Source organism: Paenibacillus chartarius (genome assembly GCF_042432825.1).
In the GTDB taxonomy this organism is placed as follows: Bacteria; Bacillota; Bacilli; order Paenibacillales; family NBRC-103111; genus Gordoniibacillus; species Gordoniibacillus chartarius.
Map to the genome: position 1 here is coordinate 57,672 of NZ_JBHLWN010000031.1, position 115,343 is coordinate 173,014.

The following is a 115,343-nucleotide window of genomic DNA, read 5'->3' on the forward strand; positions in this document are numbered from 1 at the left end:
TTCCTTTATGGTCTTGATCAAAGAGGATGACTGGCTCTCCATCAATAATCAGTTCGACTTTCTCATAGTTTGGTTTTGCACCCAGATCATAGTAATAAACAAGGCTGACATCAAGTTTTTGGTCGCTGCCTATCTCGACTTTATTGTCAAACAACACTTTTCCGTTGATCGGTGTTGATTTATCTTGACCGACATAAATGGTTTGCCCCTTCTGGATATATCCGATATGAAGCAACTGCAATAACTCCAAAGGCTGAATATTGATACCGCCTCCATGATGAGTGAAAGGCTGTGTCTCCATCTTCACTTCATGGTCGTTCTGAAAAACGTGATAAATTGCGTTGGCTCCCTCGGCAAATTTCAAATACTTTAAGCTTTCTTTATGACTCGTATCCAACCTAAAGGTGACCTCGTTATCCTTGCTTCCAATTCTGAACTCGTATGGTATCACGAAATCCTTATATTGTTCCGGCTTCTCAATTTCTTGAATAGCAATCCCGAATGCTTTGGACACATCAAGCAATGACCAACCAAATCCGTTATCTCTCATTTCCTTGTGTAGCATGCCTTCATAAACGAATCCCTCGTACTCATCACCCGGAACGGTTTTGATATATGCAGGTGCATGATTTACTGCGAGGGATCGTGTAAATTGTTTTATCTTAGCGTCTGGCTTTAGGATTGATTCTGACTTATCGTGACATCCGAACAAAAGAAATATTACGATGAAAAATAAGGTAAAACGTTTTATGCCCATCAGGAAGCCTCCGCTCTGCAGTATCATCAATCCAATAGACGGAGACAGTGAAGTATAAGTTGCGTATCTGGATCAGGGACGGAGTCTTAACAGCCAAATTCTTATACAATGCCCTTGTGCTACAAAACCCAAAACGCCAGAATTCCGCCTAATCCTGCAAGAGTAAACATCAATCCACCAATACGAGTCGACCATACATATAAGTCAGATGGCTCTGTAGCATCGTTAGATTTCCAACTTTCCGTAATTGACCAGATTACCGAAGGTTTAAACAACATAATTAGTCCCAATATTAAAAGAAGAACCCCCACAATCCCCAAAACGTTCATCCCCCAATCAGCATTTTACCTTCATACGTTCGTAGATGGAAAAAGTTGCATAAACATAAATTGCTTCCCCGTTATGCGACCGAAACTTCAATAAAAAATCGACTTCCCTTGACTGTTAAAACAAGTCGAATTAGGAGCCTTCAGCTATTTGCAAAAAATCACCATTGGTTTGAGAAAGATGAATGGGGTCTGAATCGGGAAACCACATCAACTCTCTGGTCGATACACCGGCTGCGATGAACTCGACGCCCAAATCGCGGAGATACTCCAAGACTCTGGTCAAGGCCGTTACGATCTCGGCCTGATTCCGCTGAAGGGGAAACTGCCGCGATAAGATGATGAACCTGGGTTTCGCTGTTTGAATAAGCAGAGGTAACGCTTGAAGTCCTTGACCGATTTTCCGAATCGGCATTTCCTTCAATGAGTTCAGACTGGTCGGTTCGTAGTAATACATGCTTAACCAAACTGATCGATATACGATGGTAATTTCAAAGAAAAGTGGCCGCGGCGCAAATGCAGAACCCCAGTGAAGCCACTCGCTGGTGCAAAGAATCAACGGAACCTTACCAGAGTAGGATTCAATGGCAAGGTGTTTGTAGTACATATCCAATTGATTCTGGACTTCGTTGAGTCTGGATGTGGGGAAGTGCTTGATGATGGTTGAATCTTCAAGAGTTAAGGTTGCTTCATACGCAATAATATCGCTGTGCCGATTTATAACTGAAAAAAAAGTCAGGTCAATGCCGAGCATATCGAAATTGTATGTGTTCATGGCAGAACCCCCATATCCCATGAAAAGCTGAACAGGATGCGGAACGCTGATTGCCCGATCAAGAACCCCGTAGGAGGAAAGACGGAATTCCTTTACGGTCAGCGATACCGCATCCATGTTAAGGGTACTTCAAGTCGAAATTAGACTGTCTAAAGGAAGCCGTAAAGGTTGGGTTCAAATATTTATCCCAAGTAGAATTATAGGTATATTGTCTCAAGTTGATTAGTGTGTATTGCCAAGTAAGGATTAGGCAATGATGGTAAGATAGGTGCGAAGAAACGGAGAATTGAGGTTATGCCGAAAATTTCACTACTTCAGACGTACTTGATCATTATGCTTTCAGTCGGTTTGCTGAACCACGTCATCATCATACCGTTACTGCTCGGTGCGTCAGGGCGAGATTCCTGGCTTGTCGTGCTTCTTGTTTTAGCCGCTTCGCCTATATGGGTGGGCGTTCTGAGCTATGTCCTAAAAAACATGAATGGAATACATATTAAAGATTGGTTAAAGCATCATTTTGGAGTATTCTTCTCGGCAATCTTGATTGTTCTTTACAGTGTGCTTGTATGGCTTATGGGAACTATTTCCTTGAAGGATACACTAACATGGACGATTGCAACGTATATGCCTCAAGTTCCCATGCCTGTTCTCGCTTCAGCAACGCTTGTCGGATGCTTCTTCGCGGCATCACAAGGACTTCGCACCATTGCGATATTAAGCGGTATTCTGCTGCCCTTTGTCGTTATTCTGGGCGACCTTGTCATGACGGCGAATTTTCAGTTTAAAGAGTACACTATGCTTTTTCCGCTGCTCGAAAATGGGACATCACCGCTTTGGAAAGGCGTTCCGTACGCCGCTGGAGGATTGCTGGAGTTGTCGCTACTGACCTTGTTACAGCACAAGATGACGAAGAAGGCAGGCTTTAAAAGTCTAATGCTGATTTGCATGATATTATCCTGCCTAACCATCGGCCCTTTGATGGGTTCGATTGCCATGTACGGGCCTTATGAAGCGGCTCACCAACGATATCCCGCTTTCGAACAATGGAGAATGGTTCGACTTGGCGAGTACGTCGAGCACGTTGATTTTTTCTCGATTTACCAGTGGTTGTCCGGTACATATATTCGAGTGTCTCTCTCCCTGTTCCTTCTGAGCGAATTGTGGAATTTGCAAAAGTATAAGTGGCTGCCTATGTTGCTTGGTGCATTATTCATGCTGGTTGCTGTTTTGATGCCAGTCAGCGATATGGTGTTCCAAGACCTGCTCAGTCGCTATTACTTCCCATCGTTTTGTGTCTTTACCATCGGAGTCATGCTCATATATGTCTTCCGAATTCTCATTTCAACACGGAGGAGCAACTGAAGATGATAAAGCTGTTCAGCAAAAAAGGTGCAGGTGTTGCATCGTTCTCGCCGCAAAAAAAAGCATCGGTTGCACAACCGCTTCATGAGCAAGCTCTTGTTCAACAGTTCCAGATGTGCCGTGATGTCAAGCATCATGCTTACAAATTAAAAGCAGGGGACGAAAAGTCGAGGATCGTTTTACTGTTTTGCGATGGGTTATGCGACAGTCAGCAACTCATTCAGGATGTAGCGCTTCCTCACTTGACCCGTTTTTACGAAAATTACGGCTTTCAGAAGAACGAGGAAGTACTTGAGTCATGTCAATTACAGCTTGAACGTATTTCCAACCATGAATGGGAACAACAATCCGAAACGGACATTTTTGAGGGGAAACTGCTTTTGTATATTCCGGCACTGACTTCATTGTTTTCCCTCGACATATCGAAAAAACCGGCTCGCCAGCCCGAAGAATCCAATATTGAAAATTCAATTCGCGGGCCGAAAGACGGTTTTGTCGAAGAACTTGGCGTCAATGTCGCGTTAATTCGGAAACGAATCAAGTCAACAAGCATGGTATTCGAAACAAAAATCTTAGGTGCCCTGACGAAAACCACTGTTGCAATTTTGTATATGCAGGACATCGTTGACCCCCAAATTGTCCAGGATATAAAGACCAAATTGGATGGTCTTCAAATTGACGGAGCATTCAGCGCCACTCAGCTGGAAGAATTAATGGAACCCACCAAAGCTTTGTTTCCTTTAATGGGCTACTCAGGAAGGCCGGACTTTGTCGTCAACTGTATGTTGAATGGACGTGTGGCGCTGATTGTGGATGGCACTCCGGCTGCTTTGATCGCTCCGGCCAATTTATTTTTGCTCCTGAAAACACCCGAGGATATCCATTTTACGGCGTTGTCGGCTACGTTTGGGCAATCGCTTCGTCTGCTGGGCTTGTCCGTTTCACTCATGCTGCCCGGTTTCTGGGTTGCCATACTTGCATTTCACCAAGATCAACTGCCGTATTACCTTCTTGCCACACTCGGCATTAACCGATTAGGCATACCTCTTGGCGTGGCAGGGGAAATGTTGCTCGCGCTCATCTTTTTGGAAATATTGCGGGAAGCCGGCGTTCGGTTGCCTTCGGCGGTAGGATCTACGGTTACGGTAGTAGGAGGACTTATTCTGGGGGATGCGGCCATCCGCGCAGGCTTTTTGTCCCCCGGCATTGTTGTTCTGGGAGCCATTACGCAAGTATTCGGTTCGACTTTGTCCAGTCAGTCGCTGGCCGGAACCATCAGCATATTGCGTTTCTTCATATTTGCCTTGTCTGCCATCCTTGGGATATATGGTTTTTTGCTAGCTTTGTTTATCGTGACCACTCATTTGGCCTCATTACGTTCATGCGGATTGCCTTACCTGGCTCCGATTTCGCCTCCCTATAAAGATTTCGCCAATGCTTTGTTCCGATTGCCTTGGAAATGGCGGAAGACACGGCCTGACATGTTAGATACTCAAGATCCAACACGCCAAAGGGAGGGACAGCAATGAACGTATACAAATGTACTGTTCTCCTTTTACTTCCCTTCATTCTCACCGGATGTTGGAGCAAGTATGAATTGCAAAACATGAACTATGCGACTGCCGTCGGTGTAGACTATGCGGATGGTCAATACACCATTTATGCCCAACTGCTTGATTTCTCGACAGTAGCAAAATTGGAAGGACAACAGAAAGCGGAACAGCCTCCGGTTTGGGTCGGTATTGGAAAAGGTATCTCTTTTACAGAAGCAGCAAGTGACCTCTACAGCACATCGCAACAGAGGTTAAACTGGGGACAGATTTCTGCAATCCTATTCAGCGAAAGGTTATTGAAGGAACGAAAAGTCGGCGATGTGTTGGAACTGATTAATCGATATCGCGAGATCAGGTACTTAGCCTGGGTGTTCAGCACGAGAGACCCTCTCGATGAGATTTTAATGGCGACACCCTTTTACAGATTGTCTCCAAAGGCTTCGATTCTCCATAACCCCGAGCAGAATTATCGGCAGCGTTCGATCCTCGCTCCGATCCGCCTGCAAAAGTTTGTCATGGATTCAAACGAAAAGGAGAAGACGAGCTACATCCCAGAGTTATCGATTCGAAAGGGCCAATGGAAGGAAAATCAAAAACCGCACGAGCTGCTTAGATATTCTGGCATACAGATATGTGACAAAGACAGCTATTACGCACGCATGAGCCTCGAAGAAACAAAAGGATTGCCGTGGCTGAATAAACACACAATCCGACTGCCCGTTGATTTGCTTTCCGAAAACAAGCTTCTTGCGGTTCTCGTCGCAGAGAAACCCGAATATGACGTCAAGCCAAGCGTTAAATACGACAAGGCGTATTTCGATATATCCGTCAAGGTGAAGGCCGGAGTGAATGAGATACATGCTGACGTTACGGAACAAACGCTCACGCGAATGGCTCAAGAAGAAATTGAGCGTCAAATCAGGCAAACCTTTCAAGCCGCGTATGACGAAAACATCGATATCTATAATCTAGGCGAGTCACTATATCGCAAAAATCCGCATGAGTGGAAACGAATTGCATCTGGAAAACAGCATATTGTCTTGAACAAAGACTCGCTCAAAAATATCAAAGTTACCGTACATATAGTGTACCCTGGCAGGTATAAACTCGAAAACTTTAATCAATAATGGATGAGTTTTCCGATGGCTAAGAACCTAAGAAAAGAAGGTGCCGTTTATTACCCAGGCACCTCTTCGATCAACTACACAGATTTTACGGCTAACCTCACGCTGGTCGAAGTGAGATGGGGGAAGAACGTTCAAACTGCAAAAATTATTCCGAACCCCCGTAGGATTACAGCAATTTGTTCAGTACTCTTCGGGAAGCATGAACGTGTAATATTGAACCTTACCATCATCACCGTAAAGCGCCCAAACTGTTTCTGAAAACAGCGGCTTGTCCACCGTGACCAGACGGTTTTCATTACCGTCAGTAACAACGGTTTTACCATCAGCCTTCCGAAAGACAATAAAATACTCGTTATCTTCAAATAACCTATTAATGATCGAGACGGCTAATTCCCAGTCGGAACAGCCGATTCCTTTCACCCCAACGGTCATAACCTTCATAAAAGGCATGATTACTTGCCTCCACAAACGCAATCATGCGCCGCTCTTACGTGAAATCCAAGTATATTGACATAAATACAATGTGCTGATTTTAGGATCTCTTGCCCTTTACTTGTTCCGCCGCGGCGCACGTGAATCCTCATGTTCACCGTCAGCTTCAACATCCAGTTCGGGGAACGTAGCTCCAACTTTGATTGCCGCGACTGCCAATGGCCGCTTACTCATCCCGTTTTGCTCATACCCTTCGCGGATTGTGTTGTAGTAGTCAAGAGAGGGCGGCTTAATCGGCCTTGTGTCAGGGTTCATGATGTAAACCATGACTCGAACCTCGGCAGATTCCTTTATTTCGCCAATCTGTTCATCATCTTCGTACAACGACTCAATCCGGGCTGTCAGAATTTCTTTACGATAAATACCTATATGTACCCCTTCATATCGATCTAACCGGACTTCATCCGCTTCCGAGATTCGCCAAAGTACAACCGGCACACGTTGTCCGGGGGATTCCTCGATGTTGGCGTAATAGCGGAACTCCAAAACAAAGTCATCAATATAGCCGTGACCCACTACTTGACTTTCGGGACAACGAACCGACATCCCGATCAGATTCATATTGCTTCCGTAAGCGGCGTACAGTTTTGTCTTATGCATATCGTTCACCCTTCATATTAGAATCGATACTCACTCAAGTACTTACTCTCAGTCCGCTGTTTCTGTCAGCGTCTGAACCGATGGATCTCTCCAAGCTGAGTTCCCTTCTAAGGGCTTTAGTAAATGATGGCGCATGGTTTTGAATTCATCGGAGATCGCGCCCATCCTCAGTAGCCAAACGCGAAAGGCATATTTGTCATTTCCGTTATGCGCGGCGGTGACTCGTTTTGTCGCCCGTTGTTGACTTAATGCCTGGGCGACGATCAGCAAACTGAGTTGAACATAGCTTTTGACTTCTCCAGCATGGAGGGAACCGTTGAAAAGGCGGAACTCCACGGTTTTGAATCTTCCAGAAAGAAGATTGTGGAGATTCAATATGCAGTAACGACTATCGTGATAGCGATGATCTATTGGAGATTCAGAGTCGACAGATGCATACCATACAGTTCCAAACCCCTCGAGAGACGTAGGCTTCTTCTTATTTAACTGTTTGATGAACCCGTTAGAGAGCGGTTGACAAAACCGATTTTGACGACTCGAACGACACTGTACGGCTTTGTACAGTAAGTGTTGTTTGGCATACACGATGTTGCATAATACTCGTAGACTTTGTGGAGTAAAACGTTCGGCTCCGACATGGACATGGATTCCCGTGCTGCTGTTTGTTCCTGCCCCGGCGCGGCGGAGTTCGCGAACAACATCTTGCAATGCTGGGATATCCTCATAGTCTAGCCTGGGCGAAACCAACTCGCATTTGTAATCGTCTGTCGCAATTTGTACTCGATTATTCTCTAGCCGATGCGGTGTGACGGAGCCGTCTCGCACCACTCTCCAGATTCGGTTCTGTTGATCTTTAACCTCGTAACTGTCGAAACCCCAACCGCCAACCTGTGTAGCTGATGTTCCGAAATGCCTTGCAATCACGTTCGCTGCCGCCGCTCGATTGATTCTCGTAAACTCGATTTCGATACCAAATTTAAGTTCTTTGCATTCGACCAACCCCTTCTAAGCCTCCCAACCAACGCAAATTTCCCCACGTTGGTTGTACAGCCACTCAGAAAAAGTGAAGACTTTTTCGCAGGTTTATGAAAAATTTCTGTGAAAAATTATGTGTGAATGCTGATTTGAGGACTGGCTAAGTGACAATACCTGATTTTCATAATCACCCCCATACATGTCGCCATGTTTGCGTACAGAAAGTAAATGTCGTCATCCCCAACGGGAAAACCTTTTTGGGCAATAAAAAAACCCTCGGGATGAGGGGAGAGATAAACGTTTCTTGGGATTAACTTGCAAGCCCGACACGCAAATACATTTGGTAACTCATTACCTTAGATTCGTTAAACGCTCGACCATGCTTACCATCCAAACTCAATTCTTTCGTTCCCAGTCGATCAAGCTTGATCAATCCCACCTCAGTATCCGGTATTTGATATTGGGTTTCTGACGGTGACCAGATCGTTTTCCCGTCTATGTTAATACCAAGCGCGATTTCACTCGATGATTTAGACGCGGGAAGCTTTAACCATCCTTGATCGGAATACTTGTCCGCATTTACAACCTTTGTCGATGTCTGACCTGCCGAATGCATGCCGAGAAACTTCACATCAATCGGCGCGTTTGACTGGTTCATAATCTGAAATGGAGCGCTGACAAACGATTTATCCGCAGAGTCAGGTAATATTGCAAAATTAACCGCTGTCGGTACAGTTACGATTATCCATGTTGCGTCCACCGTTCCAACGATATCGAAATCTTGGGTTACACCATCGCTAATTGTGCCGCTCCCGGAACCTTCAGAGCCTCCGGTGCCACCAGAACCCCCAGTATCCCCAGTGCCGCCGCCAGTACCTTCACCGGAACCTTCCGTGCCTCCACTGCCGCCCGGATCACCGCTTGGATCGCCCGTACTTGCAAGAATAAGGAGTGGATAGCCTTCATTTACACCTCCATTAGAAACCCATTCCATGCTTGAGAGTTTTCTATTTGCATTTAATAATTGTGCAAACTGTGGGGAGGTCATCTCGCTTGTTGTTTTCCCCGTTATGCCCGCTGAATCTCCGCTCCCAAATGCTAACTTTGGATTTTGCTGAACCCCTTCGACGACAATAGACGTATCCGTGTTCCAGTAAGCATAAGACGCATCGAGTTGAGACGAACCTCCTTCAGTTCCGCCAACCAACCCTCCAAAATAATGATCGCCTGGCCAACTGCCGACAGGAGAGTTATCGAATAAATTCCCCGTCGAATACGAGTTTACAATGGAGCTCGGCCCAGAGCTTTGACCGACAAGTCCGCCGACATAATAAACACCGCTAACATCTCCTTTTGCAAACACATTTGAAAGGATTCCACTATTAAACCCAACTAACCCACCGACTCTTTGATTGCCTTGGACATTTACTGCAGAATACGAAGCACTAATCGTCCCCTTAATATTCGTGACACTCGACCCCAAATTACTCCCGACCAGACCACCAACACCATACCATTGTGTACCGTCAGTCGCTCTAATTGAACCTGTAGCGTAGACGTTGAAGATTGTGCCTTCGTTCGATGCGGCGATTGATCCAACTCTATCACCCACTGTATTGAAATTTACATTCTCTAATCCGAGATTTTTTACGACTCCGTTGCTGCCAATGTATGCAAAAAGCCCGGTAGCCATGTTGTTAAACAGGTTATTTTTGGTTAAATTTATCAGCTTATGCCCGTCCCCATCGAACGTTCCGTTAAACGGAGAGTACATGGTGCTGCCAATAAAACTGGGGTAGCTCGATGTCCATCCAGCTACGTCAATATCATTGGCTAACTTTAGGAACTTGCCTTGAAATGAGTTCCCTTGATTTGTGACTTCATCTGATACCCATTCCAGATGCGAAACCGTACTGATTAAGTAGGGATCAGCTTCAGTGCCGGAACCGGGCGGTGTGGCCGAAGCCGCGAAGGATGAAAGGGGAGAGAGGACTGCCAGCAACAAAGCGCTTAATAGAGACATCAGCATGATCTTCGAAAATGCCTTCATGATCGCACCATCCTCGTATTGAAAGTAGAGAGCAGGTCTCATATTCCTGCTCTCATTGAATCGCTACTGATCGAAAAACAACCGATCTTTAATAGATACAAGTAAGATTGGCTCATCAAACATAACTAAAAATAAGCCTTTGGACGCCAAACCCCACCGAATATCCCGGTAACGGCGGCTAACTGCATTTTTTTCAATCATCCTTCTGTCAACGCTACGCGTACATACAGCTTGTAGTTCAGCGTCTTTGCAACGTCCCACGCATTACCGTGCTTAGCGACGACTTGAATTTCCTCCGAACTGTCGGGTTGGAGAGGAAAAGTACCAGCCGCTACAGAAGGCGTTACCCCGTCGATTTCTGCGGGCGACCAGACTGTAACTGGCGTCCCACTAACCGATTCTAATCCAAGTGCGATTTGCGAAGTGGTCGCTGCTCTTCCCAACGACGACCATTCTTGATCGGTATGAGAAGCTGCATCAACCACTTTGGTATCGGTGCCGTTAGCCGATGTGATACCGAGAATTTGCACATCAACCGGCGCATAGGTGCTATTGACTACGGTTGCCGGGACGGAAGTGAAGGGTTTCACATTATTCGGATTGATCGCGAACGACAAGACTGTCGGCATGGTCACGACGATGGTCGTTGCGCTGGCCGTACCTTCGACATCCACAGTCGAACCGCTATCCGGATCGATCTGCTTATCAGCAGAAGCGACTGCCGAACCGAATACAAGCGACATCAACAATGCTGCAGAAATGACTTTCTTTGAAAAGCTTGTTCTCATTGACCGTATCCTCCTCACGATTTGGTTACTGCCATAATTTCGGTTTCCTGAACCCCGACAATTTCGCCTTGGTGGACGATATTGTAACGGACAATTAGCTTATTCTTGTAACCCGCCAGCGGCTTCGATAACTCTGCCTTCCGGATGTACTGCTTGGGCTTCATAAGCGGCGAGGTATACAATGTTTCACCTTCTTGAATCACCTCGACATAACACTCCAACGAATTTCGCTCCGGGTTGGCCACCATCAACTGAAGTGTTTTACTGCCCTTTTGAATGGATGCCTCCGAGTTGACCGTCACCGTAAACATCGAAGCGTCCTGCTTTTGCTTCAAATAATCTCGGATAGCTTCATCGGACATGTGCGGCAGGTCTCCGTCCAGCACTTCACCTCCTCCGGGCAAGGGGATGGGCTTCTTCTTATCCTCTGGATCGCTGTCATGTTGGCAACTGCGAAGAAGTATGAATAGGACAGCAATCATCAATATTGCCCCGACCCCGATCCAGCGGTTACGATTCTTTTGGTGGCTTTGATCATTTTCGCTCAAAAGAGCGTCCTCCTTTCCCAACTTAAGCCTGACTGATACTCCCATCTCAATTCATCTTTAAAAAGGTTCCGTATGCGACGTTGAGCCGCATACGGACAAAAGAGAAAAGAAAGGAGGGATGGTCGTACAAGCGGGTTTGGGAACCCTTTGCACTTCCAACAGGTAGTAAATCATTTCTGTTTTTACATGCGTCCGATAAAAAATTTCTGAAGGAAACCGAACCTGAACTAGCATTTACGGCAAGTTTTCTGTTCGTTTAAACAGCGGCGGCTGAAGAATCTTTTACCGCCACCAATTGAGAATGAACGGCAAGCCGTTTCGTCGTCCCGGCTGGCCCGTAACAGGTCGACAACGTCAGATATTGATCCAGCGGCGTGATCAGATGGTTGTCAATAGATTTGACTTGATTCTTCTCGCGGATGTGCTTTACGAAGGATTCTCGCCAAGGCAACTGAGTGCCGTTCCCGACGTAGAGCATGTCGTCTTCATCCGTGGCGTAGATCGATACGATTTTGAACACCATCTGCTGGGAAGGCGTTGTCAACTGAATAATCCCAGCGTCCGGCTTCTCTTCAAGAATGGTCAGCAACCCCTTCAAACTGCCGAACATTCTTTTGTTGCTTAGGTTGTGGCCGTACAGAACGGTATTCGTACCGAGATTTCTCATGTTACTTGATGCGGAAGCAAATACCCAACCCAAAGAACTTGGCCCCTTGTCAAAATCGTGGTTAAGATAAAACTCATTATCCGTTGTCTGCACGATTGGCATATCAATGCCAACTAAACCGATTCTGAGCCATCCAACGGTTTCCTCATTTTGTTTCAACAATTTTTCGAAATTGACCGGCAGGAAGGGTTGGGCATTTAACCCCCCAACGGGGACGATATTTACCGATTGTGCGGATACCGGCATTAGCGATACGGTATTCTGCTGAACTTCCTCAAGGATTTGGTTAGTTTCTTTTGCATCCGAATGCCATGATGCTAAGGCGTAGGAGAAATGCCCCAGAAGAACCAAGGAACTTGACATTACACCGTAGAAAATGAATTTACGAATCGTCGGCTTAACCAATGACTGCACCTCCGGTTTCAAACTGATAAAATTTTCAGCTGTTCTATTGCGAGATTGCGGTTGTGTCCTCTTCTTTTGCAAAGGGACTCTTTTCTTCAAGAGATGTCCAAGCTTCCCAAGCTTCCACGAAATTCTGATACTCCCCTTGAAGAAGCCGGTATAAAACCTGTCGCTCCATCACATGCGCGTTATCGGTAGATTGCAAAATATAGAGAAGATGAGCCAAACGCTTCTGATCAACTTCTGCGAAGCACTCCTTGAAATAAGCAATAGAGAAAAAGAATAGCAACCGCATTTCCATTCGAAATTCGCTTAAATCTCGAAACCCCATGTTGCTAGGCTTCGGGAGCCACTTACTCAAATCGCCAACAAACATGCTCTGATTGCCAGTCGGATTGATTCCAATACGGAACTGCAACATGGCGGCGTCCAATGCATCCTGAGTTTGCGCTTGTTCGATCAGGCGAATTGTGTCCCTGCCGATACGTTTTTCCAAACATTTTCCGGCATAGGAGACAGTAGACTCAATGTTGTTCAACGGACACTTAAAATGCTCCGCTGTCAACTTATAGTTATAGTTATTGTTGAAAAAGAAACGGATCTTGTTCTTGACTGACTTATGAGTCAGGAAATTCTGAGTGCTCGTATACTCAGCAATTTCCATCAACGCAGCGTATCGACGTTCCTCTAACCGTTTCGCTTCTCCGTCAACAAGCGGATTCGACTGCAATTTCCTTCTGACGTTATAAATTGCTTCATGAAGCTGCTTGAAGATGATCTTTGCCATTTTTCTGATTCACCCCCGAGGACACTGATCTGCTTAGGTAACAACCAAAGTCACAGGAAAACAACCAGAACGAGAATTCGTTCATTTACTTAGAAATTCCAACCGGCGAAAACTGGGAAATGGATTTTACATTTGACTTCCCCCTCTCCAAAAACCCAGAGTTGACAGCCCTTTGACGCCAGAAGAAATGAATAATAAAACGTAGCCGACCTCTTTTTCTCAGTCGTGCATTCAAGTTAGAGTAGATCGGGGTCGAGCATTTATTGTTCCTGCTCCAGAAGTTCATAAAAAAGTGCTGTCCGCACCCCGATAAAGGCGAGATGCGAACAGCACTGTTAAAGAAGGAACCTTATCTGATAAATACCTACTGCTTTGGGGCAGAAAAGACGGAAGTCCAATTGAATTGACATAAATAGAAAAGATTTTTACCCCAGATGACGAGCAGGGAAATCTCACTGCTGACCGATTTCGTGGCTCACGCAATTGTAATAAGAATTATCCGGGATATCAGTGATTTTTCGATGCCCCAACCGTTCCATAGCCGGAATCATCGTCTGCATATGATTACCGCATTTTAGCGTTTGCTAAAAGAATGAAGAACTGTTCTAAGCGACTGATCTCATTTTATAAAATACTGTCCAACGTTTATAAGATGCTGATCTTCATTTATAAATGACTAACCAACTTTTATAAAACGCTAACCGACAGTTATAACGGTCTCGGCCAGATTTATAAAGAAGTATCGGGGGAAGGTAAAGGAATGGATGATGGAAAAGAGGGCCGGTTTGCATTACGTATCTACCAAAAGGGAATAAAACAACATAAATCGAACAGCGTTATAAAGAGAAAATGCCTCACCGCTCTAAGCCTGCGCCCAAAATGATGCAGAACTATAGATGGCAAGGCGATTATGAGAAAATTCAACCGATTTCAACCCTGTGTACTGCGGGTGCTTCATATCAATACACCCGCCGAATAGGTGGTAAGTATTCGAATAAGTTCAATCGCTCCAGTAACTCATCATTCTCAATAATAATGAGTAGAAGCGTTTTGAAGTCGTTCTCTTGCATCCAAGTAGAAACGCGATGACTAAGAGAAGTCATTTTTCCGCCCTTATACAAGTACTTAACATCGCTCCACGCTTCAAAGTCATTATATTTTTCAAACAGCTTCACCAGTTTCTTTACACCCCACGGTTTACCACTTAAAGCGCTGGACATCACAACGTGCAGAGCAATTGACTTTTCATCTGCCAGAAAATCAGAAACGAGTCTATATATCTCGCAGATGACTTCAAAGTCTTCAAGGATAGACGAGGATTCCGATGAATCAGAACTTCTCAACATATGAAGTGACTTACCAAAAAAGCGATCCGGATAGCGTTTTGCTTCGTCTTCATCCAACATTGCAACTTCACTTCTAATTTTGCAGTAAAACGTATTCCTGTCGCACACTGCGGCAAAAGCCTCAATATCATTCGCTCTGCCTTTGTTCGACTTACCGTCGATTGGCCGAAGGCAGAAGTCTGTTAGCCATTCTCGAGCTTTTGCACTTGTAAGCGGTCGTACAATGACTGGGTATATCTCCCGTATGATCTCGATGTCGGTAAACGTCTTATTAAGGCTGAAGGTTAGCATATGCTTTCCCTCCAGCAGTCTCACTCCATTTCTTCCAAAACAACTCGACGTAATTAAACCCATTTTTATACTTTGGCCTAATAAACATTTTGTGATGATCATGATTGCCCTTTTGGGTGGCAATATTAATATTGCCTATCCCATTATTCTCTTTCTCGCCGTCGATGTGATTAGGGACGATAGGCCGACCGCTTCCAAGCGCAGAAAGAGCAAGTGATCCATAACCAAGCATTGCAATGATTTGATGGACTCTGGGAATAAAGTGGCCTCCCTCTTTACATTTAAAAAGGAGACTCTTGCGCCCTCCCGAACGCTTATAGCTGTTTAGTAAAAATTCACCCTTTTCCGGGTAGAATACGCCGTTTTCATACACTACACGATGTTCACCTGTTCTTTTGCGAATCAGAATGATTCTGTTCTCCTTGTACAAGCTCTCGTACATGTCGGCATTATAACGATATATTTCACCTTTATTAATTTCAACAAACAGAACATAGTTTTGAAAGATCATACGAACTACTCCTGGAAAAACAACACGTTTCGAATTGTTGAGCATGATCATATACTGTTGCTTTTTTGACAGCCCCTCTTGAAAGGGGATAATGGTGTCAATGGGAACTCTATCCTTCAGATCAGCCACTACTTCATATTCAGCAGACATTTAAGCTCCTCCTCACTTTTCTCTTGACTTTTTCTCTGTTTTTACGACTCGAAGATTCGAATCAACTCTCTAAGGCGATTCCGATGGATCGATAATCTCGCTGCGGCTTCGGTTGAATTGTAAGCACCGCTTTTATACTCGGTGTACACTTTGTAAAAGTCTGGCGGGAACGTTTGAATAGGTCGCCCAATCTTTTTCTGCCGAAGGGTAGTCAAACGTTCCTTTTCCTCAATAAATTCCTTAATGGCCAATAGTGTCTCGAACCCCTCATCAGAGATGACGCGCTGATTGTTGGACTCGAGAAGAACCAGTTCTACTTGAAATTCCCGGATTGTGCTTAAAAAATGACGTAATTCGGACACGGTATCAGCAACCTCTCTGAGATTACGAATTACCAAAGTGTCCGAATGATTGAGCTTGTCTAACGTCTCTTTAAGAGCGTTGCCGCCAGACTCCCCCAATTCATTAACAAGATCGATGAACAACTTTTCTGCATGAGAAACAACCTTAAACTCTTCGATATCTTGCTTGCGCCGACACCGAATGTACCCCAATCGTGCCATAACCGTTTTCTCCCCTCGTTGTTACATCCTGACCGTGTACCTAGCTTGCTTGCGAAGATTAAACTTCACATTGCCAATGCAGATATGCCATTCCCTGTCATACTCAATTCGGAATCGTATAAATGTGTTTGTGATAAAAATGCTGATACTGTCACCACAGTGAAGCGGGTAGTCCGAACCGTCGCCCAAATCAACAATCCAACGGTCAAGACCTGCATCATAACTCATAGAATTACCCATCGTAAGCATTCACCACCTCTCAGGGAGAATCGATCAACTTGCAAACTTGGACGCAATCACGCAGAACACCAGAACAATACCCATTGCAAAAGCAATTGATCTGCTGATCTGTCTAACGACAGTAGGTAATGATTCGTTCGTTGCGACCTCCAAACAAGTAATTCCGCAGGTAAAACTGAACAGAATAAGCGCAAACAGGAACAGATACAGCATTGCGATCAACTCCTCCATCTTTTCTCTTTTTAGAAAAACCTTTATTTTACTTTTTTACCAATAAAACTTTAACGGTTGTGTTTTGTTATAGCATGGGTTGCCCGTCAAAGCAACTAGTTTTTAGGCAACAATAAAAAGTTTTTACCCCCGCAGACCGACCGCCAAAAGCAACCGACAACGTGACAGCCGGAAAGCCACCTGTCAGACGAGGAGAGGGGGAGGGTAAGGGTTGAAGACCAGCCGAGGGGAGAGAACGCCCGTTCGGGCAAACGTAGAGGGCGTGACGAGAGAAGGGGACTAGGGCAGAAAACCCGGAGGGGTTAGAAAAGGCATAGGATAATAAAAATCCGAGCTACGGGAAGCGAACCCCGCTCGAATATCGTCAGGATTCGCTTAACTCATGATTTTTGAGGATGTGTACTTTTAGGAAAGATCGTGATGCTGCATTACGACATGGTTCGACAAACCAACACGGGGATTCAAGCGAAATCAAGCCGAAAAGTGTGTCTATACGTTAGGGTTGTGACAACATGCTGTCAGTAAGGCCGGTTTAAAGTAAGACGAGTGTTCTTGTGTGCATGTATCCCTGACTGAATTACGCGTACTCCGAGTTTAGTGTGATCAAGAAACATCAATCCAATTTCAAGGCAAGGAACCCCAAATCGGCTGGAATAAACCGATTCGGGGCGGTTGTTACTTTACGATTTATCGTGACTGGGGAGACTGGGTAGAGCGGGTTAATAACCTACTAAAGCGTATGGATGTACCTCCAACGACTATGAAGCAAGAAATCAGGTACAATAAAGTTTGTCCAAATATACTCCACTTGAACTTCTCCTTTCGATGATGAACTACTCTTGGGAATCGGACCTAAACTTGTCTTGTGCCAACGTGGTTTCATTAAAAAGTCGTAAATTTCATTATCTGTACCGCAAAGTATTATTTTCATATCAACTTCGTTAATCAGTCGAAGCATTTTTTCCTGTTCGGAGTCAGGAAATGGACTTTCATAGCAGTCTGCACCGACATAAGGAGGGTCGAGCAGAGTTAGAAAATCACTCCGATGACCAAATTTTCTAATGAAAAAATCATAGCTGCCACACTTTATGGTGATTCCTTGCAAAAAAGGTACAAATTCCAAGTAGCGCATCAGACTTCGATATGAGATTCCTTGCCTTGCATTTTCTTTGCAAAATGTTTGGCGATCTGCCGCCCTGCTAAATTCGGCTATCAGAATTGTGAGTGCCGCTGACTCGATTGGAGGAGTGAAGTTACTAAGTCTACGTTCTCTAGCTTGATGAAAAGCCTCTTCGGTTTGTATTTCACTTTGCAACCAGAAAGCCATATCCAGAGTCGCTTTTGCTGCTGTCATTTCCGTAAAACTTGTCATCAGATTCACAATACCAATATCTACGTCGTTGTAGACAAACTTCGATAGCGGAGGGAAATATCGTAGTTGAGGAATAAAAATGTTGCCACCACCAAATAAGTCTAAGAACCCTGTAATATTGTCTCGGCGGATAATATACCTGAGAAACGAAATGAAAAAGGGGAGAAGGCGACTTTTGCCGCCAATCGTCGGTAGTTTCTTGAGTGGTTTTGAACTAGGCATCAATTTTAACCTCCGATTCGTCAATGTAAAATACATAAGCATGACCAGCCTTACCGTCTTTGAACGTAACAGTCTGTCTTGACTCGAATGAACCGCTATAAAAACACCTCGCTCTTGCAAGACCTCAAAAACCCCGTTCAGCTTCTTCGTATTGCTAATTCCAAGCAGATCACGCAAATAGCTGGGGACAAAAGCCACAGTCTTGCGTCCAAACTTTTTAATGGACTTCTCATCATCAAGCGTAACGCCATGACTGTTTTCATCATCAAAGTCGTTTGTTATTCTAGAAGGGAAAACTGTCGGGTTATTATTTACATGCTCAACAATCGCACGGTAAAACACGTCTGCTTCCTCTTCTCTTAACTTGCGATGTGTATTGGATGCGATAAAACGGTCATAATCAGGATCAGATGTAACATAATTACCTTGACGCTTAAGGTTGTCAATATAAGCGATAAACAACTGATCAAAGTAAGGACTATAACGCCCTTTGTTCATCAGCTCGTTCGTTAACTGTTTGTATCTCTTAGAGTCATGAAAGTCAGACGGTAAACAAAAAATTGGATCTGTTCCTCCCCATTTGCTGGTGAGTTTCGCCACGAACACTTCACCATAATCCGGGTGATTCACGCGTAAAAGTTTTACATCCCAATCTTCCTCAACAACAGCTTTCTCAGATTTACCAAATCCATTTGCCATTATTGTTTCTCCTCTCGCATCTTTTTGACTTGCGAGATTAAGTGCACTGCCTCAAACACTTAATACAGAAATAAAAATAAAAAGGCCAAAATCAGCCCTTTTTAGTCCTTCTCGAAAAATTTTTTTGCCTTCTCAACTATCCAATACAGCCTCATTTCCAATATCTTGTAAATGGGGTTCTGACTCCAGAAGCAGACATCATAAAAGCTAACGCAGGAAACCAACATATGTATACCATTTGACCAAGCAACCACCAATCTAAAGCATAAATAAAGCGCCATACAGGATGGCGCATAGTAATATACTCCTGATTCATTTCAGAAACCATTACAAGAACGAATATTGATTTGGACATTCTCTTTCAAAGAGTGTCGGTCACCGAATTGGCAACCGACACTCGAGCATTTCTTACTGCACCGCTCCGAACGAATCCAAAACACTCACGTTGGAGACGATGAAGTTCACGCCTTTTTCGGCAAATTCGCCGGTCGACGAATCGGCCTTCATATGAGCGTCATTACGATTAGCCAGCTTGAAGTCCATCGTGACGAACCCCTGCTTACCGATGCTGAAGAATTGAGACTTATCGGACGGGACTTGCAGACCCTCGATCTCGAGCGGCACTTTGTCCGTATACGTTACCAGCGGCAACGCAAACGTCGTGATGTACTCTCGAACGACGAGCTGCGTGGTGTCCTCCGAATACCAACCTTGTCCGACCTGAAGATCGTTTGTACCCCGCACCGCATTCCCCAGTGTGGTGACCAACGATTCGCTTAATGCTGCACCGCCATTTTTCTCGAAGTTGGCGAATACGTTATCGTCGCTGAGGATTTTCATGTTGACCAGAGCGGTCTTTAAATCGGGATTTATGCGATCAAGTTGACGAATACCATCCACCCCGACGAGTTTACCTCCGCGAATTTCGAGCGTATGGACGACCTGGGATGTGGAAGTCTCCGTAGCCGATACATTGGAAGTGACTGCGCCGAATTCCTTGCCCCCGATCTTTAATCTGCCATCGACCGTAAGAGGTATCGACCATTTGCCGTCGCCGCCCTTCGTACCGTATTGACTTAGGAACCCCTGATTGATCTCGTCCGTGTTATATGTGCCGGATGGATTCCATACTTTATTCAAGGCAGAACTGCTGATATCCAGCGCAAAGTTCCTGATCTTCAAGTCGCCATCGGATTTGCCGCTGACCGTTACCGCAGAGTCCTTATAGATGACCTGTTTGCCGTTCGCGCGTAGCGATGCCGCCAATTGTTTCGCGCCAGCTTCTGTTGCGGTTGATACCCCCGTGACCTCGGGGCTTACCTTGACGTTGTCGAACTGTACCATGCTGAAGCTGACCGGCTTGATCTCCCGCAACTTGTCTCCGGCTGCAAACGCCACGCTGGTATTGCCCGAAGTATCGGAGTAGGCGTACAACACTTCTGGATCAACATTGGAGGTTTTCTCGCTCTGCTTCGTCTGCCAGAACAAGCCATTCTCCGACTGCGATTGGGCGCTGAACGTTGGGAGCGTGCTATCGTCCTTCGGCACGTAACGCCTGAACATCACTTTAGTACGATAATCAGCAGTACGATACGACGGAGTAGCTTCCCCTGACCAGCGATATGGCGTACAGCCAAGCAAATTACAGGAGTAACGCGTTTCACTGTACGTATAGCGGTCTGCCGGACTTTTGATGCCATACTGGAACAAAGACTGCATATACATGGTCGTCCATTCCTCCACCGCGCCGATGCTTGCGGCAGTAATTCGACCATCAAACAGGTTAAAGTTGTTGACCCACGACGCCAACTTGATGTTCGACACCGAACTGTTATCCCGGATCGCCAGCAGGTCGCCAGCCAAGTTGAAGGAAGCCGAGGACGAATAAGGCGTTACCGATCTGATCGGTATATCATTCACCAGTTTCGCCTTGCTCATGGCCCATTTTACATTGCTCAAGTCGGGATCGATCAGTCGGAACATTGTGCTGCCAGAAGGCGACAGGCTGGGACTGATAAACGTCTGAATCGGCATGGAGAGAGCGAATCTCGCCGTGTTCACGCCTTTGTCCGCGATATTTCCCCAATATTGAGAAAGTCGCCATTGCGAAACCTCGAACCCCGATACGATAGGTTCGGGACTATCCTCGACCACTTTAACGAACAGCGTCAACTTCGCATTGGAATAGATGGGTTTGCCGTTTTCCTTGACGCCTTTATATTTGTTCTCCGTTGAAGATAACGGGTCGCCGTCACCGCCTAGATAGAAATGCAGTTTGTCAGGCTCAGGAGTGTCCCAACCCAATTCGATCTCCCAACTGTTAGACTCGGTAGACACCGGAATCGATACTGTCCCGTCTTTACCCGTAGCACGTTTGGTCATCTCCGATTTGTTAATGTTCTCGTTATCTTTTTTGTCGATTAACGAGAAACGGGCTTTGGTATCGGGAACCAGATCGTAGGTTTTCCCTTCGTGCTCGACCGCCATGCTGCCTCGGATCACTTGTTCCTCCGCGTTTTTCGCAATATCCCACAAATAACGTTTGCTGTCTTCCGTCCAGCCTTTCACCGGCTCGGTAAAGGTAACGCCTGTCGGAGTGCCGTTGCGGTCAACGACTTCGACGTTCAACTCGGCGTCAATGGCTGGTTGGTTGTTCATTTCTTTCCCACTGCCATATCCCCAAGGCTGGAACCCCCATCCGCCGAACGGGTTGACCTTGTATTCAGCGGATACCGGGACGCTCTCGCTGGAAGGCTGCAACGTTTTGGCGTAATAATCCCGTGCATAGGAACGGAACGTGAACGGGAGATTCCCGTTTTCCTTGTACGGAGAACGATCCGCATCCGCGGCGGATGATGCACCCCCGAGGGCGACTGCTTCGGCTTGACGCAATGCAGACAAACTTTGAACCGTACTGTCATTAGGCCGGGCCGTCTGGCGAACCCACAAGTACCAATCGACCGCATTTTGCATCGGCATGAACGCATATTCCCGATCCAATGCGCTGCGACCGTCCCGAACACTGATTCCAACAACCGTTTGCAAGCTGAGAATCACTTTGTTTTGGTTAAAGGCTTCTTGCATACGCGATTCAAAATCGTCGTATGCCTGGCCCGACAGAATACCGCGCTCTTTGATTAAGTCCAGATATCCCTTGAACATTAGGCTGGCCGCAATCTGAGAGTCCATTTTATCCTCGTCGCTCAAGCCGGAGTTGTTCTGGTCGGCTACATAATCCGTCAGCAATTTACGGAATGTTTCACCTGCCACTTGCTCCGTTCCTGTGCCGGACATGGAACGATTCGGATTGCCGGGAGCCATCTGATACAATGCTCTTTCAACAAGCTTCACAAAGAAGTTATCGGAACCCACAATCGTCGAGTTCTCGTGATTGGCATAAGGCAACGTGCGTTTCAACAGATCTTCTCGAGAACCCCCCGGAGCACTGTCAGGATACAATAGATTGTCGCCGTACAACGTTTTTACCCTGCTGCTAGAGCCGCTGCGTTCAAACGTCACTAACCCTGAACCCGGCTTGGTGAACAAATCATGCGAAGTCTTGTTCGGGGCCATGTAGAACATCATCGAGTCGTTATTGAAGTTGAATCCGTTCTGCATATCCGATTCAGTTGCGTCTGCCGACAACACCTGATCATCATCGATCAGGAAACCAACTTGTAAAACCGCCACCGAATCGGAAGTTTGGAACGTTCCGGCTGGTGTCGAAGAATAACTGCCGCCTGTCGCCGGGGGAGTGCCGCCTACATTGGCTTCGCTCGAAGCTGCCTGAACCCCCGAAGGAGCGACGAATGAAAAAGTCGATGTTACCAATGCCAGCACTAGAATAATACTCAGGCTGGAACGGGTAAGTGCAGAATTTGTACGTTTCCTTTTATATAGAAGGAACGATACTCCGCCAGCGAACACGAATGCACAAAGGAAGAACGCCAACCAAAGATACGGTAGCGCATCTCCCGTTTTTGGACTCGACGCTCCGGCTCCGGTTGCGATACCGGCTCCCAATACCACTTTGGTAATGGGGGAACCTGCATCGATAGCGGCGGTCATGATTTCGCCCGTATCGTTGTCCTTGATCATAAATGACTCGCCTGGCGTTACGGCGAATGTTTCCGATTTATGGCCTCGGTAGGATTTATCCGCCACCGCCGCGACATTCATGATCGAGAAGTTGTAGTCGTTGCCGCCTTTGCTGATCTCCAGTTGATGCTTCGGTGTTAGGTCGATACTGAAGTTGGCCTTACCCCCTGAAACGACTAAGGTATCGGAATTGGCCTTCGCCGCGGCGTATTTGCTATCGACCGTTACCTTGTAAGTGCCATCGGTCACGCCTTCAATGGTCTTGCTGTTCAGGTTCAGCGGATAAATGCTCGATACCCCATCGGAGGAAGTGAGGGTGACATCAACCCCTGACCATGCTTGGCTTATATCAACGTTACGCTTCGTCGAAAGATAGACACTAATCGAACCCGATTTTGCAATCGGCTGTTCAAAGACGACAGGGAACACGACTGTGCTGGCCGATGTGCCGGAAAGGATAGATGCGGGCAAACTGATTTCGGCCTTTCCGTTTGCTCCATCTTTGACGGTTCTTCCGGCAGACGAGACGAGGAACTTCCAAGTGAGCTTGTCCTTGTCGATCCAGACCATGCCATTGGCATCGGAAGTAAAAGACAATGTGCCTTTGCCTTCCAGCAACTTGATCTCGACAGAAACATTTTTGAGCAAGGCGCTGGAAGTGTCCTTAAGGAGCAGTCCGACCAGCTTGGGGTTGGTCTGCATCGCCGCTCCGAACGGATGAAGCTTGGTTCCCGTCAAATCACGAATGGTTCGCTCTTCTTGATTGCCTTCTGAATAATCGAACGTGCGAATAGTGAAAGGAAAGTGGGTGCCAACCTTCACATTGAAATCATGTCGCATCACACTGCCATCCGCTTCGGGGACATCATCGCTGAAAGTCAGCGTTTCGATTACCCCGTCAGCTTTCCCGAGAACCAGCGCCAGACGATCTCCGAGTCGATAGCCCGGATGATTAAAGACGAGCCGATAGCGGTTCGTTTTGTGGTCGAAGTTCTGGCTGTTGCCTGTGGCTGTACTGATGAGCTTATTATCCTGAGCCGACCACAATTCAAACGAAAATTCCGGGATGTAATCCGAACCCCATCCCGCAGGTGCGAACACATCGACATACAGACCGTCTGTTACGGAGCGGTCGGAGCGGTCGACTGCGACCGGAGCGGACGTTGTGGGCGATGTGGTCTCTGTGGTGGCAGTGGGAAGACTGGGTAGACCGGATAGGGACTCTGAACCCCCGGCTCCACTAGCCGCTACAACTTGCGAATCGACCGAACCGTTACCGGCTGTCGATTCCGCGGCGAATACGGATGTGGCGAACAACGAGAAAAGTAAGACCGTTGCTGCCAGACTGCTGATGAATCTTTGCATTCTGCTTTCCTCCTGTAAACTTTGGTTTGCACCTGTAATGTTTGGCTTCGTCGGTGCTTGATGAAAGTACATTCGCTCCGAATTCCACTGCATTCTCGAAAAAATATCTTAGTAAATAATCCCGAATATTCACAGGTGTACCCACAGTTTGTTTGCACGAATAAAAAGAGCGATACCGCACAGGTATCACTCTGGTTGTGAAACGAGATATTCAGTCCAAGCCGTATTTCCATCACTAAACGGCTTGGTTAATGTTTAAGGGTGATCTTGGAGCCATCGGTTGGCTGAACGTAAATGAAGAAGTCTTTTTCCCACTGATCGAAATTTGGCAGTCTCTGCAGACTAGTCAAGTTGTACCATTTGCCGTTTATCATGATTGCGGACTCCGCATGTCCTTCCGGGCCGTAGATCATTGTATTGTACCCCAAGACATCGAATACAGCGGAATCGACTTGTGAAATGGATTCGCATCCACGATTCAACTCGATCAGCGCTTGGTAGGCTGAAAACGGTGCTTCGCCAATATCTTTTGCCTTCCCCACCAGTTGTGTGGAAAGAATCCGTGCTTTGATGATTTTTACAATCTCTTCTTTGCTCACGCCGTCTGCCATCAGTTCTCCATAAAGCTGTTCGGCATAATATAACCCCTTATTTCGCTCCGAACGATCACTTTTGTCACCAGACCACCGCGCACCATTCATGTACTCGGTCAGATACTGTTCCTCTTGCGAAATGTCGACTTTATCCAATCCTGCAACGGCTTTATCGACGATCTTCATGACCGTATCATATTGCGACTGATTTAAGCTGCCGTAATCATGTCGACCGTAACGAACGGTACGTTTCTCGAAATTGCGGTACTCAATGAATTTTCCATCCATGTCGACGATTCGTATTTGTTCAGCAGGTAAGATCGTACCTGTCGTAACCGGCTCTTGGACAGTGCCGGTATTTTCAGAACCCCGGACAGCACTTTCGATAAAAACTGTATACGTTGCGCCATCCCACCTGACCGTTCCGCCTAATGATTCACTCACGAAACGGAGCGGTACCATCGTGCTGCCGTTTACCTTCTGTGACGGAATGGCCAATTTTACAGTTTTTCCGTTTACTGTGGCTTCGCTCTGGCCGACCGTAAGTCTGATCGTCGTACTTCCTTTTGTAGCGGTGACGGTCTCGGTTGCGCCGTTCCAATCGACATTAGCACCTAATGTCTCGAATATGCCCCGAAGCGGAACAAGTACACTTCCATTCATCATGATCGGCGGCTGCGGGTAGTTCTGCACCACATTATCGATCACGACAACGGGATCTTTCTTTTGGACAGATGCGATCATGACTTTGCTTTTCCCGGAAGGGGCAGTTGAAGTCCCGTCCAATCGGTCTTTGATCCGGTTTATTTGCGACACGATGGTGTTGCTCTGCCCTCGAAGCGTAGACAACCCGTCGCCGCCTTGGATAGTTACAACGATTTTTGTGTTCGTAAGGGCTGTTCGCAAACTTTCTCCCTGAAAAGCAAAGCCTCCGTCCATCTTCTCTTCGATGGCCGACAAACTATCGATCACCTGAGTCACAGTTTCAATGCTCCAGCCGCTTTCTTTCAGGGCGGCAACCGCTTTGTTCAGGTTGGAAACATAGGTGTCTTCATCGTAAACATACGTCTCGTATCCGCTGGAGATGGTTTGCTGTTGCGCGGTGGTGATTGGAGAAGATAAGGAAGGGGAGGAAGGAGCCGCAAGTGCAGAACCCCCTCCGAGGACTAACTGGCCGACTAGTGCGGTAGTCATGAGAACCCCATTTACGACAAGTGCGAACGCCCGCTTGGCTGGCTTGCTGCGCGTATAGACTGAGTTCATCTGAACCTTGACATGACCGAGTGTTTGCTTTGCTGGCTTCTTGTTCATCGGAATTGACCTCCTTTGCGAATTGGCTTTCCAGACCACTTGTTGTATTCGCACTCTGTTCGTAGGTCAACAAAGATATTTCTGCCTTCAAAACAATTTCAGCATTGATCGGCTACATGAAATTTAGACTTCCGACAGGCAGTTCATGCCCATGCACCGAGTTCCTTTAATTGCTCGATCTTCCGCCGATGCCAATCGACTTCCAAAACATCTGATCGATCAAACCCAAACTCTGTCTGCGTGTAATAAAACAACGGCTGTGAGAATATCAAGACAGGTATTTCTCTTCCGCCAACACTTTCACGAATTGTTCGAATCACCTGCAATTCAATAGTGTCGGAAGGGAAACAGACAACATTATTCAACAACTTTTTGGGCTTTATCAGATCGTCGCCTTGGAAATGGAATTCCCTAATCGACGTTAACGTAAGGCGGTCTCCATCTAGTTTCCAACGAAATGTATGAAAGGAATCGTACTCTGCCGCGCTAAACCAAAAGTAATAACCACTGAAGTCTGCCATTAAGCTAATGGCATCATCTTCCCATGCGATATGATAGAGTGAACCACCTGTCCAATAGCCGACTATCCCTGGCATTCAATTAACCTCGCTTTCTTCTAGGCTTATACGAGGTCACATCATGTCGCTGAACAGGCAATTGATGTATAACAGAATAGTCGCTGATCGGATTATGTCCCACATACAATTTACTCAAGTTGATGAGATGCACCAATGGCGAAATATCTTCAATCTGGTTATGTCTCACATCCAAATAGTCCAAGTGCCAACGATCCCTGGCAATGAACGATAAGTGACTCAGCCGATTGTATCTGAGCGTTAAAGAATAGAGTGGCAGATCCAAAACCGAACTGAAGTCCGATATTTGATTGTGAGACAAGTCCAACTCAGCAAGCCATTTTAAGTCTGCTAGTGGGGTGATATCCTGAATACCACAATGCTCCAGTCGGACAAACTCGAGCTTGTGGCTCCATAAGAAAGGATCATCTGATAGGGAAGCGAGTTCCTCTTGTTTTATTGACAATTCTCGAAAAATCTCTAAGTCGTGAAGTGAAGCTCTTTTAATAAACAGGGAGCGCAAATTTATTAGCTCCGATAGAAATGACCAATCCTTATTGCGGGTGCCAACAACATGCAATTCATTGAGTTCCTTGAAATTGCTGAGGAAAGTAAGGTCGGTTGTCTTTGCATACAGATACAACGCCTTCAAGCGATTGAAATGTTTCAAATCCGCTTCCCACATCCTGTTAACCGAAGCCCGAACATTGAACCTTATGCTCGGTTTGAATACTTGAAACCCCGACCCCACAATTGCCCGTGGAACTTGCTCATGTTCCTCCGCTGCCGAGTAGATCAACAATCCTCGCAACTGAGCGATGTCTTTAGACGTTAGAGGTTCATCCGTAACCTCCAACTCATGCCGTACCGCATTTTCAAAACCTTTGTCCTGAAACTCGATAATCTCCATATTAATCCTCCTGACTTTATCCTTTTACCGCATTAAACAATCGGTGTAATATGTTACCTCTTTTATGAGTAATTGGGAAGATCATCTAATAGGGGTTTGAAAATAATTCTGAAGAAGAGACACTTAGGGGTGAGTAGTAGAGCGTAGCATTGGAAAATCTCTGAATTTCCGAGCGGGAGTCGATAATAACTTGATCTAAAAAGAAGAAGGTGCCAGATTTATGGCACCCTCCGTGATCACCGCTTTGACTTGTAAAATTCATGATATAACTTCATCAACGCACGTTTCTCGATGCGTGAAACATAAGACCGAGATATGCCTAACTCTTTTGCAATTTCGCGTTGCGTTCTTTCTTCACCGCCATTTTCTAATCCGAAGCGGGCAACAACAACTTCCTTTTCCCGCTCGTCGAGAATATCAAGATTCCGGTAAATCTTTGATTTTTCAATTTTTAGTTGCACTTTTTCAATAACATCATCAGGCTCTGTGCCGAGAATATCAATTAAAGAAATTTCGTTGCCTTCCTTATCCGTCCCAATGGGATCATGAAGGGAAACATCCTTTCGGGTCTTCTTTTTGGAACGCAAATGCATAAGAATTTCATTTTCTATACACCTTGCGGCGAAAGTCGCCAGTTTCGTTCCCTTATCAGGTGAGAAAGACTCAATGGCTTTAATAAGGCCAATTGTGCCTATGGATATGAGATCTTCCAAATCCTCATTTGTGTTATCGAACTTTTTAACCACATGGGCAACTAAACGTAGGTTATGCTCGATGAGAATATTTCGGGATGTTTGATTCCCCTCGGCAAGCAACTTTAAGTGTCTGGTTTCTTCCTCTTCTTGAAGAGGTTGTGGAAATGCGTTGTTTTTAACATAAGAAACCAATAGCGATAGCTCTTTTATGAATAAAGCAATTGTCGCAAAAAAACCTGTGATCATTTGGCCACCTCCACGCTGTTGTTATTTTACTTAGGAAAAAGCGGGGTGGTGACCAAAGCAAAATTTTTACCCCCACGAAAAGCTGATAGAACTAAGGGTGAAGCTTGATGATCGTATTACCTTTGCCCGACCGCACAAGCAAAACACGCTCAGAAAAGATGACTATTTTACGTTGGAGTTTGTTTATAACGTCTTGACGATATGGGCCACTAACCGCAAATTATGCTCAATTAGTAAATTACGAGAATGCGCGTTTCCTTCCTGCATCAATCTCAGATGCTTGATTTCCTCCTCTTCCGCAAGAGGCTGGGGGAAGGCGTTGTTCTTGACATAAGAGACAAGAAGCATCAGTTGCTTAATGAATAACCCGATAGCTGAGAACAGTCCAAGCACTTCTGTCACCCCTTCTGAAGAGTTAGTATCAGTGTATGTGGGCATGTGCCCATCAGTGCCTGTACCGGGTAAAAATACTAGCTCTCCAGAAAAACAAAGAAGCGAACCACCGGCACACACGATGTCAGGCGGTTCGCTACTTTTCATCAACTTTACAATATTTCCCTGATTACCTTGCATTTCTTCAGCGTAATCCTTATGACCTTTGCGCATGTTTTGCTTTTTTTGCGGCGCTTCTTCTTTAATAAAGGCTTTATTTTTCGGAGTCGTTTGAGATGAACGTTTCTCCGGCGTTTTTTGCTCTTCACTCGCTTTTTGATCCTTATCGTGCGCCCTTGAGGACCTCGAGGACCTCGAGGACCTTGCGGCCCTTGTGAGCCTTGCGGGCCTTGCGTGCCTTGCAGGCCTTGCGGTCCCTCCCCGCCCGGCAGCCCTTGTTCTCCCGCCGCCCCTTGAGGACCTGCAGGGCCCCGCGGTCCAGGCGGCCCTTGCCCGATATCGCCAAGCTTGACGACAAACGCAACCGATGAATCCAACGGGGACTGTTGAAATGCACCCGGCGTCAACGGAAAATTGTCCGAACCCGTGAATCCCGTCGCATAAGCATTGCCCGCCGCATCCACCGCAATCCCCTGTCCGCGATCATCGCTCCCTCCGCCAAGGTAGGAGGAGAACAGCAGCGTAGATCCCGTCAGACTGAACCGCGTCAAGAACGCGTCCGGCGTTTCTCCCGGCAAGTCCTCATTGTACGTATCCTGAAACGCACCCGGGGTTGTTGGAAAATCGGTGGAATTCGTCAATCCCGTAACGTTCGCATTCCCAAACGGGTCAACTGCAATCGCATTGCATTGATCGTCACCGTTGCCGCCCAAGAACGACGAGTAGACAAGAGCGGAGCCCGCCGCATTCAATTTGGTCACGAAGCCGGTCGAGGATGCGTCGATATTAGGTTCGAAGGAATCCGGAGTAGTCGGAAAATCGCTGGAGCCGGTCGCTCCACAAATATAAGCGTTTCCCGAGGCGTCTACATCGATTCCAAACGCCGTGTCGAAGGTGGCGCCCCCTAGAAAGGTGGAATAGATCAACCCTGTTCCCGTCGCGTTGAACTTGGTGACGAATGCGTCCCTCAAGCCATTGTAAGTCGTATCAAATGAACCTGGTATGATCGGCATGTCGACGGAATCCGTTTGTCCCGTGATATAAGCGTTACCGGCTGCATCAATCGCAATCCCTTGCCCGAACTCTTCGGCGCTTCCGCCGAAGTAAGTGCAATAGATCAAATCCGTGCCGGTCGGATTCAGCTTCGCCACAAAAGCGTCCTGCGTACCTCTCAGCATGCCTTGAAAAGCCCCTGGCGTCGCGGGAAGATCCGAAGATTCGGTAGAACCTACAATATAAGCATTGCCTGCGGCATCGACAACGATGTCCCTTGCACCCTCCACGCCGGAACCGCCGAAATAGGTGGAGTAAACGAGCGACGAGCCGGAAGGGTCCACTTTCGTCACGAACGCATCCGCTGCACCGGTCATACCGGCAAGCTCCGGTTGATATGCCCCGGGTGTCACCGGAAAATCGGTCGAAACCGTCAAGCCCGTGACATAAGCGCTGCCCGCTCCGTCTACGGCAATCCCAAATCCCTCATCGCCATTTGACCCGCCTAAATATGCACAATATACAAGGGCGGTTCCTTCCGGATTAAGCTTCGCTACAAATGCATCTTCCTCCCCCCCCTGGAAGTCCGTCTCGAACGACCCCGGCGTCGTCGGGAAGCTGTTCGACCGAGTAAACCCGGTCACATAGGCGCTGCCGGTCGAATCCACGGCTACCGCAAATCCTTGGGTATTCCCTCCCGCCCCTCCGAGATAGGTAGAATAGATCAGGATCGGGTCGATCACCACAGGCAGCATGGGGTCATATGGACCCGTCAGCTCAAATCCGACCTTCTTTCGCCCGCTCGCTTCGCTATGAATAACGAATCGGCAGTCGATAGGAATCCGGGCCCCATCACGTTCCTGATAAGCCTCGGGACGTGTATCCTTCAACGTGCCTAGAGGCGTATCGATCAAGAGGCTGCCGGCCTCATCCAAGCGGATATCCTCCGCTCCCTCATAACTGAACCCGATATGCTCGGCTGCAGCGCCGGGCTCCAGCACCACATCGTATTTCAGGCGGCCCTTCTCGCCTTGGAAAATCACATCGATGCCCGGCCATACACGGCGGTAACGGATCTCACGGTACATCGGCACATGACGAATCCATCGTTCCGGATCGCTGCCCTTTAGGTAGTGGATGTTCCCCTCCTCTTCCCCATCTCCTTCCGGCACGGGGTCCGGATTCCCATCAACGAAGCGCAACGCTACATTGCAGCCTTTGACACTGCCTTTGTTCCGATCCCGGGAAGCTGACGATTCATATAAGGTAAACAACACTTCCTCCGAGGCAAAAGCACATCGAAACCCGCTGCCGCTCGTGAAGTACAGCTGCCGGCTATCGATTTGCCCCCGGTTCCGGATGAAAGACACCGGCAATTGTCCAAAGCTGGTCAGCAGAGACTTCTTGGCTTCGTCTGCTGATTTCATTGCAACGACCAGAGTGATCACTCGCCTTTCAAGGATGTTGGTACACCTTATTCACTCTGTTCCAAGCAGGAGTAAACGAATATCTCCAGTCGCCAAAAATAGGCAAGAAACCGACCTCTCCGGTACCCGGAACGGTCGGTTTCTTCAAGAATCGTACTAGGCTCGCCTATTTAAAAAACCAGCGCACAATATACGAAGCAAGCGACAGAACGACGCTAATGACAATACAAGTGACAATCGGAAAATAAAATGTGAAACTTCCTTTCGAAATCTGAATATCGCCGGGCAAACGGCCAAGGCTGATAAATCGGCCCAGTAATGCCCAAATCAAGCCGATCACAATGAAGAGTACGCCGACTCCGATTAACAATTTGGGAATGGGATTCATCCGGGATCAACTCCTTGCCTGCAATCAGATAGCGGACTTGCAGCCGCCGCGGGACTTTAGGGCTTCAGCCGGAAGCGGGAATGCAATCTATAAACCGCTCCAGGGTCCCGTCAAAAGGAAATTCATTATTGCGGATTCTTCTCTGCAAGTCCGACAGCTCCTGCCTTGCCCGTTCGATCAATGGCTCGGGATAAGCATATGCGATGGCATGACGCTCAAATTCATCCTCATCGACGACTTTCCACTCCCCGTTCCTCTGAACGAGATCCAGATCCAAATCGATAAACGAAACTATGTCATCTTGAATCCGGGCGGGCATATTGATATTGCAATAATACTGCTTTATGCTCCCGCCTGCCACGTCGACGTCGGCACTGACCGTAAACCATAAGTCCGATGAGAAAAACTCAATCGTCCAATTTTCAACCGTAAACACCTTTTGCTTCGTGTAATGCTGCAATTGCCTTCCATACTCGCCCAACACGATTACATATGAATCCATTCTTTCTAACAGCTTCGTATTCCATTCATAATGAGGGCGATTTCCGTACTTCTGCGCTTGGATCGTAACCGTAGGTCTATTCATAACTCATCTCCGCAGTATTATAGAAACAGCTCGAGCTGCTTGACGTCTTCCAGTCTTTCCAGAGATGCCGGGTCATGGTCGCGGAAATAGGCATGGTTAATTTCCTTGTCCTTCGTCATGATAAGCTTGCTGCCGCTGGCCGCCTGGCGCAGCCTGCAGCTGAACACGACCGGGAAGTAATCCTTCAGAAATTTCCCTTCGGCATGGGCCGTCATGGCAATGATTTGGAAGCCGAGCTGCTCGGCGATGAAAAATACCGGACTTAGCACGTGGTCGCTGGACGCTTTGCCGAACGGATTGTCGAGAATGACGGTCCGGTGCCGCTTCATGTGGGCCTGGATATGCTGCCGTTTCTCCGCTACGTAGTTTAATAGCCCAAGGAACAAAGACATATTTTTGCTCCATTTCTCGCCGCCCGACCAGTTGTTCGACTGCTCCCACGAGAAGGATGCCTTCGTCACGTTGTTCTCGTTCGTCACCTTGCGGCACGACACCTTCATCGGCCGGTCCTGCAGAACGACCTGCAGCAGCTGCTTCGTATCCAGCCATTTTTCGATATCTTTGCGCACGGTCGTACCCAGCTCCTGGCCGCTATCGTCCTTATATTTGTCCTTATCGAGCTCGTCCAGCACCCATTCCAGATGGCGGCGCAAGAGGCTCTTCGCCTCCGGCTCCTCCCACTCGGGAATATGGAACGAGAAGATCGGCTTCCACTGCTCCTCAACCTTGACTCGCGTCTTGTTCGGAATATCGCGCAGCTCGGAGGCAATCAGCTTGAGGTGGCTGTGAACGTGCACGATGTACTGCTCCAGCTGCTGGTTGTGCGTGCGCATCGTCTCTTCCGCAATATGGTTCACCCGTTCGATCCGGCTGTGCATCGTTCGCTGGAACGCCGCGATATCCGCATACGTTTCCTTCTGCTCGACACCCTGCTCGGCCATCTCCCGCAGCTTGACGTCTTTAATGTGCTTGCGGCAGTAATCGATGAACGAGCTCCTCGCCCGTTTGGCCGATTTTTCTTCGCTCTGCATCGCTTCATGATCGGCCGAGAGCTTGCGGAGAGCTTTACGGACATGCTTCATCCGGTCATTGGAAACATCGCTCTTCTCCTCCGGCGTCAGCGTCCGAGCTGCGATCAGCGGATTCTCGAAGCCGTGCATCAGCTTGTGTGGAGTCAACTCCCGAATCGTCTCGTCGATGAGGGCGAGCTGCTCCTGCAGGCGCGCATACATCCGCGTTAGGCCCGCCTGCTCCTCCTGCAGCCGCTTATCCTCCGTCCTCACTTGGTCTTCGACTGCGGACAGCGCCTCGAAGAAGACGATCGGCTGCCGGCCTTCGTGTTCTTCCGCATACCGCTCCGTCATGAGCTTTACCCGCGCCGACTGCTCGCCGAACCCATCGCGGATTTTGCGGAATTCCGCCCGCTCCTTGACGAGCCGCTCCTCGAGCTCCTTCCGCTCCTTCAGCAGCCCGCTCAGCTGCTCTTCACCCGAAGCGGGGAACTCCAGCGCTTCATCCAGCATGAGCTCGCTATGCTCTTGCCGCAGCTTGTCCAGCTCTTTCTCGAGCTGCGCTTTATTCTCCTTTGCGGCCAGCCTGCTCTGCTCGAGCTGCTGGCGGCTCTGCGAGATACGGTTCAGCTTCAGATGCAGGTCGCGCCGTTCGAGCTTCAGCCAGTCCAGACTGTGCTCCGCAAACGCCGGTTCGGCGTCCCGCACTTCGGCATACAGCTCCTGGCTGAGCAAGCTAGCCTTCTCCACCTTTAGCTCCTGGAGACGCCGTTCATAAGCGGCCGCCGTGCTCATTGCATGCTCGGCGGCCCGCTTGCGGCTATCGATCTCGCTCTCCAGCGCCGCCGCCTGCTCCTGAAGCTGCTCGGCGGCAAAGCGCAGCGCCTGAATCTCCTTGCCATGCTCGAGATACTGGTGCCCCTTCTCGATCCGCTGCTGCAGCTGGACCATCTCTTCCTTCTGCTCGGCGATGAGCTTCCGATTATGCTCCAGCTCGCGTTCCGACTGACGGATCGCATTCCGGAATCCCTCGGCCTGTTCCTCCAGCTGACGCACGAGCTCGCGCTTCAGTCCCGCCTGCCTTTCCAGCTCCTGCACGGCATCAAGCGGATAGGCGGCAATGAAGCGGCGCAGAGCCCCCTCCATGTCGGAGGCCGCCTTCCATTCCCGTTCCTTCGCTTTGCGTGCCTCCCGCACCGCTTCGCCGCGCTCGTAGATCGCCCGCTTCCACTCGGCGAAACGCTGGGCATCCGCATTGTCGCGCCACAGCTTCGGCTCGACCCAAGCGGAGTCATCGGCGGATGCGGGCGTGTCCAGCTCGGCAAGCCGGGATGCCTCGCGCAGCGAAATGATTTGAATCGGCGCCTGCAGCTCCTCTTCATGCTGCCGCAGCTTGGCCGCTAGCCGGCCGACCTCCTCTTCCGACGTGATCAAGGTTGCCGCCCAGAACGGATGCACGGCGGAAGCCTGCCCCGCAAGTCCGGCGCTTTGCAAATACTGGATGCCGGACTCCAGCAGCGTGAACTGGTCTTTCCACTTCGCGAGCAGCCCGGCCACGTACGAATCGGCGAAGAACGCATCCATCCCCGCATAATCGTCGATATGGCGGAAAGCGAGCCGCTCCTTCTGCAGCTGCGCTTCCTTCTCCCGGCTTAGCTTCTCCACATCGTCGCCGAGCTCGCCCTCAATGGTGCCCAGCTTGTCATAGACGGAATTGCAGCTCCCCCACGCAGGCCGGTAAGCCGCCAGCTCCGCCAGCAGCGCTTGATGCGCAGCCTTGCACGCTTCCAGCTTCTTCTCCGTGTCCGCACGCTCAGCATACTCCGCCTTGAGACGCTCGCCCGCCTGCTCCAGCTCGGCGCCGTTCTCTTCCTTCGCTGCGGCAAGCTGGCTGTTCTTCTGGACAAGCGCCGCATTGCCGTCATCCAGCTGCCGATACCGCTCGATCCACACGGACATGCTGCCTTCGATCGTTTCGGTACCGGAAGTCCCCAGCACACTGCGGCGAATGCTTTCGCAATCCCGCTCCCGCGCCTCGATTGTCGAGGCATGGGAGGCGATGCGCCGGTTCGTTTCGTTCAGCTTGCCGGACAGCTCCCGAAGCGCGGCTTCTTCCTGCTGTAGCCGCTCCTTTTGAGCGTCCAGCTCCGGCTCAAGCCGCTCCTCCTCCGCCTGCCACTCCCGCTCGAGCGCCAGCAGCAAGCTGCGGATTTGGCCGCTGTTGCTCGCCCAAGCCGCCTCCAGCTCGCTCTCCTCCTGCGTGCTGCCGAGCCGCTCCAGCTCCTGCTGCACATACTTCAGCCGCTCGTCGGCCTGCTTCCACTGCCGCTTGTAATCGGCAAGCCGCAGTGAATAGTACTGCTGCCTCGCCGTCCTCTCCCGCGCCTCAGTGCGTTCCGCGTCTTCTTCGGCCCGCTTCAGCTTGGTCTCCAGCGCGTCCAGCTCCTGCCGCTGCCTCGCGATCAGCAGCGAATCGCGCTTCTGCGCATGCTGCTTCAGCTTGCGCTCGCACTCGTCCATCGCCGCTCGCAGCTCGGCCAGCTTCGCCGCTTCCTCTTCCTTCTGCTCGCCGGCCAGCAGCCAATACGCCTTCGCCTGCGCGCGGGAGGCTTCATAGGCCTGAAGCTTCTCGTCGAGCCTAGCGTATTCGCGGACGTAGCGGTCCAGCTCCGTCAAGATTTTCCGGTTCTCCTCGATCTTCTCTTTCAGTTCCTTATACTTGCGGAAGCTGTCCCGATGCGACTCGAACGTATCGGCGAATTCGCCGTGCGAATAGCCGGACATCGCGTCCTCCACGGTCGGAATGAGCAGACGGTCGAACAGCTGTCCCGTCGTCCGGCACTCATCGAAGAAGCTTTCCACGCCGCCCTCCGAGCTGTTGATCTTGGCGATCCGCTCCCATTCCGAAGCGATGATGTGATAGTCCTTCTCCAGCAGCAGCTTGTACTCCTTGATCGTTCCCGGCATTCTGGCGTTCACCCGCTTCTGCGCCATACCTTGATAGTAGTCGCAGATTTCGCCTTTGTCGGCGGCGCGCGGCTTGCCCCCGCTGATCTTCGCAAACGGGATGTGGTCGATCGAATCCGGGTCCAGCGCGGGGTAATCGTACATATAGCGGTAAGAATCGAGCCCGGTTGCCGTCAGAAACAAGCTAATGCAGGTGACGACATAGCGGCGCGGCCGCTCGTTCAGGATCCACTCGATCGCGATATGAGCGGGGCCATTTTCCAGACTGAGGGTGTCCTTCAGCTTCCGTCCGGCCAAATCGCCATGGGGCAGCACCGCCTGCATCGCCGTTTGAATGAACACGGTTTTGCCGCCGCCGTTCTCCAGCAGGATCGCCCCGTTATGCCCGTCGAACTGGAACAGCTCGTCGTTGTACCGCTTGTTGCCGCCTTCGTAGACGACGTTCGTGAACCGGATTTTAGATATCGCCGGCATCGCGGACCGCCTCCTCTTCGCCTTGATCGAATTGATAGAGGAACTCCAGTATGCCGCGGTTATACTCCAGCTCCATGAAATAGCGCTGCACAATCATTTTTGCCTTCTCGGTCAACGTAATTTCGTGATTGCCGATATCCGCCGCGAGCTCCTGAGCGATCAGGAAGCGGCGGACCGTATCCATAAAGCTGACCCGGCTGATCGTATTGCCGCTCTGCCGCGCCGCCGTTTCTTTAATATCGTCCATGCCCTCCCACCTCTCGATGAGGGACATCCAATTATAGGAAAATTCTTTCTCCATCGCCCGCAGCTCGGCTTCCGGATGGCGCCGGAGCATGGCGATCCTTTCGTTCACCAGCGCCGTCCATTCGTCAAGGCCGATAAAGCTGCGCGTCGGCTCCATCGTCTGGTAGCTGTCGTAGAACGAGCCGATCAGCACGATGATGCTGACATACATCAAATACAAGTCGGCGTTCAGGGCGTTCGCCCGCAAATATCCGCGCTTGATCGTCTCGTTGCTGACATGGAAGGGCGACAGCCGCGTCTCCGGAATCATGTACAGCCGGTCGCCGGCGATGATCGTCACGCATTCGACCTCCCGGGCGAACTGATCCGTCAGTCCCCGCACTTCGTCGTCCAGCATATACTCCTGCAGCTGTTCTTTGCCGACGGCGCCTTCGCGGGCCAGCAGCGTATAGAGGCGAAAAGCTTTCATCACTGTTGCGTTCTCATGCGCCATTCCCGAAGTCTCCCCATGACACTTCCATATTTTGAATCGTAAATCGGCCGTTTACGGCAATGTGGTCTTTTTGCTCAAGCACGACAAGCGTGCGATCCCCGAGCAGCGCATACATCTCCTCCAGACGGGTGCTCTGCCCTTCCCCGGTTTTCATGTCACTGTCTCCGGCCCGATGCGGGCTCCTCTGATGCAGGTAAATCCAGAAATCGTAAAAAGCCCGCTCCTCCAGCAGCTTGGCATATTCGCCGTCCCGGATCGCTTCGATATACTGCCGCAGATCGGCCGTGCCCCTCTCTTCCAGCAGCTTCACCAGCCGCTCCATCAACAGCATGTACAGCTTCTGCCGGACAGCCTGATAGCGAAGCTCCGTGCCGTCTTCGTCAATTTCCAGGAAATTATCGTCCCGCTCCCGTCCGTCCTCGTCCTCCTGGATGTTCTGCTCGGCCCATACGGACAGCAGCGACCATTGCTTCTTCTCTTCTATGGAAAGGAACGGCGCGAGCACCCCCTTCATACTTTCCAGAGGCAGCGGCGTGCTGAAGATCAGTGAGGCGATATCCTGGTCAAAATTAAACGAGTCCAGCCCCGTATAGTACAGCGACTCCTGAGCGGCGCCGAGCGCCTGCGTCTTCAGCGTCATGCTTTGCTGGAACAGCCCCGCATGCTCGCCGTGAACCTTCTCCAGCTCGTTCGAAATGCGCAAAATCAGCTCATACGGACGCTGGTCCGTCTGCCGGACCGTCTCCGCATGGACGCGGTCTTTCGTTTCCTTGACGAACTGGCGGAGTTCCTCGAACTCTTCATTTTCCAGCTGCAGCCGGACGTAAATATCCTCCAGCAACCCTTTGTAGCGCGCGAACGTTTCCTCCGATACGATGTTGCGCTTCAGCTCGTGCTCCAGCTTGAACATCCGCTCCTGCAGCGTCTCCACGTCCACCCGCATCTCGTTGATTTGCCGCAGCGCCCCTTCGAACTCGCCCTTCTCCAGCTGCTTGCGCAGCACGAGCTGGTGAATCGACAGCTGAAACTCCATATAAAATTCCTTCGTCGCAAAGATGAGCTCGAGCCCGTCATCGTCCAGTGTATAATACTGTGTGTTCGTGTGCAGATCGAAGGCATTCGCTTTCAAAATCGATATATACACTTGATCGGCCTGTCCCGTCTCCCAATTGAAAAACGAAAAATCCCGCTTCTTCCCCGTCGCCGGCCGAAACGTCTGGATCAGCCCCCGGGCCAAATCCTCGAACCCCGCATCGTCCAAATCGATGTAAATGCCGGCCACCTTCATTAGAAAGCGGGCTAAATCTTTCACGCCTGTCTTGTTGTTGCGAATCAGCTTTTGCTCGAAAAAATATTGCAGCGTGAGAAGACCCAGCTCCATCAGATCGATCGGTTGGTTTTGCCGGTCCGTCAGCCGCTTGCGCCTAAGCTCGAACAGAGGGTCGAACAGCGCAAGCTTGGACATTCGGTCCCGAAAGCCGGGAACGATATGGTTAATGTCTAAGAAGTCCATGCCGTGTGCCTCCAAATATCGCAAAGCTCTTGGGTTTGCAGGATTTCCATGCGCAGCCCTATGAATCTCGTTATGTATATGTTCCCGCAAATAGCTTCAACCATAAACGATACTCCCGTCAGCCGGCAAAATATATGACCATTATAGCAGAGATTCGCTGCGGGTTAAGTTGGGAAAATCGTGGAAGCCGTAACGTGAACGCCCGCGACAAACAGCCATACTGTTCGTCAGCATGGCTGTAAACTCGCAACAGTCAATTGCCGCTGCAAATCTTCCAATCGATCAGAAACCGGATGATTTTGCGAAAATGCCCCCCGCTCACCTGATGGCCGTTAAACGGATACATTTGGATTTGTTTAGGGGCGTTTACGCGGTTGTAGACGGCGAATACCGTTTCCGGCGGGCATACCGGATCTTTGAAGCCGACCGAGAAGAATACCGGCTTCGTTAGCCTGTCGCATAAATGGACCATATCGAAATAGCTGAGTGTCGACAGCACCGCGCCCAAGTGCTCGGGATGACGGGAAACGAAGTCCGCCGCTTCGGACAGCGAGCCGGTGGAGTGACTGATTCCGTAGTCCATATGGCACATATTCGGGATGTCCGCAATCGTCGCCGCGGGAATATCGCTCAAGGCCGATGCGATCAGGGCGAGCCCTCCGCCCTGGCTTACGCCGGCAGCGATAACCCTGGCCGGGTCGACCTCCGGCTGCTTGGCCGCCCACTCCAGCGCCTTGCAAGCATCGACCGCGATCGCCCGATAGTAGCTCTGCTCCGGGTCCAGCAAGCCTTGCGTAATCCAGCCTTTGGACATGCCGTAATGCTGAGGCAGAAGGTTGCCGGTTTCTCCGCCCTGTCCGCGCACGTCGACGGCGAACACGGCAAACCCCATCAGCAGCCAATCCGCGTACTGCTCCGGGATGTTCTTGCTGCCCGTATACCCGTGGAAAATGACCGTGCACGGCAGCCGCTCTTCTTGAACGAAGGCGGGCACGATGAACGTGCCGTGAATCGGCGTTTCGTCATACCCTTCATACACAACCTTGGAAATCTTCATGTATGGCGAGAGCGACTCGCTCTGTTCAACCTTGCTGCTCAGCGGCCTGCCGCGTGCCATAAGCAGCGTTCTCTCCCAATATTCATCCAAATCATCCGGTGCCGTACTTTCCGCTCTGTACAGCTGCAGCTCCGCAATACGTTTGTCGATCGCATTCATCGTATCATGATCCTCCGCCCTATACCGTTTACCATGTAACCGCTTCAGGAAAATCCGCCGTGCTCTCTATCATAACACCTATTCGGTCTGGCAGGAATAATCCGTATGTTGTTCCTTGCAGGATTACCGGCGCACACAATCGAACAACTATAGGTAACATTCATACTACCAAGAGGTGTTTGGAACATGTCCAAACCGACAATCGGCGTATTGACCCCTGCTACGGACGGGTTTTACTTCAACGGTATCCTGCAGGGCATCCATGAGCGCGCGCAAGAGCTCGGAGCCAACGTCATCGTCATTCGTACGTATGATTCCAATCATGTGAATGAATATCACCGGTATTTGGCTTTTGATCATATAGACGGTTGGATCGTCATCCTCAATGCCGTAGAACAAACTGCTTATCTGCGGCGTATGGAGCACATGGGAAAGCCGATCGTTTGCACGCCGTCGCCGAACGGCTTCGAGAACTCCACAACCTTCGGCATTGACAATGAACAAGGCGGGTACGAGGCAGCGAAACATTTAATCGAGCACGGCCATCGCGACATTGGAATGGTCTACAGCACTACCAATGCGGAAAGCGTGCTCCGCTACAATGGCTACCTGCGGGCCCTGGCTGAGCACGGACTGGCCAGCAAGCCGCATCACGTATTCGATTTGCCGAATCTTTGGGAGAAATATGGGGTCGAGGCCGGCAGATTGATTTTGAAGCGGGGGATCGACTTTTCTGCGATTGTCGTCAGTTCGGATGTGATTGCCGTCGGGATCGTGCAGACGCTGCAATCGGTCGGCATCCGTGTTCCCCATCAGTTAGCTTTAGTCAGCTTCGACAATACGGATTACGCCAAGCGGTTCTCCCTTACTTCCTTGGCCCAGCCCCTGTACGAACGCGGCAGGAGCATGCTTGAGCGCGTTTGGCGGCAGCTTCATACCGCAGACCGCCGGCATGAGACGATCATGGAACCGATGCACCTCGTTGTTCGCCAATCGTGCGGCTGCCATGTTGAGGAGCAGGAGCTTCAGCATGCCGCTCAATATTACAATAGTCTGGACATGGTTGAATTTTTGTCGAACGCCATTCAGCGTAATCATCGGATCGGCCGCAATTTGGTCGGCGGTGACGCCGCCAAGATCAAGAGCCTGTCCTGGCTTGCCGACACCAGCTTCACATGGGGCTGCATGGCGCGCTGGATGGAGAACCGTCAGCTCGTTATTGAAAGTGTGTACAGCACGAAGCCGACCGCCTTGCTCGAGAAGGGAGAGGTGTACCGCGAGGAAGCTTTTCCACCGCTTTCCCTCTATGACTTATTGAACGATCGTGAAGCGGTCGTCGTTCATTCCGTCAAGACCTTGGACCGGGATATCGGCTTCCTTGTGCTCATCGGCAACATTTTTAACCAGCAACAGAACGGCATGACCGGGACGCTGCTCCATTCCATGACCCATACGATCGACCTGTTCTCCTACGCATTGGAGAGAGAAGCGATGTACGAGGAAGCCAGAGACCGGGAGAACCGGCTGGAGATCGTTTCCTCCACAACGAACGACGGCATCTTCGATTGGAATTTAACGACAAATCTCATGCTATGGAACCGCAAAATCCATCATATTCTCGATCATGAAGGCTTAACGATGCAATTCGGCGATTTTGCCAAGCGGATTGCTGCTGACGATCTGGAACAGCTGCGCGTCGCGCTGGACGCACATTACGAGCAGCACATCCCGTTCCAGGCCGAGTTCCGCATGCTCAAGAATGAGAATGAAGTCATTTGGATTCGCGCCGCAGGCGAAGCGCTTCGGGACGCCGAAGGCGTACCGGTCCGCATGATCGGGTCAATCGTCGATATTACGGAAAGGAAGCGGGCCGAGGAGAAAATTCAGCAGATCGCTTATACCGACTTTTTGACGAGCTTACCTAACAGAAGGTACATCTACGAGCGAATCGCGGAAGAGGTTTCCCGCCGGGACGCCTCCTTTGCGGTGATCCTCCTCGACTTGGACCGGTTTAAGGTCATTAATGACAGTCTGGGCCATATGGTTGGGGACGAGCTGCTGCGGCACGTTGCCCAAATGCTGTCGGCCTCCGCCGACCCGCAGGACGTTGTGGCCCGATTAGGCGGGGATGAATTTATTATCGTATGCACCGGTTTAACCGAGCCGTCGCGTCCTCTCGAAACCGCGCGCAGCATTTTAACTAAATTGAGCCAGCCGATAACGATCGACGGGCAGCTCGTCTATGCGACGACCAGCATGGGCATCAGCTATTATCCGGAGCACGGGGACGACCGAGAGCAGCTGATCCAGCATGCCGATATAGCCATGTATCGGGCGAAGGAAGAAGGGAAAAACCGGTTCCAGGTGTATCACCCGGATATGCATACGAATTCCATGAACAAGCTGACCATGGAAAGCTGTCTGCGCGGCGCGCTCGATGCCGGCGAGTTTGAAGTGCATTATCAGCCGCAGCTTGATCTTCACACGGATACGGTCATGGGCTTCGAAGCTTTGCTGCGCTGGAACTCGCCGGTATTCGGGAAAGTTTCCCCGCTTGATTTCATTCCGCTCGCGGAGGAGACGCGGCTCATCTTTCCGATCACCGAGTGGGTTCTCTATCGAGCCTGCAATGACACAAAGCGGCTGCTGGAAGAAGGATTTCCGTCGCTTCTCGTTTCGGTCAATATTTCGGCGCTCCATCTTGCCGATTCCCGGCTGATTCATAGCATCCGCTCGATTTTGCGGCAAACCGGACTGCCGGCTCATCATCTCTGTCTGGAAATTACGGAACGGGCGGCCATCCAGCATCTCGAATCGACGGTCTGCCACTTGCATGAACTTCGTGAAATAGGCGTGAAAATTGCGCTCGATGACTTCGGGGTAGGCAATTCCTCTCTTTCCTTGATCAATACGCTGCCGCTCGACACGATCAAAATCGATCAAATGTTCGTGCGAAGCGTTTCGAAGAGCGAGATCAGCACCGCCATCTTCACGACGATTCTCGGCCTCGTTTCGGACTTGAATTTGGACAGCTGCGTGGAAGGGATCGAAATGCCGGAGCAGCTCGAGTTCGCGAAGACCCGGCGCTGCCGCTTTGCGCAAGGCTTCCACATCGGCAAACCGCTTCCTTATGAAGAGCTCAAATCATATTTGCGTAACCGAATGCCTTAAGCCTTGTCCCTTCCGCCCGCCGGCGGAGGGGATTTTCTCATGCGGGACGTCAACCCCGGCGCACCTCGGAAGGCGGTACATGGCGGCATTTCTTGAACACGCGGCTAAAATAATAAATATCCCGGTACCCTACGGCCAGCGCCACTTCGGAAACGGTCATCGGCGTGTTCCGCAGCAAATAGTCGGCCCTGCGAATCCGGATGTCGTTTACGTATTCGGCCACGCTCTTCTCCGTCAGCTGCTTGAACAGCCGGCTGAAGTGGAACCGGCTCAGCCCCGCCAGCTTCGCCAGCTCTTCTACCGTCAGCTCTTCCTCGGAGCGCTCCTCAATGAACGATAATACGGGTGTCAGCCGCTCCAGGAGGCGCATCCGGTTGCGATATTCTTTGGCCGTTTGCCCGGTTAACGGCTGGCTGCGAATCAACCGGGTCAGCATGCGGTAGAGCGACGCTTTGACGGCGAGCTCGTAGCCCGGCTCCTTCTCGCCCAGCTCCTTCACAATCGATAAATAGTCCTCTCGATAATCGTTCGCTTGAGCGATGAAATTCGGAAACAGCATCAAATTTTGCACGATCGGAAGCATATATTTGCTTTCAATCGCATCCATCGACTGGCTTTGCAGCACTGCAGGATCAAAAATGAGCACATAATAAAACAAATCCTCGGACAAACAAATACCGGCGTGAAGATCGTTCGCATTCATGAAGATCATATCGCCGGGACCGGCGGTCACCGGCACCCCGTTGCACTCGACAACAGCCCGTCCCGACACGAAATAGAGCAGCTCGATATGGCGGTGCCAATGGTTCGCAAACAGCGTGATCCCGTATTCGCTCGCTCGGCAAGGACCTACCTTGACGGGGAAGGCATGGTCGGGCATCGTCATCGGCTCCAGCAAAGCTGGCGGTTTCATGTCGTCCCTCCTGACCAATATCGCACAATAATACAAAGAAACAGCAAACGGTTTCATGGGATAAGGCGGATTATGACTATTATAATACAAGGGAAACCATCCGACATCCAGCATTTGGAGGAGATGCCCCCTTGAGCACCGTTCGTGTCGCCGTGATCGGCCTCGGTTCGATATCCGACAGCCATTTGACATCGTATCAACGGCATCCTGAGGCCCGCTTATACGCCGTATGTGACGTCAACGAAGAAAGGGCCAGGAAGAAAGCGGCCGAATTCGGCGCGGAAGCGATTTATACCGATTACCGCGCTCTGCTTGCCGACGAGCAGATCGACGCCGTCAGCATTTGCACGTGGAACAACCTCCACGCCGAGATCTGTATTGCGGCGCTGGAAGCAGGGAAGCATGTGCTCGTCGAGAAGCCGCTGTGCAAGACGGTCGAAGAGGCGCTGCGCATTCAGGAAGCCGTACACCGGACGGGGCGCCTGCTCCAGGTCGGGTTTGTCCGGCGCTATGACCGCAATGTGCAGATGCTCCGGGAGTTTGCGGCCGGCGGCGAGTTCGGCGATATTTATTATGCGAAGGCGTCGGCGATTCGCCGGCTGGGCAACCCTGGCGGATGGTTCGCGGACATCGAACGCTCCGGCGGCGGTCCGCTCATCGATATCGGCGTCCATATGATCGACTTGCTGTGGTACATGATGGGACGGCCGAAGCCCGTTACCGTGTCCGGCAATACGTACCGCAAGCTGGGCAACCGTGCGCATATCCGGCATTTAAGCTTCTATAAGGCTGCCGATTACGACGCGGCGCACAACACGGTGGAGGATATGGCGAACGCGCTGATCCGTTTCGACAACGGCGCTTCGCTGTCGGTGGACGTGAGCTTTACGCTGCACGCCAAGGAAGACAGCATCTCCACCAAGCTGTACGGCACGAAGGGCGGCATCGAGATCGATCCTAGCGTCACCATCGTAACGGAAAAATACAATACGATTCTGAATGTGACGCCGCAGGTGGATCGGACGGGATTTCATTTTGAATCGGCGTTTCAGCAGGAAATCGGACATTTCATCGAATGCATCCTGACGGGCAAGCAGCCGCTCAGCCCGGTCGAAGACGGCGTGGCGCTCATGAAGATGCTGTGCGGGATTTACGAATCGGCGGCGCTTGGAAAGGAGATTGCCCTATGAAGTTCGGGGTCAGTTCGTACAGCTTATATCCGGCGCTTCGGTCGAAGGAAATGACGATTATCGACGTTATCGATTATATTGCAGACATCGGCGGGGAGCATGTCGAGATCGTTCCGCTCGGCTTCAATCTCACGGAGCAGCCGGAGCTGATCGAAGCCATTCGCCGCCGGGCGGTTGAGGCCGGCATCGAACTTTCGAATTATGCGGTCGGCGGAAATTTCGCAGATCTCGATCCGGATGCCTTCGAGCAAGAGATCGAGCGCCTGCAGCGGGAGGTCGACATCGCCGCGGCTCTGGGCGTCAAGCTCATGCGGCACGATGTCGCCTCTTCGCCGGACATCTCCATTCGGCATTATAACGAGCAGCTGCCCAGGCTGGCGGAAGCGTGCCGCCGTATTGCCGATTACGCGGCGGAGTACGGGATCACGACAAGTGTGGAAAATCACGGGCTATTCGTTCAGGCGGCCGACCGCGTACAGGCGCTCATTCATCTGGTGGACCGGGACAACTTCAAGACGACGCTGGACGTCGGCAACTTCCTCTGCGTCGATGAAGACCCGGCAGCGGCGGTAAGCCGCAATATCGGTTACGCGTCGATGGTGCATATTAAGGATTTCTACGTAAGGCGGGGCGAACGCACCTTGAGCGAGGGCTGGTTCCGCAGCGCCCATGGCAGCTTCCTGCGCGGCGCGATCGTCGGTCACGGCGATATCGACCTGCCGCATGTACTCCGAATCATCAAGCAATCCGGTTACGACGGCTGCTTGTCTGTGGAGTTTGAAGGCATCGAGCCTTGCCGAAGCGGCGCCCGTATCGGCTTAGACCAATTGAAAGCGATGTGGAACGCGGTATGAACAATAAAATCGGAGTCATTGTCGACAGCTTTCGAGCCGGCGTACGGGAAGGGCTCGTTAAAGCCAGAGCGGTCGGAGCGGAAGGCGTGCAAATCTATGCGGTTTCGGGAGAGATGGATCCTGCAAACTTAACGGCTGCCGCGCGGAAAGAATGGCGCGACTATATCGGCTCGTTAGGGCTGGAAATTTCAGCGCTTGTCGGCGATCTTGGCGGACACGGCTTCCAGGACCGGTCAGAGAACGGCTGGAAGATCGAGAAATCCAAGCGCATTCTCGATCTGGCCGTTGACCTTGGCGCCCGGGTTGTCACGACGCATATCGGAATCGTTCCGGCGGATCCATCCGATGAAGTATATGCGGCGATGCATGAGGCTTGCCGGGAATTAAGCGAATACGCCATCGGCATGGGCGCTTATTTTGCGATCGAAACGGGACCGGAGACGGCTGCGCACCTGAAGAGCTTCCTGGACGGCATCGGCTCGAAAGGGATGTCGGTCAACTTCGATCCGGCTAACATGGTGATGGTTACCGGCGACGATCCGGTGCAGGGCGTGTATACGCTTCGCGACTATATCGTGCACACGCATGCGAAGGACGGCATCCGCTTGCGCGAGGTGGACCCGCGGCTCGTCTACGGCGCGCTCGGCTTCGATCCGCTCGATCACGCCAAGCTGGCCGATATGGCCGCCGAAGGCGACTCGTTCCGGGAAGTGCCTCTCGGCGAAGGCGCCGTCGATTGGGATCGTTACTTGCAGGCTCTGCAGGACATTGGCTACGAAGGCTATTTGACGATCGAGCGTGAGGTTGGCGAGAACCCGGAGGCGGATATCGCGCAGGCCGTACAGTTTCTGAAGCGATACCGGTAATTGATGGCAGGCTGCCTAACGCGCGAAAGCCGATGCGGCTTCATATCCGCATCGGCTTTCGTCCGTGTCGTCTCCTACAATTCAATGGCGTGGAAGCGGGACAGCATCGCCGCTGTGAGCAGTGCGGTTTTGCTGTGCTCGATCGTCTGACTGCCGTGCTGGATGCGGATGACGTTCGTCTCTACAGGAGTGATGACCGTTCCCCGCCATGTAGCCGGCTGCTTTGATGTCTTTACATACTTCAGTAAGCCATGAACTTCATCAAACACTTCATGATTTTTCAAGAGTCCATCCATTCGACGTCACTCTCCTCCATTATTAACCATTGCCCTTTGGAGAAAAGATTCGACACAAAATTACGAATTCCTTGTTTATTATATGTAAAATGACGTAATCATCGCGTAACGAAGCTTACTGCTGCCGGCGCAACTGTCATTGCACACAAAGGCTCCTTCCCGTATGTTCGCGGGAAGGAACCTATTCAACCGACATCCGACAAGACAAACGATTGCTGTACATGCTTGGCCGGCAGACGCGATTCCAGCCTACTCAGGAAAGGAACACCCTTGCGCATGAGCGAAAGCATGATGAAGCCGTACCGCTCATGCCGCGCCGGATTGCCGGAACGTCTCAATATATCCGCAAGCTCCTCAATCAGCTTCTCTTCGTCGGACAGCACAATGTCTTTGCGGCCGACCGTTACGACGGAACCGTCCTTCCGCCTGACCCGATATGACGGTTCAGCATATTTCAATCCGGTATTGCCTGCCACTTCGACCAATTCTACGCGTTCTTGCTGTGAGATCCACCAAGCTGTCGTTCCGCTCATGAGAATCACCACCATTTTCCTAGTGTTCGCCTTCTGTTCCCATTATAACAGAACTTATGTTCGGTGTCTATATGCGATTCCGCGTCATGGTCCAGGCGGCTTCCCTTTATGCCTGAATCCGGTACGTAGCCCGCATCGTCTTGATGGTCAAGCCCCCGGCGCTTTCGGTATGCGAAACAAGGCCGTCCAATACGATCTCGTAGCCGTCGTCGGGGAGCTCGACCGGATCGTCCTCCGGATTATGGATCGTCCCCGATCCGACTAATCGCAGTGCGCGGCGGGGCGTGTAAGCGTCCGCAACGCTTTCGCGATCGATCCGCTCCACCCGCTCCAGCTTCAGCCGAACCCGGTCTTTGTCCGTTCCTTCTTCTTTATCGATGGTGAGCACTTGGCCTTTGTGTCCATCGAACCATACCGCCAGATCCTGTGCAGTTGCAATCATGAGAGCACCCCTTCAGGTTCATTCTTCCATGATTAACATGCCCCGGGTCCGGTCCGTTTATTTGCGTCCGATGAGCAATCCGAATCCGAAGCTGGCGTGGTAAGCTGACATGATGTCGTCATAGGTTTTCGCCGTCTCCCAAACCGCTTCGTTCTCATACACGTCCGGGTCCAATTCTTGATGCAAATCGGGGTACCGAACGCTATCCTCCACCGTCATTACGGGAAATTCGGACGGCCGCCATATCGACGAGCTTGCAAAGCCCGCGCCCAGCAGCAGCTCTTTCCACTCCGACATGTTGTATAAACGGCGAACGCGGTAAAAATCCTTAACGGCCGCCAATCCTTCGGCGGGCAGCGGCCTGACGGCGATAATTTCGCGATCATACAAAGTGCCCCCGGAACAAAGGACCCTCGCGTATTCGGATAGCGCCAGCGGTACATCGGCGAAGATCGTGACGGACTCTGCGATCACCGCGTCAAAGGAACCGCCAACGAATGGAAGCGCTTCAATCGATCCTTGCACGAACGTTACGGCGGCCTCCTCGGCGTCTGCGCGGCGCCTTGCCTTCGCCAGCATATCGTCCCGGATATCGAGCGCCGTCACGATACAGCCCATTTTCGCCAAATAGCACGCAGTGCGCCCCGTCCCGCAGCCAACCTCAAGCACACGGCAGCCCGGCTCGATCGGATGCTCCCGAAGCTGCTCCACCGTGGCGCTGAAGCCTCCGGGATGCGCGCTGCCGACCCCGAGCCTTGCCAGCATCTCCATGTATTCCATGCGCCTCGCCCCTTTAAGATGGGTTGTATGCTATCGTATGGCGATTCGCCCTTATCCGGCATAGGCAAACGCACAGAAACCGGCAATTTCCATGTGAAAATCGTGCCGCTGCCGCAGCCTCCCCCTATTCGCTGCCGGCTTCACGGGGCAAAAAGCTGCGGATGTGCTGCTTGATGCAGTCCATACCGATGGCAAAGCTCAGACCGTGATTGTCTTTCACCACGAAAGCGTTCATGCCGATCGCCTGCCCGTTTAAGTTAATGACCGGCCCCCCGCTGTTGCCCGGGTGAATCGCGCAATCCGTCTGCAAAATGTCCTCGTACAGCTTCTTGTTCTTCGTGCTGGCCATCCGCCGGTTCTTGGCGCTGACAATGCCGGTCGTAATCGTATGCTCCAGTCCGAGAGGATTTCCGACGGAAATCACCAGCTCGCCGACTTTCGTTTTACCCGACGAACCTAGCGGCATCGCCGGAAGCGGCTTCGAAGCCCGGATCCGGAGCACGGCGATATCGCGGACCGGATCGCACCAAATAAGCTCCGCAGCATATTTATCACCGTTATACAGCTTGATTTGAATCGATTCCGCATTGTGAACGACGTGTTCGCTCGTCAGGATGTAACCGTCGCTGCGAATGATAAAGCCGGTACCTACGCTTTCCGTCGTAGCCGCATCGTCTGCGTAGGGCCATCCGAACGGAATCGCGAACGAGCCCGAGCGCTGAGGCTTTGCCGGTCTTAGCTGCGCCCGGATGGAGATTACGCTGCGTTTGGCTTGCTGCGCAATGGGAACGAACATATTGCCGGGATGCCGGTAGGCGGGTCGGTTGGCTCTCGTACGTCTTTTCATGAACCACACCTCCGTTTCAAAATGTGGAGAAGCGAAAGCGGTTCATCCGCCTCTTAGTCTGTAGCAGTGTATGAAAGCTACTGTTCGTTCGTATAGGTAATTGCCCTCGCGCAGCTGCCTTTTATCCGTAGGCCCCCGGACGTATGATCACATATTTTTATCACACATATCCAAATATATAAATTTACAATATAGATATTTCGGAGTAAGCTTTAGTCAACAAACGATTCCCGACAAGTCCTGTGTAATTTTTACAGAAATACACTTTATTTCGTATCCTAATATCAAGCTCAGGTGTAAGGAGGAGCAAGCGCATGGCGAAAGTAACAGGATTAGAAGGCGTAGTCGCCGCAGAAACCGATATCGGTCTAGTCGACGGCGAACGGGGGCATTTGATTTACCGGGGCTACTGGGCGAAGGATGTGGCGGTGCACTTCAGCTTTGAAGAGGCCGCTCATTTGCTGTGGTACGGAGAGCTGCCGGATGAAGGCGAGCTGTTTCGGCTGAAGGAGCGGCTGCAGGCGTACCGGGAGCTGCCCGCGTCTTTGCCGCCGCTGCTGGATGCGATGCCTAAGTCTCTCCCGACGATGAGCGTGCTGCAAGCAGCCGTCGCTTCGCTGACGGAGCCTGACGGCACGCCGGCCGCATGGCCTCCGGCTCCATCGCAAGCGGAACGGCTTACCGCGCTCCTGCCGGCAATTATCGCTTACCGTTACCGGCGCTCGAAGGGGCTCGACCCGGTTCAGCCTCACCCGGAGCTCGATCATGCCGCCAATTATTTGTATATGCTGACGGGGACTATCCCCGAGCCTGCGCACGCCAAAGCGCTGACGGCGTATCTCATTCTGGGCATGGAGCACGGCATGAACGCTTCTACGTTCTCGGCGCGGGTAACTTCGTCGACCCAATCGGATATGTACGCGGCCGTAAGCGCTGCGATCGGGACGATGAAAGGGCCTCTGCACGGCGGAGCTCCGTCCGAAGTCATTGCGATGCTGGAGGATATAGGCACTGTCGAACGGGCCGAAGGGTGGCTGCGCGCCGTTCTGGAGCAAGGAGGCAGGCTGATGGGCTTCGGGCACCGCATCTACAAAACGAAGGATCCGCGGGCCGAGGCGCTGCGTACCGTAACCGAGAAGCTGACTGGCGATACGGATTCCTTTAAGCTGGCGCTCCACGTCGAACAAACCGCCATTCGCCTGCTTGAGGAATACAAGCCCGGAAGGCGGCTCTACACGAACGTTGAATTTTTCGCGGCGGCCATTATGAGCGCCATTCAGCTCCCTGCCGAGCTGTTTACCCCTACGTTCACGGCGGCGCGCACGGTCGGCTGGACCGCGCATGTACTGGAGCAGGCGGGGGTCAACCGCATCTTCCGTCCGCAATCGGTATACACCGGTCCGATGCCGACGCTCGGCGATTAATCTGCATTACGAACGGGCCGGTACGCCGGCCTTTTCGCTTTCCTCCGGTACATACAGCCGCACGCAGTTTCTTCCCGAATGTTTCGCCATATACAGCGCTTTATCGGCCGCCTCGATCAGTCCCTCCAAAGGAACCGCCGGATAATTCGCTCCGCCTACCGATACCGTCAGCTTCAATTCAACGCCTCCCGGCAGCGGGAACGCCGTATTCTCAATCGTCATTCGTACCCGCTCCGCCACTTCCCGCAAGTAGCTGTTCGGACAATCCGGCAGCAGGATGGAAAACTCCTCCCCGCCGTTGCGCGAAACGATGTCAAACGATCGTGCCGCCGTCCGCAGCAGCTTTGCCAATTCCTTCAAAATCAAATCGCCCGCCGGATGCCCGTACTTGTCGTTAACCTGCTTGAAATGATCGATATCGATCATCAGCAGCGACAGCTTCTCGCCCTTCTTCTCGGCGTTCGTAGCGATTTCGTTGAAGATGCGGTCAAACGAGCGAACATTGTTGACTTGCGTTAAGTGATCCGTCGTCGCCTCCTCTTCCCTTTGTAAAAACAGCTGGTTCGAGCTCGTCACATATTTCACGAGATAAGCGGCGAACAGCTCCCCGCAAATGACGGCGGGAATGAAGTGCAGAAGAATCGTCATAGCCGTCTCCCAAGGCAGCATAATCCAAACGCCGACTGCAATGCTGCAAACCGACAACAGCGTCGCCAGCGTCCATTTGGCCCAATAATTCAAACCCTTCCACTCGAAAATCAAGCCGGCGCCGACAGCCACCGCAACTACCATATACATGGAAGTAATCGATGCGCTCGTAATCCCGCCGAACAGCACAATCCGGCCGAGCTGGATGAACAACCCTGCAGTCAGCGAAGCAAGCAGCCCGCCGAGACTGGCTGCAACCAAAATGAACACTTGCCGCAAATCGAACATCGAGCTGGGCGGAACGCTGACGCTGAAAAACATGATGAAGATTCCGAACAAACCGTTGACCAGCCCGATCGACAACCGCGCGGACCAGGTAGTGCGGGCTGAATAGATGTCGATTTTCTTGAAAATTCTACTGGAGAAGAAGATCAGGGTTGTGATGATCGCAATGTTGCTGATAACATCGATTAACAGCGGTATCACCGACCTTTATCGCATGATACGACACATTTCTACATAAACCGTCTAATTCCTGCTGCTATTACGCCGTGCGCCCTACAAATAGAAAACCCGCTTCAAGAGAGCGGGTTTTCTTCAGAAGCGGCGCCGATATCGGCTCGCACATTTTCGCCGGTTGCATCATGTTTCACGTCGTTAATGCCGACGCTGGAATACGTGTAGATGTCATCCAGCTTTTCATCGCCGGCTTTGCCGATCTTCTCGGCCGATTGGGCATCGGTTACATCCATGTTACGTTCTTTACGGTCACTCATCCTTGTTCCCTCCCGTCGCATCGGCGCCTCGGCTTAATCCTCCGGAGTCCGGTCCAGATACAGCCTCGTCACTTCGGTGTAATCGCCGCTTTCGATTTCCTCGGCTGTCGCTTCGTCTTCAAGCGGATCGTGCCCATGGATGCCGGGGGCCATTGTCGGTTCATGCCCTGCACCTCCATGCTCCCGCCGTTCATCGGCTTGCTGTCCCATGTGCGCACCTCTCATCCTGATCTTACCGCCCTTTTACTATGTGCAGCAATGGCATGACAAATACGCACCCCCCGCTCCATCGGGGAGTGCGTATATTGCGGCGTTCACGAACCGCCGGCTGTGCTCTTTATTTCAACAACGCGGCTAACCGCGCCGGGTAATCGGTAATGATGCCCGAGACACCGGCGTCAATAAGACGCTTCAAGTCCGCCTCGCTGTTCGCCGTATACGGGTAAGTCCGCAGACCGGCGGCGCGCGCCTCCGCTACGTCGTCGGCACCGATCAGCTGGTGCTGCGGATGAAGCGACAGAATATCGGCGTTCAAGCTGCGGGCGTATCCCGCATGGGAGCCAAGATTCGCCGCGTACAGCAGACCGATGGCCGCCAGCGGCTCCTCGCGCTTCAGTCGAAGCATGCATTTATGATCGAACGACGAAATGACGACGTTATGGAAGCGGCCGCGGCTGCGCAACAATTCCAAGACCGCCTTCTCCATCCGCCCTTCATACGAGTGCTTAATTTCTACATTAATGAGGATATGGTCCGGAACTATGTCGAGCACTTCGCCAAGCGTCGGTACATATTGGCCGGTATAGCGCTCGTCGAACCAGCTTCCGGCATCGAGCTTGCGGATGTCCGCATAGACCGCTTCGAAGATCCAGCCGCTGCCGTTCGTCGTGCGGTCAAGCGTCGGATCGTGACAAACGACAATTTCGCCATCCTTCGACAAATGCACATCAAGCTCGATCCCTTCGGCGCCTTGCTTCAGCGCAAGTTCGAACGAAGCCAGCGTGTTTTCCGGCGCTTCGCCTGCGGCGCCGCGGTGTCCGATGATCAGCGGACGAGGTAAGGACATCGTCGTACAACTCCTTTAGCTGCATACAAAGTAGGAATGCTTCTCCGTCATTATAGTGGATGCCTCTCGCTTCAGCCATAGCTTGCACCACGGTTTGACACTTCTCAACAAAATCTTAATAAAATATTGACACTTGGTAAACAAACCGCTTGTACACTTACGGAGGATGTTTACGAGAAAGGATGGGTTCAACCTTGGAATCGTTAGAACGGGAACTGTTACCAACGGCTCCTTCCGCAGCCTCCATGACGCCCGGCCCGAGAGCCGTCGGCAAGCTGTCGACGCTGAGCGGGATGCGCATCAGAGAGAACGTCTTGGCCATCGGATTCCTTGCACCTTCGTTACTCTTATTCGGCATTTTTTTGTTTTACCCGCTGATCCAATCCGTATATTTGAGCGCTCACTTAACGGATCCGCGCGGACGGATCGCCGCCTTCGTCGGGTTGGACAACTACGTCACCCTGCTTTCTTCGGAAGCGTTCTGGAACAGCCTGAAAGTAACGGGGCTCTTTACGCTGTATACCGTCCCGACCGGGATCGTCCTCGGGCTGATCATGGCGGCTCTGACCCATACGAAGCTGCGCTTCATGCGCGTGTTTCAATTTGTCTTTTCGCTGCCGCTTGCTCTTTCGGTCAGTACGACGGCGGTCATATGGATGATGCTGTTTCATCCGACGCTAGGCATGTTCAATTATTTTTTGCAATCCGCAGGCTTAGCTCCCGTACAGTGGCTGACGGATCCCGCGAACGCGCTCCTCTCCATCTCGCTGATGACCGTCTGGATGCATTCCGGGTTTAACTTTATCGTGCTGCTGAGCGGCATGCAGGGCATCTCCGACGATATTTACGACAGCGCCCGCATCGACGGCTCCGGCCCGATCCGGACGTTCGTCCAGATTGTCACGCCGCTGCTGTCGCCGACGATTTTCTTCTTGATCATCGTTTCGATCATCAACGCCTTCCAATCTTTCGGGCAAATGCACATTTTGACGAAGGGCGGTCCCGCAGGGGCCACGGAAGTGCTCGTGTATTCGATTTATAAAGAAGCGTTCGTCAATTATCAGTTCGGTACGGGCAGCGCCATGGCTCTCGTCCTGTTCGTCATCATTTTGATCTTGACGATCGTTCAATTCACCGTGCTGGAGAAGAAGGTGCATTATCAATGATCGCATCCCGATTTATCCGCAGCTCGCTCGTTTACATTTTGCTGACGATTCTTGCCGCCGTGATGGTGTATCCGCTGATTTACACGTACCTGGCCGTCTTTTTGACGCCGGCGGAAGCCAACACTTTTCCGCCGAAGCTGATTCCGTCCAGTCTGTATCTGGGCAATTTGACCGGCGTGCTGAAGGCCATTCCGGTTGACCGCTTCATTATCAACAGCTTCGTGATCGCTACGATCATCATGATCGGTCAAGTGTTGACCGGCGCGATGGCCGCCTATGCGTTCGCTTACATCCAGTTTCGCTTCAAGGCGTTCTGGTTCGCCCTGTTCCTGTCGACGATGATGATCCCGTGGGAAGTGACGATCATTCCAAACTACCTCACGATCAAGAAATGGGGCTGGCTTGACACGTATCCGGGACTAACCGTGCCGTTCCTTGCTTCCGCCTTCGGCGTATTTTTGCTGCGCCAGTTTTTCCTCCAGCTTCCCAGGGAGCTGTTCGAAGCGGCGCGGATGGACGGCTGCGGCCATATCCGCCATTTCCTCAGCATCGTGCTGCCGCTGAGCCGGCCGGCACTCGCCACCTTGTCCGTGTATGTGTTCCTGCAATCTTGGAATATGTACCTGTGGCCGCTGCTCATAACGAACAGCGACAAGATGCGTACCGTGCAAATCGGTATCTCCATGCTGCAATTCGAGGAGATGACGGTATGGAGCATCGTTCTCGCCGGCGTAGCTCTCGTGCTGCTGCCTTCCCTGCTGCTGCTCGTACTCGGGCTGAAGCAGCTCGTGCGCGGCATTACCGCGGGCGCGGTGAAGGGCTGACCATATCGCAAGCAAGTCTATTGTCCGGTGATTGCCGCCATCTCCGGCGGTTCACATATAAAAAACTATTATTCATTAAAGGGAGAGAAAAAATCAATGAAACATTTGAAGCTCCGCAGCTTCACGGCGTTCGCCGCAATCGGCGCGCTGATGGTTACTTCCGCTTGTGGCAGCACAGCATCCGAGAATGCGAACACCGCTCCGGCCAACACTTCGGAGAAGCCGGCTGCATCCGCAGCCGCTCCGGCAGCTTCTACCCCGGTTAAAGTTCTGTGGTGGCACTCGATGGGCGGCGAGCTCGGCAAAGCGGTCGATAAGCTTGTAGCAGACTTCAATGCTTCGCAGAAAGATATTCAAGTAGAAGCGGTGTATCAAGGCTCCTACGACGAAAGCTTGAACAAAATGAAAGCTTCGATGGATTCCAAGTCCGGCCCGACGATGATTCAAGTGTTCGAGATCGGCTCCCGCTTCATGATCGATTCCAAAGCGATTACGCCGGTACAGAAATTCATCGATGCTGAAAAATATGATCTTTCCAAGCTGGAAGAGAACATTCTGGGCTACTATACGTTCGACGGCAAGCTGAACTCCCTGCCGTTCAATACGTCCAACCCGATCCTGTACTATAACAAGGATATGTTCAAGGCTGCGGGCCTCGATCCGGAGAAGCCGCCGCAAACGTTCGAAGATGTTAAGAAAGCCGCTGAAGCCATTTCCAAGACGAAGCCGGGTGCAGGCGCTTCGTTCGCCATCTACGGCTGGTTCATGGAGCAATTCTTCGCCAACCAGGGAGCGGAACTGATCGATAACGGCAACGGCCGTACATCGCCAGCGACGAAGTCCCAAGTGAACTCCGACATCGGCGTGAAGACATTGACCTGGTGGAAAGACCTCGTTGACAGCAAGGTCGCAACGAACCTCGGCCGTAAAACGGACGATACGAAGAAAGCGTTCCTTGCCGGTCAAGTGGCGATGACGCTTGACTCCACTGCCTCCCTGCGCGGTATCGTAGACGGCGCGAACGGAAAGTTCCAGGTCGGTACGGCATTCCTGCCGAAGCCAGCCGATGCGAAAGAAGGCGGCGTAATCGTCGGCGGCGCATCCAACTGGATTCTGAACAACAAGCCGGAAGCCGAGCAGAAAGCCGCTTGGGAATTCATGAAGTTCTTGGCGAAGCCGGAAACACAAGCTTTCTGGCACATCAACACCGGTTACTTCCCGATCACGAAAGCTGCTTATGACCAGCAAAGCGTGAAGGACAACCTGACGAAGTATCCGCAGTTCAAGACGGCTGTCGACCAGCTGCACAACACGAAGCTGAACAAAGCGACGCAAGGCGCAGTCATGGGCGTATTCCCGGAAGCTCGCCAGCTGACGGAAACGGCTATTGAAGAAGCGCTGACCGGCAAGAAGCAGCCGCAGGCGGCTCTGGACGATGCAGCGAAAGGCATCTCGGAGAAAATTGCCAACTACAACAAGACGGTAGCGAAGTAAGCCCTACCGTACCAATGAAAAATCCCGTAACCTCGGGCATAGAGGCTACGGGATTTTTCGTTACATCAAGCTTACTTCTGCATCCGGCTCTTCTTTCCGCTCTCCAGCATTTCAATCGACTTCGCGATGCGGCTCTCGCGGGTTTCCGCCTTCTTCGCGTCCGTAATCCAGCTGACGTACTCCTTCTTATGCGTATAGGCGATCGCTTCGAACAGCGACTTCGCCGCCGGGCTCCGGTCCAGCGCAGCCTGAAAGTCGTCCGGCACTTCAACGAAGCGCGGCTTGTCCGTTCCGGAAGCCGGCCTTTCCCTAACGACCCTGCCTTCCTCCGTCACCTTCTCGAACTCCCGCGTCATCGAAGCGATCGCATCGACCGGCCGGGCCCGCATCGACGACCACGTCTCGTCCAGCGAGACGAGCGATACGCCGGTCCAGCCCGCCGCATGTACCGTTTCCCACCCGGCATCCCGGGATATGTCCGTCTTGATCTTGCCGCTCTTCTTCGGGTAAGCGATCCAGAGCAGGCCGTCACGCCTGACTGCGCGCAGCGCCACCGGGGCCAGGCTCTCCATCTCCGCCACGCTCCGCACGAACAGCTGCACCCAATCGAATTCGCCTCCCTCTACCGGGAACGGCCCCGTCTCCGGGTTCCATACCGTAATCTGCGCTCCTTCCGGCAGAACGTCCAGCTCGGCCGTATACTCCTCCGGTGCGTTCATGACCAGCATACGCAGCGGCCCCTTAACGAGCAGCTTCTTCACATGTTCCGCATTCATCCATCATGCACCCTTCCGCTTTATGCTCCGTAACCGCTATTTCTGTTGTACCCGATTTCGCGCAAGAAGGCAATAAAGTGGACAGCAAAACAAAACCAAGAACAGTTTATCGTGGCTCCGACTATGATTAAGGCTTTTTGAAATATTAACCCGACACCTTGGAAAAGGAGGAACATACAGAGGACAACGATCGAACTGCTCCGGTTCCAGCGAAGCTTTGTAATCAAGGAATGTTCTCAAGAAGCGGATGGGAATGCTGATTCCTGCCGCTTGCGGATCTTTCAGCATGAGCCGCGTCATTTCGGCGTTATTGCAGACCAGCTCCATTCTCGATACAAGAGTAATCGGAACCCGCAATCAATCCAGCATGCAGGGGAACGTATCCATGATCCATTTGCCGGCCCGGCTCACCAGCTTGTTCGGAGCGAGCTGATCGCGAACGCTCGGGTTACTCGTATCCACGAATGTCGTCGCAATCAGCCCTTTGACTCCCCCTGACTTTACAGCCGCATGATAAGCGAGCATACCTCCGATACTCACTCCGAATAAAACAACAGGTTTGCCGTCCCGTTGAATCTCCCGTTCCACGAAATCCGCAAGCATCTGCACCCAAAGGCCGTAATCCAATAAGGCCAAAGAGTCCACAGAACTAAGTCCATATGGCGGAAAATCCGGCGCAACGACGTCATATCCATTCGTTTGGAGCAGCCTCGCATAAGGGGCCAACAATCTTCCGTTTCCGCCCGCACCATGGATGAGATCACTTGATGCTGGATTGCTCGCGGGGAAACGATCCAGGTGAATCGGACAATCGTTCCAGCTCCAATACTCCTCCGCCGGCAAATGATGTCCATGGATTCGCATGTCCTCTGGGAAAAAGCTCTGATATTGCTCCCAATATTTCATATGAACATTGTAAAATGGCTGTTTACCGTTACCATCCATGAATTTGCGGTCCCCCCTCATCCACTCCCTACATGTAACATTCGGTTTTGTATGCCCCATACCTTCTTGGGAAAATGAAAAAACCACTTCAACGAAAGAAGTGGCTTCGTTCCTATTTGCTGTCACGTTCCGCAATACGTCCGGTATGGACGGCCGGAAGGTCTAGGCGGAGCGCAATATACGGATCGATCCGGGGAAGCCTCGTATGGCTTCGCCAGAACGTCTAGCAGACGTTCCATCACGGTGAAATCATGATCGTTCACCGCCGCGTCAAGCGCCTCCTCCACCCGGTGATTACGCGGGATCACCGCCGGATTGCTGCTGTTCATCAGCTCTCGTGAGGCATCCTTCGATTCCGGCTGGCGGTCCAGTCGCGCACGCCACTTCGTTTCCCATTCGGCAAACGGTTCGGCTTCGAACAGGCTGGAAGCTTCCCGTTCTTCGGAAGCGAGCGCACGGAACGTATTTGTATAATCCGCTTCATACTTATGCATCAGTCCGAGCAGGTCTTCAATAAGTGCCGCATCCTCGGACTCTTCGTTCACAAGCCCCAGCTTCCTCCGCATGCCGGATAACCAGTGGCCGCGGTACAGCTGCTGGAATTCGGCAATTTCCGTCTCGGCCAGCTGGATGGCCTGATCCGTATCGGTATGAAGCAGCGGTAGCAGCGACTCCGCGAATCTCGCCAAATTCCAAGCCGCAATGGTTGGCTGATTACCGTAGGCATAACGGCCGTACGTGTCAATGGAGCTGAATACCGTCTCCGGATCGTAGACGTCCATAAAGGCGCAAGGTCCGTAATCGATCGTTTCTCCGCTGATTGCCATGTTATCGGTATTCATCACTCCATGGATGAATCCGACGAGCTGCCACTTCGCAATAAGCGACGCTTGACGCTTAATCACTTCCCGAAGGAAAGCTGCATAGCGGTTCTCGCCCCCGTCCACATCCGGAAAATGTCGCTGCAGCGTGTAATCGGCGAGTGCCCTGAGCACTTCGACATCTCCGCGTGCCGCTGCATATTGGAACGTCCCGACACGGATGTGACTGGCCGCCGTCCGCGTCAAAACAGCGCCGGGGAGCTCGGTTTCCCGGTATACCGGCTCGCCGGTGGTCACTACAGCCAAACTGCGCGTCGTTTCAATGCCGAGGGCATGCATCGCCTCGCTGATGATATATTCGCGCAGCATCGGTCCAAGCGCAGCCCGGCCGTCGCCCCGCCGCGAATAAGGCGTCCTGCCGGAGCCCTTCAGCTGAATATCGACCCGATCGCCGCGGGGCGTGATCTGTTCGCCAAGCAGGATAGCCCGGCCGTCACCCAGCATTGTGAAATGTCCGAACTGATGTCCGGCATACGCCTGAGCGATTGGACTGGCACCATCCGGAACGCGGTTGCCGGCCAGTTCAGCGATAGCGTCTTTGCTGCGCAGCGCCTCTACATTCAAGCCCAGTGAGTCGGCTAACGACTCGTTAAGCACGGCTAAGCGCGGTAAGGCGACAGGGTTCAAGCTCACTTTGCTAAAAAGTGCTTCGGGCAGCCTGGCATAACTGTTGTCGAAGTTCCAGCCGGTATCGATCATTACGATTTTCTCTGTCATGGTTGTTCGGTTTCAACCCCTTTGCAGTGATCCTTCGTTACAACTAGTATATCCTATCTGCGTTCCGACCCGCAGCCTTTACACACATATACGATACATTCACGAAAAAAATCCGCTCTCCGGTCCTAAGCCGTTGAGCGGATTTTCCTTTATTATTTACCGAGCGTGTGGATCGGATGTCCGAGCGCGCCTTCGGCAGCGTCCATAACCATCTCGCCCAGTGTCGGGTGAGCGTGGATCGTCAGGGCGATGTCTTCCAGGTTAGCGCCCATTTCAAGCGCCAGTGCGAGCTCAGCGATCAGGTTCGAAGCTTCCGGACCAACGACTTGCGCGCCGAGCAGCGTATTCGTGCCTTTCTCGGCAACGAGCTTCACGAAGCCTTGCGTCGCATTCAGCGAGTTGGCGCGGCCGTTGGCGGCGTAAGGGAACTTGCCCGTTACGACCTCAATACCCTGCGCTTTCGCTTCCGTTTCGCTTAGGCCGACGCCGGCGATTTCCGGATCGGAGAACACGACAGCAGGAATTGCCTTGTAGTCGACTACGCTAGGCAGACCCGCGATCGCTTCCGCAGCGACCTTCGCTTCGTACGAAGCCTTGTGCGCCAGAGCCGGACCCGGAACAATATCGCCGATAGCGAAAATGTGCGGGATGCTCGTGCGGCCTTGATTGTCGACCTCGATCAAGCCGCGGTCGGTCATTTTGATGTTGATCAGGTCAAGTCCGAGCTCTCCGTCCGTATTCGGACGGCGGCCTACCGTGACGAGCAGGTAATCGGCCGTGATGGAATGCTCGGTATCGCCGACTTTGTACGTTACCGTTACGTCGTTTTCGGTCTGGCTGCTGGACTGAGCCAGCGCGCCGGTTACGATCTCGACGCCGGATTTTTGCAGATTGCGTGCTACCAGCTGCGACATTTCCTTCTCGAAGCCCGGAAGGATCGTTTCGCCGCCCTCGAGAATTGTCACCTTCGTGCCGTACTTCGCGAACGTTTGGCCGAGCTCGATTCCGATATAGCCGCCGCCGATAACGACCATGCTCTTCGGCAGCTCCGGCAGGCTGAGCGCTTCCGTCGACGAAATGATGCGGCCGCCGTAAGGGAACGGCTTCAGTTCGATCGGACGGGAGCCCGTAGCGATAATGCAGTTCTTAAACCGGTATCGCGGCGCTTCCTGCTCATTGAAGACGCGCGCTTCGTTCTCGTTGATGAACATCGCTTCGCCTTCGAACATTTGCACCTTGTTGCCCTTCAGCAGCATCGAGACGCCGCCGGTTTGTTTCTTGACGATGGAGTTTTTCCACTCGATTACCTTCTGGAAATCGAGCTTCACGTTCTCCGCGCTTACGCCCATATCGGCGCTGTGCGACATTTCCTCATAGCGATGAGCCGCAGAGATCAGCGCTTTGGACGGAATACAGCCAACGTTCAGGCAGACGCCGCCCCAATGTTGTTTTTCGACGATCAGCACGCTCTTGCCGAGCTGTGCCGCGCGAATTGCCGCGACATATCCGCCGGGACCCGCTCCGATGACGAGCACGTCGATATCGATGGAAGCATCACCGACAACCATGGCTTACACCTCCATAACCAGCAGCTCAGGATCAGCCAGCAGCTGCTTGATGTAGTTCATAAAGTTTTGCGCCGTCGCGCCGTCCACGATGCGGTGGTCAAAGCTGAGGCTCAGCGCCATTACCGGAGCGACGACAATTTCTCCGTTCTTCACGACCGGCTTCTCGGAGATGCGGCCCGTACCGAGGATCGCCACTTCCGGGAAGTTGATGATCGGCGTGAAGAACATGCCGCCGGCGGAGCCGATGTTCGTGATCGAGATCGTCGAGCCTCTCATCTCGTTCGGCGCCAGCTTGCCATCGCGGCCGCGTGTAGCGAGGTCCTTAATCGCGTTCGCGATTGTCCATACGTTCTTCCGGTCGGCATCGGCGATAACCGGAACGATCAGGCCGTTATCCGTATCGGTAGCGATACCGATGTTGTAGTAGTGCTTGTAGACGATCTCCTGCTTCTCTTCGTCGATCATGGCGTTCATGACCGGGAACTGGCGGCAGGCGGCGACGAGCGCCTTCACGATGAACGGCAGGTACGTCAGCTTGACGCCCTTCTTCTCCGCGAGCGGCTTCGCCTTATTGCGCAGCGCGACGAGCTCCGTAACGTCGACTTCGTCCATCAGCGTCACGTGCGGCGCCGTGTACGCCGATTTCACCATCGCATTCGCAATCGCCTTGCGAATGCCCTTGAACGGAACGCGCTCTTCGGCGCGTTCCCCTGCCACGACCGTGCTAGGCGCACCGGCCGCAGCCGATGCGGCTGGCGCTGCCGCTGCAGCCGTAGCCGCCGGGGCGGCAGCTGCGCCGCCGCCTGCGGCGAAGCCCAGCACGTCCTCGCGCGTTACGCGGCCGTGCTTGCCTGTCGGCGTCACCTGTGCCAGGTTGACGCCCTTCTCCCGAGCGAGCTTGCGCACGCTCGGCGTGGCGAGCACCTGCGCCGACGGCGCAGCTGCCGCAGGAGCAGCCGGCGCTGCAGCCGGCGCGCTCGGCGCCGCCGCTTGCGGCGCTGCACTCGGTGCAGGCGCTGCAGCCGCCGCCGGCTCCGGCGCAACTTCCGCGCCCGCCGGCAGATCGCCTTCCACTTCGATGATGGCAACAGCTTCACCGACGTGGCACACTTGGCCTTCCTTCACCAGCACCTCGAGCACTTTGCCGTTGACCGGACAAGGCACTTCGACAACAGCTTTATCGTTCTGAACTTCCATAATAATGGTATCGTCGGTTACTACGTCGCCGGGCTTCACATTGAGCTTTTGAATTTCACCCTCGTGAATGCCCTCGCCGAGCTCCGGGAATGGGTACGTATAACGAGCCACGATTGGTTGACCTCCTTCGGTAATAGCCAGTCACGCTATGCCGATATTTCGATTGGAAACGAGCTTAGAAATCCAGTACTTTGCGGATACCCGACACAATGCGGGCCGGGTTCGGCAGCCATTGGTCTTCGATTTGCGCGAACGGATATACCGTATCCGGAGGCGCAATCCGCAGCACCGGCGCTTCCAGATGCAGAATCGCCTTTTCGTTGATCTGCGCAATCACTTCCGCCGCTACGCCGGACGTCTTCTGCGCTTCCTGCACGACGACAACGCGGTTCGTTTTCTTTACGGATTCGACGATCGTATCGATATCAAGCGGCATCAGCGTACGCAGATCGATCACTTCAACGGATACGCCGCTCTTCTCCAGCTCTTCAGCCGCCTTCAGCGAAGTATGCACCATAGCGCCGTACGTTACGACGGTTACGTCTTTGCCTTCGCGAACGACGTTCGCTTTGCCGATCTCGACGGTATATTCGCCTTCCGGCACTTCTGCACGGAACGAGCGGTACAGGTTCAAATGCTCCAGGAAAAATACCGGATCGTTATCGCGGATCGCAGAGATCAGCAAACCTTTCGCATCATAAGGGTTGGAAGGATACACGACTTTGATGCCCGGAGTCTGCACGAGCAGGCCTTCGAGCGGGTCCGTATGCAGCTCTGCAGCTTTTACCCCGCCGCCGATCGGCGTGCGGAACGTAATCGGAGCCTGATAACGGCCGCCGGAACGGTAGCGCATACGCGCCGCTTGTACGCAAATTTGGTCCAACGCTTCATAGATGAAGCCGACGAATTGAATTTCCGCGATCGGGCGGAAGCCTTGTGTCGCCATACCGACGGCCAAACCGCCGATCGCCGATTCCGCGAGCGGCGTATCGAATACGCGGTCCTCGCCGAATTCCCCCTGCAGTCCTTCCGTTGCGCGGAATACGCCGCCAACGTGGCCGACGTCCTCGCCGAACAGCAGCACGTTCGGATCGCGCGCGAGCTCTACCCGCATCGCGTCCTTAATCGCTTGAATCATTGTCATTTGAGCCATGACTGCTATGCCCTCCCAGTCGATAATGGTTCTATTCCGTTAACCGGTGCGAGCCGCACCGCGATATTCAATTTACAGATACTCCGCTTTTTGCTCTTCCAGATGCTTCGGTGTCTTTTCGAACATTGTATCGATCAAGCCGGCAATCGTCATTTTCTCCGTTGCTTCCGCTTTCTTGATCTGCTCGGCTACCGTGTTCTTCGCGTCTTCGCGAACAGCTGCCTCTTCTTCTTCGCTCCACAGGCCTTTCGCCGTCAGATACGTGCGCAGGCGCGAAATCGGGTCCTTCTTCTCCCATTCGGCCTCTTCTTCCTTCGTGCGGTACTTCGTCGCATCGTCAGCCATGGAGTGCGGACGGAAACGGTACGTCAGCGCCTCGATCAGCGTTGCGCCGCCGCCGTTGCGAGCGCGCTCTGCGGCATCCGACACCGCTTTGTAAACAGCCAGAGCGTCCATACCGTCAACCTGCACGCCCGTAATACCGGCGGCAACGGCCTTATGCGCTACGGAAGCGGCTGCAGTCTGCTTGGAATAAGGCGTCGTAATCGCGTAGCCGTTATTCTGTACGACATAAATGACCGGCAGCTTGAACGCGCCCGCGAAGTTCAAGCCTTCGTAGAAATCGCCCTCGGACGAACCGCCGTCACCGGTATACGTAATGGCGACACGCTTCTCGCCTTTTTTCTTGAATGCCATTGCCACGCCAGTCGCATGCAAAATCTGAGCGCCGATAATGATCTGCGGCATCAGTACATGCACGTCCTCCGGAATTTGGCCGCCGTGCTGGTGGCCCCGGGAGTACAGGAACGCTTGGTACATCGGAAGTCCGTGCCAAACGAGCTGCGGCATGTCGCGGTAGCCAGGGCAGATAAAGTCGTCCTTATTGAGCGCGAACTCGGAGGCGATCATCGTCGCTTCCTGTCCGGACACCGGAGCGTAGAAGCCGAGTCGGCCTTGACGGCCCAGATTGACTGCTCTTTCATCCCATACACGGGTAAAGACCATTCGGCGCATGATCTCGCGCAGCTGGTCATTCGACAAATTCGGCATATCTTCTTCGTTGACGACCTTCCCTTCCGGAGAAAGGATGGTTAACGGTTGAACCGGTTCGACGCTGACCTCGTAGGAAGGCTTATTCATCGTTTTGCTCACCTAGATTCACCTCATAATAGAATTCTGTTATAGTAGTATTATAAACCTGTTTTTTTGAAATGTACATCGTTTTCCTTGAAAATATTGAACTCTCGGGCATTATCAGAATAATACAGTTATCAAAAATATATAATACAGTTAGCCAATTGCATGGCAAACTGTATGAATACACCTGCTCTCCCTTGAGCTTCAGGAGGCGTCAGACCCATGGATACATCCCGTTATTATCAACGAACGGTGGTCAAGGAAACGCTCTATTCCAACCGTCTGCAAGAAGAACGCCAGCTGCGCATTTACTTGCCTCCCGGCTACAACGAGGTGCTGTCCTACCCTGTGTTGTACTGCCAAGACGGCGAACAATTTTTCAACTTCGGCCGCCTCGCCACATCGCTGACCGCCGGGATCCTCGATGACGGCCTCGAGCCCGCCATTGCCGTCGGCGTCGATGTCGACACCGCAACGCGGACGGCCGAATATGCTCCGGAAGGAGAGCGGCACGACGCCTATTTGCGTTTCTTCGCCGAAGAGCTGCTGCCGTTCGTCGAAGAGCGTTACCCTGTCCGCCGCACGGCCGGGGAGCGCATCGCCGCAGGCGATTCGCTGGGCGGGACGGTCTCCCTGCACCTCGCCTTAGCTTATCCTCACCTATTTGGCAATGTGTTATCCTTGTCCGGAGCCTTTTTTGAACGGACCCGTCTTCAGCTGGAGGAAGCGGGCGACCTGTCGCAGCTTCGCATCCATATGCTTGTCGGTCTGGATGAAACGGAAGTGAAGACGGAGCGGGGGACGTTCGATTTTGTCGAAGCGAACCGGCTTACGAGAGAAATCCTGCTGCGCGCCGGGGCCAATCTGACCTACGAGGAAAAACCGGGCAAGCACCTGTGGGGATTTTGGCAGCAGGAGCTCCCGGCGATTTTACGGTTATTTTTACAAGCTTAATCTTGGACCGGGGGCGGTGCATAGCGCTGCTCCAGCTCCTCCGCTTTGCGGCGCACCCGCTCCTCCGCCAGAACGTCCGGAGCATCGAATGCCTTCAGCTCGGACGTCAAGCCGGCGAACCGCAGGATGTGCTCCGCCGCCTGCATCGAGGTGACGGCCGCGCCGGTCAGTTCGCTCAAGCTGCCCATCGTTTCCGGGCGAACGTGCGGGTAATCGGCCGCCGCGTTAGCGGCAGCCTTCTCGTAGAACGCCCGGGCGAGAGCGGCCCGCTCCATCCCGATCCCTTCCACGACGATGAACGCCTGAACAACCATTGCATTCGCATGACGCCGCTGCGCGATGCCGCAAAACTTCCTTCCTCCAATCGCCAGATCGAATTCGCCCGGGCAGTAGGAGCCCGCTATTTCGCCAGCCACGACCGCTCCCGTCAGCTCCGCGAAGCTCCCCTGCAGCAATTTCACCATCGTTTGAAAATCTTCCCGAAACCCCAGCTTCCCTTCCGCTTTCGGCAATACCAGCGACACGTTGAGTACGCCGAGGTCAAGCGGAACGGCCGCACCTCCGGAATTGCGGACGGCCGCCGCATAGCCCAAATCCCGCAGCCAGCCGGAAGCAGCCGCCGCTCCCGGGAGCCGGCCGTCGCGAAGCCCCATAACAAAAGCGCGCGGATGGCGCCATAGATGAAGCACAGCTTCGCCGGTCAAGCCCGTATGTCTGCACAATAGCTCGTCCCGGGCGAAAGCATAAAGGATCGGCTCAAAGCCGATCGCCTCCGTCCGGTCCAGCAGCAGCAGCCGCTCCGGCAAACCGCTTCCTGCCCGCTGAAGTGTTTCCGTCCCGATCATGATCATCAACCTTCCCGGCATTAGCGCTAACATATGTACAGCGCCTAATGTAATTCATTTGGCACTCGTTTGTAAAGCGTCGCGATCCGCCATAAAATCGGTTGTGCTCCGAAACAGCTCCAATGCGATCCCCGCTCTGTCACTCGGCACGTTAGCCGCCAGCACCGCAATGGCATAGCGGGGCCGATCGGCCGGGGCGAAACCGACGAACCACTGATTATCGGTCGTACGCGGACCGTCGGTGATGACTTGTCCCGTCCCGGATTTGCCGGCGAGCGGCCACTTTGCCTTCTGCAAGCTGGTCGCTGTGCCCGTTTCCACAACTTCGTGCATCCAGCTCAGCAGCTTTCTGGCCGTTGCTCCCGATATACCGTTCTCCTCGGGGCTGAGAACCTTCTTCTCCGCAAACGTCTCCAGCACTTTACCGCTCTTTAGCGTAATCGAGCTGACCGCCCGCGGCTCAAGCACTTCGCCTTCATGGAGCAGCGACACGACCATATTGGCAGCCTGCAGCGGCGTAATCCGAACGTCGCGCTGGCCGATCGCCGTTTGCAGCAGCACCCCTTCATCGTTGGTTGGAGTACCTGCGGCGAACAGCTGTCCTGACGCTTCCCCGTCAAACTGACGGAACGGGCGCCCCCCGACGTTCCCCTCCCAGCCGACCGGGGAGAGCAGGCCCAGCTTGCGTGCCGCAGCTTCAACCTGTTCCGGCGTCAAGCGCTTCATCACTTCGGCGAATGTAATGTTGCACGACTCGGCGAAAGCCTCCTCCAGCGTCAATGTACCGTGACCGCCTTCCTTCCAGCAGCGAAAGCCGTATTTTCCAAGCTCTCCATGGCATTCAAACGCTTCATTCGGCTGCACAACGCCCGCTTCCAGAGCGGCTGCCGCCACTACGATTTTGAACACCGAGCCTGGCGTTGCCGGAATTAACGCTTTATTGCTCCAGCCGCCACCCGGCAAATCGACATTCGTCGGATCGAAGGACGGACGGCTGGCCATCGCGAGCACGTCCGCATTATCCGCATCGAGAACGACGACGGCGCCGTCTGTGACGCCGAGCCGATCCATCGCCCGCTCGATTCCGCGCTGCAGCCCGGCGTCAATCGTCGTGTGGACGGTAAGCGGATAATGCGCCGTTTCCGAGCTGACGATTCGGGCATCCAGTCCCGGCAGCGGCCGTTTGCCGGCATCCATGAAATATGACAACGTCGTCGGGCCCAGACTTCGCAGCCAGGGCTCGAACGTCTTTTCCAGTCCCGACGCTCCGATCTCGCTATCCCGCTGCAGCTGGCCTTTCTCCAGCTGATCGCGGAATACGGATTCCACCCGTTCCGGATTTTGCCCGACGAAGCCGATCAACTGAGCGGCCGGCATTCCCGCCGGGTAACGGATCGTCAGCTCGGCCACTCTTACGTTCGGTATGCCAAGCTTCTCGATTTGAGCCGCTTGCTCGTTCGTCAGACCGAGAGGCTTGCCTTCCGGGTTCGGCCACCAGGCCGGCTCCTTCAAGCCCGATAGGAACGACCGCCATTCCGACTCGCCGGTGCGCAGGATGGCAAGCAGCGGCTTACGCTGCTCCGCCGTGCCGTAATACGCTTCGTTCACAGGGAATACGAGCAAGCCGCGGCGCACTTCTCCCGTCAGCGCCTGACCGCTGCGATCAACGAATCGGCCCCGCCCGGAATCGAGTATAAGCCCTCGCTGCCGCTGCAGCACGGAGTTCTTGACAAGATCGATGTTTCGTTCCGTAAACCGGCTTGCCGCGGCAACCTGTATCCAAAACAATCTACCCGCGATCGCCGCGACTCCCAGTGTAAATAGCAGCAATATGATGTATACTCTTCGCCGATCGACCATCTTTACCGGCCCCCAGTCCATATGTGTGTTACTGCTAATCATTATAGGCCAGGACTCCTGCGGGCAAACGGGAATGCCGTCAACGGTCTTCTTGCAGACATGCTTGTACCGGCGACAAAAAACCTCCACATCCACAGGCAGCGTGGAGATGAAGGTTTTTTGCGGATAACGAAACCAATATTAGATACGGAAACGAGTCAAAGACTCTTTCAGCGAGGTTGACAAGTTCTCCAGCTTCTCCGCCAGACGTACGAGCCCTTCGCTGATGCCCAGCTGCTCCTGGCTTAAAGAAGATACCTGCTCCGAGGTCGCAAGCGACTCCTGCGCAACGGCGCTCACATTGCTCATCGCATCGGACAAGATCGTCTGCGACTGGTCCAGCTCGGAGATCGAGTCGCTCACATTGCTCAGCTGGGTAATGAACCCGCCCATGTGCGCACGAACCTGTGTAAAGATCGTATCCGCTTCCTTAACCGAAGTAATCTGCTGCTGGAAAATCGGATAAGCGTTCGACAGCACGCCTACAGTCTCATCGATTTCGCGCTGGATCGTTTCCGTAATTTCCCCGACGACGCCGATCGATTGACGCGATTGGTCGGCCAGCTTGCGAATCTCGTCGGCGACGACCATGAAGCCTTTCCCGGCAGCACCGGCACGGGCCGCCTCAATCGTAGCGTTGAGCGACAAAATGTTCGTCTGCTTGGTCATGTTGCTGAGCACATCGAGGATTTTTCGAATCGAACGCGTGCTTTCCTTCAGCTTGTCGACCTTCTCCACCATCGAGCGGATCATCGTCTCCGCATCGTTCGTCTTCGCAATCAGCTCGGACATATACTTCGTCCCCTGCTCGGAGGATGTTTGCACATCGGAAGCGGCGTTGCCCATCTCCAGGTTCGCTTGGATGACATTCTTCATCCGCTCGCCGATCTGATACGTCAGCTCGTTACCGCGTTCGGATTCGGTTGCGAGGCCCGAAGCGCCGGTCGAAATCTCTTCGGTCGCAACGGCGATTTCCTTCGCCGCCGTAGCTGTCGTCCGGGACGCGTTCGTCAGCTCGGACGCCGTCTCCATAACCTGATTGGCGGACACTTGCGTCTTCTCCACGAGCGCCGTAATTTGCTCCATCATAATGTCGAAGGAGTTTCCGAGCTGCCCGATCTCATCCTGCGAGGTGAAGGCTGCCCGCACTTGCAGATTGCCCTGCGCCCCTTGCTCCATCAAGTCGCGGATGCGATTGATCGGAACGCGAATCATTCTGGCTACGAAGTAACCGATCACAAGCGCTGCAACCGCCGCCAAAATCGACATAAAGATCGTAATATTGGCAATCGCTTTCGCACCGCTGGTCAGCTCGCTGACCGGGATGCCGCCGACCAAGTACCAGCCGGTGAGCGAGGATTTGTAAAATACGACCTGCTTGTCCCCGATCGTTAACGAATTCTGATCCTGCTCCAAGCTTTCTTTGGACAATTCGATTGCCGACTTCTGGCCGATCTCCTCGGCTTTGCTCACGTAGACGTTCATGTTCCCGGCCGTGCTGAGCTGAATCATACTGCCTTCACCGAAATTCATGTTGTTCAGCTGCTTGCCGATGACATCCGTCGACACTTCCATAAGCAGGACACCGCTAATGGCGTTCGTCGTCGTATCGCGAAGCGTACGGCCGATCGCAAAGCCCGGTCCCGGCATCGTACCGGAATAGCCCTTCTGAATGCTCTCCAGCCATACGGATTTCCCTCCGCCGTCATTGATCCGTTTGAACCACTCGGTGCTCCCGTGATTATCGCCGTTCATGGCATTCCCGGACTGGCTGATGTATTCGCCGCTCGGCTTCAGCAAATGAATCGCTTTGATGTTCTTGTCCGCATACAAATACACATTGATTTTTTCGTTAATTTTGCGGCTGAGCTCCAAGTATTCGTATGAGCCTTTACCGACACTGTTCATTTGGGCGAGCAGCGCTTGCAAATCTTTGTCGAGCATGACCTGTAAGCTCAGATTGTCGAATGTACTATACAGGAAGTCAAGCTTCTCCCCTGCCTGAACGATCGCTTGCAGCGATGCCGCCGACACTTGAGTTTTCACCACATCGCGCGATTTGAAATAGGAAATGACGCCGACTGCAATAACGAACAGCAATATACCGGCAAAGAAGGCAATAAAGATTTTCATTCCGACCGACTTCACCGGATTCTGAACGCGGAATTCTTTCAAATTCACCGTCATTCCGTTCTCTTTGCCGGGAGCAGCCGCCGCTGCACGCTTCACCAGCCTTCCCGTCAAAGACGCGAAACCGCTGCCGGCTCTTCTTAACGATGTCCAGCCATTCCGTACAGTGGAGATCAGCTTGGTCCATTTTGCATTCATGACATTCACCCACCATTAACATTGTAGTCGCTGCCGTTTTCTTTGAAAGTGCTTACATTTATTTTTCTTATAAAACACGTATTCGACAGCAACAGACATATTCCTTTCGAAACCATGACAATTCAAAAAAAAATTCCTCCAAAAGCACCTAATACGTGCTTTTAGAGGAATTTTATCCATTAATATGGTGAATTCCCTAAGCCTTTGGACCCGTTCTCTTCCGCATCATATCGAACGGCTTTACCGGTTGATCGACCTTCACACGCACCGGCTGAAGCGGGTGGCGCGCAGCGGTCAATTCCTCGCCGTTCTCATCCCACAGCGCCTCAACGGTTTGCGAGAAATGCGTTCCGTCCGGTCCGAAAAACTCAACCGTCTGCCCCGGCTTGAAATAGTTGCGCTGCTGTATGACGGCCATGCCGGTATTCGCATCGTAGGAAGTGACGAGCCCGACAAAATCGTACTGCACCGCTTTCTCCTCCGGTCCGAAGATGTGCTCCCGATGCCCCGGGGATTCGTAGAAGAACCCGGTATTGACCGGACGGTTCGCCGCCTTATTGATTTCCTCCACCCATTCGGGCTTCAGCACGTAATGGTCCGGATCGGCGAAATACGAGTCGATCGCCTGCCGGTATGCATTCACAACCGTCGCTACGTAATGAATGCTCTTCATGCGTCCTTCGATCTTAAAGCTGTCGACCCCCGATTCGATCATGTCCGGGATATGCTCGATCATGCACAAATCTTTGGCGCTCATCATGAACGGATCGTCGCCCTCGTCAAATACCGGAACGTCCATGGCGATCGGGCCCTCTGCAGCCGTGCCGCCTTCATACAAATCGTATTTCCAGCGGCACGATTGGCAGCATCCGCCGCGGTTCGAATCGCGGTCCGTGAAATGATTCGACAGCACGCAGCGTCCCGAATACGAGGAGCACATCGCCCCGTGGATGAATACCTCGATCTCGACGTCGACATGGCGTTTGATCTCGTCGATTTCCGCCATGCTTGCTTCACGGGCCAGCACGACGCGCTCGATGCCTTCATCCTTCCAAAATTTTACCGCCTGCCAGTTCATCGTCGACTGCTGTGTGCTCAAATGCACTTCCAGCTTCGGAGCTACCCGCCGTGCCGTATCGATAATGATCGGATCCGCAGCAATAATTGCCGCGATCCCAACCTCCTGCAAGCCGCGCAAATAGTCTTCCAATCCTTCCAAATCTTCATTGTGGGCGTAAATGTTCGTCGCCACGAACACTTTGGCCCCGTAACGGGCGGCGAATTCGACGCCTTCCCGCATTTCCTCGAACGTGAAATTATCGGCCGCCGAACGCAGGCCGTACTTCTGTCCGCCGATATAGACCGCATCCGCGCCGTAATGAACGGCGAATTTCAGCTTCTCGAGACTTCCCGCCGGCGCCAGCAGCTCCGGCTTCTCGAGCCGCACCCGCTTGCCGCGGGCGCGCTTCTCCAATATGTCCGTACTCATCGTTTCCGTTCCCCTCCTGTCCTGCCTTAATACACTTGTTCTTTATAGAAAAATCCGTACGACAGCTCGCGGCCGGCGGGCTGCAGCTCCTGAATGCGGTCGAGCCAGGTCTGGTCGAACGTGAAGCCGCTCGGGTCCGCCGTATACGCGTCAATGGCTGCACGGTAGCTCTGCAGTACCGCCGTGTTGTACGCTTCGTTTTTCAGAATGCTCTCGATTTTGAAAGAAGCGATGCCTCCGTCGATCAGCTCCGGCAAATTTTCCAGCATGCAAATATCGTCCGAGCTCATCACATGCGTTCCGGAATCATCCTCATAGATCGGGAACCGCTCGCCCGGCCGCTCTTGCTCGATCAAATACAAGCCCCGCTCCGGCGAATACGATACCCCTTCGATCGGCTTGCCCCGATGTGCCGTATAGTTTTCAAGCAGGCGCCGCTTCGAATGGTAAATGTTCGTCATGCCGTGCACCTGCACTTCGACGTCCATCGCACCTTTCAGCTTGGCCGCAATTTCGATCAACTCTTCCATGTTGAGCTCGCGGGCGGCTACAAGCCGCGTTGCGCCTTTGCGGCCCCAATATGCCGCCGTCGCCCAATTCGTCGACGTCATCTCGGCGTTCCAATGCAGCGCAAGCTGCGGAGCCTTCGTCTTGACGGCTACCAGCACGGCCGGGTCGCCGAACACGACGGCATCGGCCCCCGCATCGGCAACCTCGCTCACGTAATCCGGAAGGGTCTCCGCCGTTGCATTGTCCATAATATGATTCATCGCAATATATACTTTCGCTCCAAGCCGATGCGCTTCAGGGATAACACGGCGCAGCTCGGCAGCGGTCACTTCTCCGGGCAGGCGAAGACCGTATCGGCTCTCGCCGACCAGCAGCGCATCGGCGCCTGCCTTCGCATAGGCGAGCATTTGCTCGGCCGATCCGGCCGCTATGAGCAGTTCTGGTTTGTTCGTAGACATATCGATCACTTTCCTTCCTGAGCCTTGCTCGCCGCGATATTTTTTTTATGCTCCTCGTACGTTTCGGCGAACAAGTGGCCTTTAGAGCCGTCTTTCTTGGTAACATAGAACAAATACTTCGTCTCGGCCGGCGACAGCGCCGCTTCAATGGAAGCGAGGCTCGGGCTGGCGATCGGCCCCGGGGGCAGACCCGGGTTCAAATACGTATTATAAGGACTTTCGATCTGCAAATCCTTCTCCAGCACCCGTTCCTTCGGCTTGTCGAACAAATATTGAACGGTAGCGTCGATTTGCAGCGGCATATTCATCTTCAGACGGTTCATAATCACGCCGGCCACGATCGGGCGCTCCTCGTCCACGACAACCTCCCGCTCGATGAGAGAGGCGACGGTAAGCAGCTGATGCAGGCTGAAGCCCAGCTTCTGCATTCGCTCCTGCCAGCCGGCGACGGAGCCGATTCGCGCCTCTGTCTCCGCCAGCATTCGCGCTATCATCTCTTCCGGGCCTGTTCCCAGCTTGAATTCGTAAGTCTCGGGAAACAGGTAGCCTTCCAGGCGGTGCTTGATAGCGGCCCCTTCGGGAATCGCCGCAATGACGCTCCCGGTATACGGCGCCGGCTGATCGAGCAGCCGCAGCACGTCGTCTGCCGGCTTCCCCGTCGTCTGCGCCAGCTTCTCGGCAATTTGCACGACGGTGAAGCCTTCGGGCACGGTGAGCTTTAGCGTTTCCGCCTTGATAGTATCTCCAGCGTTCAACTTGGCAATGATGTCATTCAGAGACATTCCCGGCGTTAACGCATAGGCCCCTGCCTGAAAGCGGGAGCCTTCTTTTTTCCACTTCAAATAATACGTAAAAATGCGGGCATCGCGTATAATGCCGTTCGTTTCAAGCACCTCCGCGATTTGCGCAGGGCGCGACCCCGGAGCGATGTCGACCTTGATTTCGTGCCCCGTTCCCGGCACCGGCCTCAGGGCTTGGGAAACGTAAAGCCCCAGCCCCGTTGCCGCCCCGGCCGCCGTAAGCACGAGCAAAGCGAGCACCGCTCCGACGATTCTCCAAGCAGACCGCTTCGGCTTCTGCTGCGTCGGTTCCACCGTCATTCCCCTTCTTACAGAAAAAAGAGCGGATCGTTCCGCTCCCTTCGCCGTTCTATTCAAAATCGCCCTTGAGCGGGAACGTCATCTCGTCATACAGCTCCGAGACCGTCTCCCATTCATCGTCGTCTTCGATATTTTCCAGCTCAGGCTCGCCGTCGCCCGGTACGACCCGGAACAAAGCGACCTCGTCTTCCTCGCGCAGCGCGTCGGATTGCAGCACCGCATATTCCTTGCCGTCATGCCTGAATTCCGTCAAAATGCGATAAGCGGCGGATTCATTCTGCTCATCGAACAAAATAATATCATCTCCGAACGCCTTCCGCAAGGTTTCGCTCTTCTGCACGTCGCTCATTGCTCGTCGTCCTCTTCATACTCCGCCATCAACGTATTGAAGGTTTCCTCAACGATATTCCACTCTTCCTCGTCCTCAATCGTAAACAGCTTCAGGTCGTCGCCATTCTCGTCTTCCTCATAGCGGAAAGCGTAAACTTCGTCGGACTCCTCGTCGGCGTCGACTGGCACTACCATCATGTATTTATTGTCGGAGCCGTCTACCTCGAACTTCATGATCACTTCAAACTCTTCTTCGTTGCCTTCATCGTCCGGAATATAAATGATTTCCGGTTCTTCCAGCAGCTCCTCATTGCCTGCCATTACGATCACCTCGCGATTTTAGAATCCATAAAGTTTTGCAATATGAGCGCTGCGGCCATCTTGTCGATGACTTGCTTGCGCTTCTTGCGGCTGACGTCCGCCTCGAGCAGCGTACGCTGCGCCGAGGCGGTCGTTAGCCGTTCATCCCAAAGGTGGACTGGCAATTGTAGTATTTCTTCGACCTGTTTGGCAAATTCGATACAAATTTCTCCACGCGGGCCGATCGTGTTGTTCATATTTTTCGGCAAACCGACAACGATCTCGCTGACGCTGTATGCCTCCACCAGCTCCCGCAGTCTGCCGAAGTCCCGTTCCTGCGTCGTACGGCGAATCGTCTCGACGCCCTGCGCGGTCCAGCCGAGCTCATCGCTGACAGCAACGCCGATCGTTTTGTCTCCGTAGTCAAGGCCCATCCGTCTCATCCGGCATCTCCCTTATTTATGTTCTTTCAGGTAGGAGCGCACCAGTTCCTCGATCAATTCGTCCCGCTCACGCCTGCGGATCAGGCTGCGGGCGTTGTTGTGGCGCGGAATGTAGGCCGGGTCGCCGGAAAGCAGGTAGCCGACAATCTGGTTGATCGGATTGTAGCCCTTCTCTTGCAGTGCGTCGTATACCGCCAAGAGCACTTCCTGGGGTGACGTTTCGACCTCTTCCGCCTTCACGTTGAATTTCATCGTTTTGTCCATCGAACTCATGACGATCACCCTCGCTTTCGCTGCCAACCGTTTACATATTGTCTATATTCTCTACCGTGCAGAAAATTCCTGTTGCTTCGAGAAAAAAACGTGTTAAACGAGCTGTTTCGCAACGAGCTCTTCAACAAGCTTCAGCGCATCGCCCAGCTTGGAAGCGTCCTTGCCGCCGGCCTGCGCCATCTCCGGCTTGCCGCCGCCGCTTCCGCCGCAGGCCGCCGCCGCTTCCTTGATCAGCTTGCCGGCATGGAACCCTTTCGCCGCGAGATCCGCCGAAACGGCCGCGACGAGGTTGACCTTGCCTTCGGCCGCAGCGCCGAGAACGATAACCGCCGAACCGAGCTTCGCCTTCATCTCGTCAACGATCGTGCGCAGCGAATCCATGTCTCCTGCGTTCACTTGCGCCGCCAGCACCTGCACGCCGGCGACCGTCTTCACCTGGTCGGTCAGCGCTCCCGCCTCGATGCGGCTCAGCTTGGCGCGGAGCGATTCGTTCTCGCGGCTCAGCTCCTTAATTTGGCCGAGCGCCGCTTCCACACGCTTCGGCACGTCGTTCACATTCGACTTCAGCAGCGCAGCCGCGTCCTTCAGCTGCTGCAGCTGGGCGTCGAGATATTCGTAGGCATGGCGTCCGGTTACCGCCTCAATCCGGCGTACGCCGGAGCCGATGCCGGATTCCGATACGATCTTGAACAGGCCGATTTGCGCTGTCGATCGAACGTGGCAGCCGCCGCACAGCTCCAGGCTGTAATCGCCGACCTGAACGACGCGAACGACGTCGCCGTACTTCTCCCCGAACAGCGCCATCGCGCCCATGGCCTTCGCTTCGGCAAGCCCTTTGACCGAAATGTCGACCGCCGTGTTGAGCCAAATTTGCCGGTTTACGCGCTGCTCCACGTCCTGGAGCTCTTCAGCCGTAACGGCGCCAAAATGGGAGAAGTCGAACCGCAGACGCTCCGGCTGTACGAGCGAGCCCGCCTGATTGACATGCGTACCGAGCACTTCCTTAAGCGCTTTGTGCAGCAAATGCGTCGCCGTATGATTTTTGACGATATCTTCGCGCAGCTCGGCGCTGACCGCAGCCTGCACGCTTTCGCCGGTGCGCAGCACGCCTGCTTCGACCCGCACCGTGTGCACATGCTGGCCATGCGGCGCTTTACCCACTTCCTCGACAATCAGCTTGAGTCCGCTCCCGCTCGTAATGATACCGAAGTCGCTTACCTGACCGCCGCTTTCCGCATAGAACGGAGTCCTGTCAAGAATAACCTGGCAGGTCTCGCCGGTGCCGACAAGGTCGACAAATTGATTTTCATGAACGATAGCCGCCACTTTAGCAGATACTACCAGATCAGTATATCCAACAAATTCCGATTTAACCGTATAATCGGCCAGCGGACCGCCCTGTACCTTCATGCTTTCCGATTCCTGCCGGGCATTGCGGGCGCGGTCTCGCTGCTCCTGCATCGCCTTGTCGAAGCCGGCGCGGTCGACGGTCATACCTTTCTCCGCCGCAAAGTCCTCGGTCAAGTCGAACGGGAAGCCGTACGTGTCGTACAGCTTGAACGCGTCCGGACCGCTGATCTCGGTTCGTCCCTCGGCAGCCGCCTGCGCCGCAAGCGACGAGAGAATGTTCAAGCCGTCGCTGAGCGTCTCGTGGAAGCGTTCTTCCTCGGTGCGGATGACGCGTTCGATAAACTCGCGCTTCTCGACGATTTCCGGATAGTACGAGCCCATAATGTCGCCGACAACGGAAACGAGCTTGTACAAGAACGGCTTATCCATGCCGAGCACCACCTTACCGTAGCGCACCGCGCGGCGCAGCAGACGGCGGATGACGTAGCCGCGGCCTTCGTTCGACGGCAGCACGCCGTCGCCTGCGGAGAACGTCACCGTGCGTACATGGTCGGCAATCACCTTGAACGCCACGTCGGTTTCGCTGTTCTCGCCGTACTTTACCCCGGCAATTTCGCCGGTAGCGGCGATAATCGGCGTAAACAGGTCCGTATCGAAGTTGGAGTCGACATCCTGCAAAATCGAAGCGAAGCGCTCCAGGCCTGCGCCCGTATCGATGTTCTTATTCGGCAGCGGCGTGTAGGAGCCGTCCTTATTATGGTTGAACTGCGAGAACACGAGGTTCCACACCTCGAGGAAGCGCTCGTTCTCGCCGCCCGGCCAGCATTCCGGATCGTTCAGATCGCCGTACTTCTCCCCGCGGTCGTAGAAAATTTCCGTACACGGTCCGCACGGTCCTTCGCCGATGTCCCAGAAGTTGTCCTGCAGCTTGTAGATGCGCTCCGCCGGCAGCCCGATCTTCTCGTTCCACAGCTTGAACGCCTCTTCGTCCTCCGGATATACGGTAACCGACAAACGGTTCGGATCGAAGCCGATCCATTTCGGATCGGTCAGGAATTCCCAAGCCCACGTAATCACTTCTTCTTTGAAGTAATCGCCGATCGAGAAGTTGCCGAGCATTTCGAAGAACGTATGGTGGCGGCGGGTTTTGCCTACATTTTCAATATCGTTCGTCCGAATGCACTTCTGCGAGTTCGCGATCCGCGGATTGTCCGGCACCTCGCGTCCGTCGAAATACCGCTTCAGCGGCGCCATCCCGGCGTTGATCCAGAGCAGCGAAGGATCGTTGTGCGGCACGAGCGAAGCGCTCGGCTCGATGTGGTGCCCCTTCTCCTTGAAAAATTCCAGCCACTTGCTGCGGATTTCACTTGCCTTCATACGTTATCATGACTCCCTTCGACATGTTCGAAAAATACAAAACGCCCCTGCCAACAGACAGGGACGATTAAGCTCGCGGTACCACCCTGGTTATCGCTGATGCTGATGCGGCTCAAACGCCTGCAGCGATCTCCTTGTGCGGACGATAACGGGTCCCCCCGGCGGAGTTGTTCCGCGCTCCGAAAGCAGCGTTCGGCTGATCTTCGCCGCGAGCGTCCTTGCAGCCGGCGGCCGTATCGTTACTACGAACGGCTCCCGGGACACTCTCTCTGCGGGGCGGGCTGCAGCCTACTTTCTTTCATCCTCGCATTGGTCGATTCAATACCAAAAATTATAGACCTCCGCCCGATAGATGTCAAATCGTGTCCCTTGCTTGCGGTTAAAATCTGGGCGTCCGGTGCCTGATGTAATGCAGCACAATATGCTCGACGATCACCTTCAGCACGGCGAACATCGGTACCGCCAGAATCAGTCCGAAAATACCGCCGATTTGACCGCCGACGAGCAATGCGAAGATGATAACGAGCGGATGCAGATGAAGCGATTTGCCGACGACCTGCGGCGAGATGATGTTGCCTTCCGCCACCTGCACCGCAAAGTTGACCAGAGCGACGAACAGCACCATTTTCATAGAGATCGTGGATGCCATAAGCAATGCCGGCGCGGCGCCAAAGAACGGCCCCAAATACGGAATAATATTGAATACGGCGACAATGCTGGCCAGCAGGAGCGGATACGGCATGCCGATGATGAGATAGCCGAAATACGCCAAAGCCCCGACGATCAGACACACCAATAGCTGTCCGCGGATATAATGTCCGAGCGCCGTATCGATGTCCAGCAGAAGCCTGACGATGCGCTGCCGCTGCGACTTCGGTACGACTGCCAGCGCGGTCTTTTCGAGCATTTGAAAGTCTTTGAGCATGTAGAACGATACGAACGGGACGATGAAAATAATGAACAGCGTTCCGATTGTCGTGCCGATCGAGCTGAGATAGTCCGACACGATCTCGGATACGCTCGTCTCCAGCTTGCCGAGCGATTTATTGATGCCGTCCCGGATCGACGTAGGCAGCATGTCGTTGTGATTGTAGCCATCGACGATCGATTGCGCCCTAAGTGTCAGCTCCGGCATATGCTCGTTCAGCTCTTGAACCTGCTCCATAAACATCGGTGTAAGATTCATGAAAATCACGACCAGCGACGTCACAAAGACGCTATAAATCAGCAAAACGGCGATCGTTCGCGGCACTTTCCGTTGACCGAGCAGCGAGACGACCGGGTTCAGCACGTACGAAATAATCAAGGCAATCAGGAACGGCATCAGCACAGCTTCCAGGAATTGAAACACGCCGCGCAGCAGCGGCTTGATCTGAAGCAGCATATACAGCACGAGCAGGCCGAGCAAAGCATAGATGAGTCCGGCGAACCACCGGTTCCGGAACCACGGCTCCATTCGGGCAACTCCCCTTCCCCGCCAATCTCCTTACAGTATATGTACAACCTCATACAATTAATCCAGGCCCCGCGAAAATGAAAACAAGCCCCCGTTGCGAGCTTGGGGGCCTACATTGGACGCTTCCTGCATATAGATCAGGTAGCGTGTACTTGTGGAATATCATCCTCGAAGAACAGATCGTCCAGCGAGCTGAGCGTGCCGTCTTCTTCGACCTGATACACGGACATTTTGTCCCCGTTCACGGTCAATTCGATGAAGCAGCCCCAGCAGTAAAATTGATGAGAGCCGATCTTGCCGATATCCTTCGAATTGCAATTAGGACAACGCATCATATTGAATCACAACCTTATTCTGAGATACGAAGCGACTCCGCTTCCGTTATGCAGTCCGTCGGGACGACGATCGCATCTTCTCCCAGCTTCGCGTGCTCCGGGATAGCGAGCGTCTTGCGCCCTTCCTGCAAGTCTGTAACAAATCCTTCGGACAATTCAAAGCCTACCACTGGTATTTCCAAATTTCGGCCGAAATAAACATCTTCGATGACTCCGAGCCGCTCGCCGTTCGTCTTGAGAACCGGGAGACCGAACAGCTTGCCTGAGCCTCCCGCCAGCGGTCTTGCCTGAACGTAGTCATCCTGCATAACCGCCTCTTCACTTTGAACAGTGACGGCGTCCGTCCCCAGGGCGGCAATATGCTCGGAGGATACGGTCCGCCCTTCCGTAAACCAAGTTTTCGATTCCAGCACGATAGCTTTCAGCTGCCAATCGGATCCGATCCTCATATCTTTCACAGTCCCGACCTGCTTACCGGTATCGATCGTAACGACAGGCAGACCGATGATGTCTTTCGCCTTGCGCAAGCTTTACCCTCCTTGGGGATCGCAAGAGACTGGCGTGATGCCGGCCTCCGGCTACTTACCTATACGTATGGCGACGCCATATAGTTTCAATAATCTCTACGGCGGCGTCGATTTCTTGTATAGAGTTCCCCAATCCGAGGCTGATTCGGATGGCAGATCGTGTCACCTCGTCAGACAGATGCATCGCCCGCAGCACATGGGACGTTTCTAAGGAGCCTGAGGTGCACGCCGATCCGCTGGAAACGGCAATACCTTCCAAATCCAAATTCATCAGCAGCGTCTCGGTATCGAGACCGGGTAAGCTCAAATTGATTATGTGCGGGACGCGCTGCGACGGATGGCCGTTGATCACGATGCTGGACGAGCCGATCCGTTCGGTCAGTCCATTGACGAGCCGAGTGCGGAGCTCCTCGATCGCAGCATTTTGTTCGTCGATCCGCCGGGCGAACAAGTCCGCCGCTTTGGCAAAACCGACGATTCCTGCAACATTCTCGGTTCCCGACCTGCGCTTGCGCTCCTGGTTGCCCCCCAGCAGTAAGGCTGGAAGCGGCACGGAGGCATGCAGATAGAGCGCCCCTACGCCCTTGGGACCGTACACCTTATGGGCGGAGAAGCTTACCATATCGACCGGCAGTTCGCTCAGCCGAATCGGCAGCTTGCCTAACGCCTGAACGGCGTCGACATGAAATAAAATGCCGCGATCCCTGGCTGTCCGGCCGATCGCTTCAATCGGCTGGACCGTACCGATTTCGTTATTGACGTACATCACGGAAATCAATGCAGTCTCCGGCTTGATCGCCGCTTCGATACGAGCGGAATCGACAATCCCGGAAGAGTCGGCTTCTACATAAGTCACTTCAAACCCGAGCTGCTCCAGCCGTTCGCACGGATGCAGCACGGCATGATGCTCGATCGTTGTCGAGATGATATGCGGACGCCGATCCTTTTGCTTCTTGGACGCCAAAGCCACCGCACCGAAAACCGCCGTATTGTTGCTCTCGGTGCCGCCGCTCGTAAAGACAAGCTCGCCCGGCTTGCACCCCAGTTGCGCAGCAAGACCGTCACGTGCGCGATTCAGCGCGGTGCGGGTCGCTCTGCCGAAGCTGTGTATGGAGGACGGATTCCCGTAATGGTCGGTCAAATAAGGAAGCATCGCTTCCAGCACCTCGCGGTGCAGCGGTGTCGTCGCGGCGTGATCCAAATAAATGGGATTCATCGCTTCGTCACCCACTAAATATAGAACATATAGTTGTCGTTCTTGCCCTCGTCCTTAAACATATTAAGAGACGCAAGCGTCGTCGAATCCAGCACTTCCGCAATGCTGTCGCGGATGCGCATCCACAGATCGCGCTTTGCCGGATCGTCTTCTTCCGTGAAATCGACCGGCGAGATCGGTCCTTCCAGAACGCGAATGACGTCTCCTGCAGTCAATTGGTCCGGCGACTTCGACAATATATAGCCGCCATAGGCGCCGCGGACGCTCTTTACCAAACCGGCGTTGCGCAGCGGAGCAACGAGCTGCTCCAAATAATGCTCGGAGAGCTGGTGCTTCTCCGCAATGCTTTTCAGAGACGTAGGACCTTCGCCGAACTTGGCGGCCAGTTCCATCATAATTGTGAGGCCGTAACGGCCTTTTGTTGAAATTTTCAAAACGACACCCAGCCTTTGCCACGTAAAATCATATTGTATCCTATCCGGTTAATAGGATTTCCATGTGCTGTATGACCCAAACGTCGGGAAAATGATGTGCATCATAGATATGTTACCATACTTCGACCGTTTTGTGGGAAAATAACGATGACATTCCGGTGAAATAATTTTATTTTTGCTTCGAGGAGCGTTATAATAGATGGATTACGAAGGAAAGAAGGTGTGCCGCATGGGTGGCAAAGCTCGCGTCGTACTGGGAATGTCCGGCGGCGTCGATTCCTCCGTTGCCGCATTGCTGCTGAAGGAGCAGGGCTACGAGGTCATCGGAATTTTTATGAAAAATTGGGACGATACCGACGAGTTCGGCCACTGCACGGCGGAAGAAGACGCCGAAGACGTGCGCCGGGTATGCGATCAGATCGGGATCCCTTTCTATACAGTCAATTTTGAAAAGCAGTATTACGACAAGGTGTTCACCTATTTCCTCGACGAATACCGCGCTGGCCGGACGCCGAATCCTGACGTCATGTGCAACCGGGAGATCAAGTTCGGCGAGTTTCTGGACAAGGCCAAGTCGCTCGGCGCCGATTACTTGGCGACGGGCCACTATGCGCGTGTCATGGAGAAGGACGGCGAGTTCGTTCTGCTGCGGGGTGTCGACTCGAATAAAGACCAGACATATTTCTTGAATGCGCTGAATCAGGCCCAGCTGTCGAAGGCGATGTTCCCGATCGGCCACCTGCCGAAGCCGGAAGTACGCCGGATTGCCGAAGAGGCCGGTCTTGCGACGGCGAAGAAGAAGGACAGCACCGGGGTGTGCTTTATCGGCGAGCGTAACTTTAAAGAGTTCCTCAGCGGATATTTGCCGGCTCGCAGCGGGGATATCCAAACGCCGGACGGCGTGGTGCTGGGACGGCATGACGGACTCATGTACTACACGCTTGGACAGCGGCAGGGGCTCGGCATCGGCGGCGTCGGTACCGGTGAACCGTGGTTCGTAGCCGGCAAAGACCTGGAGCGCAACGTACTCATCGTCGTGCAAGGCGAGAAGCATCCGGCGCTGTATTCCACATCGCTGGTCGCCGGCGGCGTGAATTGGATATCTCCGAATGCTCCGAAGCATGGAGATGCGCCGCTGCGCTGCACGGCAAAGTTCCGCTACCGCCAGCCCGATCAGGGCGTTACCGTGACGGTCCGCGAGGATGGCATGTGGAACGTTGCGTTCGATGTGCCGCAGAAAGCCGTCACACCGGGGCAGGCTGTCGTCTTTTACGACGGCGAGGTGTGCCTCGGCGGCGGGACGATCGAGACGACCGTTCCGCTGGAGGCGGGAAGCTTGGGTGCGGCCGTTAAGGCATAAGCTGTTATGGCGTGAGCCGGTATGGCGTGAGCCGGTATGGCATGAGCCGGCATGGCGTGAGCTGGTATGGCGTGAGCTATAAATACCTGAGCTGTCAAGGAACAAATGGCTGTGGTATAGCAGGCGGATGATGTGTAAAGGCCTCTTCAAGACTGGGGCAATCGCTACCCCTTTCTTGAAGCGGCCTTTTTTGGACAACGTGGAGTCAGCACAACATGGGGCGTCTCCGAAGGCTCGTACGCCTGCCGCATATGCTTGTTCAGCCTCTACTTTTGCGCGATATGCATTTAATCTATCATCCCACCGCTAACGCCAAGCTCTCTTCATCTGCCTATCCCGCTGCAGCAGTTTTACGCTAGACAGAGTCTTCTTTACACCGCGTCGCTTGGAGCGTTTGGTGTTAACTGCACTTGGAGTTTATCGGCATTCGGTGTATGTCTGCATTTGGCGTTTGTCTGAATCCTGTGTTTATCGGCATTCTGCGTTTATCTGCATGTGGCTTTTAACTGCATCCGGCGTTTATCTGCGTTTGGTGTTTGTCTGCATCCAGTGTTTGTCTGCATCCAGTGTTTGTCTGCATCCGGTGTTTGTCTGCATCCGGTGTTTATCGGCATTTTGCGGTTTATCCGCATTTGGTGTTTGTCAAACATTCAGCGAATCTTCTAGCTGCGGACCTCTCAACAGTACTAGGCTGTTTACCGGGCTTCCGATAGCGGACTTTCGGATCGTTATTCCTGTGTTTAGCTCCACTTTTCCGGATATAGCGGATTTTGGGGGAGCTATTTTATCAAAACAGCTTAGTTCCCTTGCATTTCCCCGGATTCTCAATCATGTAACGGTTCTGAAATCCGCTATTTGAGGCTGAAATCGGTATCGCACAAAAATAACGCCTTCTAAGTCCTTTTTTACGAACCGGATACTACGCTTAACAAGCTACATGCCTCAGAAGCGCAGGTCAGGCTTACGAATCGCCGGCCAGCTCCAAAAGCCGCAGCGCCTGACTGCGCAGCCGCTCCGGCCAAGGCTGCTCCATTAACGCCCGCAGCCGATGGGAGTTGAAATGCTGCGGTTCAATCTCCATCAAGCGGTACAGCTTTCCCGCCTTGGCCTGCCGGGAAGGGGACGGCATCAAGCTGTACAGCAGCCACCAATCCGCCGCCATCCCCAAAGGCAGACCCTCCGTCACCTCGACCGCCGACTCGTCGAAAGGCAGCTCGAACACACCGGCTTCATGCTCGACGCGAAAGCCGGCCAGCATGTCCACATCGCAGCCGTCAATACGAAACCGGTAATAATACCGTGTCATAAAAGGCGGTTTCGGCTCTCCCTTCTCGCATGTGCCTAACGCCGAAAGAGCGGCAAGCGCCCGATCGGTGTCAGGCAAAGCGACAACGATATCGAGGTCGCCCGGACGGACATCGCCGTCCAGAAGCGAGAGCCGCTCCAGCAGCGCCGACCCGCCGACCGCCCAAGTTACGCCGGCCTGCTGCAGCGCCCGGACAACAGCGGCAAGCGTCCGCTGCAATGTCATCCCGCTCCACCTCCGCGGCGGCGAAGCTGGTTCTGCCGCATTTTTTCCTCCATCCCCTGCTCGCTTGCTTCAAACAGCACCATATGCTCATGCCCAATCGGGAAGTAGTCTTGACGAACATAGTGCCCCGGGTAATTATGCGGGTATTTGTAGCCGACATGGCCGAGCTTCTCGGCGCCCTTGTAATGCGCATCGCGCAAATGGAGCGGCACTTCCGCCGATTTCATCCGCTCCATTGCCTGCAGCGCCCGATCGACCGCGACAGGTATCGAGTTCGATTTGGGGCTTTCCACGGCGAACAATATGGCTTGCGCCACGATATAACGAGACTCCGGCCAGCCGATCTTATGGTATGCGTCCATCGCCGTCACCGCCTGCACTAACGCTTGCGGATTGGCGAGACCGATATCTTCGGAGCAGGCGACGATAAGCCGGCGCAGGAATGTCATCGGATCCATCCCGAGCTTCTCGACCGCGTACAAGAACCAGAACAGCGCCGCGTCGGAAGAGCCGCGCACGCTCTTGTGGAAGGCGGACAGTACGTCGTACTGCGTTGACTCGTCGGCCTTTACCGTCGGGCGGCGGATCGATTCCTCCGCCACCTCCAGCGTAATGCGGATCGTACCGTCCGCATCAGGATGCGTCGTCAGCGCTGCAAGCTCGAGCGCGTTCAACGCGCGGCGGATGTCTCCGTTCGCCATGCGCGCAATGTGCAGCAGGCCGTCCTCATCGGCTTGAACCGGCAAATCGCCGAGCCCCCGTTCACGGTCGGCGAGCGCGCGCCGCATCGCGAGAAGCGCATGCTCGTACGTAAGCGGCTGGAGCTGAAACAGCGTCGACCGCGACAAAAGCGCTCCGTTCACGTGGTGGAACGGATTCTCGGTCGTCGCCCCGATGAAAATAATGATCCCCTGCTCGACGGCAGGCAGCAGCGCATCTTGGCGCGACGTATTGAAGCGGTGCACCTCGTCCAGGAACAAGATCGTCTTCGTTCCGTATAGCTGCTTGTTCGCCTTCGCCTGCTCGATCACGTCGCGAACGTCCTTCACCGACGCATCCACGGCGTTCAGCTTGACGAAGGCCCCTTTCGTACGATTCGATATAATGTTCGCCAAGGTCGTCTTTCCCGTTCCCGGCGGTCCGTACAGCAATATGGAACTGACTTGATCGGCTTCAATCGCCCGCCGCAGCAGCTTGCCGGGTCCGACAATATGCTCTTGGCCGATATATTCGTCAAGCGTCACCGGACGCATCCGGTCGGCCAGCAGCTGCGAGCCGGGACGGGACTGCTCCATGTATGAGAATAAGTCCATTTCAATTCGCACCTTTATTTTCATAAATAAGAACCAAGCTCTATTATACAACGCCGGCGGCACAAAAGCAGTGCTTCCCCTGCTGCAAGCTCTGATCCTCCTTTATTATTCGTCCAAGCTCCCGCTCGGCGGCCGGAAAATATGTTTAACGCAAACCGGACAGGAAACACTTAATCAAATCTTGATTATTGTTGAGGGCAGGGGACAGCATGATTTGCATGCGGTTACATGTCTTATGTTTGTTCTTATTTTGATGCAGCTGGCCTATTTCATTGAAACGGATGCAGCGGGTAGATGGGTCCTGCCAGGAACGAACGCGGCAATGCGTGAGCGGCTTGTACATACGCTTTCGGAGGAGGTTGATGCGCTGCAATCTCGCCTTCTGCGGAGGATGATTCCCCGCGCCGCCGCCACATATCGGTAGTCCGTATTGAAGCCGATCAACCGGCTAGAAGCGCAGCTAAACCCGGTCCGCACCGCATAGGCGTTGGGTTATTGGTATTTAGTTCATGGATCGCAACGAAGAGCCAAATTCAATTATTTATAATAATTATAATTTAATATTGACTATCACATAAAATTCCTTTACTCTATATCCAATGATAATAATTCTCGAATAAAAATGATTACATACGAGGAGCTGCATACCATGAACAGACTAACGACAAATCAAGGCGTCCCAATCGGCGATAATCAAAACTCCAAAACAGCCGGCCAACGCGGCCCAACGCTGCTGGAGGACTACCAGCTGCTGGAGAAGCTCGCCCACTTCGACCGTGAACGCGTACCGGAGCGCGTCGTTCATGCCCGCGGCGCCGGCGCACACGGCACGTTCAAGCTCATAAACTCGATGAAGCGTTATACGAAGGCCGCTTTCCTGCAGGAGCCGGGCATCGAAACCCCTGTGTTCGTCCGCTTCTCGACCGTTATCCATGGACTGCACTCGCCGGAGACGCTGCGCGATCCCCGCGGCTTTGCGGTAAAATTTTATACAACGGAAGGCAACTACGACTTTGTCGGCAACAACCTGCCGGTATTTTTCATTCGCGATGCGATGAAGTTCCCGGATATGGTCCATTCGCTGAAGCCCGATCCGCGCAACAACCTGCAGCATCCGGACCGGTATTGGGATTTCATGTCGCTCACTCCGGAATCGACGAATATGCTCACGCATCTGTTCACGGACGAAGGCATTCCCGCCAACTATCGTCAGATGAGAGGCTCATCCGTGCACGCTTTCAAGTGGATAAACGCCTCCGGCAACTATGTGTACATCAAGCTGCGCTGGGTGCCGAAGCAAGGAATCAAAAATTTGAGCGCCGCCGAAGCGGAAGCGATTCAAGGCAAAGATTTCAATCACGCCAGCCGCGACCTTTATGAAGCGATTGAACGCGGAGACTATCCGGAATGGGACCTGTTCGTGCAAATTCTCGACCCGGCCGACATCGACAGCTTCGATTTCGACCCGCTCGATCCGACCAAGGATTGGTTCGAAGACCTGATTCCTTATCGGCTCGTCGGCACGATGACATTGAACCGCAACCCGGACAACGTCTTTGCCGAGACGGAGTCGGTCGGCTTCAATCCAGGCGTCGTCGTTCCCGGCATCGAGCCGTCCGAGGATAAGCTTCTGCAGGGCCGTCTATTCTCCTACTCGGATACGCAGCGCTACCGGATCGGAACGAACTACATGCAGCTGCCGATCAATTGCCCGTTCGCGCAGGTGAGCAACAACCAGCGGGACGGCGCGATGGCGGTGAAGCAGCAAAACCATCACATCAACTACGAACCGAACCGTTATCAGGATACGCCGAAGCAAGACCCGTCCTATAGGGAGCAAGGCACTCCGGTGAACGGGCTCGCCGCCCGTACGAAGATCGAGAAAACGAACGATTTCGGTCAAGCGGGGCAAGTATGGCAGCGTTATTCCGATGCCGAGAAGGATGCGCTCATCCGCAACCTGTCCGCCGATCTGGGCCCTGTTTCCGAGCGCACGAAGCTGCTGGCGATCTGCAACTTCTACCGCGCGAATGCCGAGTACGGACAGCGTCTGGCCGACAGCCTCGGCATCGATATCAGCTCTTATACCGCTCATTTGCAGCGAAAATAATACCTTCAAGCCGCACTGGTTCCGGCTATGCAAATAGACCATCCATTGACTTCGCCGTCATGGATGGTCCTTTGTTTACAGCTTAAGCGCCTTCTGAGCGTTAGCCATATCGCCCGCCAGCAGCTGCTTCAGATCATAGGCTGGATAATAGCCTCTTTCATACATGAAGGCGAACACCTTTCCGTGCAGTGCAATCGCACCGTGCAAATGCTTCACAAAGGTCATCTTCAGCTTCGGCGTCGCCGTCTCTGTAATCGCAGTCGCATAATTACGTACCGCCGTCTTGCTGAAGCCGAGAAGCTGTCCGGATTCCGCCGCAAGCGGCTCCACGTCGTCCTTATCCCGGTGGTCCGCCACAGGCGCCTGCGGGTAAAAGCGAAGCAGCTCATGCAAGTTATTTTCAATGCTGCGGATCGCTTCCGCGTACAAGCTTTTGAGCGCAGGATCATGGATGGACGGCAGCTTCTTCTTGAACGAAATCAATTGTCCGGATTGAAAAGAAACGAGCTCATGCAGCTCCAGCGTTTCGTGCCAGGCGAGATGCTTCGGATATCTCGGATTCTCTTCCACTCTTACACACTCCCATTCATCGGTTTGCTAAACCATATGCCTGCAGGAGTGATTAGAGAACGGGGGACACGCAGCAAAAAACCTTAGCCGACCGCCTTGGATCGACTAAGGTTTTTTCATGCTTACAGACCTGCTTTAGCGAGAAGCTCGCGGATGGCTACGCTGACCATTATCAGTCCGGCGACCGGCGGCACGAACGCGTTCGAAGCCGGCGGCTGCTGGGCTTTGCGGATCTCCGGCGCGTTCTCCGGGACGATCCGCTGCGTCACGTCGACGCGGGGCTTCAGCGGCTCCTCCGTCGAGAACACCACTTTGACGCCCTTTTTGATACCATCCTTACGCAGCTTGTGACGGATGACACGCGCCAGCGGATCGACGCTCGTCTTGGAGATGTCAGCCACTTGGAACTTCGTCGGGTCCATCTTGTTGGCCGCCCCCATCGAGGAGATGATCGGTATTTTGCGCTCCAGGCATTGTTTGATCAAGTGGATCTTGTACGAAATCGTATCGGAGCAATCCAGCACATAGTCGAGCGGGTATGCAAACACCTGCTCATACGTCTCTTCCGTGTAAAACATCCGCAGCGCCGTAACGTCGCAATCCGGGTTAATCAGCTTGATCCGGTCGCGCATCAGCTCCGCCTTCGGCTGACCGACCGTCGTCGTAAGCGCCATTATCTGCCGGTTAATGTTCGTGATGTCAACGACGTCCTTGTCGATCAGAATCAACCTGCCGACGCCCGAACGGGCAAGCGCCTCAGCGGCGATCGAGCCGACGCCGCCGATGCCGAGCACGGCAACGGTGCTTCCTTTGAGCACCTCCAGCCCTTCCGGACCGATCGCCAGCTCCGTGCGCGAGAATTGATGCAGCACCATAGTCGCTGCCTCCTACTTCGCCGCCGGCGCTTTGAGCGCGACGCGGATGGAGAGCTGCTCCAGCTCCTTCGGATCGACCTCGCTCGGTGCGTTCATGAGCAAATCGGTCGCGCTTGCCGTCTTCGGGAAGGCGATCGTTTCACGAAGGTTCGTCCGGCCGGTAATCAGCATCACGAGGCGGTCAAAACCGAACGCGAAGCCGCCATGAGGCGGAGTGCCGTATTCGAAGGCGTCCAGCAAAAAGCCGAATTTCTCGTAAGCCTCTTCTGTGCTCATACCGAGCGCAGCGAACATCTTCTCCTGAACCTCGCGCTTGAAAATCCGCATCGAGCCGCCGCCGACCTCGTAGCCGTTCAGCACGAGATCATACGCTTGGGCGCGCACCGCTCCCGGATTCGTGTCCAGAAGAGCGAGGTCTTCGTCCATAGGACGGGTAAACGGATGGTGCTCGGCGACCCAGCGCTTCGATTCTTCATCCCAGCCGAGCAGCGGGAAGTCGACAACCCACGCATACTTGAATTCCGATTCGTTGATCAGGCCGAGCTCCTTGCCGATCTTCAGGCGCAGATTGCCGAGTACGTCGGCAACGACCTTCTTCTTGTCGGCGGAGAACAGCAGCACGTCGCCCTCTTCGGCGCCGAGGCGCTCGCGCAGCGCAGCAATCTCTTCCTCCGAGAAGAACTTCACGATCGGGCCCTTCCATTCGCCGTCCTTCACAACAATATAGGCGAGACCCTTGCCGCCGTAGCGCGCCGCGAACGGAGTCAGGTCGTCCAGCTCTTTACGGCTCCAGTGCGCGCAATTTTTGGCGTTGATCGCCTTCACTTCGCCGCCGCCGGCAACGACTTGCGCGAACACCTTCACGCCGCTGTTCGCCACCAGATCGCTGACGTCGACGAGCTCCAGGCCGAAGCGGAGGTCCGGCTTGTCGGAGCCGTACTTGCCCATCGCATCGGCATACGTAATGCGCTGGAACGGACGCGGAATGTCGACTCCGGCCGTCTCCTTCATCAGCTTCACGACGAGCTCCTCCAGCATATCCAGCAGCTGATCGCGGGACAGGAACGACGTCTCGATGTCCACCTGCGTAAACTCCGGCTGGCGGTCGGCGCGCAGATCCTCGTCGCGGAAGCAGCGGGCGATTTGGTAGTAGCGCTCAAGACCCGATACCATCAGCAGCTGCTTGTAAATTTGCGGCGACTGCGGCAGGGAGAAGAATTCGCCTGGATGCACGCGGCTCGGAACCATATATTCGCGTGCGCCCTCCGGCGTGCTTTTCGTCAAAATCGGTGTTTCGATATCGATGAATCCGTTCGAGTCAAGGTAATCACGGAACACCTTGGCCGCCTTGGAACGGAGCATCAGCGTGCGCTGCATCTCCGGACGGCGCAGGTCGAGATAACGGTATTTCAGGCGGATGGTTTCATCCACTTCCACGTCGTCTTCAATGAAGAACGGAGGCGTCTTGGCCGCATTCATAATTTCGATTTCGGTAATGCGGACTTCGATTTCGCCCGTCGCCAGGTTAGCGTTGACCGTTTCCGGATCGCGCAGGACGACTTGGCCTTTAACCGCCAGTACGTATTCGTTGCGGGCCCGGTCGGCTACCGCCAGTGCGTCGCCCGAGAAATCCGGGTTGAACACGATCTGTACGATACCGGAGCGGTCGCGCAGGTCGATGAATAGAACCCCGCCAAGGTCGCGTCGGCGCTGTACCCAGCCGTTCAGAATGACGGTCTCGCCGACGTTAGCTTTGCTCAGCGTACCGCAGTGATGAGTTTTGAGCATCATTGTGAATTCATCCCCTTAATGTGTTTTTAAATATTCGGCCAGTCCGCTGAGCGGTACCGGCGTTTGTTCGCCTGTCGCCATCGTCTTGACGGTTATCGTGCCTTGTGCCAGCTCGTCATCGCCGAGAATCGCTACGAACTTCGCACGAAACCGGTCCGCCGACTTCATCTGAGCCTTCATCTTGCGGCCGGTATAATCTTTATCCACAAGCAGTCCCGCTCCGCGCAGATCGTAGGCGATCCGCGCCAAAGCGCTGTCCGCCGCTTCACCAAGACCGATCAAGTAAACGTCGAGCGGCTTCTCCGCCGGAAGCTCGACACCCTGCGCCGCAAGCACGAGCAGCACCCGCTCCAGTCCGAGGCCGAGACCGACGCCAGGCTGATCCGGACCGCCGACTTGGCCGACGAGCCCGTTGTAGCGCCCGCCGCCGCCGATCGTATCGATCGCGCCGATGCCGGCCGCCTTGTACTCGAACGCGGTGTGCGTATAATAGTCCAGCCCGCGTACAAGCCGAGGATTGATGCGGAACGGAATATCCATCGCCGTCAAGTGCTCGCGCACTTTGGCAAAGTGCGTGGAGCATTCTTCATCAAGTGCATCCAGAATGGACGGCGCTCCCTCGAACCGATGCTGGTCCACCTTGCAGTCCAGTATCCGCAGCGGGTTGCGGTCGAAGCGCGACTGGCAGTCCTTGCACAGCTCGCCGAGCATCGGCCGCAGGAAATCCTGCAGCTGAGCGCGATAAGCGGCGCGGACTTCCGGTGTTCCCACCGAATTGATCTCCACGGTCACGTCACGAAGGCCAAGCTCCCGGTAAAACGCGTAGCCTAATGCGATCACCTCCGCGTCGATGCCCGGATCGGTCGAGCCGAACGCTTCGATGCCGAACTGGTGGAACTGGCGGTACCGCCCGGCCTGCGGCCGCTCATAACGGAACATCGGGCCGATATAGTACAGCTTGGCAATATCCGGCTCGCCGTACAGCTTGTTCTCCGCATAAGCCCGCACGACGCCGGCGGTTCCTTCCGGACGCAGCGTCACCTGATCGTCGCCGCGCGTAACGAAGCTGTACATTTCTTTCTCGACAATGTCCGTCGTCTCTCCGACGCCGCGGACGAACAGCTCCGTATGCTCGAAGATCGGCGTCCGGATTTCTTTATAATGGTAGCGCCGGCACAGCTCCCGCGCCTTATTTTCCATCAGCTGCCATTTCTCCACATCGCTGGGCAGTATATCCTGCGTTCCCGTCGGTTTCTGAATCTTCACTAGCGCCACCTCCATCGGAAAATAAAAAATCCCCCGCCCCTAGTGCTCATGCTAGGGACGAGAGATTGAACATACAATCACCCGCGGTACCACCCGCCAATTCGGAGCTCAGCCTCAACCTTCCGGCTTTCCAACAACGCTCCGCACTTACTGCGAATAACGCTCGCCCGCGCGAACGGCTACTAAGCAGCCGGGCATTGCCCCTGCCATTCCCCGTTCGTCCTCCGGGAGGTCCTTCGTTCGGTTCGGCTTAAGGAAGCTTGCAGCCTGGCGGCTTCCCTCTCTGCATAAGCGAAGGCGAACTACTTCATCCCTTCAACGGATTACAGAACTATCGTGTTACAATATTGATATTCTAAATGAACTTGTCACTTATTGTCAAGTCTGAACGGCATCGTTCAGTTATACTTGTCGGCCCACTTCTGCAGCTCGTTCATCGCCGTCTCCAAGCCGCGGCCTTTCTCCGTCAATTCGTATTCGATCCGCACCGGCGTTTCCGGATAAACGTGTCGAATTAATATCCCCGCTGCCTCCAGCTCTTTGAAGCGTTCCGACAGCATCCGGTCGCTCATGCTCGGAATGAGATCGGAAATATCTTTGAAGCGCTTCGGTCCGCTGAGCAGCACGCGGATAATCAGTCCCGTCCATCTCTTGCCGAGCAGCTCGAACGCCGTTTCGAATTTCGGGCACAGCTGCGAATCGTGATGATCTCCCATGTTCGTCAACTCCCTCGGGCTTAATGCGTCGCTGATTTCATTTTACCATAGGAGCTTGGGAAAAGTAAGTTTTTACTCGTATTTACGCCCATAGCTTTCTCTTCCAGAGGAGGCGCTATTCGTACAAGCGTCAAAAAAAAATCGGCCCGCAGCATCGGGCTGCGAGCCTTCAAGGTGAAACTATATTGAAAAGGGGGTCGAGTTTTATTATAGGCGCAGAACATTAATGGTCCATGATAAAAAGATTACAATTTCATTACAGAGTTGGAAATTATTTTACATAATTCGAGCTATGAATATGAAAACCCTTTCAACATATAAATAGCTTTGCAGGGGCAGCCCTGCACCATACGAAGGAGGGATAAACCCATGAACGAAGCATGGACGCACACAGAAGAACAACTGCTGCCGTTCCGCCTCGAGGAAGATGCCGGAGACGACGCTCCTGTCGAACAGCCGGCTGAAGAAGATGGCGCTGCTGAAGAAACGGCTGACGGCGGCGACGAGTCCGCGGAAGAGGAAGATGCTGAAGCTGACAGCGGCGACGATGGCGTAGACGATGTCGGCGGGGACGATGATGGCGACGAAGCCGATGACGATGAGGCCGACAGCGATGAGGTCGACGGCAGCGAAGAAAGCGGCGAAGGCGAATCCGGCGGGGAAAGCGACGACGAGACTAGCGAAGAGGCGGCGGCAGACGAGGACGACGGCGTAGCGGAAGAAGAGTCGGCTGACGACAGCGACGAGGCCGAGGCAGCTCCTGCCGGGGACGGAAACGAAGACGTTGCCGAGGCAACCGAGTAACGCAAAGCCCGCTTTCCTGGACCGCCTGCAAACGTAGAAGCCATCCGAAGCGCATAAGGCGCAAGCGGATGGCTTCTATCGTCTAACAATCAAATGCTGAGACCGGTAACCGCCTCTCGGACATCCTTAATCAGCAGATAGGTATCTCCATTCGTCAATTTTGCTTTGTCGGCAATCAGCGCCAAGCTGCTCTGCTTGAGCTTGCCGTCCTGGAGCAGCAATTGCACGGCTTCCTCCGGCTTCGTCTTCATCCCGAGCGCCGTCGCAACCGTATAGGCGGCTTGGTCGAGCGTGAGCGGCCTCTTATCGGAATCCGTCATGCCCGATATCGCAGCATTGGCGTCGACAGGGAATGCTGCCGGCTTCATTTTCTTGGCGCCGTTAACCAGGTTAACCATCCGCTTCGGATTCGCAATATCGTTCAGCTTGAAATCGTTGCCGTAGCCGCCGCCAACCAGTCCTAGCGTCAACACCGCCTTAAGTCCGGGGTACGCCTTGTGCTCCATATACGGCTGAGGCTTGACGGTATACGGCTTCAAATCCATACCCTGCTTGTTCAGCGTATCCTGCAGCTTCGCGATGAGCTCCTTGGACTTCGACATGTCGCGGAAGCTGATGCCGTTATCCGCAGCCAGCTTCGCCGCCGCTCCCGCCGCCTCGCCTTCGGCCATCCCGACCGGAATGACGCGCGCCGAGCCGTGCGGCAGCGAATCGTAGCCGGCTGTGCGGCCGACGACAAGCAGTCCGTCCACCTTCTGCGGCACCAAGCTGCGGAACGGCACCGCAAACCGGATCGGGTCCATAACGACGGAACCGTAGTCCTGATAGGACAGCCGCTGAATGTCGACCGGGTACGAGCCGAATGCGACGCGGTCCCATTGGTCTCTGTTTTCCGCCAAGTCGATGATGTTCAGCCGATACTCCGTTTGAAAATGACGCGTCTCCCGCACATACAGCTCCGGCGCATAACCGTCCTCGGCCAGTTCGACCCCGGCAAATTCCGGATACTTCTTCTTCATATATTCGACGACATGCGGCACTTCCTTCTTGCCGATCTCGATCGCTTCTTTCAGCTGCTTCGGGTCCAGCCCGTCGACATGGAAAATTTGCAGAGCGTTAATGAGAATCGTGTTGTCGTTCTGGCGCCCGATATTGAGGCCGCGCATCGCGACCTTCTCCTTGTTCGTCGACGGATAGTCCTTCATATCGCCGTAGCCGGCTGCGCTCATTTCCGTTGCGTTCGTGTCCGGGTTGTTGTCTCCGGTCAGGCGCTTATGAATTTGCGCCCATACGTCGGGAGTAACATTCTTCAGCTTGAAGACGAGCGTAACCGGCATCTTGGCGTTGGCGTCGCCCATATCGGCGCGGCCGTACGTGAACGGCGCCCCGGCCGCAGCGGCAATATCGCCGTCCTGCGTCGCGTCGATGACCGCCTTCGCCTTGACTGTCTGCGACGAGCCGTCGGCCTTCGTCAGCTTGATGCCCTGCACGTCGGCGTTTCCGTTCGCGCCCGGCTGCGTCAGCGGCTCGATCGCCTTCGCCTTCATCAGCAGGTCGATGTTCGGCTCTTTCTTGACCATGCCGTAGAACGCATTCGCCGCCGTCGTCACGTCGAACGAATCGCCCTCGATTTGGCCAAACCATTCGCTGAACAAGCCTTTATTCAAAATTTCATCCTGACCGAGTGCGTTGCGTTCCGTCACCATATCCAGACTGTTCAGCCATCCGACCGTCATCAATCCGCCCAGTACGGTCCGGTCGCGTCCGTCGACGAGCAGCGTCTTGAGACCGTTGCGGGCACCCGATACGGCTGCCGTAATCCCCTCCGGGTCGGTGCCGACGACGATCAAATCGTAGCTGTCCTTCACATTCTTGACGGATTGCACCAGCTCCAGCCTCTGCGGTTCCCCCGGCTTGCTGGCGACATGGCGGTTCTGGTACCAGTACGCGCCCGCCGCAGCCGCAGCAATAATGACAACCAACGCTGCCAGCAGCAGCATTCTCCCTTTCGACAGCTTACTCCCATGACTCGATTGATTCATAAATCCTCCCGCCAACGCTATAATTTCGCTGCAGCCTACACTTCGGTTAACGTTTCCGCTCCCGTTCCGTAAGCTTCCCCAAGCAGCTTCAGTTTCTTGTCCACGTATTCCTTATACGCCGAATTGTACACGCTAGGTTCCTTCGGATTCGGAAAACGCTCGATGCGCTGCGGCGCTTGGCCGTCCGTCTCTTCTTCCGAACCTGCGGCACGCGGAAACAGCACCTTCGACACCGCTCCGCAGCCCAGCCCGATGACCGTCTGCCGCTCCTCCATCATGAGGATATTGTACAAGCTCTCGCGGCCCTCCAAGGCGTACCCGATATTTTCCAGGTTACCGAGAATGTTCTTCTGCCGGTACAAGTAATACGGCACATAGCCATGCTCCTCCGTCCAAGCTGTCGCCCGGGCCATCATATCGCCGATTTCATCCCGCTCCGCAACCTCGTACTCGTCCCGATTTTTCGTCATCTTCGAGGCGCGTTTAAACGACAGCGTATGTACCGTGAGCGATTCCGGCAGCAGCTTTGCGGTTTCCGCCAGCGACAGCTCCAGCTCGGCCATGCCTTCGTTCGGCAAACCGATAATGAGATCCATGTTAATGTTGTTCATTCCCATATCACGGGCCAGCTTGAACTTCTCCACCGTTTCCTTCACCGTATGATGCCGGCCGATCGCATCGAGCGTCTCCTGCGTGAAGCTCTGCGGATTGATCGAAATGCGGTCGACGTTCCACTTCTTCATGACGTCGATTTTGTCCGGCGTAATCGTATCCGGCCGTCCGGCCTCCACGGTCAGCTCGCGTACCTTCGACAGATCCGGGAACGATTCGCGGATCGTCTCGAACAAGGCGTCCATCTCGTGCGCTTCGATGCTCGTCGGCGTTCCGCCGCCCCAATAAATCGTCGTCACATCAAGTCCCGCTTCCCGCAACCAGCGGCCCGTCTCGCGAATCTCATAGTGAAGCCCTTCCAGGAACGACGCCACCGAGCCGTTGTTGCCGCGAATATCGTAGGCCGGGAATGTGCAGTAGGCGCATTTGGTCGGGCAAAACGGAATGCCGATATAAATGCTCACTTCCCGATCCAGCGCGAACAAGTCGGGAATGACCTTCAGCTGCCGTTCGGCGATGTCGGTAAGCAGCTCCGCCTTCTTCTCCGTCACGAGGTATTCCTCCATGACGATCCGCTTCGCCTCGCTGCGGTCATGCTTCTGCAGCAAATTGTGCATCAGCTTCGTCGGCCTGACTCCGGTCAAAATGCCCCAAGGCTGCTCCAAGCCGGTTGCATCCTGCAGCGCCTGCAGCATGGCCGAGCATACCGCCTTGCGAAAGGCCCGCTTGCGTCCGTCCGCAGCGGTGCCGATCTTCAGCTCGGCGCTGCGCTCCCACGCCTCCGCAGCGTCCCCGCCGAGCTTCTCGAGCTTTACGCGTACCGCCACTTTTTGACGATCCTCATGGATATAGACGAGCCATTTATAATTAAGTTTCACATTGTCGTCTTCCGATTCCACCAGTGTCGCATTTTCGAAAAACAGCTTATGCAGGTGAAATATTTCCGAGGAAATGTTTTCGAGTCCGACACGCGATAATCCGATATTCAAGTAAGCCCTCTCCTTACGATTCGTCCCGAATTTCCTCACATAGTGTACCACAAAACGGTCCCAAACGGAAAAAGTCCCTCTTCGGACAACCCGAGAGGGACTGGTTCAACCTGCTTGTTATTTCCGAACCGGAGGGTTCGCCGCTTGCTTCCTCTGCTCGCTAACGGACGTGTACTCCATGCCGAGCTCGACATCTCCTGACGCCGACGCGGTGAGCGCGAACGCCTCCGAGTACGAAGGCTGCAGCAGCTGCACGTCGGGCTGTGTCAGACGAGCTTGTTTGGGGGACTTGCGCATCGAAACTTGTCTCCTCCATCCTAGATGACTCGTTTCTAGCATCCCCCATTTCCCGGCAAAATAACCGTTAACCCGCCGTCCGCGCCCGTTTGCAGCACATTAGGCCTTGCTGTCGACGATTAAGGTCACCGGTCCCCAATTCGTAAACGACACGTCCATCATTTCGCCGAATGCCCCGGTCTCCACATGCAGCCCTTGCTCGCGAAGCAGCTCGTTGAACCGCTCGTACAGCGGGAGCGCTTGCTCGGGTCTGGCTGCCGCCATGAAGTTCGGACGCTTTCCTTTGCGGGTGTCGCCGTAAAGCGTAAATTGCGAAACCGACAAGATCGCGCCGCCGGTATCCAGCACCGACAAGTTCATTTTCCCGGATTCGTCTTCAAAAATTCGCAGCCCCGCAACTTTGTCGGCGGCATATTTGGCGTCCTGCTCGGTGTCCTCGTGGGTAATGCCGACGAGCAGCACGAGCCCCTGCCCGATGCTTCCGACGACCTTCCCGTCTACGGTGACGCTTGCCGCTTTGCTTCGTTGTACGACTACTTTCATCTATCCGCGACGCTCCTATGATTGCATAATGCGCTGTACGGAATACACGTCCTTTACGCGCTTGATTTTCTCCACGACATTGTGAAGATGGTCAATGTTCCGGATCAAGATCGTCATATGAATTTGCGCCATCTTGTTTTTGTCCGAGCGGCCCGAGACCGCCGACATGACCGTCTTCGATTCCGACACGGCCTGCAGCACCTCGTTGAGCAGACCGCGCCGGTCGTGGCCGGTAATTTCGATCTCGACATTGAAGCTGGCTTCGACTGCTTCCGCCCACTCCACCTCGATCACCCGGTTTCCTTCCTCGCCCAGAGCGATCGGGATGTTCGTACAGTCGGAGCGGTGCACCGAGACGCCTCGGCCGCGCGTAATATAGCCGACGATATCGTCGCCCGGCACCGGGTTGCAGCAGCGTGCGAATCGAACCAGCAAGTTGTCGATGCCTTTCACTTTGACGCCGCTCGCCGCACGAGACTTCTTCTCCGCAGCCGGCGCCTTCGAGTCTTTCACTTCGGCGGTCAGCTGCTGCAGCGTCAGCGCTTCCTCCGCCTCGCGGCGCAGCTTCTCGGTCAGCTTCGTGCAGATTTGCGCCGCCGTGATGCCGCCGAAGCCGATCGCCGACAGCATGTCCTCGATATCGTTGAACGTATACTTCTTGGCCGCCTCCAGCAGCTTCTCTTCGGTCATGAGCTCGGCCGGCTCGTAGCCGAGCCGCTTCAGCTCGCGCTCGATCGCTTCGCGGCCCTTCAGTACGTTCTCTTCGCGCTTCTCCTTCTTGAACCACTGGCGGATCTTCGAACGGGCATGCGACGACTGAGCGATCTTGATCCAGTCCGGGCTTGGCCCGTAGGAATGCTTCGAGGTGAGAATTTCCACGATATCGCCGGTCTTCAAGCGATGATCCAGCGGGACGATACGCCCGTTCACCTTCGAGCCGATCGTGCGGTTCCCCACTTCCGTATGAATCCGATAGGCAAAATCAAGCGGAACCGACCCCGCCGGCAGCTCGATGACTTCCCCTTTCGGCGTAAAGACATACACCAGATCGGTGAAGAAGTCCATCTTCAGCGATTCCATGAATTCCGCCGCATCCGTCGTTTCCTTCTGCAGCTCGAGAATTTCCCGGAACCAGTTCATCTTGTCCTCGAACGAGCCGGACGGCACCATCGCGCCTTCCTTGTACGCCCAGTGGGCGGCGATCCCGTACTCGCTCGTCCGGTGCATTTCGCTGGTCCGAATCTGCACCTCCAGCGGCTCTCCGCTCGGCCCGATGACGGTCGTGTGCAGCGACTGGTACATGTTCGGCTTCGGCATCGCGATATAGTCCTTGAAGCGGCCCGGCATCGGCTTCCAGAGCGTATGAATGATACCGAGCGAAGCGTAGCAGTCCTTCATATTCTCAACGATGACCCGAATCGCCAGCAAATCGTAAATTTCGTTGAACTGTTTGCCGCGCGACGTCATTTTCTTGTAAATCGAATACAGATGCTTCGGACGGCCGGAAATATCGCCTTGGATGCCCATCTCCTCGAGCTTCTCGCGGATCGTCGTAATGCACTCTTGAATGTACTGCTCGCGCTCGGCGCGCTTCTTCTGCATCATGTTGGCGATCCGGTAATATTGCTGCGGATTCATATAGCGCAGGCAGATGTCCTCCATCTCCCACTTGATCGCCGACATCCCGAGCCGGTGCGCAATCGGACAGAAAATTTCCAGCGTCTCTTCCGAGATCCGGCGCTGGCTTTCCTCCGATTGGTATTTCAACGTTCTCATATTATGAAGCCGGTCGGCCAACTTAATGAGAATGACGCGGATGTCGCGGGCCATCGCCACAAACATTTTCCGGTAATTCTCGTTCTGCTGCTCTTCCTTGGACTTAAATTTGATCCGCTCCAGCTTCGTCAGCCCGTCAACCAGCATCGCGCATACGTCGCCGAACCGTTGCTTCACGACTTCGAGCGATACGGTCGTATCCTCGACGACATCGTGAAGCAGCGCCGCAATAATGGACGTCACGTCCATCTGCATGCTGACGATAATGTCCGCCACGGCGAGCGGGTGCAGGATATACGGTTCTCCCGATTTGCGGACTTGGCCGTGATGAGCCTGGTCGGCGAATACATACGCCTCGCGGATGCGTTCCAAATCCGCCTCCTTAAGGTAGGTTCCCGCCTTCTCCAGCAGCTGCTCAATTCCCATGGATGCTTCCCTTCATTTTATCGATTTTTAATCATTATGCGCCTGCATGGGGGGCCCCGTCAAGGCTGAGTAGAACGGGTTCGACAGGAATCGCGCGGCACGGATGGCGCCGGAGCATTGCTCGGCTGTTTCAGTGCGGGGTATAATACGGATGAGAAGCATAGTGGAGGTGGCGGCGATGAGCATGCCGTTGGAAAAACGCTTGTATACGTATGCTGACTACTGTACATGGCCGGATGAAGAACGCGTAGAGCTCATTGACGGTGTCATGCACAATATGTCGCCGGCGCCGAATCGGAGGCATCAGGAGATATTGGGCGCTTTGCATGGACAGTTTTGGACATATTTACAAGGCAAGTCCTGCAAAGTGTACATGTCTCCCTTCGATGTCCGGCTGCCGCGCGGGGATGAACCCGACGAGCAAGTGATGACCGTCGTACAGCCCGATCTGTCCGTTATCTGCGACCGGAACAAGCTGGACGACAAAGGCTGCCGCGGCGCTCCCGATCTCGTAGTGGAGATTCTCTCGCCAAGCAATCCGAAGCATGATCTCGTTCGCAAGCTTCGTCTTTATGAGCGGGCGGGTGTCCGGGAATATTGGGTCGTATTTCCGCTCGACCGGATAGTGCAGGTATATGGCCTGAATGACCGGGGAAGCTATGAGCTTACTCAATTTGGCGGCGTAAAGGATACGATTGAGGTCGGCATACTACCGGGGCTTGGCGTCGCGCTGGAGACGGTGTTTGCGGAGTAATGGAAAATGAGAAAAACGCTTATCGGAGTACTTTCGAAGATGAGCGACCGCGTTTGGCGGAAGTTTTTATCGCCAATCAGAAGGCCCAATTCGCATTGCGAATTTTATACTTTCAGATATGGTCACAAAAAACCTGATGCACCGCCCGGGCAGCGCCGAGCGATCATCAGGTTTTTTCGTAAATCTCTTAATATTGAATCAACGAAACGACATCGAGTCCGTCCAGCTTATCGCGGCCCTGCAGGTACGAGAGCTCGATCAGGAACGCCGCGCCGATTACGTCGCCGCCCAACTGACGCACGAGGTTGATCGACGTTTGAATCGTACCGCCGGTAGCGAGCAGGTCGTCGGCGATCAGCACCTTCTGGCCCGGAGCGATCGCATCCTTATGCATCGACAGCTTATCTTTGCCGTATTCCAGCGCATAGTCCGCTTCGATCGTTTCGCCGGGCAGTTTGCCGCTTTTGCGGATCGGCACGAAGCCGACACCGAGCGCGTAAGCGAGCGGTGCGCCGATAACGAAGCCGCGCGCCTCCGGTCCTGCGATCAAATCGATCTGGTGATGCGCCACCAGCTTGCGGATTTCGTCGATTGCGGCGCGGTATGCAGGTCCGTCCTTCAGGAGCGTCGTAATGTCCTTAAAGCGGATTCCCGGCTGCGGGAAATCGGGAATAACGCGAACATAATCTTTAAAATTCATATAACTTCCTCCCATGCGGCCTTTGTCGGGCGCGCGATTTTATCGATGATCCAGGCTTCCAGCTCTTTCGTTGCCGTATAGGTGCAGAACCGCTCCGCTTCTTCCCGCCGCTGCCGTTCCCGGTACAGCTGCGAGACGGTCAGCTCTTTCTTGGCCGGGGACGGCACGGCCGCATAACTTCCGGCTCCGACGGCACGCACAAAGCCCAGCTCTTCAAATACTTGCAAAATAAATTCCACCATCTGCGGCGACAGTCCGGTTCGCCTGCTAAGCTCCTTGACCTCGCGTGACGGCGGGCCGGCGCCGCCGTTCTGTTGAAGCAGCGTCGCATAGACGGACTTGAAGGAATCTCTCGGCGGCATCGCAATCGTAGACGAGCCTCCGCCTTCTTCCCGCCAAACGACAAAAATTCGCTGTAAAGACGGAAGCTGGGCGAACAGCTCCTCCAGCGCATCCAAGCGGCGCGGCATGTCGACCAGAACGACCTCCGTCAGCCGCTCGGGACCCCCAGCCTCAGCTTCGCCGGCATCGACCAGGCCAGGCAGCAGCCGGAGCCTGCAGCTCCCTTCGTCGTACAGCCAGATCGGCACATCCTCGGAAATCCCGGGCAGCCTGCCCGGCTGGAGTACGATCAGCGCCGGCCGGCACCCGGCCTTCGCCGCTTCGCTCAGCTGGGCCTCCAGCCTTTGCCCTCGCCCCCGCCAATCAAACACTTGAATGTGAGGTATGCGAATATCCTGCAGCAGCAGCTGCGGCTTCCTCTTCCCGTTCCACTCGTTGATCGACACTTCGGCCAAAGCATCGAGCTTCGCGGTCGGCGACATCGCAGCGAGAAGCGCTCCTTTGCCGAAGCCTACCGCATCGACGACCGCCGACGACGGGCCCGTTCCGTCCTGGTCTTGGGCGACCGCGAGCTTCAGATGCTGCTTATCGCGGCCAATCAGGCGCTGCTCTTCCATGCGAAGGTTCGTGAACAAAAAGCGCGGCGTCGGATTCCCCATCCCGAACGGCGCCAGCTGATTCAGCTGCTCGATGAACGGCACCGTGACCTCTTCCAGCGTACAGGCGAGCTCCGCCTTGGCGATCGGGACGAAGTCTTCGGCGGTAAGCCATGAGCACGCCAGCTCATCGAGCTTAGCCGCAAAGGCGCCGATATGCTCCTCGTGCAGCGACATCCCTGCCGCTCCTTGATGGCCGCCGTAATGATCCAGCCACTCGCTGCAATGCGTTAACGCCTGGTACAGATCGAACCCGGCAATGGACCGCGCCGAGCCTTTGGCCATCCCCGTCTCCGGATCGATCCCCATCACGACCGTCGGCCGGTAAAATGTTTCCGTGACCCGGGAAGCGACGATGCCGATGACCCCGACGTTCCAGCCTTCCTTCGCGAGTACGAGAGCGTTGCGTCCTCGTCCGCGCTGCTCGCCCGCCATCTCCAGCGCTTCCTTCGTCATTTCCTCCACAATTCGCTGGCGCTCCTTGTTCAAAGCATCCAGCTCAAAGGCGAGCGGCTCGGCAATAGATAAATCCGCAGCCGTCAGCAGCCGAACTGCCGTATCCGCAGCCTCCAGCCGGCCGCTCGCATTGATCCGGGGACCGATCGCAAAGCCGACGTGCGTCGCATTGACTTCCTTACGATCGATCTCGGATACGGCAAGCAGCGCATCGATGCCGGGATACGATGTCGCCCGCATCCGCTCCAAGCCTAACTTGACGATCAGGCGATTCTCCCCGGTCAGCGGCATCAGGTCGGCAACCGTCCCGATCGTCGCCAGCTCCAGCAGCTCCTCCGGCAGCCGGTCAAGCAGCGCATGGGCCAGCTTAAGCGCGACCCCGACGCCGGCCAAATGCTTGTAAGGATACGGACAGCCCGGCTTTTTCGGATTGATGACGGCAAGCGCGGACGGCAGCTTCTCCGGCGGCTCGTGGTGATCCGTAACGATCACATCGATACCCAGCGATTGAATGTACTCCACTTGTTCAACGGCGCTAATACCGGTATCAACCGTAACGATCAGCTTGACGCCGTTATCCCGGGCGTTGTCGGCTGCGGCGTTATTAAGGCCGTAGCCTTCCTTTACCCGATGCGGAATATAGTAATCGAAATTCGCCCCCAGCTTCCTCAACAGCATAATCATGAGCGAGGTCGAGCTGACGCCGTCGGCATCGTAATCGCCGTAAATGCGAATTTTTTCCCCTTCCGCAAGGGCCTTGCGGATGCGGAGGACCGCTACGTTCATGCCATCCAGCAAATACGGATCGTGAAAATGCTCTTTCCCGCCTTGCAAAAACAACCTGGCCGCTTCGACCGTATCGATCCCCCGCATCGTCAAAATGCGGGCGACGAGCGGTTCAAGTCCCAGCTCCCTCTGAAGCTCGGCAGCAGCCTGCTCATCCGCAACACCAAGGTGCCAGCGTGACTTTGAACTTAACAAAATGAATTTCCCCTCGCCTTACGAACGTTCAAATTAATGCAGCAGCGTAGGAGCATCGTCTTGCTGCGGATCGACATTATTCTTGTACGGATACCCCGGGTCGTATGGATGAACGTGTATGAACACGTCGGCAACATGAATAAATCGGGTCATCAGCATATGTTTGACCGTCTTGGCTATATCATGGCCTTCCATGACGGTGATACGCGGATTCACGCTGATCTTCATGTCGACGATCACGTAATGTCCTTGCTCCCGGGCGTGGAGTTCATCAACCGTAATGACGCCTTTCACCCGATGAACCGCTTGCAGCAGCTCTTGCTCGTCTTCGCGCCGAAGCGTCTCGTCACGCGATGGCGAGACGGTTTCCTTAATCAAGCTATATCCCGTCTTGAGCACAAGAAAAGACACAACGAGCCCTGCTGCCGAATCCAGGACATAAAGCCAGGGCATGTCAAGAATCCCGCCAAGAATCGCGCCCAATACCCCAATAGCCGCCGTTAAAGACGCATAAACGTCCGAACGATGCTCCCAAGCGTTGGCGATCAATGCCTGACTCTTCATCTTCGTTCCGAGCCTGAACTTGTATCGAAACATCGTCTCCCTGACGATGACCGAGATCAGCAGCATGACGAACGCCGACCACTCCGGCGGTTCGGTGACACCGGCATAAAGCGCCTTGATTGAGGATATGCCGATCTCCAGAGCGAATAGCATAAGAATAACGGTAACGATAATTGCTGCGACAGGCGCTGCTTTGCTTTGACCTATGGTTTGGTTTCTGTCTCGATTGCGCTTGGAATCGCGGATACCGGTCAATACGGCGATCGCACCGACTGTGTCCGATGCCGAATGCACGGCGTCGGCCATGAGCGCTTTGGAATTAGCCAGCCAGCCGACCGTGCCTTTCGCCAAGACTAGAGCAAGATTACCGACGATACCGACCCATGCCGCGTACTCCGCATTGCGGAAACGATCGTCTGTCAATAAGGCCACTCCTCTACAACGGGTCATAAAGTTGGAGAGCCGCGGCAAACAAGTGCGCGGCTCGGTTATTATTTTTCTACGGCGGCATTGGCGGCTTTAGAACCGAGCGAGCGGTTCTTCAGTACGAGCCAGATCGGACTTGCGATGAAGACCGAAGAATACGTACCGCTGATCAAGCCGAAGATCATGGCGAGCGAGAACAGGCGGATCGCCGGCGAGCCGAAAATGAACAAGCACAATGCGGCGATGAGGACGGTCACGACTGTGTTGATCGAACGCGTCAGCGTTTGCCAGATGCTTCGGTTTACAAGATCGGCCAAATCCTGGAACGTCTTCAGCTTCGCGAAGCGCAGGTTTTCCCGGACCCGGTCGAAAATAACAATCGTATCGTTGATCGAGTAACCGATAATCGTAAGCACCGCCGCAATGAACGGCAAATTCACCTCAAGTCGGAATATCGAGAACAAGCTGACGACGATGAACGCATCGTGCAGCAGAGCAACGATGGCCGCAATCGCGAATCGCCATTCAAAGCGAATGCTGACGTAAATGACGATGCCGATGGTGGAGACCAGAACGGCAATAATGGCATTCCGTCCCATCTCTCTGGCAATTTCGGTATCGACCGTGTTGACTTCCATCGATACTTGATCGCCGTAGGCGGACTTGAATGCCGCACCGATCTTCGTTTCGTCCTCTTGACTCATCACCTTGTCGAAACGAACCGTAACGCGGTCGCTATTCGTCCCGCCGATCGTCGGCGGCGATGCGGGCGTGTATCCGGCTTGCGTCAGCACGTCTCGCGCCTTCGCCTGATCGGTCGTTTGACCGACGTTGATGTCGAAGTTCGTACCTGCCTTGAAGTCGACCCCGTAATTTAAGTTGAAGATCGCCAGGGACAATAGGCCAAGGATCGTAATGATAATCGAGAGCGCGAAAAATTTGCGCCGGTGCTTAACGATGTCAAACTGAAAATTATAGCGCATGAATTTCCGACTCCTTTACCCCGTAATGTCCCGGTTTCTGCGCCAAATTGCTGCGGACAAGCAGATGCATCAGCCATCTGGAGAAGAAGACGTTCGTTAAAATATTCAGCACGATACTAAGCAGCAGCGTCAAGGCAAAGCCCTTGATCGAGCCTGTGCCGATCACATACAGCACGATCCCCGCGAGTGCCGTCGTCACGTGCGCATCGATGATCGTTCGGAACGAATGCTTCGAGCCCGCCCTCAAGGACGACATGATGCTCTTCCCGCTCCGCATTTCGTCTTTGATCCGCTCCGCCATAATGATGTTGGAGTCGACGGCGATACCGACGCTGAGGACGAACGCCGCGATCCCCGGCAGCGTCAGCGTAGCGTTCATCGCTACCATGACGATCAGAAGCAGCCAGGCGAACGAGATCAGCGCGATGGAGGCGACGATGCCCGGCACGCGATAAACGATCAGCATGAACAGCAAAATAATGACGGATGCGATGATCGCCGCTTCCGTCGTTTCGTGCAGCGACTGCAAGCCGAGCAACGCGCCGACCGTCTGGGAATACTTCTCGGTCAGCTTGAGCGGAAGCGCCCCCAGATTGATCGTATCGGCAATCTCCTTGGCCTGTTCGAACGTATAATTGCCTGTAATTACGGCTGTGCCGCCAGGGATTTCGCCGTTCACGACCGGAGCGGACAGCTGCACGTCGTTCAAATAGATGGCGAGCGGCTGCCCGGTCAGACGCTTGGTCAGATCGCTGAACTTCTCGGCACTCTTCAGCTTAATTTCAATTTGCGGCCGGTTAGCTTGGTCATAGCCGACTCTTGCCGCATTTTCCACAAAATCGGTGCCGAGCAATTCAATCGTCTTGAAATCCGGCGCACCGCTTCGGAATGTCAACTGCGCAGGCTCGGCGAGCGTCTTGCGAAGCTCCTCCTGGTTCGCTACGCCGGGAAGGCGTACGCGAATGCGATCATTGCCTTCCGTCGTCACCTCCGGCTCGGCGACGCCGCTCTTGTCGGCACGCTGAGCCAAGCTTTCGGCCGTTCGCGTCAGCAGATCGCGCGTGACGGTTTGGCCGGGCGTGAGCGGCTCCGCCACGTACAAAATTTCAAATCCGCCCTTCAGATCGAGTCCCAGGCGGATGTTCTTCAATATCCACGGGCTTGTCCCGCCGATGATCCCGAAGGTTATCACCACTACGAGCAGAAAGGCCATAAAACGTTTCACGTTCATTTGCGAGCAGGTCTCCTCTCGATACTCAATAGTACTTATTATACCTAGCGCCCAAAATCGAGTCAATTTACGGCGAAATATGGCGATGCAGGCATAAATCAAGCCCAATCGATTACGATTGGGCGCTCCGGTAAATGCTCATCGTCATCCAGTTCATGAACTGCGTCGACTTGAGAGATAAAATATCGTTCACAATTTGATGCAGCGGCGGATACCCCTTCTTCTCATATTTGTCGCTGACGCAGTCCCACACTTCGCGCCCGGTCACGTGCTCGTACCCCAGCATCCGAAATTCCTCGGCTTTGCTGTTGCAAATATGCTCGATCATCTCGTTCAGCTCGCCGTCGCTGAGAAGCTCGCCGCCGGTTTCGCCGTCCGCTTGATCGTTTTGCCGATTCTCCCCGGCTTGTTCCGCTCCTTCAGGCGCTTCTTCAGTCGCTCCTTCAGCCGCTCCATCAGCAGGGATCACGTCATCGCGTTCATTCATCGCGTTTCCTCCGTTCCACAATGCCTCGCTTGTTACTTATGTACTTCTCCGAAGTATGCCCGTTTTCCTGCCTGCCCGGCCCCTTGTCCGCAAAATCTGTGCATGAGCTCCGCTAGTTTCCGCATATGGTTGTACAAGACTGTTTATCGACGGAAGAGGGATGACGTGTGAGCAAGCAATCGTTTATTAAAGGGACATTGATCCTGCTCGCCGCCGGGCTGGTGAACCGTCTTCTCGGCTTTGTTCCGAGAATTACGCTCCCGCGCGTCATCGGCGCCGAGGGCGTCGGCCTGTATCAAATCGTATGGCCGTTCCTGATCGTCGTACTGACGTTCATCACCGGCGGTATTCCCGTCGCCGTCGCCAAGCTTGTAGCCGAAGCCGAGGCCGAGCGCAACGAAAGGCGCATCCGCAGCATTTTGAAGCTGGCGCTGGCGATCACATGCTCTTTGAGCGTACTCTTTACCGCACTTTGTCTGATCGGAGCGGAGTGGATTACAACCCGCCTGATGACGGACGACCGGGTGTATTACACGTTTCTGTGTATGATCCCTATTATCGGCTTGATCGGCGTTTCTTCCGTCTTTCGAGGCTACTTCCAGGGCCGGCAAAATATGATTCCCACCGCGACATCGCAGACGGCGGAAACGATCGTGCGCATCATCATGATGCTGTCCGGCGCTTACGTGCTGCTCCCGTACGGCGTTGAGGTGGCTGCAGCCGGCGCCATGCTCGGCGTGCTTGCCGGCGAATTGGCCGGTTTGCTGCTGCTCCTGTATCATTACCGGGAAAGCGTCAAAGCAAGCGCACCGAAGGTACAAGCTACGATCGGCACGTCCACGTCGGTGCGGCGCCTGTCCGGCCTCAGACGAATGCTCAAAATTTCCGTCCCGATCACCGGCAGCAAGCTGGTCGGCGCCACGTCGTACTTGCTGGAATCCATTTTCATTACGCAAGCGCTGGCCGTGGCCGGCATTTCCACTGCGATGGCTACAGCACAGTACGGCGCCCTGCAAGGCATGGTCATTCCGATTTTACTGCTGCCGAGCGCGCTCACCTCGTCGCTTTCCGTATCGCTCATTCCATCCTTGTCCGAAGCGGCGGCCCGCAAAGATATGGACACGATCCATAAGCTGCTGCGCCAGTCGCTGCGCCTGGCCCTTGTATCGGGAGCGCCGTTCGGCGTACTGATGTATGTACTCGCCGATCCGATCTGCGTCTACCTGTATAACCAGCCGAATGTCGGCGTACTGCTCAAGATGATGGCTCCCGTCGCCGTGTTCATTTATTTTCAAGCACCGCTGCAGGCCGCTCTTCAAGCGCTGGACCGCCCAGGCTCCGCTCTGGTCAACACCTTGATCGGCTCGGTTATCAAGCTCGGCCTCATCGCCTTACTGGCGAGCAAGCCGGAGCTAGGAATTAAGGGCGCCGTCTTCGCCATCAACGTCAACATCGTGCTGGTTACGCTGCTGCATTGGAGCAGTGTCGTAAGAGCCTTGAAATTTTCGATGAATTTGCCCGATTTCGTCAAGATCGGTGCGGCGATGGCCGTGAGCGGCCTTAGCAGCTACGCCGTGATGGCTGTAGGCTGGACGGACAGCGGATGGATCCGGTTCCTGAGCTCGGCTGCACTCGGTATGACCGTGTATGTGATGATGGTCGTCTGGATGGGGCTGATCGATACGTCGGACGTACAGCGCATGAAGCGTTGGGGACGGAAGATTTGGCGTAGAACGTAAACTGCTTGTATTTGAGCCCCCCTTCCCCATAACTTTCATATACAAAATCAGGGCGCCCGGGCGCCCTTTCACCGTTTCCGATCCATAAAAATTCGTCCCCTGTGATCAATCGAGCAGAAGAACACTTCCTTGAAATCTTTGGCGCCTTTCGCTTGAATTTCGTTCTTGAGCCAAAAGCGGGTTTTCCCGAGCTTGGCCAAGTTGTCGTCCTGCACCTTGCCGTCCATAATGAGCGGCAGCGGCAGTCCTTCGTACCGGATCGCCGGCGGTCCCGGCGGCGCTTCGCCGCGCCGTTCCTGTCCCGAAGGCTCGCGGGAAGCGGCGGCGGGTGCCGAGCCGGCCTTGCCGAACTCCTCCTTCGTGAGCGTCGTCAGCTTGCCGGACGGCTCCAGGATGGCAAATTCGACGTCGGCGACGTTGGCGACCCGGTTCTCGCGCAGCTGCAGAAGAAGGTCGTCCAGGTTGTAGCGCTGCTTCGCCATCTCCTCGCGGTTCAGCTTACCGTTCTCAATGACATAGCTCGGCTTGCCGTCCACCCAATCCCTCAGCTTCTTGCTCTTGAGACTCAAATACGCCATCGTAATTTGAATCGCAACAAGAATCAGCATCGGGTATATCGCGTCAGACAGCGGCCTTTGCATATCCTCCAGGACGAACACCGCGATCTCGGCGATCATGATCGAGATGACGAGATCGAACAAGGACAGCTTGCCGATTTCCCTCTTCCCCATCATTCGCAGCACCATGAACACGACGACGTACATGACGACGGTGCGTAAAAAAACGGCCAGAAATCCCAAGTTGACCCGCCTCCCGGTAAGGTTATCGAGTTTACTGGTATTCTGACCGTTCCTTGGATGCGCCATGCGGCTGAAGCGTTGTTGAAATGCTGGCAGCGCTCCCTATTGCAGGAGCGTATACAGCGTGGCGAGCGCCAGACCGCCGGCTGCGGCCGGGGCGCTCCAGCGCAGGAAGTCGGCGACGGTCGCCGACTCCTTGGCGCGCGCCGCCATCGCGATGGCGGCGACGTTGCCCGGGGCGCCGAGCGGCGATGCCGCGGCGCCGAGGGCGGTGCCGAGCGCGAGCGCCCAGTAGAGCGGATGCAGCTGCGCTGCATCCGCTGCTGCGGCGGGCACGACGCCGGCGAGCGCCGGGATCAGCTGCACGAGCAGTGCAGCTACGGGCAGCGGGCCGAGCGCCCCCGCCAGCAGGGCGCTCAGCCACAGCAGCAGCACGGCGAGCAGCGGCAGCGAGCCGGCGGACAGCTCGGCGGCGCCTTGCGCGAGCGCGTGGATGACGCCGGTTTCAGCCAACGCCCCGGCAAGCACGAATAAGCCAAGCAGCGACGAGGCGGTGCGCCAGTCCACATCCTCGACAAGCTCCCGCACGTCATACCGCTTGCGGCTGAATGCGACAAGTGCGGCCGCGGCAATCAGCGCAACCCATCCCGGGTGCACCGGCAGCCAGTGATGCAGCAGGAACACAAGCGTAACGCCCCCCAGCGCGACGGCGCTGCCGCGCAGCAGCACCGGTTCGCGAAGCCAAGCCCGCGGCTTCCATTCCGCTGCGTCGAGCAGCAGCTCCGGCCTGGCGCGGCCCCGGTAGATGATGGCCATGATTGCAGTAAAGGCGACCAGCAGGGCAAGCGCCGGCAAGCCGATATGAAGCAATATATCTATGTAAGTAAACGAATGGGCGGCGCTGATCAGCATATTGACCGGCGAGCCGTTCAGCGTGACGATCCCGCCGAGCGATGCTGCCAGCATTTGGCCGAACAGCAGCGGCGAACGCCTTAAACCGAGCAGGCTGCCAAGCTGGAGACCGACCGGAATAAGCGTCAGCACAGCGGCCACCGGGTCCAGCAGCGCTCCCGCCGCTCCTGTCGCCAAGAGCAGCAGGCCGACCGTGCGGCCTGGTCCTCCGCCGCCGGCTCTCGTCAAGAGGACGGCAAGAACCGCCATCAGTCCCGATTTTTGCGCGACGCCGGCGATCGCCGACATGCCGATCACGAGCGCAATGAACGGCAGATGGAGCCATTTCGCAAGACTGGACAGCGGGACGGCGCCGATCAGAATGACGGCGGCGGCACCCAATATAGCGACGAGCCCGCGATGCCATCGTTCCCATATGAATAAAAATACGATTGCCGCAAACACAACCGCAGCGCCCGCCGTTTGCCAAGCAGCCGCTTGTGCAGAAATTTCGTACATGGTGCAACTCCTCTCTTGTCGCAAATTATACAGGACACAGCGGAAAGGCGTCCATAATCTTGTACTATTTTTATGAGCTTGACCATAAGATGATGACAAATCCATGCACGGTCGAAAGGAACGGTGGTCTCGCTTATGAATCCGATCAATAAGGTCAATCAAGTCCGCATCGCTTCACCGCTGCTGTCCGGATTGCTGTATGCCTTTGTCATGATGGCTGCCGGTACGTTAATTGTGTCGCTTCTGCTGCTGTGGTCCAATGTGCAGGAAAGCTCTTTACCTACATACGGCAAAATCGTTCACGGCCTGTCCATCTTCATCGGCGGCTGGGTAGCCGGGAAGCGTTCCGGCAGCCGCGGCTGGTATCAAGGCGGCATACTCGGGGCGCTGTACGCCGTAACGGTCGGCATCGTCGGCTTCCTCGCATTCGACAACAGCTTGAATTGGGCGGCGCTCGCGCTGCTTGGCGGCGCCTTTGCGGCGGGGGCGCTTGGCGGAATGCTGGGGGTCAACACACGGAAATAAATATGTAGAGTTTGTAAACTCTCCTTGTCCGGTGTAATATAAAGAAATCGTAAACACCGCAGGGGGAACTTCAGATGACGCTCTTTCAATCGATGACGCAAGCCACGATCTATATGGCCGTCACGGTTTTTTTTCTGCTGTTTGTGTCGCTCCGTACGAACCCTCTCGCTCCTATCGGCAGCTTTATTCAGGAGATGATACGGTCGCGCAAATACCGGCTTCATTTTGTCATGATGTGCAGCGTTATGTTTATTAATAAAATCGAGCTGTGGATTGAGGAGCATATGCCCTCCCGTTCCGACTTTACGCCGTTCGTGTCGAGGCTGGAAGGAGATTTCGTCGCCAAGCTGCAGCACACGCTGGAGCAGCCGTGGCTGACGGCGCTGTCCGCGTACGCCTATGTCGTCGTTTTCCCGGTGCTTATCTTTGCTGCGATCGGCATTTACACGTACGGCAAACAGGTCAAGCTCGTGTATGCCATCTGC

General features: G+C 54.0%; 100 protein-coding genes and 1 pseudogene (2 of these 101 cut by a window edge). 19 read left to right on the forward strand and 82 right to left on the reverse strand.

Annotated elements, in window-relative coordinates:
- From ACFFK0_RS08315 to ACFFK0_RS08325, 3 genes are all read right to left on the reverse strand, one after another.
- Positions 1-757 carry the 5' portion of a hypothetical protein gene (locus ACFFK0_RS08315; RefSeq protein ID WP_377469639.1) on the reverse strand. It extends 524 nt beyond the left edge of the window, so 757 of the gene's 1,281 nt are visible here — the first part of the coding sequence; its start codon is at positions 755-757; the stop codon falls past the left edge of the window.
- Positions 758-876: 119 nt separating this feature from the next.
- Positions 877-1,086, reverse strand: coding sequence for a DUF6199 family natural product biosynthesis protein (locus tag ACFFK0_RS08320; RefSeq protein WP_377469640.1), 210 nt, complete (start codon positions 1,084-1,086; stop codon positions 877-879).
- 130 nt (positions 1,087-1,216) lie between these two features.
- A complete protein-coding gene (locus ACFFK0_RS08325) occupies positions 1,217-1,975 on the reverse strand; it encodes a hypothetical protein (protein ID WP_377469641.1) in 759 nt (252 codons plus the stop codon).
- Positions 1,976-2,152: 177 nt separating this feature from the next.
- Between ACFFK0_RS08325 and ACFFK0_RS08330 the strand changes: the two genes are divergently transcribed.
- The 3 genes from ACFFK0_RS08330 to ACFFK0_RS08340 are packed head-to-tail and all read left to right on the forward strand — an operon-like array spanning position 2,153 to position 5,900.
- A complete protein-coding gene (locus ACFFK0_RS08330; protein WP_377469642.1) occupies positions 2,153-3,220 on the forward strand; it encodes an endospore germination permease in 1,068 nt (355 codons plus the stop codon).
- A 2-nt stretch (positions 3,221-3,222) separates the two neighbouring features.
- Positions 3,223-4,749 (forward strand): spore germination protein, encoded by a 1,527-nt coding sequence (locus ACFFK0_RS08335; protein WP_377469643.1) that lies wholly within the window; start codon positions 3,223-3,225, stop codon positions 4,747-4,749.
- Entirely contained in the window at positions 4,746-5,900 is a 1,155-nt protein-coding gene (locus ACFFK0_RS08340; protein WP_377469644.1) for a Ger(x)C family spore germination protein, read from the forward strand. The genes ACFFK0_RS08335 and ACFFK0_RS08340 overlap by 4 nt, the downstream gene beginning before the upstream one ends.
- Before the next feature lie 180 nt (positions 5,901-6,080).
- On the opposite strand, the gene ACFFK0_RS08345 is transcribed toward ACFFK0_RS08340, so the two are convergent.
- The 26 genes and pseudogenes from ACFFK0_RS08345 to ACFFK0_RS08470 all read right to left on the reverse strand — a co-directional run bounded on the left by ACFFK0_RS08345 (position 6,081) and on the right by ACFFK0_RS08470 (position 40,495).
- Positions 6,081-6,350 (reverse strand): hypothetical protein, encoded by a 270-nt coding sequence (locus ACFFK0_RS08345; protein WP_377469646.1) that lies wholly within the window; start codon positions 6,348-6,350, stop codon positions 6,081-6,083.
- A gap of 99 nt (positions 6,351-6,449) precedes the next feature.
- Complete coding sequence (locus ACFFK0_RS08350; RefSeq protein ID WP_377469648.1) at positions 6,450-6,992, reverse strand: gamma-glutamylcyclotransferase family protein; 543 nt, start codon at positions 6,990-6,992, stop codon at positions 6,450-6,452.
- A gap of 48 nt (positions 6,993-7,040) precedes the next feature.
- Entirely contained in the window at positions 7,041-7,991 is a 951-nt protein-coding gene (locus ACFFK0_RS08355) for an amidoligase family protein (RefSeq protein ID WP_377469650.1), read from the reverse strand.
- Positions 7,992-8,277: 286 nt separating this feature from the next.
- On the reverse strand, positions 8,278-10,017 hold the full coding sequence (locus tag ACFFK0_RS08360; RefSeq protein WP_377469652.1) for a GLUG motif-containing protein: 1,740 nt from the start codon (positions 10,015-10,017) through the stop codon (positions 8,278-8,280).
- Between the two features lie 197 nt (positions 10,018-10,214).
- Positions 10,215-10,805: a hypothetical protein gene (locus ACFFK0_RS08365; RefSeq protein ID WP_377469653.1), complete on the reverse strand. Its 591-nt coding sequence runs from the start codon at positions 10,803-10,805 to the stop codon at positions 10,215-10,217.
- 14 nt (positions 10,806-10,819) lie between these two features.
- Complete coding sequence (locus ACFFK0_RS08370) at positions 10,820-11,353, reverse strand: hypothetical protein (RefSeq protein WP_377469654.1); 534 nt, start codon at positions 11,351-11,353, stop codon at positions 10,820-10,822.
- A 256-nt stretch (positions 11,354-11,609) separates the two neighbouring features.
- The gene (locus ACFFK0_RS08375) at positions 11,610-12,425 is read right to left on the reverse strand and encodes a class B sortase (protein WP_377469655.1); all 816 of its coding nucleotides are present in this window, start codon (positions 12,423-12,425) and stop codon (positions 11,610-11,612) included.
- Positions 12,426-12,468: 43 nt separating this feature from the next.
- A complete protein-coding gene (locus ACFFK0_RS08380) occupies positions 12,469-13,212 on the reverse strand; it encodes a hypothetical protein (protein WP_377469656.1) in 744 nt (247 codons plus the stop codon).
- Between the two features lie 959 nt (positions 13,213-14,171).
- Positions 14,172-14,849: a hypothetical protein gene (locus tag ACFFK0_RS08385; protein ID WP_377469657.1), complete on the reverse strand. Its 678-nt coding sequence runs from the start codon at positions 14,847-14,849 to the stop codon at positions 14,172-14,174.
- Positions 14,830-15,510: a hypothetical protein gene (locus ACFFK0_RS08390; protein ID WP_377469658.1), complete on the reverse strand. Its 681-nt coding sequence runs from the start codon at positions 15,508-15,510 to the stop codon at positions 14,830-14,832. The genes ACFFK0_RS08385 and ACFFK0_RS08390 overlap by 20 nt, the downstream gene beginning before the upstream one ends.
- 41 nt (positions 15,511-15,551) lie before the next feature.
- Positions 15,552-16,073 (reverse strand): hypothetical protein, encoded by a 522-nt coding sequence (locus tag ACFFK0_RS08395; protein WP_377469659.1) that lies wholly within the window; start codon positions 16,071-16,073, stop codon positions 15,552-15,554.
- A 21-nt stretch (positions 16,074-16,094) separates the two neighbouring features.
- A complete protein-coding gene (locus tag ACFFK0_RS08400; RefSeq protein ID WP_377469660.1) occupies positions 16,095-16,322 on the reverse strand; it encodes a DUF5348 domain-containing protein in 228 nt (75 codons plus the stop codon).
- 952 nt (positions 16,323-17,274) lie between these two features.
- Positions 17,275-18,837 carry a DNA adenine methylase gene (locus ACFFK0_RS08405; protein ID WP_377469661.1) on the reverse strand — a complete coding sequence of 521 codons (1,563 nt, stop codon included), beginning with the start codon at positions 18,835-18,837 and terminating at the stop codon, positions 17,275-17,277.
- A 408-nt stretch (positions 18,838-19,245) separates the two neighbouring features.
- Positions 19,246-24,300 (reverse strand): hypothetical protein, encoded by a 5,055-nt coding sequence (locus ACFFK0_RS08410; protein ID WP_377469662.1) that lies wholly within the window; start codon positions 24,298-24,300, stop codon positions 19,246-19,248.
- Positions 24,301-24,548: 248 nt separating this feature from the next.
- Positions 24,549-26,204: a copper amine oxidase N-terminal domain-containing protein gene (locus ACFFK0_RS08415; RefSeq protein WP_377469663.1), complete on the reverse strand. Its 1,656-nt coding sequence runs from the start codon at positions 26,202-26,204 to the stop codon at positions 24,549-24,551.
- Between the two features lie 143 nt (positions 26,205-26,347).
- A complete protein-coding gene (locus ACFFK0_RS08420; protein ID WP_377469664.1) occupies positions 26,348-26,800 on the reverse strand; it encodes a hypothetical protein in 453 nt (150 codons plus the stop codon).
- Positions 26,801-26,804: 4 nt separating this feature from the next.
- Positions 26,805-27,689: a leucine-rich repeat domain-containing protein gene (locus ACFFK0_RS08425; protein WP_377469665.1), complete on the reverse strand. Its 885-nt coding sequence runs from the start codon at positions 27,687-27,689 to the stop codon at positions 26,805-26,807.
- A gap of 236 nt (positions 27,690-27,925) precedes the next feature.
- The gene (gene sigK, locus ACFFK0_RS08430; RefSeq protein ID WP_377469666.1) at positions 27,926-28,630 is read right to left on the reverse strand and encodes an RNA polymerase sporulation sigma factor SigK; all 705 of its coding nucleotides are present in this window, start codon (positions 28,628-28,630) and stop codon (positions 27,926-27,928) included.
- A gap of 192 nt (positions 28,631-28,822) precedes the next feature.
- Positions 28,823-29,023: pseudogene (locus ACFFK0_RS08435) on the reverse strand (RNA polymerase subunit sigma-70); the annotation flags it as partial.
- A gap of 152 nt (positions 29,024-29,175) precedes the next feature.
- Positions 29,176-31,602 carry a DUF7948 domain-containing protein gene (locus ACFFK0_RS08440; protein ID WP_377469667.1) on the reverse strand — a complete coding sequence of 809 codons (2,427 nt, stop codon included), beginning with the start codon at positions 31,600-31,602 and terminating at the stop codon, positions 29,176-29,178.
- A 166-nt stretch (positions 31,603-31,768) separates the two neighbouring features.
- On the reverse strand, positions 31,769-31,990 hold the full coding sequence (locus ACFFK0_RS08445; RefSeq protein ID WP_377469668.1) for a DUF2905 domain-containing protein: 222 nt from the start codon (positions 31,988-31,990) through the stop codon (positions 31,769-31,771).
- Between the two features lie 64 nt (positions 31,991-32,054).
- Positions 32,055-32,576 carry a DUF402 domain-containing protein gene (locus tag ACFFK0_RS08450; protein WP_377469669.1) on the reverse strand — a complete coding sequence of 174 codons (522 nt, stop codon included), beginning with the start codon at positions 32,574-32,576 and terminating at the stop codon, positions 32,055-32,057.
- 17 nt (positions 32,577-32,593) lie between these two features.
- Positions 32,594-37,027, reverse strand: a complete 4,434-nt coding sequence (locus ACFFK0_RS08455) for a chromosome segregation ATPase (protein WP_377469670.1) — start codon at positions 37,025-37,027, stop codon at positions 32,594-32,596.
- Positions 37,011-37,766: a DUF6063 family protein gene (locus ACFFK0_RS08460; RefSeq protein ID WP_377469671.1), complete on the reverse strand. Its 756-nt coding sequence runs from the start codon at positions 37,764-37,766 to the stop codon at positions 37,011-37,013. Before ACFFK0_RS08460 ends, ACFFK0_RS08455 begins: the two co-directional genes overlap by 17 nt.
- Positions 37,756-39,279: a replicative DNA helicase gene (locus tag ACFFK0_RS08465; RefSeq protein ID WP_377469672.1), complete on the reverse strand. Its 1,524-nt coding sequence runs from the start codon at positions 39,277-39,279 to the stop codon at positions 37,756-37,758. The genes ACFFK0_RS08460 and ACFFK0_RS08465 overlap by 11 nt, the downstream gene beginning before the upstream one ends.
- A gap of 253 nt (positions 39,280-39,532) precedes the next feature.
- The gene (locus tag ACFFK0_RS08470; protein WP_377469673.1) at positions 39,533-40,495 is read right to left on the reverse strand and encodes an acetylxylan esterase; all 963 of its coding nucleotides are present in this window, start codon (positions 40,493-40,495) and stop codon (positions 39,533-39,535) included.
- Between the two features lie 186 nt (positions 40,496-40,681).
- Here ACFFK0_RS08470 and ACFFK0_RS08475 point away from each other — a divergent pair, with 186 nt between their 5' ends.
- Positions 40,682-43,666: an EAL domain-containing protein gene (locus ACFFK0_RS08475; protein ID WP_377469674.1), complete on the forward strand. Its 2,985-nt coding sequence runs from the start codon at positions 40,682-40,684 to the stop codon at positions 43,664-43,666.
- Positions 43,667-43,715: 49 nt separating this feature from the next.
- Here the strand turns inward: ACFFK0_RS08475 and ACFFK0_RS08480 are convergent, their stop codons facing one another.
- The gene (locus ACFFK0_RS08480; protein ID WP_377469675.1) at positions 43,716-44,579 is read right to left on the reverse strand and encodes an AraC family transcriptional regulator; all 864 of its coding nucleotides are present in this window, start codon (positions 44,577-44,579) and stop codon (positions 43,716-43,718) included.
- Positions 44,580-44,710: 131 nt separating this feature from the next.
- On the opposite strand from ACFFK0_RS08480, the gene ACFFK0_RS08485 reads away from it, so the two are divergent.
- The 3 genes from ACFFK0_RS08485 to ACFFK0_RS08495 are packed head-to-tail and all read left to right on the forward strand — an operon-like array spanning position 44,711 to position 47,489.
- Positions 44,711-45,769: a Gfo/Idh/MocA family protein gene (locus ACFFK0_RS08485; protein ID WP_377469676.1), complete on the forward strand. Its 1,059-nt coding sequence runs from the start codon at positions 44,711-44,713 to the stop codon at positions 45,767-45,769.
- Positions 45,766-46,623, forward strand: a complete 858-nt coding sequence (locus tag ACFFK0_RS08490) for a sugar phosphate isomerase/epimerase family protein (protein ID WP_377469677.1) — start codon at positions 45,766-45,768, stop codon at positions 46,621-46,623. Before ACFFK0_RS08485 ends, ACFFK0_RS08490 begins: the two co-directional genes overlap by 4 nt.
- Positions 46,620-47,489, forward strand: coding sequence for a sugar phosphate isomerase/epimerase family protein (locus ACFFK0_RS08495; RefSeq protein WP_377469678.1), 870 nt, complete (start codon positions 46,620-46,622; stop codon positions 47,487-47,489). The genes ACFFK0_RS08490 and ACFFK0_RS08495 overlap by 4 nt, the downstream gene beginning before the upstream one ends.
- Positions 47,490-47,563: 74 nt before the next feature.
- Here ACFFK0_RS08495 and ACFFK0_RS08500 read toward each other — a convergent pair whose 3' ends face one another.
- The 5 genes from ACFFK0_RS08500 to ACFFK0_RS08520 form a co-directional block, all read right to left on the reverse strand.
- Entirely contained in the window at positions 47,564-47,785 is a 222-nt protein-coding gene (locus ACFFK0_RS08500) for a hypothetical protein (protein ID WP_377469679.1), read from the reverse strand.
- Positions 47,786-47,970: 185 nt separating this feature from the next.
- Positions 47,971-48,318, reverse strand: coding sequence for a hypothetical protein (locus tag ACFFK0_RS08505; RefSeq protein WP_377469680.1), 348 nt, complete (start codon positions 48,316-48,318; stop codon positions 47,971-47,973).
- 106 nt (positions 48,319-48,424) lie between these two features.
- The gene (gene ymzB, locus ACFFK0_RS08510; RefSeq protein ID WP_377469681.1) at positions 48,425-48,760 is read right to left on the reverse strand and encodes a protein YmzB; all 336 of its coding nucleotides are present in this window, start codon (positions 48,758-48,760) and stop codon (positions 48,425-48,427) included.
- Between the two features lie 57 nt (positions 48,761-48,817).
- A complete protein-coding gene (locus ACFFK0_RS08515; RefSeq protein WP_377469682.1) occupies positions 48,818-49,540 on the reverse strand; it encodes a class I SAM-dependent methyltransferase in 723 nt (240 codons plus the stop codon).
- 124 nt (positions 49,541-49,664) lie between these two features.
- Complete coding sequence (locus ACFFK0_RS08520; protein ID WP_377469683.1) at positions 49,665-50,387, reverse strand: S1C family serine protease; 723 nt, start codon at positions 50,385-50,387, stop codon at positions 49,665-49,667.
- A 314-nt stretch (positions 50,388-50,701) separates the two neighbouring features.
- Between ACFFK0_RS08520 and ACFFK0_RS08525 the strand changes: the two genes are divergently transcribed.
- On the forward strand, positions 50,702-51,811 hold the full coding sequence (locus ACFFK0_RS08525; RefSeq protein ID WP_377469684.1) for a citrate synthase: 1,110 nt from the start codon (positions 50,702-50,704) through the stop codon (positions 51,809-51,811).
- 6 nt (positions 51,812-51,817) lie between these two features.
- Here ACFFK0_RS08525 and ACFFK0_RS08530 read toward each other — a convergent pair whose 3' ends face one another.
- From ACFFK0_RS08530 to ACFFK0_RS08545, 4 genes are all read right to left on the reverse strand, one after another.
- Positions 51,818-52,945, reverse strand: a complete 1,128-nt coding sequence (locus ACFFK0_RS08530; protein ID WP_377469686.1) for a GGDEF domain-containing protein — start codon at positions 52,943-52,945, stop codon at positions 51,818-51,820.
- Between the two features lie 92 nt (positions 52,946-53,037).
- A complete protein-coding gene (locus tag ACFFK0_RS08535) occupies positions 53,038-53,235 on the reverse strand; it encodes a hypothetical protein (RefSeq protein ID WP_377469687.1) in 198 nt (65 codons plus the stop codon).
- 33 nt (positions 53,236-53,268) lie between these two features.
- Positions 53,269-53,445 carry a hypothetical protein gene (locus ACFFK0_RS08540; RefSeq protein WP_377469688.1) on the reverse strand — a complete coding sequence of 59 codons (177 nt, stop codon included), beginning with the start codon at positions 53,443-53,445 and terminating at the stop codon, positions 53,269-53,271.
- 127 nt (positions 53,446-53,572) lie between these two features.
- Positions 53,573-54,301: a glycerophosphodiester phosphodiesterase gene (locus ACFFK0_RS08545; protein ID WP_377469689.1), complete on the reverse strand. Its 729-nt coding sequence runs from the start codon at positions 54,299-54,301 to the stop codon at positions 53,573-53,575.
- A 245-nt stretch (positions 54,302-54,546) separates the two neighbouring features.
- Here ACFFK0_RS08545 and ACFFK0_RS08550 point away from each other — a divergent pair, with 245 nt between their 5' ends.
- The 3 genes from ACFFK0_RS08550 to ACFFK0_RS08560 all read left to right on the forward strand — a co-directional run bounded on the left by ACFFK0_RS08550 (position 54,547) and on the right by ACFFK0_RS08560 (position 57,785).
- On the forward strand, positions 54,547-55,467 hold the full coding sequence (locus tag ACFFK0_RS08550; protein ID WP_377469947.1) for a carbohydrate ABC transporter permease: 921 nt from the start codon (positions 54,547-54,549) through the stop codon (positions 55,465-55,467).
- The gene (locus ACFFK0_RS08555) at positions 55,464-56,291 is read left to right on the forward strand and encodes a carbohydrate ABC transporter permease (protein WP_377469691.1); all 828 of its coding nucleotides are present in this window, start codon (positions 55,464-55,466) and stop codon (positions 56,289-56,291) included. The genes ACFFK0_RS08550 and ACFFK0_RS08555 overlap by 4 nt, the downstream gene beginning before the upstream one ends.
- Positions 56,292-56,387: 96 nt before the next feature.
- Positions 56,388-57,785, forward strand: coding sequence for an ABC transporter substrate-binding protein (locus tag ACFFK0_RS08560; protein WP_377469692.1), 1,398 nt, complete (start codon positions 56,388-56,390; stop codon positions 57,783-57,785).
- A gap of 71 nt (positions 57,786-57,856) precedes the next feature.
- On the opposite strand, the gene ACFFK0_RS08565 is transcribed toward ACFFK0_RS08560, so the two are convergent.
- From ACFFK0_RS08565 to pdhA, 7 genes are all read right to left on the reverse strand, one after another.
- Complete coding sequence (locus ACFFK0_RS08565) at positions 57,857-58,561, reverse strand: YdeI/OmpD-associated family protein (protein ID WP_377469693.1); 705 nt, start codon at positions 58,559-58,561, stop codon at positions 57,857-57,859.
- Between the two features lie 357 nt (positions 58,562-58,918).
- Positions 58,919-59,506 (reverse strand): alpha/beta hydrolase, encoded by a 588-nt coding sequence (locus tag ACFFK0_RS08570; RefSeq protein WP_377469694.1) that lies wholly within the window; start codon positions 59,504-59,506, stop codon positions 58,919-58,921.
- A 122-nt stretch (positions 59,507-59,628) separates the two neighbouring features.
- Positions 59,629-61,104, reverse strand: coding sequence for a protein adenylyltransferase SelO (locus tag ACFFK0_RS08575; RefSeq protein WP_377469695.1), 1,476 nt, complete (start codon positions 61,102-61,104; stop codon positions 59,629-59,631).
- Positions 61,105-61,256: 152 nt separating this feature from the next.
- Positions 61,257-62,672 (reverse strand): dihydrolipoyl dehydrogenase, encoded by a 1,416-nt coding sequence (gene lpdA / locus ACFFK0_RS08580; protein WP_377469697.1) that lies wholly within the window; start codon positions 62,670-62,672, stop codon positions 61,257-61,259.
- Positions 62,673-62,675: 3 nt separating this feature from the next.
- Positions 62,676-63,980 carry a dihydrolipoamide acetyltransferase family protein gene (locus tag ACFFK0_RS08585; RefSeq protein ID WP_377469699.1) on the reverse strand — a complete coding sequence of 435 codons (1,305 nt, stop codon included), beginning with the start codon at positions 63,978-63,980 and terminating at the stop codon, positions 62,676-62,678.
- Between the two features lie 64 nt (positions 63,981-64,044).
- Entirely contained in the window at positions 64,045-65,022 is a 978-nt protein-coding gene (locus tag ACFFK0_RS08590) for an alpha-ketoacid dehydrogenase subunit beta (RefSeq protein ID WP_377469700.1), read from the reverse strand.
- A gap of 72 nt (positions 65,023-65,094) precedes the next feature.
- Complete coding sequence (gene pdhA / locus ACFFK0_RS08595; RefSeq protein WP_377469948.1) at positions 65,095-66,162, reverse strand: pyruvate dehydrogenase (acetyl-transferring) E1 component subunit alpha; 1,068 nt, start codon at positions 66,160-66,162, stop codon at positions 65,095-65,097.
- A 219-nt stretch (positions 66,163-66,381) separates the two neighbouring features.
- On the opposite strand from pdhA, the gene ACFFK0_RS08600 reads away from it, so the two are divergent.
- Positions 66,382-67,113 (forward strand): alpha/beta hydrolase, encoded by a 732-nt coding sequence (locus tag ACFFK0_RS08600; RefSeq protein WP_377469701.1) that lies wholly within the window; start codon positions 66,382-66,384, stop codon positions 67,111-67,113.
- On the opposite strand, the gene ACFFK0_RS08605 is transcribed toward ACFFK0_RS08600, so the two are convergent.
- The 16 genes from ACFFK0_RS08605 to cymR all read right to left on the reverse strand — a co-directional run bounded on the left by ACFFK0_RS08605 (position 67,110) and on the right by cymR (position 83,783).
- Positions 67,110-67,958, reverse strand: coding sequence for a lipoate--protein ligase family protein (locus ACFFK0_RS08605; protein ID WP_377469702.1), 849 nt, complete (start codon positions 67,956-67,958; stop codon positions 67,110-67,112). The two genes, ACFFK0_RS08600 and ACFFK0_RS08605, sit on opposite strands and share 4 nt — an antisense overlap.
- Before the next feature lie 54 nt (positions 67,959-68,012).
- Positions 68,013-69,860: a peptidoglycan D,D-transpeptidase FtsI family protein gene (locus ACFFK0_RS08610; protein WP_377469704.1), complete on the reverse strand. Its 1,848-nt coding sequence runs from the start codon at positions 69,858-69,860 to the stop codon at positions 68,013-68,015.
- Positions 69,861-69,998: 138 nt separating this feature from the next.
- Positions 69,999-72,185, reverse strand: coding sequence for a methyl-accepting chemotaxis protein (locus ACFFK0_RS08615; protein ID WP_377469705.1), 2,187 nt, complete (start codon positions 72,183-72,185; stop codon positions 69,999-70,001).
- A gap of 196 nt (positions 72,186-72,381) precedes the next feature.
- Entirely contained in the window at positions 72,382-73,674 is a 1,293-nt protein-coding gene (locus tag ACFFK0_RS08620; RefSeq protein WP_377469706.1) for a peptidase U32 family protein, read from the reverse strand.
- A 26-nt stretch (positions 73,675-73,700) separates the two neighbouring features.
- Complete coding sequence (locus ACFFK0_RS08625; protein WP_377469707.1) at positions 73,701-74,642, reverse strand: peptidase U32 family protein; 942 nt, start codon at positions 74,640-74,642, stop codon at positions 73,701-73,703.
- 5 nt (positions 74,643-74,647) lie between these two features.
- A complete protein-coding gene (gene mltG / locus ACFFK0_RS08630) occupies positions 74,648-75,736 on the reverse strand; it encodes an endolytic transglycosylase MltG (RefSeq protein ID WP_377469708.1) in 1,089 nt (362 codons plus the stop codon).
- Between the two features lie 55 nt (positions 75,737-75,791).
- The gene (locus tag ACFFK0_RS08635) at positions 75,792-76,091 is read right to left on the reverse strand and encodes a DUF1292 domain-containing protein (RefSeq protein WP_377469710.1); all 300 of its coding nucleotides are present in this window, start codon (positions 76,089-76,091) and stop codon (positions 75,792-75,794) included.
- Complete coding sequence (locus ACFFK0_RS08640; protein ID WP_377469711.1) at positions 76,088-76,393, reverse strand: DUF1292 domain-containing protein; 306 nt, start codon at positions 76,391-76,393, stop codon at positions 76,088-76,090. The genes ACFFK0_RS08635 and ACFFK0_RS08640 overlap by 4 nt, the downstream gene beginning before the upstream one ends.
- A 5-nt stretch (positions 76,394-76,398) precedes the next feature.
- Positions 76,399-76,815 carry a Holliday junction resolvase RuvX gene (gene ruvX, locus ACFFK0_RS08645; RefSeq protein ID WP_377469712.1) on the reverse strand — a complete coding sequence of 139 codons (417 nt, stop codon included), beginning with the start codon at positions 76,813-76,815 and terminating at the stop codon, positions 76,399-76,401.
- Positions 76,816-76,827: 12 nt separating this feature from the next.
- Positions 76,828-77,088: an IreB family regulatory phosphoprotein gene (locus tag ACFFK0_RS08650; RefSeq protein WP_377469713.1), complete on the reverse strand. Its 261-nt coding sequence runs from the start codon at positions 77,086-77,088 to the stop codon at positions 76,828-76,830.
- Between the two features lie 93 nt (positions 77,089-77,181).
- The gene (gene alaS, locus ACFFK0_RS08655) at positions 77,182-79,815 is read right to left on the reverse strand and encodes an alanine--tRNA ligase (RefSeq protein ID WP_377469714.1); all 2,634 of its coding nucleotides are present in this window, start codon (positions 79,813-79,815) and stop codon (positions 77,182-77,184) included.
- Positions 79,816-80,194: 379 nt separating this feature from the next.
- Entirely contained in the window at positions 80,195-81,271 is a 1,077-nt protein-coding gene (locus ACFFK0_RS08660) for an AI-2E family transporter (protein WP_377469715.1), read from the reverse strand.
- A gap of 137 nt (positions 81,272-81,408) precedes the next feature.
- Entirely contained in the window at positions 81,409-81,606 is a 198-nt protein-coding gene (locus tag ACFFK0_RS08665) for a YrzR-like zinc ribbon domain (RefSeq protein WP_377469716.1), read from the reverse strand.
- Positions 81,607-81,620: 14 nt separating this feature from the next.
- Complete coding sequence (locus ACFFK0_RS08670) at positions 81,621-82,133, reverse strand: PRC-barrel domain-containing protein (protein WP_377469717.1); 513 nt, start codon at positions 82,131-82,133, stop codon at positions 81,621-81,623.
- Positions 82,134-82,188: 55 nt separating this feature from the next.
- Positions 82,189-83,349 carry a cysteine desulfurase family protein gene (locus tag ACFFK0_RS08675; RefSeq protein ID WP_377469718.1) on the reverse strand — a complete coding sequence of 387 codons (1,161 nt, stop codon included), beginning with the start codon at positions 83,347-83,349 and terminating at the stop codon, positions 82,189-82,191.
- A gap of 14 nt (positions 83,350-83,363) precedes the next feature.
- Positions 83,364-83,783 carry a cysteine metabolism transcriptional regulator CymR gene (gene cymR / locus ACFFK0_RS08680; protein ID WP_377469719.1) on the reverse strand — a complete coding sequence of 140 codons (420 nt, stop codon included), beginning with the start codon at positions 83,781-83,783 and terminating at the stop codon, positions 83,364-83,366.
- Positions 83,784-83,982: 199 nt separating this feature from the next.
- Here cymR and mnmA point away from each other — a divergent pair, with 199 nt between their 5' ends.
- Positions 83,983-85,143, forward strand: a complete 1,161-nt coding sequence (gene mnmA / locus ACFFK0_RS08685; protein ID WP_377469721.1) for a tRNA 2-thiouridine(34) synthase MnmA — start codon at positions 83,983-83,985, stop codon at positions 85,141-85,143.
- A 961-nt stretch (positions 85,144-86,104) separates the two neighbouring features.
- Here mnmA and ACFFK0_RS08690 read toward each other — a convergent pair.
- Positions 86,105-86,674 (reverse strand): hypothetical protein, encoded by a 570-nt coding sequence (locus ACFFK0_RS08690; RefSeq protein ID WP_377469722.1) that lies wholly within the window; start codon positions 86,672-86,674, stop codon positions 86,105-86,107.
- Positions 86,671-87,987 (reverse strand): replication-associated recombination protein A, encoded by a 1,317-nt coding sequence (locus ACFFK0_RS08695; RefSeq protein WP_377469723.1) that lies wholly within the window; start codon positions 87,985-87,987, stop codon positions 86,671-86,673. Before ACFFK0_RS08695 ends, ACFFK0_RS08690 begins: the two co-directional genes overlap by 4 nt.
- 649 nt (positions 87,988-88,636) lie before the next feature.
- Between ACFFK0_RS08695 and ACFFK0_RS08700 the strand changes: the two genes are divergently transcribed.
- Positions 88,637-90,097 carry a catalase gene (locus tag ACFFK0_RS08700; RefSeq protein WP_377469724.1) on the forward strand — a complete coding sequence of 487 codons (1,461 nt, stop codon included), beginning with the start codon at positions 88,637-88,639 and terminating at the stop codon, positions 90,095-90,097.
- A gap of 75 nt (positions 90,098-90,172) precedes the next feature.
- Here ACFFK0_RS08700 and ACFFK0_RS08705 read toward each other — a convergent pair whose 3' ends face one another.
- The 5 genes from ACFFK0_RS08705 to ACFFK0_RS08725 all read right to left on the reverse strand — a co-directional run bounded on the left by ACFFK0_RS08705 (position 90,173) and on the right by ACFFK0_RS08725 (position 95,315).
- The gene (locus tag ACFFK0_RS08705) at positions 90,173-90,667 is read right to left on the reverse strand and encodes a spore coat protein (RefSeq protein WP_377469726.1); all 495 of its coding nucleotides are present in this window, start codon (positions 90,665-90,667) and stop codon (positions 90,173-90,175) included.
- 122 nt (positions 90,668-90,789) lie between these two features.
- Positions 90,790-91,539 (reverse strand): tRNA threonylcarbamoyladenosine dehydratase, encoded by a 750-nt coding sequence (locus ACFFK0_RS08710; protein ID WP_377469949.1) that lies wholly within the window; start codon positions 91,537-91,539, stop codon positions 90,790-90,792.
- Positions 91,540-91,554: 15 nt separating this feature from the next.
- Positions 91,555-93,333 (reverse strand): aspartate--tRNA ligase, encoded by a 1,779-nt coding sequence (gene aspS / locus ACFFK0_RS08715; RefSeq protein ID WP_377469727.1) that lies wholly within the window; start codon positions 93,331-93,333, stop codon positions 91,555-91,557.
- A 15-nt stretch (positions 93,334-93,348) separates the two neighbouring features.
- Positions 93,349-94,599, reverse strand: coding sequence for a histidine--tRNA ligase (hisS, locus tag ACFFK0_RS08720; RefSeq protein WP_377469728.1), 1,251 nt, complete (start codon positions 94,597-94,599; stop codon positions 93,349-93,351).
- A gap of 398 nt (positions 94,600-94,997) precedes the next feature.
- The gene (locus tag ACFFK0_RS08725; RefSeq protein ID WP_377469729.1) at positions 94,998-95,315 is read right to left on the reverse strand and encodes a winged helix-turn-helix transcriptional regulator; all 318 of its coding nucleotides are present in this window, start codon (positions 95,313-95,315) and stop codon (positions 94,998-95,000) included.
- A gap of 369 nt (positions 95,316-95,684) precedes the next feature.
- Between ACFFK0_RS08725 and ACFFK0_RS08730 the strand changes: the two genes are divergently transcribed.
- Entirely contained in the window at positions 95,685-96,119 is a 435-nt protein-coding gene (locus tag ACFFK0_RS08730; protein ID WP_377469731.1) for a hypothetical protein, read from the forward strand.
- Positions 96,120-96,208: 89 nt separating this feature from the next.
- Here ACFFK0_RS08730 and ACFFK0_RS08735 read toward each other — a convergent pair whose 3' ends face one another.
- The 5 genes from ACFFK0_RS08735 to ACFFK0_RS08755 form a co-directional block, all read right to left on the reverse strand.
- Positions 96,209-98,161, reverse strand: a complete 1,953-nt coding sequence (locus tag ACFFK0_RS08735; protein WP_377469732.1) for an FAD-dependent oxidoreductase — start codon at positions 98,159-98,161, stop codon at positions 96,209-96,211.
- Between the two features lie 35 nt (positions 98,162-98,196).
- On the reverse strand, positions 98,197-99,762 hold the full coding sequence (locus ACFFK0_RS08740; protein WP_377469733.1) for a coproporphyrinogen III oxidase: 1,566 nt from the start codon (positions 99,760-99,762) through the stop codon (positions 98,197-98,199).
- Positions 99,763-99,879: 117 nt separating this feature from the next.
- On the reverse strand, positions 99,880-100,059 hold the full coding sequence (locus ACFFK0_RS08745; protein ID WP_377469734.1) for a hypothetical protein: 180 nt from the start codon (positions 100,057-100,059) through the stop codon (positions 99,880-99,882).
- Between the two features lie 99 nt (positions 100,060-100,158).
- Positions 100,159-100,602 carry a D-aminoacyl-tRNA deacylase gene (gene dtd, locus ACFFK0_RS08750; protein WP_377469735.1) on the reverse strand — a complete coding sequence of 148 codons (444 nt, stop codon included), beginning with the start codon at positions 100,600-100,602 and terminating at the stop codon, positions 100,159-100,161.
- Positions 100,603-100,617: 15 nt separating this feature from the next.
- Positions 100,618-102,804: a RelA/SpoT family protein gene (locus ACFFK0_RS08755; RefSeq protein ID WP_377469736.1), complete on the reverse strand. Its 2,187-nt coding sequence runs from the start codon at positions 102,802-102,804 to the stop codon at positions 100,618-100,620.
- A 178-nt stretch (positions 102,805-102,982) separates the two neighbouring features.
- Here ACFFK0_RS08755 and ACFFK0_RS08760 point away from each other — a divergent pair, with 178 nt between their 5' ends.
- Entirely contained in the window at positions 102,983-103,558 is a 576-nt protein-coding gene (locus tag ACFFK0_RS08760) for a Uma2 family endonuclease (RefSeq protein ID WP_377469737.1), read from the forward strand.
- Between the two features lie 187 nt (positions 103,559-103,745).
- Here ACFFK0_RS08760 and ACFFK0_RS08765 read toward each other — a convergent pair whose 3' ends face one another.
- The 6 genes from ACFFK0_RS08765 to ACFFK0_RS08790 all read right to left on the reverse strand — a co-directional run bounded on the left by ACFFK0_RS08765 (position 103,746) and on the right by ACFFK0_RS08790 (position 110,384).
- The gene (locus ACFFK0_RS08765) at positions 103,746-104,258 is read right to left on the reverse strand and encodes an adenine phosphoribosyltransferase (protein ID WP_377469738.1); all 513 of its coding nucleotides are present in this window, start codon (positions 104,256-104,258) and stop codon (positions 103,746-103,748) included.
- Entirely contained in the window at positions 104,255-106,693 is a 2,439-nt protein-coding gene (gene recJ, locus ACFFK0_RS08770) for a single-stranded-DNA-specific exonuclease RecJ (RefSeq protein WP_377469739.1), read from the reverse strand. Before recJ ends, ACFFK0_RS08765 begins: the two co-directional genes overlap by 4 nt.
- Positions 106,694-106,726: 33 nt before the next feature.
- Positions 106,727-107,689: a cation diffusion facilitator family transporter gene (locus tag ACFFK0_RS08775; RefSeq protein ID WP_377469740.1), complete on the reverse strand. Its 963-nt coding sequence runs from the start codon at positions 107,687-107,689 to the stop codon at positions 106,727-106,729.
- A 59-nt stretch (positions 107,690-107,748) separates the two neighbouring features.
- Entirely contained in the window at positions 107,749-108,666 is a 918-nt protein-coding gene (gene secF / locus ACFFK0_RS08780; protein ID WP_377469741.1) for a protein translocase subunit SecF, read from the reverse strand.
- On the reverse strand, positions 108,656-109,897 hold the full coding sequence (gene secD, locus ACFFK0_RS08785) for a protein translocase subunit SecD (protein ID WP_377469742.1): 1,242 nt from the start codon (positions 109,895-109,897) through the stop codon (positions 108,656-108,658). The genes secF and secD overlap by 11 nt, the downstream gene beginning before the upstream one ends.
- 112 nt (positions 109,898-110,009) lie before the next feature.
- The gene (locus tag ACFFK0_RS08790) at positions 110,010-110,384 is read right to left on the reverse strand and encodes a post-transcriptional regulator (protein ID WP_377469743.1); all 375 of its coding nucleotides are present in this window, start codon (positions 110,382-110,384) and stop codon (positions 110,010-110,012) included.
- Between the two features lie 167 nt (positions 110,385-110,551).
- Between ACFFK0_RS08790 and spoVB the strand changes: the two genes are divergently transcribed.
- Entirely contained in the window at positions 110,552-112,123 is a 1,572-nt protein-coding gene (spoVB, locus tag ACFFK0_RS08795) for a stage V sporulation protein B (RefSeq protein ID WP_377469744.1), read from the forward strand.
- 68 nt (positions 112,124-112,191) lie between these two features.
- On the opposite strand, the gene ACFFK0_RS08800 is transcribed toward spoVB, so the two are convergent.
- Positions 112,192-112,923 (reverse strand): YetF domain-containing protein, encoded by a 732-nt coding sequence (locus ACFFK0_RS08800; RefSeq protein ID WP_377469746.1) that lies wholly within the window; start codon positions 112,921-112,923, stop codon positions 112,192-112,194.
- Positions 112,924-113,025: 102 nt separating this feature from the next.
- Positions 113,026-114,333: an ArsB/NhaD family transporter gene (locus ACFFK0_RS08805; RefSeq protein WP_377469747.1), complete on the reverse strand. Its 1,308-nt coding sequence runs from the start codon at positions 114,331-114,333 to the stop codon at positions 113,026-113,028.
- Between the two features lie 135 nt (positions 114,334-114,468).
- Here ACFFK0_RS08805 and ACFFK0_RS08810 point away from each other — a divergent pair, with 135 nt between their 5' ends.
- Together ACFFK0_RS08810 and ACFFK0_RS08815 are read left to right on the forward strand one after the other, a co-directional pair.
- Positions 114,469-114,858, forward strand: coding sequence for a TIGR04086 family membrane protein (locus tag ACFFK0_RS08810; RefSeq protein ID WP_377469749.1), 390 nt, complete (start codon positions 114,469-114,471; stop codon positions 114,856-114,858).
- A 74-nt stretch (positions 114,859-114,932) separates the two neighbouring features.
- A protein-coding gene (locus tag ACFFK0_RS08815; protein ID WP_377469750.1) for a phosphatase PAP2 family protein crosses the window boundary here: on the forward strand, positions 114,933-115,343 show its start. 429 nt of this gene lie beyond the right edge of the window; 411 of the gene's 840 nt are visible here — the first part of the coding sequence; its start codon is at positions 114,933-114,935; its stop codon lies off the right edge, out of view.

Coding starts and splice junctions, on each gene's coding strand:
- ACFFK0_RS08320 (WP_377469640.1), bottom strand. CDS start 1,086: ATGAACGTTTTGGGGATTGTGGGGGTTCTTCTTTTAATATTGGGACTA.
- ACFFK0_RS08325 (WP_377469641.1), bottom strand. CDS start 1,975: ATGGATGCGGTATCGCTGACCGTAAAGGAATTCCGTCTTTCCTCCTAC.
- ACFFK0_RS08330 (WP_377469642.1), top strand. CDS start 2,153: ATGCCGAAAATTTCACTACTTCAGACGTACTTGATCATTATGCTTTCA.
- ACFFK0_RS08335 (WP_377469643.1), top strand. CDS start 3,223: ATGATAAAGCTGTTCAGCAAAAAAGGTGCAGGTGTTGCATCGTTCTCG.
- ACFFK0_RS08340 (WP_377469644.1), top strand. CDS start 4,746: ATGAACGTATACAAATGTACTGTTCTCCTTTTACTTCCCTTCATTCTC.
- ACFFK0_RS08345 (WP_377469646.1), bottom strand. CDS start 6,350: ATGCCTTTTATGAAGGTTATGACCGTTGGGGTGAAAGGAATCGGCTGT.
- ACFFK0_RS08350 (WP_377469648.1), bottom strand. CDS start 6,992: ATGCATAAGACAAAACTGTACGCCGCTTACGGAAGCAATATGAATCTG.
- ACFFK0_RS08360 (WP_377469652.1), bottom strand. CDS start 10,017: ATGAAGGCATTTTCGAAGATCATGCTGATGTCTCTATTAAGCGCTTTG.
- ACFFK0_RS08365 (WP_377469653.1), bottom strand. CDS start 10,805: ATGAGAACAAGCTTTTCAAAGAAAGTCATTTCTGCAGCATTGTTGATG.
- ACFFK0_RS08380 (WP_377469656.1), bottom strand. CDS start 13,212: ATGGCAAAGATCATCTTCAAGCAGCTTCATGAAGCAATTTATAACGTC.
- ACFFK0_RS08385 (WP_377469657.1), bottom strand. CDS start 14,849: ATGCTAACCTTCAGCCTTAATAAGACGTTTACCGACATCGAGATCATA.
- ACFFK0_RS08390 (WP_377469658.1), bottom strand. CDS start 15,510: ATGTCTGCTGAATATGAAGTAGTGGCTGATCTGAAGGATAGAGTTCCC.
- ACFFK0_RS08395 (WP_377469659.1), bottom strand. CDS start 16,073: ATGGCACGATTGGGGTACATTCGGTGTCGGCGCAAGCAAGATATCGAA.
- ACFFK0_RS08400 (WP_377469660.1), bottom strand. CDS start 16,322: ATGCTTACGATGGGTAATTCTATGAGTTATGATGCAGGTCTTGACCGT.
- ACFFK0_RS08405 (WP_377469661.1), bottom strand. CDS start 18,837: ATGGCAAATGGATTTGGTAAATCTGAGAAAGCTGTTGTTGAGGAAGAT.
- ACFFK0_RS08410 (WP_377469662.1), bottom strand. CDS start 24,300: ATGCAAAGATTCATCAGCAGTCTGGCAGCAACGGTCTTACTTTTCTCG.
- ACFFK0_RS08415 (WP_377469663.1), bottom strand. CDS start 26,204: ATGAACAAGAAGCCAGCAAAGCAAACACTCGGTCATGTCAAGGTTCAG.
- ACFFK0_RS08420 (WP_377469664.1), bottom strand. CDS start 26,800: ATGCCAGGGATAGTCGGCTATTGGACAGGTGGTTCACTCTATCATATC.
- ACFFK0_RS08425 (WP_377469665.1), bottom strand. CDS start 27,689: ATGGAGATTATCGAGTTTCAGGACAAAGGTTTTGAAAATGCGGTACGG.
- sigK (WP_377469666.1), bottom strand. CDS start 28,630: ATGATCACAGGTTTTTTTGCGACAATTGCTTTATTCATAAAAGAGCTA.
- ACFFK0_RS08440 (WP_377469667.1), bottom strand. CDS start 31,602: ATGAAATCAGCAGACGAAGCCAAGAAGTCTCTGCTGACCAGCTTTGGA.
- ACFFK0_RS08445 (WP_377469668.1), bottom strand. CDS start 31,990: ATGAATCCCATTCCCAAATTGTTAATCGGAGTCGGCGTACTCTTCATT.
- ACFFK0_RS08450 (WP_377469669.1), bottom strand. CDS start 32,576: ATGAATAGACCTACGGTTACGATCCAAGCGCAGAAGTACGGAAATCGC.
- ACFFK0_RS08455 (WP_377469670.1), bottom strand. CDS start 37,027: ATGCCGGCGATATCTAAAATCCGGTTCACGAACGTCGTCTACGAAGGC.
- ACFFK0_RS08460 (WP_377469671.1), bottom strand. CDS start 37,766: ATGGCGCATGAGAACGCAACAGTGATGAAAGCTTTTCGCCTCTATACG.
- ACFFK0_RS08465 (WP_377469672.1), bottom strand. CDS start 39,279: ATGGACTTCTTAGACATTAACCATATCGTTCCCGGCTTTCGGGACCGA.
- ACFFK0_RS08470 (WP_377469673.1), bottom strand. CDS start 40,495: ATGAATGCGATCGACAAACGTATTGCGGAGCTGCAGCTGTACAGAGCG.
- ACFFK0_RS08475 (WP_377469674.1), top strand. CDS start 40,682: ATGTCCAAACCGACAATCGGCGTATTGACCCCTGCTACGGACGGGTTT.
- ACFFK0_RS08480 (WP_377469675.1), bottom strand. CDS start 44,579: ATGAAACCGCCAGCTTTGCTGGAGCCGATGACGATGCCCGACCATGCC.
- ACFFK0_RS08490 (WP_377469677.1), top strand. CDS start 45,766: ATGAAGTTCGGGGTCAGTTCGTACAGCTTATATCCGGCGCTTCGGTCG.
- ACFFK0_RS08495 (WP_377469678.1), top strand. CDS start 46,620: ATGAACAATAAAATCGGAGTCATTGTCGACAGCTTTCGAGCCGGCGTA.
- ACFFK0_RS08500 (WP_377469679.1), bottom strand. CDS start 47,785: ATGGATGGACTCTTGAAAAATCATGAAGTGTTTGATGAAGTTCATGGC.
- ACFFK0_RS08505 (WP_377469680.1), bottom strand. CDS start 48,318: ATGAGCGGAACGACAGCTTGGTGGATCTCACAGCAAGAACGCGTAGAA.
- ymzB (WP_377469681.1), bottom strand. CDS start 48,760: ATGATTGCAACTGCACAGGATCTGGCGGTATGGTTCGATGGACACAAA.
- ACFFK0_RS08515 (WP_377469682.1), bottom strand. CDS start 49,540: ATGGAATACATGGAGATGCTGGCAAGGCTCGGGGTCGGCAGCGCGCAT.
- ACFFK0_RS08520 (WP_377469683.1), bottom strand. CDS start 50,387: ATGAAAAGACGTACGAGAGCCAACCGACCCGCCTACCGGCATCCCGGC.
- ACFFK0_RS08525 (WP_377469684.1), top strand. CDS start 50,702: ATGGCGAAAGTAACAGGATTAGAAGGCGTAGTCGCCGCAGAAACCGAT.
- ACFFK0_RS08535 (WP_377469687.1), bottom strand. CDS start 53,235: ATGAGTGACCGTAAAGAACGTAACATGGATGTAACCGATGCCCAATCG.
- ACFFK0_RS08540 (WP_377469688.1), bottom strand. CDS start 53,445: ATGGGACAGCAAGCCGATGAACGGCGGGAGCATGGAGGTGCAGGGCAT.
- ACFFK0_RS08545 (WP_377469689.1), bottom strand. CDS start 54,301: ATGTCCTTACCTCGTCCGCTGATCATCGGACACCGCGGCGCCGCAGGC.
- ACFFK0_RS08550 (WP_377469947.1), top strand. CDS start 54,547: ATGACGCCCGGCCCGAGAGCCGTCGGCAAGCTGTCGACGCTGAGCGGG.
- ACFFK0_RS08555 (WP_377469691.1), top strand. CDS start 55,464: ATGATCGCATCCCGATTTATCCGCAGCTCGCTCGTTTACATTTTGCTG.
- ACFFK0_RS08560 (WP_377469692.1), top strand. CDS start 56,388: ATGAAACATTTGAAGCTCCGCAGCTTCACGGCGTTCGCCGCAATCGGC.
- ACFFK0_RS08565 (WP_377469693.1), bottom strand. CDS start 58,561: ATGAATGCGGAACATGTGAAGAAGCTGCTCGTTAAGGGGCCGCTGCGT.
- ACFFK0_RS08570 (WP_377469694.1), bottom strand. CDS start 59,506: ATGGATGGTAACGGTAAACAGCCATTTTACAATGTTCATATGAAATAT.
- ACFFK0_RS08575 (WP_377469695.1), bottom strand. CDS start 61,104: ATGACAGAGAAAATCGTAATGATCGATACCGGCTGGAACTTCGACAAC.
- lpdA (WP_377469697.1), bottom strand. CDS start 62,672: ATGGTTGTCGGTGATGCTTCCATCGATATCGACGTGCTCGTCATCGGA.
- ACFFK0_RS08590 (WP_377469700.1), bottom strand. CDS start 65,022: ATGGCTCAAATGACAATGATTCAAGCGATTAAGGACGCGATGCGGGTA.
- pdhA (WP_377469948.1), bottom strand. CDS start 66,162: ATGAATAAGCCTTCCTACGAGGTCAGCGTCGAACCGGTTCAACCGTTA.
- ACFFK0_RS08600 (WP_377469701.1), top strand. CDS start 66,382: ATGGATACATCCCGTTATTATCAACGAACGGTGGTCAAGGAAACGCTC.
- ACFFK0_RS08605 (WP_377469702.1), bottom strand. CDS start 67,958: ATGATCGGGACGGAAACACTTCAGCGGGCAGGAAGCGGTTTGCCGGAG.
- ACFFK0_RS08610 (WP_377469704.1), bottom strand. CDS start 69,860: ATGATTAGCAGTAACACACATATGGACTGGGGGCCGGTAAAGATGGTC.
- ACFFK0_RS08615 (WP_377469705.1), bottom strand. CDS start 72,185: ATGAATGCAAAATGGACCAAGCTGATCTCCACTGTACGGAATGGCTGG.
- ACFFK0_RS08620 (WP_377469706.1), bottom strand. CDS start 73,674: ATGAGTACGGACATATTGGAGAAGCGCGCCCGCGGCAAGCGGGTGCGG.
- ACFFK0_RS08625 (WP_377469707.1), bottom strand. CDS start 74,642: ATGTCTACGAACAAACCAGAACTGCTCATAGCGGCCGGATCGGCCGAG.
- ACFFK0_RS08635 (WP_377469710.1), bottom strand. CDS start 76,091: ATGAGCGACGTGCAGAAGAGCGAAACCTTGCGGAAGGCGTTCGGAGAT.
- ACFFK0_RS08640 (WP_377469711.1), bottom strand. CDS start 76,393: ATGGCAGGCAATGAGGAGCTGCTGGAAGAACCGGAAATCATTTATATT.
- ruvX (WP_377469712.1), bottom strand. CDS start 76,815: ATGAGACGGATGGGCCTTGACTACGGAGACAAAACGATCGGCGTTGCT.
- ACFFK0_RS08650 (WP_377469713.1), bottom strand. CDS start 77,088: ATGAGTTCGATGGACAAAACGATGAAATTCAACGTGAAGGCGGAAGAG.
- alaS (WP_377469714.1), bottom strand. CDS start 79,815: ATGAAGGCAAGTGAAATCCGCAGCAAGTGGCTGGAATTTTTCAAGGAG.
- ACFFK0_RS08660 (WP_377469715.1), bottom strand. CDS start 81,271: ATGGAGCCGTGGTTCCGGAACCGGTGGTTCGCCGGACTCATCTATGCT.
- ACFFK0_RS08665 (WP_377469716.1), bottom strand. CDS start 81,606: ATGATGCGTTGTCCTAATTGCAATTCGAAGGATATCGGCAAGATCGGC.
- ACFFK0_RS08675 (WP_377469718.1), bottom strand. CDS start 83,349: ATGAATCCCATTTATTTGGATCACGCCGCGACGACACCGCTGCACCGC.
- mnmA (WP_377469721.1), top strand. CDS start 83,983: ATGGATTACGAAGGAAAGAAGGTGTGCCGCATGGGTGGCAAAGCTCGC.
- ACFFK0_RS08690 (WP_377469722.1), bottom strand. CDS start 86,674: ATGACATTGCAGCGGACGCTTGCCGCTGTTGTCCGGGCGCTGCAGCAG.
- ACFFK0_RS08695 (WP_377469723.1), bottom strand. CDS start 87,987: ATGGACTTATTCTCATACATGGAGCAGTCCCGTCCCGGCTCGCAGCTG.
- ACFFK0_RS08700 (WP_377469724.1), top strand. CDS start 88,637: ATGAACAGACTAACGACAAATCAAGGCGTCCCAATCGGCGATAATCAA.
- aspS (WP_377469727.1), bottom strand. CDS start 93,333: ATGATGCTCAAAACTCATCACTGCGGTACGCTGAGCAAAGCTAACGTC.
- ACFFK0_RS08725 (WP_377469729.1), bottom strand. CDS start 95,315: ATGGGAGATCATCACGATTCGCAGCTGTGCCCGAAATTCGAAACGGCG.
- ACFFK0_RS08730 (WP_377469731.1), top strand. CDS start 95,685: ATGAACGAAGCATGGACGCACACAGAAGAACAACTGCTGCCGTTCCGC.
- ACFFK0_RS08735 (WP_377469732.1), bottom strand. CDS start 98,161: ATGAATCAATCGAGTCATGGGAGTAAGCTGTCGAAAGGGAGAATGCTG.
- ACFFK0_RS08745 (WP_377469734.1), bottom strand. CDS start 100,059: ATGCGCAAGTCCCCCAAACAAGCTCGTCTGACACAGCCCGACGTGCAG.
- dtd (WP_377469735.1), bottom strand. CDS start 100,602: ATGAAAGTAGTCGTACAACGAAGCAAAGCGGCAAGCGTCACCGTAGAC.
- ACFFK0_RS08755 (WP_377469736.1), bottom strand. CDS start 102,804: ATGGGAATTGAGCAGCTGCTGGAGAAGGCGGGAACCTACCTTAAGGAG.
- ACFFK0_RS08760 (WP_377469737.1), top strand. CDS start 102,983: ATGAGCATGCCGTTGGAAAAACGCTTGTATACGTATGCTGACTACTGT.
- ACFFK0_RS08765 (WP_377469738.1), bottom strand. CDS start 104,258: ATGAATTTTAAAGATTATGTTCGCGTTATTCCCGATTTCCCGCAGCCG.
- secF (WP_377469741.1), bottom strand. CDS start 108,666: ATGCGCTATAATTTTCAGTTTGACATCGTTAAGCACCGGCGCAAATTT.
- secD (WP_377469742.1), bottom strand. CDS start 109,897: ATGAACGTGAAACGTTTTATGGCCTTTCTGCTCGTAGTGGTGATAACC.
- ACFFK0_RS08790 (WP_377469743.1), bottom strand. CDS start 110,384: ATGAATGAACGCGATGACGTGATCCCTGCTGATGGAGCGGCTGAAGGA.
- ACFFK0_RS08805 (WP_377469747.1), bottom strand. CDS start 114,333: ATGTACGAAATTTCTGCACAAGCGGCTGCTTGGCAAACGGCGGGCGCT.
- ACFFK0_RS08810 (WP_377469749.1), top strand. CDS start 114,469: ATGAATCCGATCAATAAGGTCAATCAAGTCCGCATCGCTTCACCGCTG.